Annotated in this window: 100 protein-coding genes, 6 pseudogenes and 1 riboswitch (2 of these 107 cut by a window edge); of the genes and pseudogenes, 63 read left to right on the forward strand and 43 right to left on the reverse strand. The window is 63.1% G+C overall.

The window, feature by feature from the left end; genetic code table 11:
- Positions 1 to 438, reverse strand: the 5' end (the start) of a protein-coding gene (locus ACFQU1_RS08270; RefSeq protein WP_378131202.1) for a mandelate racemase/muconate lactonizing enzyme family protein. It extends 699 nt beyond the left edge of the window; the window shows 438 of its 1,137 coding nt (coding positions 1-438); its start codon is at positions 436 to 438; its stop codon lies beyond the left edge, outside the window.
- Between the two features lie 697 nt (positions 439 to 1,135).
- Between ACFQU1_RS08270 and ACFQU1_RS08275 the strand changes: the two genes are divergently transcribed.
- The 8 genes from ACFQU1_RS08275 (at position 1,136) to ACFQU1_RS08310 (ending at position 9,206) form a co-directional block, all read left to right on the forward strand.
- A complete protein-coding gene (locus tag ACFQU1_RS08275) occupies positions 1,136 to 2,407 on the forward strand; it encodes an ABC transporter substrate-binding protein (protein WP_378131205.1) in 1,272 nt (423 codons plus the stop codon).
- A gap of 132 nt (positions 2,408 to 2,539) precedes the next feature.
- Positions 2,540 to 3,595 (forward strand): ABC transporter ATP-binding protein, encoded by a 1,056-nt coding sequence (locus ACFQU1_RS08280; protein WP_378131207.1) that lies wholly within the window; start codon positions 2,540 to 2,542, stop codon positions 3,593 to 3,595.
- Positions 3,588 to 4,490, forward strand: a complete 903-nt coding sequence (locus ACFQU1_RS08285) for a carbohydrate ABC transporter permease (protein ID WP_378131209.1) — start codon at positions 3,588 to 3,590, stop codon at positions 4,488 to 4,490. The genes ACFQU1_RS08280 and ACFQU1_RS08285 overlap by 8 nt, the downstream gene beginning before the upstream one ends.
- Positions 4,487 to 5,395: a carbohydrate ABC transporter permease gene (locus tag ACFQU1_RS08290; protein WP_378131212.1), complete on the forward strand. Its 909-nt coding sequence runs from the start codon at positions 4,487 to 4,489 to the stop codon at positions 5,393 to 5,395. The genes ACFQU1_RS08285 and ACFQU1_RS08290 overlap by 4 nt, the downstream gene beginning before the upstream one ends.
- Positions 5,396 to 5,439: 44 nt before the next feature.
- Positions 5,440 to 6,549, forward strand: coding sequence for a mandelate racemase/muconate lactonizing enzyme family protein (locus ACFQU1_RS08295; RefSeq protein ID WP_378131214.1), 1,110 nt, complete (start codon positions 5,440 to 5,442; stop codon positions 6,547 to 6,549).
- A gap of 73 nt (positions 6,550 to 6,622) precedes the next feature.
- The gene (locus ACFQU1_RS08300; RefSeq protein ID WP_378131216.1) at positions 6,623 to 7,684 is read left to right on the forward strand and encodes an amidohydrolase family protein; all 1,062 of its coding nucleotides are present in this window, start codon (positions 6,623 to 6,625) and stop codon (positions 7,682 to 7,684) included.
- Positions 7,681 to 8,790: an amidohydrolase family protein gene (locus ACFQU1_RS08305; protein ID WP_378131218.1), complete on the forward strand. Its 1,110-nt coding sequence runs from the start codon at positions 7,681 to 7,683 to the stop codon at positions 8,788 to 8,790. The genes ACFQU1_RS08300 and ACFQU1_RS08305 overlap by 4 nt, the downstream gene beginning before the upstream one ends.
- Before the next feature lie 2 nt (positions 8,791 to 8,792).
- Entirely contained in the window at positions 8,793 to 9,206 is a 414-nt protein-coding gene (locus ACFQU1_RS08310) for a Rieske (2Fe-2S) protein (protein WP_378131220.1), read from the forward strand.
- Here ACFQU1_RS08310 and ACFQU1_RS08315 read toward each other — a convergent pair.
- Positions 9,185 to 9,976, reverse strand: coding sequence for a DeoR/GlpR family DNA-binding transcription regulator (locus ACFQU1_RS08315; protein WP_378131222.1), 792 nt, complete (start codon positions 9,974 to 9,976; stop codon positions 9,185 to 9,187). The two genes, ACFQU1_RS08310 and ACFQU1_RS08315, sit on opposite strands and share 22 nt — an antisense overlap.
- Positions 9,977 to 10,521: 545 nt before the next feature.
- On the opposite strand from ACFQU1_RS08315, the gene ACFQU1_RS08320 reads away from it, so the two are divergent.
- From ACFQU1_RS08320 to ACFQU1_RS08335, 4 genes are read left to right on the forward strand one after another with little or no spacing between them, the layout of a single operon-like run.
- Complete coding sequence (locus tag ACFQU1_RS08320) at positions 10,522 to 11,583, forward strand: amidohydrolase family protein (RefSeq protein ID WP_378131224.1); 1,062 nt, start codon at positions 10,522 to 10,524, stop codon at positions 11,581 to 11,583.
- On the forward strand, positions 11,580 to 12,695 hold the full coding sequence (locus ACFQU1_RS08325) for an amidohydrolase family protein (protein ID WP_378131226.1): 1,116 nt from the start codon (positions 11,580 to 11,582) through the stop codon (positions 12,693 to 12,695). Before ACFQU1_RS08320 ends, ACFQU1_RS08325 begins: the two co-directional genes overlap by 4 nt.
- Entirely contained in the window at positions 12,692 to 13,105 is a 414-nt protein-coding gene (locus ACFQU1_RS08330; RefSeq protein WP_378131228.1) for a Rieske (2Fe-2S) protein, read from the forward strand. The genes ACFQU1_RS08325 and ACFQU1_RS08330 overlap by 4 nt, the downstream gene beginning before the upstream one ends.
- Before the next feature lie 22 nt (positions 13,106 to 13,127).
- On the forward strand, positions 13,128 to 13,502 hold the full coding sequence (locus ACFQU1_RS08335; protein ID WP_378131230.1) for a non-heme iron oxygenase ferredoxin subunit: 375 nt from the start codon (positions 13,128 to 13,130) through the stop codon (positions 13,500 to 13,502).
- Positions 13,503 to 13,516: 14 nt separating this feature from the next.
- Here ACFQU1_RS08335 and ACFQU1_RS08340 read toward each other — a convergent pair whose 3' ends face one another.
- Complete coding sequence (locus tag ACFQU1_RS08340) at positions 13,517 to 13,837, reverse strand: hypothetical protein (RefSeq protein ID WP_378131232.1); 321 nt, start codon at positions 13,835 to 13,837, stop codon at positions 13,517 to 13,519.
- A gap of 191 nt (positions 13,838 to 14,028) precedes the next feature.
- Here ACFQU1_RS08340 and ACFQU1_RS08345 point away from each other — a divergent pair, with 191 nt between their 5' ends.
- The 8 genes and pseudogenes from ACFQU1_RS08345 to ACFQU1_RS08380 all read left to right on the forward strand — a co-directional run.
- Positions 14,029 to 14,580, forward strand: coding sequence for an RNA polymerase sigma factor (locus tag ACFQU1_RS08345; protein ID WP_378131234.1), 552 nt, complete (start codon positions 14,029 to 14,031; stop codon positions 14,578 to 14,580).
- A 113-nt stretch (positions 14,581 to 14,693) separates the two neighbouring features.
- Complete coding sequence (locus ACFQU1_RS08350; protein WP_378131236.1) at positions 14,694 to 15,650, forward strand: FecR family protein; 957 nt, start codon at positions 14,694 to 14,696, stop codon at positions 15,648 to 15,650.
- A gap of 117 nt (positions 15,651 to 15,767) precedes the next feature.
- Entirely contained in the window at positions 15,768 to 18,215 is a 2,448-nt protein-coding gene (locus tag ACFQU1_RS08355) for a TonB-dependent siderophore receptor (protein WP_378131238.1), read from the forward strand.
- A gap of 12 nt (positions 18,216 to 18,227) precedes the next feature.
- Positions 18,228 to 19,214, forward strand: coding sequence for an ABC transporter substrate-binding protein (locus ACFQU1_RS08360; RefSeq protein WP_378131240.1), 987 nt, complete (start codon positions 18,228 to 18,230; stop codon positions 19,212 to 19,214).
- Complete coding sequence (gene fhuB / locus ACFQU1_RS08365) at positions 19,207 to 21,207, forward strand: Fe(3+)-hydroxamate ABC transporter permease FhuB (protein WP_378131242.1); 2,001 nt, start codon at positions 19,207 to 19,209, stop codon at positions 21,205 to 21,207. The genes ACFQU1_RS08360 and fhuB overlap by 8 nt, the downstream gene beginning before the upstream one ends.
- The gene (locus ACFQU1_RS08370; protein WP_378131244.1) at positions 21,204 to 22,904 is read left to right on the forward strand and encodes a cyclic peptide export ABC transporter; all 1,701 of its coding nucleotides are present in this window, start codon (positions 21,204 to 21,206) and stop codon (positions 22,902 to 22,904) included. Before fhuB ends, ACFQU1_RS08370 begins: the two co-directional genes overlap by 4 nt.
- Positions 22,901 to 23,695, forward strand: coding sequence for an ATP-binding cassette domain-containing protein (locus ACFQU1_RS08375; protein ID WP_378131246.1), 795 nt, complete (start codon positions 22,901 to 22,903; stop codon positions 23,693 to 23,695). Before ACFQU1_RS08370 ends, ACFQU1_RS08375 begins: the two co-directional genes overlap by 4 nt.
- A 289-nt stretch (positions 23,696 to 23,984) precedes the next feature.
- Positions 23,985 to 24,170, forward strand: a pseudogene (locus ACFQU1_RS08380) (IS481 family transposase); the annotation flags it as partial.
- Between the two features lie 40 nt (positions 24,171 to 24,210).
- Here ACFQU1_RS08380 and ACFQU1_RS08385 read toward each other — a convergent pair.
- The 7 genes from ACFQU1_RS08385 to ACFQU1_RS08415 form a co-directional block, all read right to left on the reverse strand.
- The gene (locus ACFQU1_RS08385) at positions 24,211 to 24,522 is read right to left on the reverse strand and encodes a DUF4387 domain-containing protein (RefSeq protein WP_378131248.1); all 312 of its coding nucleotides are present in this window, start codon (positions 24,520 to 24,522) and stop codon (positions 24,211 to 24,213) included.
- A 3-nt stretch (positions 24,523 to 24,525) separates the two neighbouring features.
- Positions 24,526 to 25,899 (reverse strand): acyclic terpene utilization AtuA family protein, encoded by a 1,374-nt coding sequence (locus ACFQU1_RS08390; RefSeq protein ID WP_378131250.1) that lies wholly within the window; start codon positions 25,897 to 25,899, stop codon positions 24,526 to 24,528.
- Between the two features lie 76 nt (positions 25,900 to 25,975).
- Positions 25,976 to 27,007, reverse strand: a complete 1,032-nt coding sequence (locus tag ACFQU1_RS08395) for an ABC transporter substrate-binding protein (protein WP_378131252.1) — start codon at positions 27,005 to 27,007, stop codon at positions 25,976 to 25,978.
- A 56-nt stretch (positions 27,008 to 27,063) separates the two neighbouring features.
- Positions 27,064 to 28,152, reverse strand: coding sequence for an Ldh family oxidoreductase (locus tag ACFQU1_RS08400; protein WP_378131254.1), 1,089 nt, complete (start codon positions 28,150 to 28,152; stop codon positions 27,064 to 27,066).
- Complete coding sequence (locus ACFQU1_RS08405; RefSeq protein WP_378131257.1) at positions 28,149 to 28,967, reverse strand: ABC transporter ATP-binding protein; 819 nt, start codon at positions 28,965 to 28,967, stop codon at positions 28,149 to 28,151. The genes ACFQU1_RS08400 and ACFQU1_RS08405 overlap by 4 nt, the downstream gene beginning before the upstream one ends.
- A complete protein-coding gene (locus ACFQU1_RS08410) occupies positions 28,964 to 29,725 on the reverse strand; it encodes an ABC transporter permease (protein WP_378131259.1) in 762 nt (253 codons plus the stop codon). The genes ACFQU1_RS08405 and ACFQU1_RS08410 overlap by 4 nt, the downstream gene beginning before the upstream one ends.
- A 5-nt stretch (positions 29,726 to 29,730) precedes the next feature.
- A complete protein-coding gene (locus tag ACFQU1_RS08415; RefSeq protein WP_378131261.1) occupies positions 29,731 to 30,477 on the reverse strand; it encodes an ABC transporter permease in 747 nt (248 codons plus the stop codon).
- 199 nt (positions 30,478 to 30,676) lie between these two features.
- Between ACFQU1_RS08415 and ACFQU1_RS08420 the strand changes: the two genes are divergently transcribed.
- On the forward strand, positions 30,677 to 31,456 hold the full coding sequence (locus tag ACFQU1_RS08420; protein WP_378131263.1) for a GntR family transcriptional regulator: 780 nt from the start codon (positions 30,677 to 30,679) through the stop codon (positions 31,454 to 31,456).
- Positions 31,457 to 31,481: 25 nt separating this feature from the next.
- Complete coding sequence (locus ACFQU1_RS08425; protein ID WP_378131634.1) at positions 31,482 to 32,393, forward strand: SMP-30/gluconolactonase/LRE family protein; 912 nt, start codon at positions 31,482 to 31,484, stop codon at positions 32,391 to 32,393.
- 9 nt (positions 32,394 to 32,402) lie between these two features.
- Here ACFQU1_RS08425 and ACFQU1_RS08430 read toward each other — a convergent pair whose 3' ends face one another.
- From ACFQU1_RS08430 to ACFQU1_RS08475, 10 genes are all read right to left on the reverse strand, one after another.
- Positions 32,403 to 32,879 carry a hypothetical protein gene (locus tag ACFQU1_RS08430; RefSeq protein WP_378131265.1) on the reverse strand — a complete coding sequence of 159 codons (477 nt, stop codon included), beginning with the start codon at positions 32,877 to 32,879 and terminating at the stop codon, positions 32,403 to 32,405.
- A gap of 56 nt (positions 32,880 to 32,935) precedes the next feature.
- Entirely contained in the window at positions 32,936 to 33,718 is a 783-nt protein-coding gene (locus ACFQU1_RS08435; RefSeq protein ID WP_378131267.1) for an enoyl-CoA hydratase-related protein, read from the reverse strand.
- Between the two features lie 5 nt (positions 33,719 to 33,723).
- The gene (locus ACFQU1_RS08440) at positions 33,724 to 34,878 is read right to left on the reverse strand and encodes a hypothetical protein (RefSeq protein WP_378131269.1); all 1,155 of its coding nucleotides are present in this window, start codon (positions 34,876 to 34,878) and stop codon (positions 33,724 to 33,726) included.
- A 25-nt stretch (positions 34,879 to 34,903) separates the two neighbouring features.
- The gene (locus ACFQU1_RS08445; protein ID WP_378131271.1) at positions 34,904 to 35,365 is read right to left on the reverse strand and encodes a MaoC/PaaZ C-terminal domain-containing protein; all 462 of its coding nucleotides are present in this window, start codon (positions 35,363 to 35,365) and stop codon (positions 34,904 to 34,906) included.
- A 57-nt stretch (positions 35,366 to 35,422) separates the two neighbouring features.
- Entirely contained in the window at positions 35,423 to 35,626 is a 204-nt protein-coding gene (locus tag ACFQU1_RS08450; protein ID WP_378131273.1) for a CoA transferase, read from the reverse strand.
- The gene (locus tag ACFQU1_RS08455) at positions 35,623 to 36,720 is read right to left on the reverse strand and encodes an ABC transporter ATP-binding protein (protein ID WP_378131275.1); all 1,098 of its coding nucleotides are present in this window, start codon (positions 36,718 to 36,720) and stop codon (positions 35,623 to 35,625) included. Before ACFQU1_RS08455 ends, ACFQU1_RS08450 begins: the two co-directional genes overlap by 4 nt.
- 40 nt (positions 36,721 to 36,760) lie before the next feature.
- On the reverse strand, positions 36,761 to 37,624 hold the full coding sequence (locus tag ACFQU1_RS08460) for a carbohydrate ABC transporter permease (RefSeq protein WP_378131277.1): 864 nt from the start codon (positions 37,622 to 37,624) through the stop codon (positions 36,761 to 36,763).
- Entirely contained in the window at positions 37,621 to 38,475 is an 855-nt protein-coding gene (locus ACFQU1_RS08465) for a carbohydrate ABC transporter permease (RefSeq protein WP_378131279.1), read from the reverse strand. Before ACFQU1_RS08465 ends, ACFQU1_RS08460 begins: the two co-directional genes overlap by 4 nt.
- Positions 38,476 to 38,534: 59 nt before the next feature.
- Positions 38,535 to 39,830, reverse strand: coding sequence for an ABC transporter substrate-binding protein (locus ACFQU1_RS08470; protein WP_378131281.1), 1,296 nt, complete (start codon positions 39,828 to 39,830; stop codon positions 38,535 to 38,537).
- 67 nt (positions 39,831 to 39,897) lie between these two features.
- Complete coding sequence (locus tag ACFQU1_RS08475; protein ID WP_378131283.1) at positions 39,898 to 41,109, reverse strand: CaiB/BaiF CoA transferase family protein; 1,212 nt, start codon at positions 41,107 to 41,109, stop codon at positions 39,898 to 39,900.
- Between the two features lie 162 nt (positions 41,110 to 41,271).
- Between ACFQU1_RS08475 and ACFQU1_RS08480 the strand changes: the two genes are divergently transcribed.
- Positions 41,272 to 42,351 carry a LacI family DNA-binding transcriptional regulator gene (locus tag ACFQU1_RS08480; RefSeq protein ID WP_378131285.1) on the forward strand — a complete coding sequence of 360 codons (1,080 nt, stop codon included), beginning with the start codon at positions 41,272 to 41,274 and terminating at the stop codon, positions 42,349 to 42,351.
- A gap of 528 nt (positions 42,352 to 42,879) precedes the next feature.
- Positions 42,880 to 43,812: a LysR family transcriptional regulator gene (locus ACFQU1_RS08485; protein ID WP_378131287.1), complete on the forward strand. Its 933-nt coding sequence runs from the start codon at positions 42,880 to 42,882 to the stop codon at positions 43,810 to 43,812.
- Here the strand turns inward: ACFQU1_RS08485 and ACFQU1_RS08490 are convergent.
- From ACFQU1_RS08490 to ACFQU1_RS08540, 11 genes and pseudogenes are all read right to left on the reverse strand, one after another.
- The gene (locus ACFQU1_RS08490; protein ID WP_378131289.1) at positions 43,770 to 45,170 is read right to left on the reverse strand and encodes an MmgE/PrpD family protein; all 1,401 of its coding nucleotides are present in this window, start codon (positions 45,168 to 45,170) and stop codon (positions 43,770 to 43,772) included. The two genes, ACFQU1_RS08485 and ACFQU1_RS08490, sit on opposite strands and share 43 nt — an antisense overlap.
- A gap of 39 nt (positions 45,171 to 45,209) precedes the next feature.
- A complete protein-coding gene (locus tag ACFQU1_RS08495) occupies positions 45,210 to 46,250 on the reverse strand; it encodes a serine hydrolase domain-containing protein (protein WP_378131291.1) in 1,041 nt (346 codons plus the stop codon).
- An 8-nt stretch (positions 46,251 to 46,258) separates the two neighbouring features.
- On the reverse strand, positions 46,259 to 47,032 hold the full coding sequence (locus tag ACFQU1_RS08500; protein WP_378131293.1) for an ABC transporter ATP-binding protein: 774 nt from the start codon (positions 47,030 to 47,032) through the stop codon (positions 46,259 to 46,261).
- The gene (locus ACFQU1_RS08505; RefSeq protein WP_378131295.1) at positions 47,029 to 47,895 is read right to left on the reverse strand and encodes an ABC transporter ATP-binding protein; all 867 of its coding nucleotides are present in this window, start codon (positions 47,893 to 47,895) and stop codon (positions 47,029 to 47,031) included. Before ACFQU1_RS08505 ends, ACFQU1_RS08500 begins: the two co-directional genes overlap by 4 nt.
- Positions 47,888 to 48,814, reverse strand: coding sequence for an ABC transporter permease (locus ACFQU1_RS08510; protein WP_378131297.1), 927 nt, complete (start codon positions 48,812 to 48,814; stop codon positions 47,888 to 47,890). Before ACFQU1_RS08510 ends, ACFQU1_RS08505 begins: the two co-directional genes overlap by 8 nt.
- Positions 48,815 to 48,822: 8 nt before the next feature.
- On the reverse strand, positions 48,823 to 49,893 hold the full coding sequence (locus ACFQU1_RS08515) for an ABC transporter permease (RefSeq protein ID WP_378131300.1): 1,071 nt from the start codon (positions 49,891 to 49,893) through the stop codon (positions 48,823 to 48,825).
- A 10-nt stretch (positions 49,894 to 49,903) separates the two neighbouring features.
- Complete coding sequence (locus tag ACFQU1_RS08520; protein WP_378131302.1) at positions 49,904 to 51,556, reverse strand: ABC transporter substrate-binding protein; 1,653 nt, start codon at positions 51,554 to 51,556, stop codon at positions 49,904 to 49,906.
- Positions 51,557 to 51,624: 68 nt separating this feature from the next.
- Positions 51,625 to 53,052 (reverse strand): M20 family metallopeptidase, encoded by a 1,428-nt coding sequence (locus ACFQU1_RS08525; protein WP_378131304.1) that lies wholly within the window; start codon positions 53,050 to 53,052, stop codon positions 51,625 to 51,627.
- A 59-nt stretch (positions 53,053 to 53,111) separates the two neighbouring features.
- On the reverse strand, positions 53,112 to 54,926 hold the full coding sequence (locus ACFQU1_RS08530; RefSeq protein WP_378131306.1) for a S9 family peptidase: 1,815 nt from the start codon (positions 54,924 to 54,926) through the stop codon (positions 53,112 to 53,114).
- Between the two features lie 11 nt (positions 54,927 to 54,937).
- A complete protein-coding gene (pip, locus tag ACFQU1_RS08535; protein WP_378131308.1) occupies positions 54,938 to 55,915 on the reverse strand; it encodes a prolyl aminopeptidase in 978 nt (325 codons plus the stop codon).
- A gap of 642 nt (positions 55,916 to 56,557) precedes the next feature.
- Positions 56,558 to 57,070: pseudogene (locus ACFQU1_RS08540) on the reverse strand (YcnI family protein); the annotation flags it as partial.
- Between the two features lie 874 nt (positions 57,071 to 57,944).
- Positions 57,945 to 58,140, forward strand: a riboswitch (cobalamin riboswitch).
- A gap of 109 nt (positions 58,141 to 58,249) precedes the next feature.
- Here ACFQU1_RS08540 and ACFQU1_RS08545 point away from each other — a divergent pair.
- Positions 58,250 to 61,147: a ribonucleoside-diphosphate reductase subunit alpha gene (locus ACFQU1_RS08545; RefSeq protein WP_378131310.1), complete on the forward strand. Its 2,898-nt coding sequence runs from the start codon at positions 58,250 to 58,252 to the stop codon at positions 61,145 to 61,147.
- 23 nt (positions 61,148 to 61,170) lie between these two features.
- Positions 61,171 to 62,301, forward strand: a complete 1,131-nt coding sequence (locus ACFQU1_RS08550) for a ribonucleotide-diphosphate reductase subunit beta (protein WP_378131312.1) — start codon at positions 61,171 to 61,173, stop codon at positions 62,299 to 62,301.
- Positions 62,302 to 62,736: 435 nt separating this feature from the next.
- On the opposite strand, the gene ACFQU1_RS08555 is transcribed toward ACFQU1_RS08550, so the two are convergent.
- Entirely contained in the window at positions 62,737 to 63,642 is a 906-nt protein-coding gene (locus ACFQU1_RS08555) for a LysR family transcriptional regulator (RefSeq protein WP_378131314.1), read from the reverse strand.
- Between the two features lie 103 nt (positions 63,643 to 63,745).
- Between ACFQU1_RS08555 and ACFQU1_RS08560 the strand changes: the two are divergent.
- Together ACFQU1_RS08560 and ACFQU1_RS08565 are read left to right on the forward strand one after the other, a co-directional pair.
- Positions 63,746 to 64,202, forward strand: a pseudogene (locus tag ACFQU1_RS08560) (ester cyclase).
- A complete protein-coding gene (locus tag ACFQU1_RS08565; protein WP_378131316.1) occupies positions 64,199 to 65,116 on the forward strand; it encodes an NADP-dependent oxidoreductase in 918 nt (305 codons plus the stop codon). The pseudogene ACFQU1_RS08560 and the gene ACFQU1_RS08565 overlap by 4 nt, the downstream one beginning before the upstream one ends.
- Before the next feature lie 124 nt (positions 65,117 to 65,240).
- On the opposite strand, the pseudogene ACFQU1_RS08570 reads toward ACFQU1_RS08565, so the two are convergent.
- Positions 65,241 to 66,230 (reverse strand): annotated as a pseudogene (locus ACFQU1_RS08570) (AraC family transcriptional regulator).
- A 146-nt stretch (positions 66,231 to 66,376) separates the two neighbouring features.
- Here ACFQU1_RS08570 and ACFQU1_RS08575 point away from each other — a divergent pair.
- Positions 66,377 to 67,261 carry an NAD(P)H-binding protein gene (locus ACFQU1_RS08575; RefSeq protein ID WP_378131318.1) on the forward strand — a complete coding sequence of 295 codons (885 nt, stop codon included), beginning with the start codon at positions 66,377 to 66,379 and terminating at the stop codon, positions 67,259 to 67,261.
- An 11-nt stretch (positions 67,262 to 67,272) separates the two neighbouring features.
- Entirely contained in the window at positions 67,273 to 67,446 is a 174-nt protein-coding gene (locus ACFQU1_RS08580) for a hypothetical protein (RefSeq protein ID WP_378131320.1), read from the forward strand.
- Here ACFQU1_RS08580 and ACFQU1_RS08585 read toward each other — a convergent pair.
- A pseudogene (locus ACFQU1_RS08585) lies at positions 67,443 to 67,607 on the reverse strand (3-oxoacyl-ACP reductase); the annotation flags it as partial. The gene ACFQU1_RS08580 and the pseudogene ACFQU1_RS08585 overlap by 4 nt on opposite strands.
- 165 nt (positions 67,608 to 67,772) lie before the next feature.
- Here ACFQU1_RS08585 and ACFQU1_RS08590 point away from each other — a divergent pair.
- The 3 genes and pseudogenes from ACFQU1_RS08590 to ACFQU1_RS08600 all read left to right on the forward strand — a co-directional run.
- Positions 67,773 to 68,330: pseudogene (locus tag ACFQU1_RS08590) on the forward strand (integrase core domain-containing protein); the annotation flags it as partial.
- 133 nt (positions 68,331 to 68,463) lie between these two features.
- Positions 68,464 to 68,676, forward strand: coding sequence for a hypothetical protein (locus ACFQU1_RS08595; RefSeq protein ID WP_378131322.1), 213 nt, complete (start codon positions 68,464 to 68,466; stop codon positions 68,674 to 68,676).
- 994 nt (positions 68,677 to 69,670) lie between these two features.
- On the forward strand, positions 69,671 to 70,126 hold the full coding sequence (locus ACFQU1_RS08600; protein WP_378131324.1) for a DUF3788 domain-containing protein: 456 nt from the start codon (positions 69,671 to 69,673) through the stop codon (positions 70,124 to 70,126).
- Between the two features lie 49 nt (positions 70,127 to 70,175).
- Here ACFQU1_RS08600 and ACFQU1_RS08605 read toward each other — a convergent pair whose 3' ends face one another.
- From ACFQU1_RS08605 to ACFQU1_RS08615, 3 genes are all read right to left on the reverse strand, one after another.
- Positions 70,176 to 70,832 carry a peroxiredoxin-like family protein gene (locus tag ACFQU1_RS08605; protein WP_378131326.1) on the reverse strand — a complete coding sequence of 219 codons (657 nt, stop codon included), beginning with the start codon at positions 70,830 to 70,832 and terminating at the stop codon, positions 70,176 to 70,178.
- A 149-nt stretch (positions 70,833 to 70,981) separates the two neighbouring features.
- Complete coding sequence (locus tag ACFQU1_RS08610) at positions 70,982 to 71,386, reverse strand: host attachment family protein (protein WP_378131328.1); 405 nt, start codon at positions 71,384 to 71,386, stop codon at positions 70,982 to 70,984.
- 78 nt (positions 71,387 to 71,464) lie between these two features.
- Positions 71,465 to 72,520 carry an ATP-binding protein gene (locus ACFQU1_RS08615; protein WP_378131330.1) on the reverse strand — a complete coding sequence of 352 codons (1,056 nt, stop codon included), beginning with the start codon at positions 72,518 to 72,520 and terminating at the stop codon, positions 71,465 to 71,467.
- Positions 72,521 to 73,143: 623 nt separating this feature from the next.
- Here ACFQU1_RS08615 and ACFQU1_RS08620 point away from each other — a divergent pair.
- The 15 genes from ACFQU1_RS08620 (at position 73,144) to ACFQU1_RS08690 (ending at position 86,238) form a co-directional block, all read left to right on the forward strand.
- The gene (locus ACFQU1_RS08620; protein WP_378131332.1) at positions 73,144 to 74,028 is read left to right on the forward strand and encodes a LysR family transcriptional regulator; all 885 of its coding nucleotides are present in this window, start codon (positions 73,144 to 73,146) and stop codon (positions 74,026 to 74,028) included.
- A 261-nt stretch (positions 74,029 to 74,289) separates the two neighbouring features.
- Entirely contained in the window at positions 74,290 to 74,844 is a 555-nt protein-coding gene (locus tag ACFQU1_RS08625; protein WP_378131334.1) for a DUF1003 domain-containing protein, read from the forward strand.
- A gap of 151 nt (positions 74,845 to 74,995) precedes the next feature.
- Positions 74,996 to 75,601 carry a sulfite oxidase-like oxidoreductase gene (locus ACFQU1_RS08630; protein WP_378131336.1) on the forward strand — a complete coding sequence of 202 codons (606 nt, stop codon included), beginning with the start codon at positions 74,996 to 74,998 and terminating at the stop codon, positions 75,599 to 75,601.
- Complete coding sequence (locus ACFQU1_RS08635) at positions 75,594 to 76,340, forward strand: ferredoxin reductase (RefSeq protein ID WP_378131338.1); 747 nt, start codon at positions 75,594 to 75,596, stop codon at positions 76,338 to 76,340. The genes ACFQU1_RS08630 and ACFQU1_RS08635 overlap by 8 nt, the downstream gene beginning before the upstream one ends.
- A 231-nt stretch (positions 76,341 to 76,571) precedes the next feature.
- Positions 76,572 to 77,258: an antibiotic biosynthesis monooxygenase family protein gene (locus ACFQU1_RS08640; RefSeq protein ID WP_378131340.1), complete on the forward strand. Its 687-nt coding sequence runs from the start codon at positions 76,572 to 76,574 to the stop codon at positions 77,256 to 77,258.
- 158 nt (positions 77,259 to 77,416) lie between these two features.
- Positions 77,417 to 77,905: an OsmC family protein gene (locus ACFQU1_RS08645; protein ID WP_378131342.1), complete on the forward strand. Its 489-nt coding sequence runs from the start codon at positions 77,417 to 77,419 to the stop codon at positions 77,903 to 77,905.
- A 155-nt stretch (positions 77,906 to 78,060) separates the two neighbouring features.
- A complete protein-coding gene (locus tag ACFQU1_RS08650; RefSeq protein ID WP_378131344.1) occupies positions 78,061 to 79,035 on the forward strand; it encodes a LysR family transcriptional regulator in 975 nt (324 codons plus the stop codon).
- Between the two features lie 96 nt (positions 79,036 to 79,131).
- Entirely contained in the window at positions 79,132 to 79,785 is a 654-nt protein-coding gene (locus ACFQU1_RS08655; protein ID WP_378131346.1) for a peroxiredoxin-like family protein, read from the forward strand.
- A gap of 169 nt (positions 79,786 to 79,954) precedes the next feature.
- Positions 79,955 to 80,890, forward strand: coding sequence for a LysR family transcriptional regulator (locus ACFQU1_RS08660; RefSeq protein WP_378131348.1), 936 nt, complete (start codon positions 79,955 to 79,957; stop codon positions 80,888 to 80,890).
- Entirely contained in the window at positions 80,887 to 81,618 is a 732-nt protein-coding gene (locus ACFQU1_RS08665; RefSeq protein WP_378131350.1) for a peroxiredoxin-like family protein, read from the forward strand. Before ACFQU1_RS08660 ends, ACFQU1_RS08665 begins: the two co-directional genes overlap by 4 nt.
- A 693-nt stretch (positions 81,619 to 82,311) precedes the next feature.
- The gene (msrB, locus tag ACFQU1_RS08670) at positions 82,312 to 82,767 is read left to right on the forward strand and encodes a peptide-methionine (R)-S-oxide reductase MsrB (RefSeq protein WP_378131352.1); all 456 of its coding nucleotides are present in this window, start codon (positions 82,312 to 82,314) and stop codon (positions 82,765 to 82,767) included.
- Positions 82,767 to 83,279, forward strand: a complete 513-nt coding sequence (gene msrA, locus ACFQU1_RS08675) for a peptide-methionine (S)-S-oxide reductase MsrA (protein ID WP_378131355.1) — start codon at positions 82,767 to 82,769, stop codon at positions 83,277 to 83,279. The genes msrB and msrA overlap by 1 nt, the downstream gene beginning before the upstream one ends.
- A 234-nt stretch (positions 83,280 to 83,513) precedes the next feature.
- Entirely contained in the window at positions 83,514 to 84,791 is a 1,278-nt protein-coding gene (egtB, locus tag ACFQU1_RS08680; protein WP_378131357.1) for an ergothioneine biosynthesis protein EgtB, read from the forward strand.
- Between the two features lie 37 nt (positions 84,792 to 84,828).
- Positions 84,829 to 85,083 carry a DUF2171 domain-containing protein gene (locus ACFQU1_RS08685; RefSeq protein ID WP_378131359.1) on the forward strand — a complete coding sequence of 85 codons (255 nt, stop codon included), beginning with the start codon at positions 84,829 to 84,831 and terminating at the stop codon, positions 85,081 to 85,083.
- Positions 85,084 to 85,209: 126 nt separating this feature from the next.
- Positions 85,210 to 86,238, forward strand: a complete 1,029-nt coding sequence (locus tag ACFQU1_RS08690) for a transaldolase (RefSeq protein WP_378131360.1) — start codon at positions 85,210 to 85,212, stop codon at positions 86,236 to 86,238.
- 314 nt (positions 86,239 to 86,552) lie between these two features.
- On the opposite strand, the gene ACFQU1_RS08695 is transcribed toward ACFQU1_RS08690, so the two are convergent.
- The 3 genes from ACFQU1_RS08695 to ACFQU1_RS08705 form a co-directional block, all read right to left on the reverse strand.
- Entirely contained in the window at positions 86,553 to 87,557 is a 1,005-nt protein-coding gene (locus tag ACFQU1_RS08695) for an AraC family transcriptional regulator (RefSeq protein ID WP_378131361.1), read from the reverse strand.
- 503 nt (positions 87,558 to 88,060) lie between these two features.
- Positions 88,061 to 89,035 (reverse strand): L-histidine N(alpha)-methyltransferase, encoded by a 975-nt coding sequence (gene egtD / locus ACFQU1_RS08700; protein WP_378131363.1) that lies wholly within the window; start codon positions 89,033 to 89,035, stop codon positions 88,061 to 88,063.
- 430 nt (positions 89,036 to 89,465) lie between these two features.
- Positions 89,466 to 89,807 (reverse strand): hypothetical protein, encoded by a 342-nt coding sequence (locus ACFQU1_RS08705; RefSeq protein ID WP_378131365.1) that lies wholly within the window; start codon positions 89,805 to 89,807, stop codon positions 89,466 to 89,468.
- 393 nt (positions 89,808 to 90,200) lie between these two features.
- On the opposite strand from ACFQU1_RS08705, the gene ACFQU1_RS08710 reads away from it, so the two are divergent.
- The 4 genes from ACFQU1_RS08710 to ACFQU1_RS08725 all read left to right on the forward strand — a co-directional run bounded on the left by ACFQU1_RS08710 (position 90,201) and on the right by ACFQU1_RS08725 (position 97,688).
- The gene (locus ACFQU1_RS08710) at positions 90,201 to 91,877 is read left to right on the forward strand and encodes a GMC family oxidoreductase (RefSeq protein WP_378131367.1); all 1,677 of its coding nucleotides are present in this window, start codon (positions 90,201 to 90,203) and stop codon (positions 91,875 to 91,877) included.
- Positions 91,878 to 91,988: 111 nt separating this feature from the next.
- Positions 91,989 to 93,131 (forward strand): efflux RND transporter periplasmic adaptor subunit, encoded by a 1,143-nt coding sequence (locus tag ACFQU1_RS08715; RefSeq protein ID WP_378131636.1) that lies wholly within the window; start codon positions 91,989 to 91,991, stop codon positions 93,129 to 93,131.
- Positions 93,128 to 96,298 (forward strand): efflux RND transporter permease subunit, encoded by a 3,171-nt coding sequence (locus ACFQU1_RS08720; RefSeq protein ID WP_378131369.1) that lies wholly within the window; start codon positions 93,128 to 93,130, stop codon positions 96,296 to 96,298. Before ACFQU1_RS08715 ends, ACFQU1_RS08720 begins: the two co-directional genes overlap by 4 nt.
- Positions 96,299 to 96,497: 199 nt before the next feature.
- A complete protein-coding gene (locus tag ACFQU1_RS08725; protein WP_378131371.1) occupies positions 96,498 to 97,688 on the forward strand; it encodes an ABC transporter substrate-binding protein in 1,191 nt (396 codons plus the stop codon).
- Positions 97,689 to 97,948: 260 nt separating this feature from the next.
- Here the strand turns inward: ACFQU1_RS08725 and ACFQU1_RS08730 are convergent, their stop codons facing one another.
- From ACFQU1_RS08730 to ACFQU1_RS08740, 3 genes are all read right to left on the reverse strand, one after another.
- Positions 97,949 to 98,362 carry a cupin domain-containing protein gene (locus ACFQU1_RS08730; RefSeq protein ID WP_378131373.1) on the reverse strand — a complete coding sequence of 138 codons (414 nt, stop codon included), beginning with the start codon at positions 98,360 to 98,362 and terminating at the stop codon, positions 97,949 to 97,951.
- Between the two features lie 64 nt (positions 98,363 to 98,426).
- On the reverse strand, positions 98,427 to 99,251 hold the full coding sequence (locus tag ACFQU1_RS08735) for an SDR family oxidoreductase (protein ID WP_378131375.1): 825 nt from the start codon (positions 99,249 to 99,251) through the stop codon (positions 98,427 to 98,429).
- Between the two features lies 1 nt (position 99,252).
- Positions 99,253 to 99,894 (reverse strand): FMN-dependent NADH-azoreductase, encoded by a 642-nt coding sequence (locus ACFQU1_RS08740; protein WP_378131377.1) that lies wholly within the window; start codon positions 99,892 to 99,894, stop codon positions 99,253 to 99,255.
- 1,143 nt (positions 99,895 to 101,037) lie between these two features.
- On the opposite strand from ACFQU1_RS08740, the gene ACFQU1_RS08745 reads away from it, so the two are divergent.
- The 11 genes from ACFQU1_RS08745 to ACFQU1_RS08795 all read left to right on the forward strand — a co-directional run.
- Complete coding sequence (locus ACFQU1_RS08745) at positions 101,038 to 101,655, forward strand: nitroreductase family protein (protein WP_378131379.1); 618 nt, start codon at positions 101,038 to 101,040, stop codon at positions 101,653 to 101,655.
- Between the two features lie 400 nt (positions 101,656 to 102,055).
- Entirely contained in the window at positions 102,056 to 102,601 is a 546-nt protein-coding gene (locus tag ACFQU1_RS08750; RefSeq protein ID WP_378131381.1) for a carboxymuconolactone decarboxylase family protein, read from the forward strand.
- A 510-nt stretch (positions 102,602 to 103,111) separates the two neighbouring features.
- On the forward strand, positions 103,112 to 104,668 hold the full coding sequence (glgA, locus tag ACFQU1_RS08755; protein ID WP_378131383.1) for a glycogen synthase GlgA: 1,557 nt from the start codon (positions 103,112 to 103,114) through the stop codon (positions 104,666 to 104,668).
- A 2-nt stretch (positions 104,669 to 104,670) separates the two neighbouring features.
- Entirely contained in the window at positions 104,671 to 107,073 is a 2,403-nt protein-coding gene (locus tag ACFQU1_RS08760) for a glucan 1,4-alpha-glucosidase (protein WP_378131385.1), read from the forward strand.
- 653 nt (positions 107,074 to 107,726) lie between these two features.
- Positions 107,727 to 108,644, forward strand: coding sequence for an NADP-dependent oxidoreductase (locus ACFQU1_RS08765; RefSeq protein WP_378131387.1), 918 nt, complete (start codon positions 107,727 to 107,729; stop codon positions 108,642 to 108,644).
- Positions 108,645 to 108,707: 63 nt separating this feature from the next.
- Positions 108,708 to 109,625 (forward strand): NADP-dependent oxidoreductase, encoded by a 918-nt coding sequence (locus ACFQU1_RS08770; protein ID WP_378131389.1) that lies wholly within the window; start codon positions 108,708 to 108,710, stop codon positions 109,623 to 109,625.
- Between the two features lie 91 nt (positions 109,626 to 109,716).
- A complete protein-coding gene (locus tag ACFQU1_RS08775) occupies positions 109,717 to 110,172 on the forward strand; it encodes a (2Fe-2S)-binding protein (RefSeq protein ID WP_378131391.1) in 456 nt (151 codons plus the stop codon).
- Between the two features lie 4 nt (positions 110,173 to 110,176).
- Positions 110,177 to 112,384 carry a molybdopterin cofactor-binding domain-containing protein gene (locus ACFQU1_RS08780; RefSeq protein WP_378131393.1) on the forward strand — a complete coding sequence of 736 codons (2,208 nt, stop codon included), beginning with the start codon at positions 110,177 to 110,179 and terminating at the stop codon, positions 112,382 to 112,384.
- Between the two features lie 757 nt (positions 112,385 to 113,141).
- Positions 113,142 to 113,849, forward strand: coding sequence for a metal-dependent hydrolase (locus ACFQU1_RS08785; protein WP_378131395.1), 708 nt, complete (start codon positions 113,142 to 113,144; stop codon positions 113,847 to 113,849).
- Between the two features lie 62 nt (positions 113,850 to 113,911).
- A complete protein-coding gene (locus ACFQU1_RS08790) occupies positions 113,912 to 114,484 on the forward strand; it encodes a hypothetical protein (protein WP_378131397.1) in 573 nt (190 codons plus the stop codon).
- 94 nt (positions 114,485 to 114,578) lie between these two features.
- Positions 114,579 to 114,804: the 5' portion of a GNAT family N-acetyltransferase gene (locus ACFQU1_RS08795; protein WP_378131399.1), read on the forward strand. 56 nt of this gene lie beyond the right edge of the window; 226 of the gene's 282 nt are visible here — the first part of the coding sequence; its start codon is at positions 114,579 to 114,581; the stop codon falls past the right edge of the window.

Below are 114,804 nucleotides of genomic sequence, written 5' to 3' on the forward strand. Positions count from 1 at the left end.
CTGATAGCCAAGGGCGATGCCGCCCGCATAGGCGGGGATCTTGCGGAGAGCCCCGCCGAGCAGCTTATAAATGGGCCAGCCCACCGCCTTGCCGCGAATATCCCAGAGCGCAATATCGATGCCGCTCATAGCCATGGCGCAGGCCGCACCCATGCCGTGGCTACCGAGCTGGAACTTGTAGATCCTCGCCCAGACGCCGTTCGTGTCGCTCGCCTCCATGCCCAGCACCAGCTGCTTGAGGGTCGTGTTGATGAGCGCTGCGACGGCGATATGCGCGCGCCCGTGGTGCGACTCTCCCCAACCGACGAGCCCGTCATCGGTCGTGACCTTTACGATGACCGTGTCGCGCTTGACCATACGGCCGATACCAAGGGTGACCTGGCGCTCCGGCGGCACGGGGACCGTGATCGGGAAGGCGGTGATATCGGCAATCTTCATGACACCTCGCGAGAGCCCGCAACTCGGATGGGGATAATCACCACAATGACAACACCCGTATGCAGGCGTTGTCGACTCCTGAAACGCCTCATTGAGAAATGGAGAGGCGAAGTCATCGAGATTGTGGACAGGATCTCGCGTCTCAATCCGCGGACGAGCTCAAGCCTTTAACTAGAAAGCGGCCGAGGGAATCGCAGGCTGATCTGGTTGAAGATTTCATCCGGCTGACCGCAGGTGGCCTCGGTTTTGGGCACTGCCCCCGAGACATCGCAGCAACGCTCGCAACAGCGAGAGTGCATTCTTTTGGCCGTCGTTGAGTTGCGCCGACCTTGTGACTATTTGGAATTGCAGTGTGAAAATATGTTTACTGCGCGGGCGAATATGTTAATTAGAAGGAGCATCTTTGCCCGTCGTAACGGAGCGATCTCGTTGCGGCGGGAAGGGTGTCGGGCCGAGTGCAAGGTTTCGCGCAGAACCCGGGCGCAGTGTAATGCGCCATGGCCAGCTATGTTATGGCCATAGACCAAGAGCCGGAGGGCCAGATCAATTCCGGCTGCGGCATCAGACTAAAAATAAATAGGCGCTCAATAACAAAAGATGAGCGCTCATCGAGGAAACGCTATGGAGGGGACCAAGGGTGCCAAATAGGACTCTGCTTTCCACTCTTGCCGCCTGCGTTGGACTGCTGGGTGCAGCCATGCCCGCCGACGCAAAAGACGTCGTCCGCTTCCTGCACAACGAGACGGATCCGCCGAGCATTGCTTTCTTCAACAAGGCGATCGCCGATTTCGAGGCGAAGAACCCGGACATCCAGGTGCAGATGGAAGCCGTCAGTACCGACGCGCGTTTGCAGAAGGTGATGGCCGCCACCGCCGCCAAGACCATGCCGGACGTTTACAAGATCCTCCCTGAGGAGCTCTTCGGCTTTGCCCAGCGCGGCTATATCGAGGAAACCGGCGATCTGGTCGACAAGATCGGCAGGGAGGACTTTGCAGACGGCTCGCTGACCGAGGTCGAGGGCAAGCTCTATGAGGTTCCCTATACACTCGGCAATTTCAGTGTCTTCTTCTATCGCAAGGATCTTCTGGACGCGAAGGGCATCACCCCACCGAAGACCTGGGAAGAGCTCGAGAAGGCCGCTGCGGCGCTAACCGGCAACGGCACCTACGGCTTCGTCTTTCCGGCCGGCAAGAACCGCATGACGAGCATCTTCCTCAGCACACTGATGTGGGCTGCGGGGGGCACCTATTTCGATAAGGACCTGAATGTCACCTTCGACAATCCAGGAACGGTCAAGGCGCTGACCTTTTTGAAAACGATGGCGAAATATTCGCCGCCAGGGATCGGTTCCTATTCTTACAATGAAATGATCAATGCCTATCTGACCGGCACGGTGGCGATGGACATCTATGCCGGACGCCTGGCCGCCAATGCCGCCTCCAACCGACCTGATCTCTTCGACAAGACGGCCGTGGCCGACCTGCCGGTCGGGCCGACGGGAATAGCTGTGAAATATGTCAGCGCCGACAGCTATGCCGTGGCCACGCCCAAAGTCGGCGCCGATCATACCGCTGCAGCCCGCAAGTTCCTCGAATACATCGTGACCGGCGACCGTGCGAAGGAGTTTTCACTCACCGCTTTCCCGCATCTCATCCCGCCGCTGAAGGATGTGCAGGCGGAGGTCATCAAGGCCGGTTCGGCCCTGATGAAGGGGCGCAACGAATTCGGCGAAAAGGCTTTCGATACTTCCAACAGCCTTGATTTCCATACCGAGGCCGGCGCAGTCGTCGACGGGAAGACGGTGAAGGAGTCGGGCGTCGTCAATCCCTATGTGGGCGCCATCATCGCCCGCGATCTTCCCGCAGTCGTCGTCCAGCGCGTCGTTCTGCAGGGCGAGGATCCCGCCAAGGCGGCGGCCTGGGGGGCGGCCCAGATGAAGAAGATCGTCGACGATCTGAAGCGCAAGTAACGAACCGAACGGCTCCGTCCTGCGCCTCTGGACGGAGCCGCCTTTGTCGCTGCCTGGGCCTCGACAAAGCCATGCGATGGCCCGGCGCAGGGGTCAGGTCGGGGTGCGGGTGGTCGAGAGGAGGAGTGCCGCATGGCACAAGTCGAAATTCGCCATATCAGCAAGCAATTCGGCGATTATCGTGCGGTGGACGATGTCAATCTCACCGCGGCGAACGGCAAGTTCCTTGTCCTCCTCGGTCCTTCCGGATGCGGCAAGACCACTCTGCTACGCATGATCGCCGGACTCGAACGGCCGACGGCCGGCGATATCCTCATCGGCGAGCGCAATGCCACGCGGCTCCATCCGAAGGACCGGAATGTCGCGATGGTCTTCCAGAACTATGCTCTCTATCCGCATCTGACGATCTTCGAAAACATCGCCTTTCCCCTCCGAGTGCGTGGCGCCCCGGCCGCCGTGGTTGAGAAGAAGGTGAAATGGGCGTCCTCCCTCGTCGGCATCGACCACCTGCTCGCGCGTAAGCCGCGCCAGATGTCCGGCGGAGAGCGGCAGCGCACCGCGCTTGCTCGCTCCCTGGTTCGCGATCCGGACGTGTTTCTTCTGGATGAGCCGCTCTCCAATCTCGATGCCAAGCTGCGCAACTCCGCGCGCGAAGAATTACGCCAGTTCCAGGAGCGCGTCGGCCTCACCTCGATTTATGTGACGCACGACCAGGTGGAGGCCATGGGTCTCGGCGACATGATCGTCGTCATGCATGGTGGGCGCGTGCGGCAGGTCGGCACGCCCGAGGACATCTATCTATATCCGGCCAATACCTTTGTGGCCCACTTCATCGGCTCACCGCCCATGAACCTGGTGGAAGGCGACGACCGCATTCTCGGCTTCAGGCCGGAATCTTTCATGCCGAAGACGTTCTTTGCCGCAACGGATGCCGTTATGCCCATCGATTTCACAGTCCAGCGCGTCGAATATCTCGGTGGCGACCGGCTGCTCTATGGCACGACCAGAGCTCCTTTGCAGGAGACGCGGGTCATCGCTCGTCTTCCCGCCAACATGGTCTATTCGCCGGAAGCCGGCAGCACGGAAGCCTTTGCAGTCCGCGACCAGGACCTTCGCTATTTCGACAAGAACTCGGGCGAGGCGATCGGAACCGCGGCCGAGAGGCCCCGGAGGCTGGCGCATGGCTGAGGACAGCGGCCCCACTGTCCTGCCTGGCGACCGCACGCTCGCCTATTTGGCGCTGATGCCGAGCGCGGCAATCATGATCCTCCTGATCGCCGTGCCGATGATTACGGTTTTCGCGCTGAGCACACAGGAGATCGAGCTCGGCACCATGAGCGGCCCCTTCGTCGGGCTGCGGAATTTCGCCGATGTGTTGACCGACCCGGCCTTCTTCACGGCGCTCTACAACAGCTTCGTCTGGGTGTTCGGCAGCGTCTCCATCGAGATGGTTCTGGGGCTCGGGCTCGCCCTGCTGCTCCACCAGAAATTCGCATTGCGCGGCGCGGCGCGCGCCATCATCCTCCTGCCCTATCTCGTGCCGACCGTGGTTGCCGTCATGGTCTGGCATTACATGTTCAACGACATCGTCGGTGTCCTGAACTACCTGCTGATGGCCACCGGCATCGTCGACCATCCGCTGCTGTGGCTGAACAGCCCTGGCACCGCGATGCTGTCGGTGATCCTGGTAGGCGTGTGGAAATTCTTTCCCTTCGTGGTGATCGCCGTCCTCGGCATCCTGCAGGCCATCCCGCAGGAGCAATACGAGGCCGCGATGATCGACGGCGCCAACAGCTGGCAGCGTTTCTGGCGCATCACGCTGCCGCATATCCTGCCGATCTTCCTGCTCACCGCCCTGCTCAGGACGATCTGGACCTTCCACAAATTCGATATCATCTATCTCATGACCGGCGGGGGGCCGATCGACGCGACGACCACCTTGCCCGTCCTGGTCTACAACAAGGGCTTCGTCGATTTCGAGCTGGGGCGCGCGGCGGCGGTCGCGATCGTCACCTTCATCGTTCTCGGCGTGCTGCTCGCCATTTATCTGATGCTGATGAAGCGGGCGGAGGCCAGACAATGACCTCCCAGGAACTCGGCATATCCGCGACCGGAGCCGCACCACCGGTCCGACGCCCCTACGACCTCGCCGACCTGCACCATGTCGCCTCGCGCCTGATGGTTTATCTGCTCGCCGCGACCGCTGTCTGCGTCGTCGGCTTTCCGATGTTTTGGATGATCATCTGCTCGTTCAAAACGGCGGGCGAACTCTACCAATTTCCACCGGCCTTCCTGCCGCAGACCTGGACCTTGCAGAACTATATCGATCTCTTCGAGCAGACCAACTTCCCGATCTATTTCATGAACAGCCTGATCGTCGCCGTCGGCGCCACGGTCTTGTCGCTCGGCGTGGGCGGGATCGGCGCCTATGCGCTGAGCCGGTTCAAATTCGCGGGAATGCGGACGTTCTCTCTTCTGTCGCTGATCTGCTATATGCTTCCGGAGGTTCTGCTCGTCATTCCGCTTTATATCTACATCGTCGATCTCGGACTGGCCGACACGCTGATGGCGCTGATCGTCGCCAATACGGCCTTCACCTTGCCGCTGACCTTATGGTTCATGCGATCCTACTTCAATGCCATACCCGCGAGCCTCGAAGAAAGCGCCATGATCGACGGCTGCACGCGGTTTCAGGCGTTGCGTCGGGTCACCCTGCCGCTCGCCTTGCCCGGCCTCGTCTCGGTCGGAGTGTTCAGCTTCAATCACGCCTGGAACGAATTTCTCTTCGCCCTCGTCTTCACCTCATCGGAGACGAAGAAAGTGCTCTCCGTCGGCCTCGCGACCTGGATCGGTCAGGACAACATCTATTCCTGGGGCATGCTGCTCGCCGGCGCCGTGCTCGTCACCGCACCGGTCTTCGGCTTCTATCTCCTTGTCCAGCGGCGGATCATCGTCGGCCTCGCCGAAGGCGGGATGAAAGGCGAATAGCGCGGGCGGCCGGGATTTGGGTGAACGACAGGATGGGACATCGCATGAAGGTCAAGTCCGTTTCAGCCATTGCCGTCGAGATCCCGCTGCGCAAGACCTTTGGCGGCAGCCGCTACAATGTCGCGAGCCGCTGCACCATCATCACCCGTATCGAAACGGATCAGGGCCTGATCAGCGAGGTCTATAACGGCGACAATCGGCAGCATCAGAAAGAGCTGGTCGCGATCATCGAAGACGAGCTGGGCCCGCTTGTCGTGGGCGAGGAGATCTTCGCGATCGAGCGAATCTGGCAAAAGATGTTCCGGACGGCTGAATGGAACCGCGACCGCAAGCTCGTTATGGAAGCGATCGCCTGCGTCGACAGCGCGTTGTGGGACCTCATCGGCAAGGCGGCGGGGTTAAATGTCTGCCGCCTTCTCGGCGGATACCGCAGCGAAATACCGATCATCTCGATCGGCGGCTATTACGAAAACGGCAAGACGCTCGCCGATCTCGGCCGCGAAATGGAGTGGCTCAAGGCGCACGGCATCGGGGGGTGCAAGGTGAAGGTCGGCGGGCTTTCACCCGAGGCGGATGCCGAGCGCGTGGCGGCCGCGCGCGCGGGCGCCGGCGACGATTTTGTGATTGCCGTCGACGCCAATCGCGGCTGGTCCGTCGCCGATGCGACACGCTTTGCTCGGCTCGTCGAACGCTGGGACATCGCCTGGTTCGAGGAGCCCTGCCATTGGCACGACGATGCCTTCGGCATGGCCGAGGTGCGCCGACGGACGCCCATTCCCATCAATGCCGGCCAGAGCGAGGCAACAAGCCACGGTGTGCGCCGGCTTCTCGCCGAAGGGGCCGTTGATATCGTGAATTTCGACGCTTCCGAAGCCGGCGGCATCACTGAATGGCGGCGCGTCGCGGCCATGTGCGGGGTGTCGGGCGTGCGGCTCGCCCATCACGAGGAGCCGCAGATCGCCATGCAGATGCTCTCGGCCGTTCCGCACGGCATATGCGTCGAATGCTTTGCCGACCCGGAGCGGGACCCGATCTGGGACGGGATGATCGTGAACCGGCCACCCATCGCCAATGGTGTCATCCAGGTGCCGCAGGGAGCGGGCTTCGGGCTCGAACTGAACTGGGATCTGATCGGGCGCTATCGGCTGAACTAGTTGAGACCAGAGCGACCGGCGCTCGCTTCCGCCGGCGCGTGCGATAACAAGTGAAGGTGAAATCGAGATGGAGATGTCAGGACAAGCCATCGATTGCGACATCCACCCCTCGGTGCCGGGCACCCAAGTGCTGCTCCCCTATCTCGAGGAGCACTGGCGCGAGCATATCCTTTATCGCGGCATCGATGATCTCGAACTCACCTACACGATGCAGCGCAGCGACTTCGCCTGCCGGCCGGACTGGCGGCCCGCCACCGGCAAGCCCGGCGGCGATCTTGCATTGGTGCAGGCGCAGGCGCTCGACGGCTTCAAGTCCCGGATTGGCATTCTCAATCCCTTGTGGGGCGCGCAGGTTGTTTTCGCCGACGATCTCGCGCTTGCGCTCTGTCGCGCCGTCAACGGCTGGATCGCCAAGGAATGGCTCGACCGTGATCCGCGGCTGCGCGCCTCGATCGTTGTGCCGATCGACAGCCCCGAGCTCGCCGCGGAGGAGATCGAGCGCTGCGCCGGGGACAGGCGCTTCGTGCAGGTGCTTCTGCTCGCCATGAACGAGGCGCCGCTCGGCCGGCGGCACTACTGGCCGATCTACCGTGCGGCGGAGCGCTTCGGCCTGCCGATCGGCATCCATGCCGGCACGGGTTATCGTCATGCGCCGACCGGCTGCGGCTGGCCCTCGCATCATATCGAGGACTATGTGGCTCAGGCCGGCGGCTTCCAGACCCAGCTCTTCAGCCTGCTTACGGAAGGCGTCTTCGGCAAATTTCCCGACCTGAAGGTCGTGCTGATCGAATCCGGCATTTCCTGGCTGCCGAGCGTTCTGTGGCGGGCGAACAAGACCTGGCGGGGCATCCGCATGGAGGTCCCCTGGATCAAGGAACCGCCCGCCGACATCATCCGCAGGCAGGTGCGCATGACCGTGCAACCGCTTAATGCGCCGCCGCGCGAAGACGACGTCCAGAAGCTTCTCGACCAGATCGGCAGCGACGAGATGCTGCTCTTCGCGAGCGACTATCCGCACTGGCAGTTCGACGGCGAGGACCCGATGCCGCCGGGGCTCCCGCGGTCGCTCCTCCAGAAGATCATGGTCGACAATCCCATCGCAACCTATGGGCGGCTGCGGGAGGTGGTGCAATGAGCGATGTGGTCGAGGCAAGGCGCCCGATAGAGGCAGCCTCAAAACTTGGCATCTTCGACAGCGACATCCATCCGACGCCGAAGAGCAGCAGCGAGATCAGGCGCTTTCTGCCGGCGAAGTGGCATGATCACTTCGATCACTACGGCAGTTTCACGCGAAAGCCCTTCGCCAGCGCGCATTCCTTTCCGCGCGCCATCCGCGAGCTGTCGCGGCGCGACGCGTGGCCGCCCTCGGGCGGGCCGCCGGGATCCGACCTCGCCTTCATGCAGGAGCATCATCTCAACCCGCATAATGTCGAATGCGGCGTTCTGCAGGTATTGTCGCCCTCGGGCACCAAGTTGCGCCACCCGGGATTTGGCGCGGCAATGTGTTCGGCCGTCAACGACTGGCAGGTGGAAGCCTGGACGTCGAGGGAACGGCGCCTCAAGGGCTCGATCGTCCTGCCGCAAGAGGACGCCCGTGCCTCCGTCCAGGAAATCGACCGGCTTGGCAAGATGGAGGACTTTTGCCAGATCTTCTTGAGCCCGCGCGGCGATGAGCCGCTGGGGCGGCCGCGATACTGGCCGATCTACGAGGCCGCGGAAGCGCTCGATCTCGCCGTCGCCTTCCATGTGGGCGGTGAGAACGGATTTGCGGTGACCGGCAGCGGCCATCCCTCCTTCTTTTTCGAACAGCGGGAATCCCATGTTCCGGCGGCGGAGGCCGTGATCACCAGCCTCATCCTCGAAGGGGTCGTGGAGCGCTTCCCGAAACTGCGCATCATCACCGTGGAGGCAGGTGGAATCGGCTGGGTCCCGGCACTCGGCTGGCGTCTTGATCACGCCTGGAAACGAATGGGCGCCGAGGTTCCCCATGTGAAGCAGCCGCCTTCTGATTATCTCAAGCGGAGCTTCTGGTTTACCAGCCAGCCGGTGGACGAGCCGGAAGATCCAGACCATCTTCGCCATGTCTTCGACTGGATCGGCTGGGGTAAAATTCTCTTCGCGACAGACTATCCACATTGGGACTTCGATGATCCCAAATATGCGATCAAATTTGCAATGAGCGCGTCCGAAAAGCAGATGTTCTTCCGCGATAACGCGCGCATTGCCTATGGCACGGTTTAAGCATGGCACGCCATGTCGTCGCAAAGGTCGGGGATATACCCGAAGGTGGCCAGGAACTGGTGAAGGTGAAGGGCCGCGAGATTGTGGTCTTTAACGTCGACGGCGCATTCTACGCGCTCCTCAACCGCTGCCCGCACGAGGGCGCAAGCCTCATCTGCGGCGCGCGCGTAGGACTGGTCCAATCGGACGAGCCCGGGCATTTCTCCTTCTCACGCAGAGGCGAATTCATTCGCTGCCCCTGGCATGGCTGGGAATACGACATCAAGACGGGCCAGTCCTGGTGCGACCCGAAAGATACCAAGGTCAAGCGCTATGTCACGAGCGTCGAGCCGGGCGAGACGCTGGTGAGGGGCCCCTATGTGGCCGAGAGTTTCCCGGTATCGGTCCAAGAGAATTACATCGTTGTGGAGCTGTGAGGGCCATCCTCATCGGCGATCACCACCTCCACGCCGAGCTCGCTGATGGCTTGGCGCACGGTGACCGGCAGGTCCCGATCGGTGACGATCACGCCGAAATCCCCGAGCGGCACCGATGTGAAGGCGCCGATCTTGCCGTATTTATTGGAATCGGTAACGAGCACGCTTTTCCTCGCGCGTCCGACTGCCGCGCGCTTGACGACGAGCTTGTCTTCTGCCGGCGTCGAGATGCCCCGCATGCCCCAGGACGAGGTCGAGATGAACGCGACGTCGAAATTGAATCGGCTGATTCCGAGGGCTGCCCCCTCGCCCACGCTCGACTGGTTCTCCCGATCAAGCCGCCCGCCGGTGTGATAGAGCTGGCAGCGCGATCTCGAAGCAACCGTTTCGCAGATCACGAAATCATTGGTGACAATGGTGAGGTCCGGAAAGGCGATGAGGCGCTTGGCGACTTCGAGTGTCGTCGTGCCCGCGTCCAGATAGACCACGCCTTTGCGCGGCGCCATCTCGGCGGCACGGCGACCGATCGCCACCTTCTGCTCGCGGCGCAGTTCCGCCTTCACATTGTGGGAGGGCTCGCTCAATATCCTTTGCGGCAGCTGGACACCGCCCGTGACCGACATGACGCGGCCGCCGCGCTCGAGCTTCTCGATGTCGCGGCGCACGGTCATCTGGGAGACGCCCAGCTCCTCCGACAGGGCGGCAATGCTCACGATACCGCGGCTGGTCAGCTTTTCGATAATGAAGTGTTGGCGCTCGGCCGGTATCATGGACTTCTCGTATTCGACTCCTGAGCGCAAGTATCACGACGCAGCGTTATTCTGCTATGGGCCCACAGATGCGCTCGCCGGAAGATCGGCGCTGCTGTCCATACTATGTCGTCACCTTGGCTTCCAGGTCGTCCCGGCCGCGTCCCCACCGCGGGCCGGCTGAAACGCCGCAGTCGTCGGCCTCAAGCCGAAGCCGAGACGCAGATCTGGTGTCGTAACCCAATGCCATAGGCTGCTCATCTCCCGTTGTGTGACGATTTGACAGTATTTGTGAATTTCTGTTTACACACCGCGGGGTTCTGATACAAATCGAAGGAAGCTGCTGAAATGCGGCGAATGGTTTGCGTCGGAATTTTGTCCGGAACGCTGGCTGGGGTGGACAACGGTTCAGGAGAGATCGGCCGCAGCGGCGCCGCGTTTGTTCTGATCTTGCAGCAACCCGAGTCCTGCTGTGGGTGCCGCGCGCAAGATCTGCCCTGCAGGAAGGGGATCGGCGGCGCCAGAAGGCGATGTGATGCGCTCGATCGAGACAGGGAAAAATCCGAATGCCCGTTGGCGTCGTCGACTGCGACATTCATCCGGCCGTTCCGAGCCTGGATGCTCTCCTTCCCCATCTTCCCGGTCATTGGGCCGACACAGCCGTGCAGCGCGGCATAACCGATCTGAACACCGCCAGCTATCCGGATAATGCCCCGATCACCGCGCGGCCCGACTGGCGGCCAGACAAGGGCCGTCCCGGCACCAATCTGACGCTTCTGAAGGCGCAGGCGCTCGATCACTGGAACGTCGGTGCCGCCATTTGCAACTGCCTCTATGGCGTGCAGACCCTCTTCAGCGCGGATATGGCGGCAGGCTTCGCCACCGCGGTGAATACATGGCTGGCGCGGGACTGGCTCGATAAAGACGCGCGCCTGCGCGCTTCGATCGTGGTGCCCTTGCAAAACCCGGATCTCGCAGTCGACGAGATCGAGCGCTGGGCAGGTGATCGAAGGTTCGTGCAGGTACTGCTGCCTGTATTCTCGGATATGCCTCTCGGCAATCGCTATTACTGGCCGGTTTTCGCCGCGGCGGAGCGGCATGGGCTGCCGGTCGGCATCCACGCCGGCGGCACCTACCGGCATCCGGTGACTTCGGCCGGCTGGCCTTCTTATTACATTGAGGACTATGTCGCCCAGGCGCAGGGGTTCCAATCGCAACTCGCAAGTCTCATCTGCGAGGGCACCTTCGCTAAGTTCCCCGCGCTCAAGGTGGTTTTTATCGAATCCGGCTTCACCTGGATGCCAGCCGCCCTCTGGCGCTTGAACAAATATTGGCAGGGGCTCAGGATGGAGATCCCCTGGGTCGACAGGCAGCCATCGAAGATCGCTCGCGACCATATCCGCCTCACGCTGCAACCGGTCGATTCCGCGCCCGACCCAAAGAACTTCGAGCGCTTCATGAACCACATGGAATCGGACGAGATGCTGCTCTTCTCCACCGATTATCCCCATTGGCAATTCGACGGCGACGAAGCCATCCCGGATGGTTTCAGCCCGGACCTCGTGCGCAAGATCCAGATCGATAATCCGCACAGCACCTATTCGCGACTGACGGAGGCCGCCTCATGAACACTCATGCGACCGTGAAGGCGAAGGGGGCGAGCAATCCCGGCAGTCGGCTCCCCTGTGCCGACTGCGACATTCATCCCAATGCGAACGGCTATCGCGACCTTTATCCTTATCTCGACAAGCACTGGCAGACGCATCTTGAAACCTACGGCGCCAAGGTGCGCCACGGTTACCAGCGGGGTGCCGCCTATCCCAAGGGCCAGCCGAACGCGATGCGTCGCGACGCTTGGCCGGAAGACGGCGGCCTGCCCGGCAGTAAACTCGAACTTCTGCGATCGCAACATCTTGATGCCAATCGAGTCGAGCTCGGCATCCTCAATCCCATCACCTCGGCCGGTCAAGGGCTGCTCAATGCGGATTTGAGCGCGGCACTGGCCACCGCCGCCAATGAGTGGCAGGTGAATACTTTCACGAGCAAAGAGCCGCGGCTCAAGGCCTCGATCGTCGTGCCCTACGAGGACGGGAGAGCCTCCGCCGCTGAGATCGAACGTCGCATGGGCGATCCCAATTTCGTGCAGGTGATCCTCCTCAGCCGCACCGCCGAGCCTCTCGGCCAGCGGCGTTATTGGCCGATCTACGAGGCGGCCGCCCATGCGGGCCTGCCGGTCGGGGTGCATGCCTTCGGCTATAGCGGCCATCCGGTGACCGGCGCCGGCTGGCCCTCCTTCTATATCGAGGAGATGTTCGGCCACTCGCCGTCATGCCAGGCGCTGCTCGCCAGCATGATTTTCGAGGGCGTATTCGAGCGATTCCCGACGCTACGTTTCGTGTTGATCGAAGCCGGCTGCGCTTGGCTTCCCTCCTTCACCTGGCGCCTCGACAAGCAGTGGAAGCGGCTGAAAAGCGAGGTGCCGCACCTGAAGCGGCTTCCCTCCGAATATATCCGCGAGAATGTCTGGATCACCACCCAGCCGATCGAGGAGCCGGAACCGCGCAGCCACCTCCTCGACGTTATCGAATGGATCGGCTGGGATCGGCTGCTTTTTGCCTCCGACTATCCGCACTGGGATTTCGATGATCCGGCCTTCGCCTTTCCCATCGACATACCCGTTGAACGCCGCCAGCAGTTCCTGCTGGACAATGCCAAGAGCCTCTATCGAGTAAACGCATGAAGAAATTCGTGGTCGCCACGACCAAGGAGATCCCGCCGGGGGCGCGCAAGCTGGTCCATGTCAAGGGAAGGCCTATCGCGGTCTTCAACATCAAGGGCGAATATTTCGGTCTGTTCGACCGCTGCCCGCATCTTGGCGGCAGCCTATGCCGCGGCAAGCTGACGGGGCTCGTGCAATCGAAGAAGCCGGGCGAATACCAGTATTCGCGTGAGGGCGAGATCCTGCGCTGCCCCTGGCACGGCTGGGAATTCGACGTGCGGACCGGCCAATCCTATTGTGATCCGGAGCGTATCAAGGTGCGCAGCTATCCGGTGGACGTCGCGGAAGGCCGCGAACTCGTCGAAGGACCTTATATCGCCGAAACGGTTCCAGTTTCCGTCGAGAACGACTATGTGGTCATCGAGCTCTAGGGGCGTGAGGGGTTGAGGGGGGATGAGCCAGGACACCACTTGGATCCACGTCGCCGCCCTTTCGGACATCGGCGAGGGCGAGATCACGAGCGTCGAAGTCAACGGCCGCTCGATCGCCCTTTATCGGCTGGAGGATGATGGCGGCGTCTATGCCACCGATAATGTGTGCACGCATGCGCTCGCCTATCTCTCGGAGGGCTGGCTCGAGGGCGACGTCATCGAATGCCCGCTGCATGGCGGCTGCTTCAATGTGCGCACCGGCAAGGGCCTCGGCGATCCCATCGAGGAGGACCTGAGGACCTATACAGGTCAAGGTCTCCGGGGACGACATCCTCATCGGCTGGACGGAGGAATAGAGCCAGTCCTCCGCAGCCTCAGTACCCTGCAGGCTAGCTGATTGTCACGTCGGATCTAGTAATCCAGAATTGTTACGAACCAACCGGCGCACGGCCTCCGTGCTGCTGCCAACGAAGCTTGTCCCGTGCGCACGACGGTTCGCCCCATTCCCGTCGACGGTCTGTCGGCGGTCGGTCCCGTCCACGGATAGCACTCCGGAGCTGCCACGCTTGAGGCAATGCAACGGCCGGCAAAGCGGCATCCACGGCCGTGCTGCGGCACGCTCGCAAGCAGCGCCTGGGTGTAGGGTTGCAGTGGCCGCGTGAAAATGGCGCGCTTGTTGCTGGTCTCGCAGACTTGCCCCGCTACATCACCGTGATTCGGTCCGCGATGCACGCAACGACGCCGTGCAAGTCATATCGACAGCGGACGGGTTGGCTCAGGGGACCCGAAGCCGACGTGGAAAGGCGCGCTTTAGAATTCATCTAAATGATTGATATTGCGCATAGAAATAGCCTCGTGTAATCGCGGCATGGGCTTCGTCGGCGCGAGCGCGTTCGAATTTGGGCTTGGGGACGGGATCCGCCGTGGAATCTCCCGATGGATCGAGTGGCGGGATTGCGATGACCACCTGGAGCGACACGATCGGTGCACTGTTCCTGGCGCATCGGCAGCGGCTCGAATCGATGGTGACACGGCGCATTCGGGATCGCGAGACGGCGGCCGATATCGTCCAGGACGTCTTCGCCCGGGTGCTCAGCGGCGGGAGAAGGGCCCCGGCCGAAGAGAGCATGCGCATTCTCTACGCCTCCGCCCGCAATGCCGCCATAGAGCATCATCGGAGCTCGACGCGCCGCGCACGCCTTCTCGGCTCCCTTCTGCCGGCGCAATGCGTCGCCGAGGAGGTGGGGCCGGACAGGCGGCTCGAGGCCAAGCAGGCGCTTTCGGCGCTCGACGCGGCTCTCGGCGAGCTTTCGCCGCGCTGCCGCGACATCTTCATCATGCGCCGCGTGCACGGCCTTTCGAACGAAGACATCGCTCGCGCCCACGGGATCTCCGTGAACAGCGTCGAGAAACATATTGCCCGCGCCCTGAGGCATTGTCAGACATACCTCGCCCGCCATCGCAGCGAGACCTGACGAATTCGGCGACGCACGGCGTTTCCGCTTCTGCCCGTTATCAAGTACTGAAGTCCTCCCTGGATGGTTCACCAGGACTATCGGTCGCGGATCGAAGAGGGATCAGGAAGCGGATGCGGACGGACGATGAGCCGACCGACAGCCAACGCGACGAAGCGGCGCTCTGGCTCGCAAAAAAGACGGGCGGCTCCCTCGGGCCCGAAGAGGCCCGCGCACACGAGGCGTGGCTGAATGCCGACCGGCGCCACCGCCGCGCCTATGACGAGTTGCGGGTCCTCTATGCTCAACTCGAAATGCCCGCCAGTCGCGTGGCCGTGGACCGGACCAGCAAGCGGGCGATGCTTGCCCGTTTTCTGCCGCACGGAGCCTGGCTGCTCGCGCCGATCGTGCCGGCGCTTGCTCTTTTGATCGTATGGGCGATCGAGCCGCCCTTCGTTCAGAACTGGCGGGCCGACGTTGTCACCTCCGAGCGATACCTCACAGATACCGTGCTGCCGGATGGTTCGACCGCCAAGCTCGGCGGCGACACGGCGCTGGCGCTCTCGTTCGAAGATGGCCAGCGCCGGGTCGAGCTGTTGCGCGGCGAGGCCTTCTTCGAGGTTCGCCATGATGCCCCGGGCGTCTTCAGCGTCGAGGCCCATGGCGATGTGATCCGCGACATCGGCACCAAGTTCAACGTCGATGTGACGGCCGGGCGCACGGAGGTGGTGGTGGCCGAGGGAGCCGTCGACGTGACCGGTCGGTCCGATGCCGGCCCCGTGCGCCTCGACCAAGGCAATCAGATCGTGGTGCAGGACGGGCGCGCCGGGCGCGTCGAGCCCGCCGATACGGATCTGGCTCTGGCCTGGATGTCCGGCCGTCTCGTCGTCCAGGGAGCGAGCGTCGCCGACTTGATCACCGCCTTGCAACGGCATCACTCCGGACGAATTCTGGTGCGTGGCGCCCTCGCCGACCGGAAAGTGTCCGGGACCTTTCCGCTGACCGACATCGACGGTTCGCTGGAGACCCTGGCGGCGGCCGTCGGCGGCAAGCTGGTCCACGTGACGCCGCTTGTCACGATTCTGTTCTGATCCCGCCGCCGCCCACACCAGAAAAAATCGCCGCCGAGACACGGCGGCGGTTTCGCTGGCCGTTCTAGGAACTGAAGCCGCGATGCGGCCGATGCGGACGGTCACGAGGAGCAGGGCATGTCGAGGATCGTGGGGGAGAGCGAAACGCGGCATGCCGCGCGGGTGCTGCTGAGCGCCGTGGCCGTGGCCATGAGTGTGAGCCTCGCCGCGGCGCAATCGCCCTCTTCATCCGAAACCAGGTCGACGACAGCAACCTACAGCTTCGACATTCCCTCGAAGTCGCTGGCGGCAGCCATTGCCGACGTAGGCGCGGTGAGCGGCTGGCGCATCGCCTATCCCTTCACGCTCCCCCCAGGGCGACGCAGCCGCGCGCTGGCCGGCACGATGACACCCGCCGAAGCGGTCGAGCGGCTGCTCGCGGGTTCCGGGCTGAGCCATCGCATCGCCGGTCCACGTTCGATCGTACTCGTGGATCCGTCGCAGCCGGCCGAGGGCCGTGCAAGTTCCGGCGACGGGGGCATCACGCTCGATCCCATCGTCGTCGAGGGCGATGCCGGTGGGCTGCCGCCGGCCTTTCCCGGCGGACAGGTGGCGGTCGGCGGCAGCCTCGGCATTCTCGGCGAGCGGAATGTCATGGATACGCCCTTCAATGTGGTGAACTACACGTCCAAGACCATCGAAGACCAGCAATCGCGAACGGTCGCCGACGTCACGAAGAACGACCCATCCGTGCGGACGACCTGGGCCGACGGCAGCTATTCCAACCAATTCTTCATCCGCGGATTTCCTGTCGCCAATCCCGATATCTCGATCAACGGCCTCTACGGCCTGGTTCCCTACCAGATGTCGGGCACATCCTGGGTCGAGCGGGTCGAGATACTGAAAGGGCCGAGCGCGCTGCTGGCCGGAATGCCGCCCCAGGGCAGCATCGGCGGCCTGATCAACCTGGTGACGAAGCGTGCGACCGACGATCCCCTGACGCGGCTGACGCTGGGCTATATTTCCGATAGCCAGTTCGGCGGCAAGATCGACATCTCACGGCGGTTTGGCGAGAACAGGGAATTCGGCATTCGCTTCAACGGCGCCTACAGCAACGGCAACGCAGCCGTCGACGGCCAGACGAACGAGTTGGGGGAAGCCGCGCTTGCCCTTGACTATCGCGGGGAGCGGGTGAGGCTCTCGGCCGATCTGGGCTATCAGAAGAACTATTCAGATGATCCCGGGCGCCCGATCTATGCACGGCCGGGTTTTCGCATTCCGCGAGCTCCCAAAGCCTCGAGCGACCTCGGTCAGAACTGGTACTACGCTGACGCAACGGATGTTTTCGGCATCCTGCGCGGGGAAGTCGACATCACCGACACGGTCACCGCCTACGCGACAGCCGGCGCTCGCAAGAACGAGTTCCTCGGCCTCTATAACTTTTCTTACCTGAAGAACAGCTTCGGCGACTTCGATGCGAATAACTACTATCAGCCGAGCTATAATGATGCGTTCACCGGCGAGGCAGGCGTCCGCGCAAAGGTCCAAACGGGGCCGATCCGCCACGAAGTCACGGTAAGCGCCACCGGACTTTACAGCGAGCTCGGTGTCATCGCTCCTATCGTGTCAACTTATTCCTCTAATATCTATAACCCGGGTTGGGCTCCTTTCCCCAATCTCGCGGGACGTGCCTCCAAGGCGCCGAAGACGAGTGCTGCGACGCTGACGAGCCTCGCCATTGCCGACAGCCTCTATGCCTTCGACGATCGCGTCCAGCTTATCCTCGGCGCGAGGCGCCAGCAGATTCGGCAAAAGGGCTGGAACGCGACGACCGGCCTGCAGACGGCGAATTATGACGAGGGTGCGACGACGCCGGCGCTCGGGCTGGTCGTAAAGCCGCTGCAGAACGTCTCGCTATACGCCAACTATATCGAAGGTCTGAGCCAAGGGCCGACCGCTCCAGTTGGCTCGACGAATATCGGCGAGGTATTCGCGCCGATCAAGTCCAAGCAATACGAAGCCGGCGTCAAGATCGACTTCGGGCGGATCGCGACGACGCTCAGCGCCTTCCAGATCGAGCAGCCGGTCGGCATGGTGGATACGGCGACCAACCGGTACGGCGTCGACGGCGAGCTGCGTAATCGCGGCGTCGAGGTCAATGTCTTCGGCGAGATCAGCGACAGCATCCGCCTGCTCGGCGGCGCCGCTTTCATGGACGGTGTGCAGACCAAGACGCCGGCCGGCCTGAACGACGGCAAGAAGGCCATCGGCATTCCGGACGTGCAGGTCAATCTCGGCGCCGAATGGGACCTTCCCTTCATCACGGGCCTGACCTTGACGGGCCGCGTGATCTACACCGCGTCGCAATATGCCAGTGCCGACAACACGCAGAGCATTCCGGCATGGACGAGGGTCGATCTCGGCGCGCGCTACACCTTCACGCGAGAGAGCGGCAAGCCGGTGACGATCCGCGCCGGTGTCGAGAACGTCTTCAACCGAAGCTACTGGGCGGCCGCCTCGTCCAACTTCGGTCTGGCCCGCGGAGCGCCGCGGACCTACATCGTCTCGACCACCTTCGACTTCTGAACGCACGGGTGGATGACAGCCGCTATGGGTGATGCGGTCGTGCTGAGGACCGAATGCGGGGTCGACACATCCCCACGTCGCGCGCAGCATCGCCGCAAGACCATGACCCGCCGCTCGCTGCTCGCCGGTCTCGCAGGTTTCGGCGGCGTACCCGCGGCGAGCTTCGCCCGAGGGGCCCCGCCTGCCCTGCGTATCGCCGTCACCGACTGGGCGGCGGCCGAAAGCCTGCTCGCGATCGGCGTCGCGCCGCTCGCGGTGCCCGACATCGCAGTCTATCGGCAATGGCTCCGCGAGATTCCTTTGCCGCCCTCAGTCGTCGACCTCGGCTCGCGGGCCGAGCCCAATCTCGAACTCCTCGCGTCGCTCGCGCCGGACCGGATCCTCGTCTCGAACTGGCAGCGAAGCCTCGTCGCGCTATTCCGGCGGATCGCCCCGACGGAAACGATCACGATCATCGGTGGTCGCAGCGATGCCTATGCCAATGCCCGCGCCGCCCTCGTCCAGGTGGCCGATCTCGTGAACAGGCCCGACGCGGCGCCGGCCTATCTCGGCGCGTTCGACCGAGCCCTGGCGTCCTTCACGCGCGCCCTCGAAGGCCAGTACCTGCCGCCTGTCTATGTCGCCGTTCTCCATGAGAATGGCACGCAGCTTTTTGCTTACGGCAGAGGCAGTTGGGTCGACGACGTCATTCGCCACCTCGGCCTCAGCAATGCATTAAGACAGCCGACATCGGCCTTCGGCAACGCTTTGATCGGCCTCGCCGAGCTCGCGGGAACGCCCGAGGCCCTTCTGCTCTATCTCGACCAGGGCGAGCGAACGCGACGAGCGGAACGCTCGCTCGCGACGAGCACCGTCTGGCGGAGCCTGCCGATGGTACGCGCGGGGCGGGTCCATCGAATCCCGCCATTCTATGCGCTCGGCGGCGTTCCGTCGGTCTGGCGGTGCGGGCGCCTGATCACATCGGCGCTCGCCGGCTTGCCGGAGGCGTCTCGTGAGTGATGCAGCAACGCTTCCCGTCCGGGCAAGCGCGGTCGGGCTATATGCCCTCGCCGCTGCTCTCGGCATCACCGCAGCGGTCATGAGCCTTACGAGGCTCACGGCGATCCTGCCCATGGAGCACTGGTGGCGAGCCCTCGCAACGCCAACTGTCGACGTGCCGAGCCTCGTTCTCGTCGACGTTGCGCTACCGCGGATCGCGGTGAGCCTCATCGTCGGCGCGGCCCTCGCCCTGGCGGGTGTATTGCTGCAGCAGGCCCTGCGCAATCCGCTCGCCGATACGACGACGCTCGGCGTCGCTTCGGGCGCCTATCTCGCGCTGGCGGCGACCACGCTCTTTGCACCGGCCTGGCTCGATGCAGGGCAAACCTTGATCGCTCTCGCCGGCGGCGGGGCGGCGGCGGCGCTCGTCCTGGCGATTTCGCGTGCGGCCGGCTTTGCGCCCGCCGTGCTGATCCTCGCCGGACTGACCGTGAGCCTCGTCTGCGGCACCGCGGGGGCGATGCTGACGATCCTCAATCACGATTATCTCAGCACCCTCTTCATCTGGCAGGCAGGCTCGCTCGTCCAGAATGGATGGAGCAACATTCTCGATCTCCTGCCGCGCCTTGCCCTTTGCACGATCGCCGCCGTGCTCCTGCTGCGGCCGCTCGCCGCGTTCGATCTGGAGGATGGGCAGGCACAGGCGCTCGGTATTCCGGTCCACATGCTGCGCGGCGCGGCCGTGGTGCTCGCGGTGGCGCTCGGCGCCTCCAGCGTCGCTACGGTCGGCGTCATTGGTTTCATCGGCGTTGCGGCCGGCAATCTCGTCAGGGCTCTCGGGGCGCGAACCCTCCGTCAGCGCCTGGTCTGGGCTCCCCTCACGGGCGCGCTCCTGCTGTGGTCGACCGATGAACTGGTGCAGCGCCTCACACCCATTCTCGGCGCCATCCCGACCGGCAGCGCGGCGGCCGTCTTGGGCGCTCCCCTGCTCGTTCTGATGATCGCGCGGCAGCGCAACGCCGCGCCATCGCCCATCGGAACCTCCGTCCAGCCGACAGGCCGGACGAGGTGCCCGCGGATAGTGATTTCGGTCATACTCGCCGCCTGCCTCGCCATGATCTCGATCGCGCTTTTCCTCGGCAAGGACGCGACGGGCTGGCGATGGCTGGCGATGAACGACGCTTCGGCTGTCCTGCCGTGGCGCGGTCCGCGCGTTGCCGCGGCCGCCGCAGCCGGCGCCCTGCTCGCCCTTGCCGGAACGCTCATGCAGAGGCTGACGGGCAATCCCATGGCGAGTCCGGAGGTTCTCGGCGTCTCGTCGGGCGCGGCGCTCGGCGTCGTCCTGCTGCTCATGGCGATGCCCGAGTTCACGCATGGTCTGATGGCCATCACGGCTTTCGCTGGTGCCGCGGTGACACTTCTCGCCATCGTCGCCCTTAACCAGCGCTCGGACTTTGCGCCGGAACGGCTTCTCCTCACCGGCATCGGCTTCGCGACGGCGTTCACGGCATTCGCCGCCGTGCTGCTGGCGCGCGGCGACCCGCGCTCGGCCGTTCTCCTCGCCTGGATGTCCGGATCGACTTATCGCGTCACCAGCGCGGATGCGCAAACGGCCTGCGGCGTCGTGGCCGCCGTCTTGCTGCTCGCACCATGGACGGGCCGGTGGCTCGCCATCCTGCCGCTCGGCGGCAGCGTCGCCCGTGCGCTCGGCCTCGCGCTTTCGGCGAGCCGCCTTGCCATTCTCTTGCTGGCCGCGGCGTCGACCGCCGTGGCGACCTTGACGGTCGGCCCCTTGAGCTTTGCCGGGCTGCTCGTGCCGCATATGGTACGGGCACTCGGGGTCGTGCGCCCGCGGGACCAGCTCCTCGCTGCCGCGGGCCTGGGCGCTTGCCTGATGACCGCGGCCGACTGGCTCGGTCGCACGATCGCCTTTCCCTGGCAGATTCCGGCCGGGCTTCTCGCCAGCCTGATCGGCGGCCCTTTTTTCGTCCTGCTGCTGCGGAGAGGCCGATGACGAAGCACCATCGCGCGGCGTCGCTCGTCCACGAAGGCATTCGCCTTCTGCGCCCGTTCTGGCCGGTCGTTCTCCTCGCCACCGCCATGGGCATCCTGAGCGGCTTGGCAACGGCTTGGCTTATCGCGACGATCAACCGGGCGCTTCACGCCGACGGCGGTGCCACCGCTGGACTGCTGGCCGCCTTGGCGGGCCTCTGCGTCGTCGCGATTGCAGGCGAGATCATGTCCGACCTCGGCAACAGCTTCGTCGGGCAAGAGGTGATCGCCGGCCTGCGCAAGGCCCTGACCGACAGGATTCTCGCAGCACCCATCGACCAGATCGAACGCTTTCGCATGCACCGGCTGACTGCGATCCTCAACCAGGACGTCGAGGTCATCAGCAGCTTTACCTTCGCCTTTTCGAGCCTCGTCATCGCCGCCGCGATCACCATCGGTGGCTTCGCCTATCTTCTCGCCCTCTCGCCAGCCATGTCGCTCGTTGCGGTGGTAGCCGTCACGATCGGCACGACAGCCCATATGGCTGCCCGCAACGCCGGCCGTCGGGGATTCGAAGCCGCCCGAACGGCGCAGGACGACCTGCAGCGGCATTATCGTGCGGCAACCGAGGGTGCCAAGGAATTGCGGATCAGCCGAGAGCGCCGTCAGCGCCTGCGCAATACCGATCTGCGCGGCACCATCGAGCGCATCCGCGATCTGCGTGTGTGCGCCATGCGCATCTACATGTCCGCCAACGCTTTCGGATCGGCACTCTTCTTCGTCGTCATCGGCGCGCTCCTCGGGCTGCAGGATGTCTTCCACGTCGGCAACGAGGTCCTTTCCGGCTTCGTGCTCGTCCTCCTTTATGTGAAGGGACCGCTGCAGCAGCTCGTCGGTGCGCTGCCCCTCATCGGGCAGGCCCAGGTCGCCTTCGGGCGCGTGGCGGAGCTCTCGCAAGCCTTCGCCAACCCGGAAGCGGGCGTCCTTCTGGCCGGACATGGGTCGTCTCGGCCGAGCATGCGCCAGATCAGACTTCGCGGCGTCCGCTACAGCTTTCCGGCCGAGGCGGGCGGCGGCTCCTTCGTGCTCGGGCCTATCGACCTGACGATAACGGCCGGCGAGATGATCTTCATCGTCGGCGAGAACGGCTGCGGCAAGACGACCTTGGTCAAGCTGCTCCTCGGGCTTTACACGCCCGAGAACGGCGAAATTCTGCTCAATGGGGAAGCCGTGACGGCGGAGACGCGCGACGACTACCGTCAGCTCTTCACGACCGTCTTTGCCGACTATTACCTCTTCGGCGATCTCGTCGCCGATGAAGCGCTCGACACGGACGTATTGTCCTATCTCGATCGGCTCCAGCTCGCTCACAAGGTCACCGTCGAGAACGGACGCTTCACCACGACCGATCTCTCGACCGGCCAGCGAAAACGCCTGGCCCTGGTGCACGCCTATCTCGAGGACCGGCCGGTCCTCGTCTTCGACGAATGGGCAGCCGACCAGGATCCGACCTTCCGGCGCGTGTTCTACACCGAATTGCTGCCGGCCCTGAAAGCGCGCGGCAAGACGCTCGTCGTGATTTCTCACGACGACCAGTATTTCCACCTTGCCGATCGGGTCCTGCCTATGGCGGACGGCAAAATCGGAGAGATCGTCACCCACACCCCCACACGGCAAGCTGACGACCGGCGGCAAAGTCTCTCCGGAGCGACGCCGTGAGCGCCGCCGGCAAATCCCCTCCGTCATTCGAACTCGATCAAGCCGCCTTTTTTGCGGGCGGGCGTCCGCTGATTGCACCGCTCGATCTCGGCCTTTTGCCGTCGCGGGTGATCGGCCTCATCGGACACAACGGCTCGGGTAAATCGACGCTGCTGAAGCTTCTCGCACGACAGCAGCCGCCGTCTTCCGGCGCGATCCGCCTCGCCGGCCTGCCGCTGACGGATTGGAACAGCCGAGCCTTCGCCCGCAAGGTCGCCTATCTGCCGCAACAGACGCCGACGGCGCCCGGTCTGCTCGTCAGAGAACTGGTCGCTCTCGGCCGCTATCCCTGGCACGGCGCACTCGGGCGCTTTTCCAGGCGCGATCGCATGAAGGTCGATGAGGCGATGGCAGCGGCCGATGTCGACGCCTTTGCGGATCGCCTCGTCGAGACGCTCTCGGGCGGGGAGCGCCAGCGCGCCTGGCTCGCCATGCTGGTGGCGCAGGAGACCGAGTGGCTCCTGCTCGACGAGCCGATTTCCGCCCTCGACATCGCCCATCAGATCGACGTGCTGTCGCTGGTCCGGCGTCTGTCGGCCGAGCGCGGGCTCGGTATCGTGGTGGTGCTCCACGACGTGAACATGGCGGCGCGCTTTTGCGACGAGATCATCGCCTTGCATTCCGGCCGGCTGATCGCCCGCGGGACACCAGCGGATATCGTCAAGCCGGATTGCTTGAGGGCGATCTACGGCATCGCCATGGACGTCGTTCCCCATCCCGCGACAGGCCTGCCGGTCAGCATCGCCCGATAAGCGGCTGCGGAGTGTGCAGGGTCACGTCATGCCATCGATGAACGGCTTTCATAAGCTACCTCCACGCTGAATGGTAGGCTCGCCGGGAGTAACCGGGCGTCGTGGACACGGTGGTGCTCAATGGTCCGGCCGATCTCGCCCGGCTGAACGCGCTGACTCCATGGACGATCGACTAGGTCGATGCGCCTTGGGTTATCGATGGTCCCATCAACGGCCAGCTCTTCACCCTATGCGTGGAGAAGGCCTTGTTCCGACGCTCGCCCAGGGGGGTCTCGTCATCCTCGACAACATCGATCAGAAGACCGTCGCCAAGTGGAAGAGGCGCAGCAGCACAGCGGATGTGCCGATCGGACCCAAAGACCCGAAATCGACCTCGCTGTCCCTTGAGGACGAAGCCATCATCGTCGCGTTCCGCCGGCATAGGCTGCTGCCGCTCGACGACTGCCCGTACGCCCTGCAGGCGACGATCCCACACGGCGCCGCCGCGCCCAGGTTCACTGATCTGCGGAGCGGTTTCAATCGGGAATTTCGAGATCGACCAGTGGCCCGTGCTGCTGGCCGCCATAGATGTCGCCATCGTCGCGCGACCCCTGGAAAGCCGGCCGCGGGATCGAGATCTTGATCGCTTTCGCGGCATCATGCTCAAAAAACGTCACGTCATCCTCGGCGACGCGATAAAGCGCCGCGAATCGTGATCTCGTCAGCACCTTGGCAGCGCAGACCTTGCGATAGACTTCGTCCGTGTCGAACATCACATCGAAAGTCAGGGTGAAGGGGCCGGCATTCTTCGACCGGATGAGACGGGCCAGGTCACCGAGTTTTGCCATCGCTCAAACCTCCAGAAATTCGGTGCGGAACATCTCCAACGGATCATCCGGCTCCACGACGTGATTGAGGCTGAAGCGGTAGACCGGCCCGCGATTCACATGCGTCGGCGCCATCGGATAGGCGATGCCCGTGATGAGGCCGCGCCATTCGGGGATCGGATAATGTACCGCGAAATGCGCGAAGGTCTTGGCGATCGAATCCGTGATCGCCTCGTCGGCCGTTGTGATGGTGAAGACGAGGCCGACCTCGTGGCCGATCTGGTGGGCCAAAGGCTCGAGCTTGCCCATCACGCCGTCGCGGCCATAGACGCGGACGTGGATGTCGTAGTCGTCCCGGCCGAGGCGGCCGCCGAACATCTCCTGCACCCGCGCGAAGAATTTCTCCTGCATGCCTTCGAGCCAGCTGTCGAGCTGGCGCAGGATGAAAGGCTCGCGCACGCCGCCGATGATGAGCGCCTGATAGCCGGCGAGTTCCGCCCCCTCCAGCTTGATGGTGACGCGGTTCGCCGGGCGGAATTGCGAGCCGGAGACGCGCACGGCACGATCGTTCAGCGCCTCGTAATGCGCCTCCAGGGTATCGATCGTGCCGTTCGGCTCGGTGATGAGGAAGGGGTCCGCATTTTCGTAGAGCGTGTGCGAGGCAACGCTTTGCGGGGTGCAGCGCACCTCCATGTCCATCGGCTCGATGTCGAAATGATCGTCGCGGATCCAGGCCATGATGCTGTCGGGCCGCTTGCGCTGGACCACACAGGCCGTGCCGCATTCGAGGATCTTGGCCGCATGCCAGGCAGCCCCTGCGTCTGCGCCTTTCATCACGGGCACGGTCGAGAACAAGGAAGTGTCCGAGGCGCGTCCGGCGAGGATCACCTGCGCGCCCTGCTCGACGGCAGCCGCCAGCGGCTCCTGCCCCATCATGCCGACGATATGCGTGCTCCTGTCGATCACCTCATCGCTGATCGGCGGCGCCGGCTTGAGCGGCTTGATGCGCCCCTCGCGCAGGCGGCGCTTGAGATAGCCCTTGTCCTGCTCGGAGCGCACGAGGGCCAGCCTGAACTTGAGCCCTTCCTCTCTCGCGATTTCCAGCGCGATGTCGCGCATCCAGTCGAGGCCGTCGTCGCCGCCGCCGAAGCCGCAGGAGCCGACGATGAGCGGCACGTCGAGCTTGTTGCGGCCGAGCAGCATCAGCCTGAGATCACGTTTCGTGCCCTCGCGCGAGAAATGCGGCTTGCCGCTGCCGAGATGCGACGGTCCGGCATCGGTCGATCCGCCGTCACAGGCGATGACGTGAGGCTCGAGCGAAATGCCGCGCGCGAAGGAGGACTCCAGAAAGCCCGAGCCGATCTGCCCGGATGCCGACAACACTCTGACTTCAGTCATCTTGCACCTGTTCTTTGCACAGCGTCCCGGTGCGGTGGCCGCCCAACGGCCGCCACAGCACATGCGAGACCGAGCGTCAGCCCAGTTCCTGCAACGCCTGATCGACGAAGCGGGTCTCGATAAAGCGGTTGAGATCGGGCTCGCCCTTGATCGCCCCCGCTTTGCGATAGACGGGCAAAAGCTCCTTGAAGTACTCACGCTTGAAGCCGCCGTCGTTCGGCCAGGCGTTGATCTCTTTCGAAAGCTTTTCCCAGACCGGCTTGAGTTCGGAGTCGGTCACGTCGGCAGCCTTCGGAACGGTGGCGTATTTGCGGAAACCGCGGGCGAAATATTCGTAGTCTGCATTGGCCTGCCGGAACGATTTGATCATCGCCTTGTTCAGGTCGATGGCGGCGCGTTCATTATTCTTGTCGTCCGCCCAAGCGCCGGGGACGAGCCAGGCCTCCGACAGCCAATGCTTGTAGGTCTTCCAAGGCTCTATCAGCACCTTGTAGTTGCCCTGTTTAACAATCGAAGCCGCCTGGTCGAAGTGGACGGGAACGGCGGCGACGCGGCCGCCGAGGAGCGCGCGCATGCGCGAGCCGGAGCCGCCGATCTCGACGATGGTTGTATCATCGATGTCGACGCCGTTCTGCGCCAGCACGCCGCTGAGCAGCACATAGATGAAGTCGCCGCGCGAGTTCAAAGCGATTGCGTTGCTCTGCTCCTTGAAGTCGGCGTAGGACTTGATCATGTCGGCATTGACCACGAACACTTGGCTCGTGCTGTTGTAGACCAAGCCGATCAGCTTGACATTGGCGCCGACCTCGCTCGCGCGCATCGCCGAAACGACGTCGGCATCACCGGCTTCGGCAGAGCCTGCGACGATCGATTGGGTGATGACCTGCATGGACTCGATGCGGTCGATCTTCGGCTCGGCATAGCCGAGTTCGCGCAATCCCTCCCGCAGCGCAATGACTTCGGGAATGTGGATCGCCAAGCTGAAGCCCTGGATCTCCAGCTTGAGCTGACGCCCGGCTTGCGCGAAGGCACCCGAGCCGTAGGGGAGCGCCAGGCCGGCGCCAGCTCCGGCGGCGAGTTGGAATAGCTGTCTTCGCGTCGTTCTCATATCTTTGTTCCTCCCGTCTTCTCGTTCACGGCTTGCTTGTTCGCGTATCGTCGATCTCAGGCCAACGGCGCCGGACTGACCATGAGAGGATCGAGCCCATAGCGCGCGGCCTCGGCATCGAGTGCAGCGTGCACATCGGCCGAGAGCGGGATGCCAGTGGCGAGGCGCTCCCGTTCGCGCCGCGCCTCGCGCTCGCCCGGCACCAGGATCTCGTCGACACCGGCCGCCCGCGGCTCGGACTTCATCCGCAGGATCAACTCGTCCATGCGCGCCCGGAAGCTCTCGGCCGGCATGAAGAGATCAGTGCGCAGGCAGAGGAAGAGATGACCGACATTCTGCGGTCGGTCGAAACTCTTGTGCGGATTGCCGACCTCGCCGCCGAAGGCCGCGCCTGAATAGACGCCCGCCAGGATGTCCATGAGCATGGAGAGCGCAGCGCCTTTGACCCCGCCGAAGGGCAGCATGGAGCCGCCGTCGATCAGGGCCTGCGGGTCCGTCGTCGGCCGCCCTTCCCTGTCCAGGGCAAGGCCTGGCGGGATCTGCCGCCCGGCCTCAGCTGCCACATAGACATTGCCGCGCGCCAGCACGCTCATCGCCATGTCGAGCACGAAGGCGGGCTGGCTGCCGGTCGGCACCGCGAAGGCCATAGGGCTCGTGCCGAAGAAAGGTTTGCGCCCGCCCCAGGGCGGGAAGGCCGGCGAGGCATTGGTGAAGGCGATGCCAACCAGCCCCGCCTCCAAGGCCTGCAGCACATAGTAAGCGGCCATGCCGTAGTGGTTGGAGTGGCAGACGGAGACGAGACCGGTGCCGTGCTCCTGCGCGAGCCGGATAGCCTCCCTCATCGCGCGCCGGCCGACGACCGCGCCCATGCCATTGTCGCCGTCGACGTGGGAGGCCGCGACCGCCACCGGGCGGATGGTGATGTTCGGATCGGGCTTGTTCAGACCTTCGCGCAGGCGGCGCAGATAGGTCGCCGCGCGGAAGACGCCATGCGTATCGGTGCCGCGCAGATTGGCACGCACGAGGCAGTCAGCGACCGTCGCCGCACCTTCCTGCGGAAGTCCCGCGGCGGCGAATAAGCCGGTTACGAATCGGCGCAGCCGGTCCGCCTCGATATAGACGCGATCTAAATCCTCGTCTCTCACACCTGCGCTCCCTTCTTCAGCCCCTGCCAGATCTCGCGGCGCAGGTTGAGGAATTCGGGCGTGCTCTTGACGGCTTCGCGCCGCGGCCGCGCGAAGGGCACATCGATGATCTGCTCGATGCGCCCCGGGCGCGGCGACATCACGACGATGCGGTCGGCGAGATAGAGCGCCTCTTCGATCGAGTGGGTCACGAAGATTACGGTCTTGCGCTCTCGATCCCAGATCTCAAGGAGTTCGTCCTGCAAAAGGTCCCGGGTCTGCACGTCGAGCGCCCCATAGGGCTCGTCCATCAGCAGCACGGAAGGCTTGATGGCGAGCGCGCGGGCGATGCCGACGCGCTGCTGCATGCCGCCGGAGAGTTCGTGCGGATAGGATTTCTCGAAGGCTGAGAGACCGACCAGATTGACGTATTCGCGCGCCCTTGCGTGCCGCTCGGCCTTGCTCGTGCCGGAGACTTCCAGGCCGAAGGCGACATTGTCGAGAACGGTCCGCCACGGGAAGAGCTCGAAGCTCTGGAACACCATGCCGCGGCCGGCACCAGTGGTGTTCGTGACGTTCTTGCCGTCGAGGATGATCTCGCCCTCGTCGCAGGTCTCGATGCCGTCGATGATCCGCAGCAGTGTGGACTTTCCGCAGCCGGACGGCCCAAGCAGCACGAGGAACTCGAGCTCGGCGACCGCGAGGGAGAAGTCCTCCAGCACGGTCAGCCGCTCGCCGCCGCTGCGATAGTATTTCGTGATGTTGCGGATATCGAGCTTCGTCGTCGCGGGCGAGCGCCCGGCGCGCGGATCGCCCATGGTCTCAGCGAGGCTCATGCGGTCACCCGTTGCTGCTCGTACCAGGGCGCGAGCCGCCGGCCCGCCTCCCCGAGGAGCCAGTTGAGGAACAAGCTGACGATCATCAGCGTGATGAGGAGCCCGAGCACCGGTCCGGTCTCGACCAGCAGGCCAGAGCGATGGATGAGCCCACCATAGCCGATGATGACGAACATCTCGGCGAGCACCATGGCACGGATCGCGTGCACGAGGCCGATGCGGGCGCCGGTGAGAAGGTAGGGATAGATCGCCGGCAACGTGACCTTCCAGAAGATCTGGAAGGTATTGGCACCGAAGGAACGCGCCACGGCGAGCTGCATCGGGTTCACGCCGCGCGCGCCGTTGTAGGCGGTGAGCACGATATACCAGACCGAGGCCAGGAATACGATTGTGACCCGCAGCATCAGGCCTGTGCCGAGAATGAGGATGAACAGCGGAATGAGCGCTGCCGTCGAGGTGACGACGAACATGCTGACCCACGGCCGTGCGATGGCATCGACGACTGTCGAGCGGCCCATGGCGACGCCAAGCGGCATGCCGACCAGACAAGCCGCGACGAAGCCGATCGCCATTTGACGAAGCGAGCCTGCAAGTTCGCGCAGCATCTCGCCCTGCTGCAGCAGCGAGAGATAGTCGACCGCCACCACCGACGGCGGGGCGAGCAGCGCCGAGCCGAGTGACCGGCCAGCGATCTCCCAGGCCGCGAGGAATAGCGCGATACCGATAAGGCCGAGGCCGACGGTCCTGAGCTTGTCCATGGTCGTCATGTCCTCACATGCCAGCGCAGCAGCCGGCGTTCGAGCATCACGATCAGCGACTGTGCGATGAGACCGAGAAGGCAGATCAACACCACGATCGACAGCACGGCGGCGCTGTCGAAGTCCTGCGTCGCGCGCTTCATCAGGCCGCCGAGATTGACGGCCGCGAAGAAGAGCTCGGCCGTGATCATGCCGTTGATGGCGCGCGCGGATCCGACCCGAAGCGCCGCGACGAAGAACGGCAGGAGCGCCGGCAGCACGATCAGCCGGAGCTGCTGGCCGTGCGAGGCGCCGAACGAGCGCCCGACGTCGATCAGCGGCCGGCGCACGTCGCGTGCGCCGGCGATCATTACGACGAGCACGTCGAAGACGCTCATGAGGAAGACGAGCGCGACACGCCCTTCGAAGAAAAGACCGAACCAGACGATTAGGAAAGGCACGAAAGCGACCGGCGGGATGGCATAGATCGCCGTGACGACCGGCCCAAACATGCGGCGCAGGATGGGCGAGCGGCCGATGACAATGCCGAGCGGCACCGCCACGATCAAAGTGAGCCCGAAGCCGACGCCGAGCTGAACGAGCGATTGGCCGAGCGCGCGCATGAGGCGCGCCAGCCAAGCCGGATCGAGGAACTTGGCCAGGACCTCCGTCGGCGCGGGCAACAGCAGACCGGAGACATGGCTCGCGCCCCACTGCCAGAGGCCGAGGCCGATGATGACCGAGGCCAGGGAAAGCCAGCGCGTATCGCTCAACAATCGCGCGCTCAACCTGCTGCCCGGGGCGGCCGCGCTTGCTCCCCTGGAATTCGAATTGGCATCAAGCGCTTGCGAACTCAAGACTTTCCTCGCCGGCATTTCCTCGGGACAAGCGGTTCGGCGCCGCTTTGACTGCTTGAAAAATCGATGCAGTTTGTCTAGTTGTCTAGTCATCTTAAGCAAATCAGGTGACGGCGTGTCAACCCTCAAAGCTTCCCCCCGTCACGGCCTCGGCGACCGATTCACGCCGCTCTACATCCGTATCCAGGATCGCATCCGGGCAGCGATCGCCGACGGCGGCATGGCGGCCGGCGACCGGATCTGGTCGGAGGCGGAACTCGCCCGCGAATACGGCACGACCCGCTCGACCGTGCGCCACGCCCTCGACCAGCTCGTCTTCGAGGGGCTCATCGTCCGCCATATCGGCCGCGGCAGTTTTGTCGCCGAGCGTGCCGTCGTGCATTCGCCAATCGATTCGCGCTACTCGCTGTCCTTCGAGGAGCAGGTGGCGCAAGCAGGCCGTGTCGTCACCTATCGCTCGCCGACGCTCGAGCTCGTGTCGCCGCCCAAAGCAATCGCTGAAAAGCTCGGCATTCCGCCCGGTACCCAGGTCTTCAAGCTCGAACGCCTGCGCATCATCGAGAACCGCCCGGTCTGTCTCGAGATCCGCTATATGCCGCGCGCGGTCGGCGAACGCGTCACGGGCGAGATGTTGGCGAGCCGCTCGGCCCATAATTTCGTGGGCGAGATCGTCGGCGAGCGCATTCCGACCATCATGGTCTCGGTTACCGCGGAAGTCGCGACGGCCGCGGTCGCCAAGAAGCTGGAGTTGTCCGAGGGCGCGCCGCTGATCGTACGCACCAATGCGCATTACACCGGCGACGGGACAGTCGTCATCTGCGGCCGCTCGATCTTTGCCGGGGACGTCAGCACCGATTATGTGCTCGGTCAGCTGCCGCCGGGCCACGCGCGGTAACGCCCCATCACGGAGGAAACCCTTGCTGTTTCAGGCACCGCAACGGATCGAGACCCGCGTCTTTGCCCGCCTTCCCGAGCATTTGCGCGTCAAAGGCAAGGCTTCGGCCTGGGCTTTCGGCAAGGGCAACGACCACCTGCACTCCTTCCTCGAAGGCCCGGCTTTCGACCGCGCCGGCAATCTCTATCTGGTCGACATTCCCTATGGGCGGATCCTACGGGTGTCGCCCGAAGGCGACTGGAGCGTGATCACGGAATATGAGGGCTGGCCGAACGGTCTCGCCATCCACGAGGACGGCCGCATCTTCATCGCCGACCATCGGCGCGGCATCCTGCAGCTTGATCCGGCTAGCGGCGCCGTCACGCCCGTGCTGGAGACGGTGCGGCGCGAAGGCTTCAAGGGCACGAACGACCTGGCCTTCGCGAGCAACGGCGACCTCTATTTCACCGATCAGGGCCAGACCGGACTGCAAGACCCGACCGGCCGGGTCTACCGGCTGCGGACCGACGGCCAAGTCGATTGCCTGATCGACAAGGTGCCGAGCCCCAATGGCGTCGTCCTCTCGCGCGACGAGAAGGCGCTCTTCGTTGCGGTGACCCGCGCCAACCAGATCTGGAAGCTGCCGCTGCATACCGACGGCACGACCACCAAGGTCGCCGCCTATATTAATCTCTCGGGGGGCGGCGGGCCGGACGGCATGGCCCTCGACGAAACCGGCGGACTCGCCATCGCCCATGTCGGGCTAGGCGCGGTCTGGCTCTTCGACCGGCTCGGCGAGCCGGTCGCGCGCATCGTCTCCTGCGAGGATCTCGCCGTCACCAACGTTGCCTTCGGCGGCCACGACCGCAGGACGCTGTTCATCACGGAATCGGACAGCGGTACCGTGCTCGCGGCCGATGTGCCCGTGGCGGGCCGTCTGCTGTTCTCGCATATGTGACACAACCGGCTATTGCCCGGCATGGGCCGGGTTTCCTCGGGCATGACGATGGCACCGAGGGCTCGTGCAGATGCGGGTGGTCGCTTCGGCTAAGACGCCCGCTACCGCAGATGCAAATTCCGAGGTGCCTGCGAACACTTTGATGCCGGCGTGTACGCCCGAGCGAGCCCATGCATGGACATCCTCGGAACACTCGGCATCGCAAACGAAGATCTGTTGCCGTCCCGACCGCAAAGCCGCCGCCAAACCCGCCTCGCCCGCTGACATATTCAGTGCAACGACGGTGGCGTTCTCGGGCAGCGCGGCGCGCAGCAAGCTGGGAATGTGGTCCGACGACGGCCTGTCCCTGATGTAAGAGCCGACGTCGCCTCCTTCCGGGAAGCTCGATTGCAACCTCATCTGTACGCCCCCGCCGGTGAAGCGCCCGCTCGCCGGCGCTGCAACGGCCAGCATCACCGATTGGCCGGGCACGAGGCAGCCGTCCATAGCCCGCTCGGCCCCAAGCCTATGGCGTGCAGACTTCCCTCTTGCCCTCGATGGGCTCAGCGCCCCTGGAAACGAGCCGGCCGTTTCTCAGCGAAGGCGACCATGCCTTCCTTCTGATCCTCGGTGGTGAAGGCGAGCCGAATCGCGCGCCGCTCGGTATCGAGGCCGGCGGCGAGCGTCGTTTCATAGGCCGCGAGCACCGCCTCCTTAGCGAGCCGCGCCGCGACCGGGGCGCGGGTGGCGATCACCTCCGCGAGCGCCAGCGCTCTATTGACCACCGCCTCCGCCGGGAGGACTTCCGCCACCAGGCCGGCCTGCTGCGCCTCGCGCGCCGAGATGGGCTCGCCGGTCAGGATCATCTTCATGGCGAGCGACTTGCCGATGACTCGCGTGAGACGCTGCGTCCCGCCGTCGCCCGGGATGATCCCGAGAATGATCTCCGGCTGTGCCAGCACGGCGTCCTCGGCGGCAATCATGATGTCAGCCAGCATGGCGAGCTCGAGACCTCCGCCGAAGCAGATGCCGCGAATGGCGGCGACCAGCGGCTTCTGGCAGCGCTCGATGGTGCGCCAGGCGTCCTGACGGGCATGCTCGCTGATGGCAGCGAAGCCGCGCGCCTGCATTTCCTTGATGTCGGCACCTGCGGAAAAGGCGCGCTCGTCGCCGGTAAGCACGAGGCAGCGAACGTCGGGATCCGTCTCCGCATCGACGATGACGGCCGCGAGCTGCCGCAGCAATGCGCCGCTGAGCGCATTGCGCCGGGCGGGACGGTCGAGCCGGACGAGGAGGACGCCAGGAGCCGGCCGGGACGTGGCGATAAGGGTCGGACTATCCGCCATCGCGGTCAGACCTCGGTCGCCTTGACGGTGCCCGTGAGCACCTGTAGCGCCTCGAACAAGAAGTAGGAGCCGAAGATGAGCTCGGCGTTGAGCGCCACATCGTGCGGACGGGAGTCGGAGCGCTTATTGAAGCAGCCGCCGACCAGCATGCCGCGCGGGCGGTGGTCGTCCGGTGCCGTTGGTGTGAGATAGCTGGTGACGAGCGCCTCCACGGTCTTCTCCGCCGCATCGCGGTAACGGATGCGGCTCGCCGCCTCTGGCGCGAGCTCCGCCAGCTTCAGCAGCGAGGCGCAGACCATGGCAGTTGCCGCGGTGTCGCGCGCGGTGTCCGGAATGGCGGGGTCGTCGAAGTCCCAGAAGGCGACGCGGTCGGTCGGCACATGGGCGAGCCACCAGTCTGCCGCCTTCATGCTCTGCGCGAGCCAGCGCTCTTCCTCCGGGCAAGCGGCGAAGGCCATGGCGGAATACAGAATGCCCCAGCCCTGCGCGCGGCCCCAGACACTGCTATCGCTGAAGCCCTTATGGGTGAAGTGCCGCAGCACGGTGCCGCTGTGGGCGTCGAGCTCGCTCGACTGGACGATCGAGCCATCGGGACGCAGATGGATGTCGAGCACGCGCGTCATGTGCCGGGCAGCGCAATCGCGGTAGGAGGTCTCGCCCGTTTCTTTCGCGGCCCAGAACAGCAGCGGCGCGGCCTGCAGCGAGTCGATGCTGCTGAAGGCCCGGCCAACCTCGCCAGCTTCTTCGGCGTCCTTGCCCAGGGGAATGAGGCCGAGCGCCGGATCGAACTGCTCCCGCAGCGACCGGGCCGCTTCGAGGGCGAGCGGCTTACCGGTATCGTCGCCTGCCAGGATCGCGCCGAGCGCCGCGCCGTAATAGAAGCCGAAGCCTTTGAAGGCCGTCTCCAGGCGCGCGCGCGGCGCAAGCTTCAGGCACCACCGCCGCGCGAGATCCCGGAAGCGCTCCTCGCCGGTCATCCGATGGGCGAGCCACAGAATGCCGGGAAAGGCACCGCCCGTCCAATCGCCGTCCGGTGTCGTCGTCCACACGCCGGTGCGGCCGTCGGCCCAATGGGGGAAGCCTTCGGTCAGCGCCTCCGCCGTGCCCTCGGCGCGCTCGATCATATCGCCGGCAGCCCGGCGCCACAGGTCCTCGTTCACGTGCTTGAACCTCTTCTTCTAGGGATTAACCGGCCGCGACGCCGGCGGCGTCCGCATTGCGCGTCCATTTGAGGATGTGCTGGCCGGTTGCCGCCAGTTCTCCGTTCTGGTTCGTGACCTCGACCTTCGCGGTCGTGCGCCGGCGATCGGGATCGGTGGCCTCGATCCTGTAGGTGACGGTGATGGTATCGCCGAAGAACACGGGCTTCAGGAAGCGTATGCGGTCGTAGCCGAGCGAGACCGGCGTGCCGTCGATGCCCTTCTCCAGGCTGCGCTCGATCATGCGGGTGGACGCAGTGGACATGAAGCCGATGAGGAGCGCGCCATGCGCGATGCGCTGGCCGTAGATCGACTTCTTCATGAACGCCTCGTCCACATGGTTTTGCGAGAGGTCGCCGGTAAGACCTGCGAAGTTGTAGACGTCGCTTTCGCCGACGGTTTTGGAGAAAGTCACGAAGTCCCCGACCTTCGCATGCATGATCGTCATGTCGTTTTTCCCTTGTCTGTTGTTAGGATCGCCCCATCTTTGGCGAGCCGCGCGATGTCACCTGGCGTGAGGTGAATTTTCGGAGAAGACGTCGGCGGTATCACGGCCGGCACAGCGCCGCTCGAGGGAGCCGCCGAGCGGCTCCATCTTGGCCACATCGGCTCCCATATTGGCGTGATATTGGCTCGCCGCCGGTTCCTGCAGATTGTGGCAGAAGCTCAGAACGCGCAGTTCCTCGAGCAATGCAAGCGCCTCGCTCATCGGATGGCCGCTTCCGTCTCGACGTCGAAGAAGTGCAGCGCGTTGGGATCGATCGAGAACGGCGCCTTCTCACGGAGTGCGATACGGGTGTCCGGCGCCACGCGCGAGGCCATGATCAGCGTATCCGCCGAGCGGGCACCCACGATCATCTCGGCGCCGAGCTGTTCGGTCACCTCGATCTCGCCCTCGAAGGTCATACCGTCGGTCGCTCGCGCGGGGCCGAGATGAATGTGCTCAGGGCGGATGCCGAGGATCGCGCGTCCGTGTCCCCGCTTGTCGAGCAGCCGCTGCTGGGCATCGGGAATGCGGATGCTGAACTCCTTGGCGACGGCGCGCACGTTTCCGCCTTCCTGCACGATGTCCACCGACAGAAAGTTCATCGCCGGCGCGCCCATGAAGCTCGCCACGAAGCGATTGGCCGGCCGGTTATAGATCTCGAGCGGCGTGCCCACCTGCTGGATGCTGCCGTCTTTCATCACCACAACACGGTCGCCGAGCGTCATCGCCTCCACCTGGTCGTGAGTCACATAGATCGAGGTAGTGGGCACACGCTCGCGCAGCCGTTTCAGCTCAATGCGCATCTGGGCGCGCAGCTTGGCGTCCAGGTTCGACAGCGGCTCGTCGAACAGAAAGATCTGCGGATGGCGCACGATGCAGCGCCCGAGCGCCACGCGCTGCTGCTGCCCGCCGGACAATTGGCTCGGCTTGCGCGAGAGCAGAGGGTCAAGTCCGAGAATTTCAGTGGCGAAGGTCACCTCGCGCTTGATGTCTGCCTCCGGCACCTTGCGGTTGCGCAGGCCGAAGGCGAGATTGTCGTAAACCGTCATGTGCTGGTAGAGCGCATAGTTCTGGAACACCATCGCGATGTCCCGGTCCTTCGGCGGCAAATCATTCACCACCCGCGCGCCGATCTGGATGATGCCGTCGCTGATGCTTTCGAGCCCGGCAATCATCCGCAGCGTCGTAGACTTGCCGCAGCCGGACGGACCGACCAGCACCACAAATTCTCCGTCCGGAATGTCGAGATTGACGTCGCGCACGACACTCAGGCTGCCGTAGCGCTTGTTGACGTCCTTCAAAACGACGTCCGCCATAGGGAATCCTTTCCGATGTGATCCTTGACCTGTCGCGTGCTCACATGCGCAGGCCGCGGATGACGTATTTCTGGCCGAAGATCGTCACGATGAGCGCAGGCAGCATGGCGAGCACGGCGGTCGCGCTCATGAGGTTCCATTCGGTGCCCGTCTCACTGACGAACTGGGCCATCGTGACGGTGATGACCGGCGTGCGTTGCGCGGTGAGGATCAGGGCGAAGAGAAACTCGTTCCAGGTCCACAGCCACGACAAGATGGCAAGCGCGGCGATGCCCGGCAGCGCCGAGGGCAGCGCCACCCGCCGGAATGCCCCCCAGCGGGTGCAGCCGTCGATCAGTGCCGCATGCTCCATCGACGGATTGATACTGTCGAAGAAGCCTTTCATGATCCACGAGAAGAAGCAGACGTGCACGGCCACATGCGGCAGCAGCAAGCCGAGATAGCTGTCGTAGATGCCGAGACTGGTCGTGACGAGATAAAGCGGCAGGACCCAGGAAATATAGGGCACCGTGCGGAAGACATAGATGACACCGAACCAGGTGCGCTGAATAGGACCCGTGAAGCGCGACAGCATATAGCCGCTCGTGACCGTGACCCCGAGCGAGACGACGGTGGCGATGGTGGACAGAACGAAGCTGTTCCACATCGAATGGATGATGGCAGGCTGGCCTATCACCTCGATGAAGTTGTCGATCGTGAACTCGGAGCCGCGCCAGATATAGTAGACCCCGTAAGGCGGTCGCAGCGAGGTGACGATGAGAATTGCCACCGGCCCGATGAAGATGCATACGATCGCAAGAACGGCCAGGATCAGCAGCATGCGCCGGCCCGCCACGCCGAGAAATTCGAAGAAGCCAGTGGCGCGCTCGGCAGGTGTGGTGGGAACTGCGAGCGACGCGCTCATCGCGAGACCTCCATCGCGCGGTTGACAAGAGCGTACAGCCCAAGCCCCACGAACAGCATGATGACGGCACCCACCCCCGCAGCCGCTGCGCCCCGGCCGAAATCGAGGTTCACGAAAGCTTCCACATAGGCGTAGACGCTGAAGACCTCTGTGCTGCGCGAAGGGCCGCCGCCGGTCAGCACCCAGACTTGGTCGAAGGTGCGGAAAGCATCAATGGCCCGGATAAGGACGCAGACCCCGATGACCGGCCGGAGCAGCGGCAGCGTGATATGGGTGAAGACGCGCCAGCGGCCGGCGGCATCGATCTGCGCGGCTTCATAGGGCTCCTTCGGCAGCCCCTGCAGCGCAGCCAGCAGGATGAGCGTGAACCACGGCGTCCAGATCCAGACGTCCGTCAGTATAATGATAGTGAAGCTCGGCCAGCGCTCTGAGAGCCAGCCCACAGGCGGCACGCCGAGCCAGCTGAGAAAGGTCGTGATCACGCCGAACTGGTCGTTAAAGGACCAGCGCATCATGGTGGCCGTGATCACCGGTGCGATGGTCAGGGGCAGCAGAATAACCGTCTGCACAACGCCGCGCCCGTAGAACGCGCGTTTCAACAGATGAGCCAACGCCAGTCCGAAAGTCAGCGACAGGATAACCGACGAGACCATTAGGATGAAGGTGTTCGGCAGAACGAGCTTGAGGAAGACCGGGTCTGAGAACACCTCTGCATAATGACGCAGGCCCACCCAGGTTTTCTTCGGGTCTATCAGCGACCAATCGCGGAACGAAGCGTTCATGCCGATGAGGATCGGCGCCACCTCGAAGCAGAGGAGAACGAGGGCGGCTGGCGCGACGAGAAGGAGCATGAAGCGCTCCCTCTCACCGAAGCGCGGCTGCCATCGGATCAGGCTGGCCATTGCGACTCTCACCGGCTGGCACCGCCCTGGATGGAGGGCACCCCTTCCGCGAGCACCTTCGGGATATCCTCGCGTGATCCGTTCATGGCCCGGATAAGGACATCCGAGTAGTTCTTATGCACCACGGCCCAGTTACGAAAGTAGTAGGCATCATGGACGTGCTCGGAATCGAAGAGGATCGACTTTAACTGCTTCCAGACGGCATCGTCCTTGTCCAGGATGGCCCAGGTTTTTGTGTTTGGCGGCGGACCACCCGTCGCCTTCCACATGCCGATCTGACCTTCATAATCGGTCATCATGGCACCAAGCAGGGCCTTGGCGGCTTTCTGCCGCTCCGGCGGTGAGCTCTTCGGGATGGACCAGCCCCAGATGTCGATCCAGCTACGCTGGCCTTTGGACATGGGGCCGAGCGGGAAGCGCGCCATGCCCACATGACCGGCAGGCCGGGACTTCTTGGGATCCTCGAAGGTTCCGAGGAAGGTCGAATCGGCCACGGTGAAGGCCGCGTCACCCGCTTGGAAGATGGCGTTCGCCTCGTCACGGGAATAGGTGGTCATACCGGGCGGGCTGATCTTGTATTTACGCAGCGCATCCCACCAGAACTCAGCCGTCTGTACTTGACAGGCGTCGGCAAGCATGGGCTTCCAACCGTTTTTGGCGAGAACGGCATTATCACGCTCATAAGCCGGCGCGTAGATGTCACAATTGTTGTTCCAGAGCGTCCACCAGAAACTGAAGAAGGTATTGGTGAATGACATGCCGCCGACATAGCCCCACTTGACCTTGCCGTCGGCCTGGAGCTTTTGAGAAACCTTCACCAGCTCATCCCACGTCTTCGGCACCTCGTTTTCCGGAACGAGGTCCTTGCGGTAGAACATGATGCCGGCGGTGGTCGCGATCGGTACTGTGGTCGGCTTGCCTTCCGCATTGAGGAAGGGCATCAGCTGACCCTCGGCGACGTTCCCGATCTCTGGGATGTCGTCGGTCGGGACCAGATATTGCGCCCAGTCCTGGCCCCAATCGTCATTGTGCCAGATGATGTCGCATTGTCCGGCGGCGCCGGAAGCCAGCATCTGTGAAATCTTTGGCAGGTAAATACTGTAAGAGATGGGCGTCTTGACCAGGTTCACGTCCTGCTTCTTCGCCCATTTTTCCAGAATCGCGAGACTGGCGATCTGGACCGGATGGTTCATGTAGCAGATATTGACATCCGTCGCGGCCTCCGCTGGCCGGGGTGCCATGGCAGCCGCTACCCCTGCGAGCCCCAAACCTGCCCAAAGGCAGGTCAATGCTTTCGGTTTCATTCTCTTCCTCCCTCTTGTTTAGATTCACCGGACGGGCGTCGACCTGGCCGGTCCGCCCGCCACCGCTTCACGTTTCTGCAGGCTCGGCGATAGAAAGCGGGGCGACCACACCCGCGTCGACAAGCGCCTCGAAAGCCCTCTCGTCGTAGCCGAGCTCCCGGAGGATCTCTGCCGATTGTGCGCCGAGAGGCTGGGGTGGAAGGCGAACCTCCGGCACCCGGCCGTCGTAGCGGATCGGATGACTCACGAGCGTGATCGGCGCGCCGGTCGCCCCAGGGACTGTCTGGAAGCTGACGTTGTGGCGGACTTGCGGGTCCTCCACCACCTCGGGATAGTCGCGCACCGGGGCGTGCCAGATTCCCGCGCGGCCAAAGATGGCGCCCCACTCGGCGGTCGTGCGCCGGGCGACCGCTCTGGCGATGGCGCGGGCGGCTTCATCTCGACGGGTATAGGCATCGGTCTCCGGCACACGCTCCTCGGCGGGGACTTCGAGGGCGGCGTGGAGCGCGTCGAGCGAACCGAGCGAGATGGCGATGAAATTGTCCTGGGTGGCGTAGATGCCGTAAGGCGCGCCGTAGTACCAGCCCGCGATCGGTCCGGGCTGGCGTACATCCTCTGGGCGAGCACCGTTCAGATAGCAGGTGAAGGATTCGAGCTGCAGGTCGATGGCGGCCGAAAGCAAGCTGACGTCGACGCGACCGCCGCGGCCCGTGCGTTCGCGTCGCAAGAGAGCGGCGAGAATCCCGGCGGCAAACAGCGCCGCGCCGTGATGATCCACCGCCGAGACGCCGACGGCGCGGGGCCCTTGCTCGCGGCTGCCGGTGATGGTGGCAAGACCTGAGATCGCCTGGATAATGAGATCCTGCCCCGGATTCTTGGCATAGGGCCCATCCGGGCCATAGCCCGAAGCCGAGGCATAGACGATATCGGGCTTGATGGCGCGGATGGCCTCATAACCGAGGTCCAGCTTGTCCATCACGCCCGGGCGGAAGTTCTCCGCTATCACGTCGGCTGTGGTGATAAGCTTGCGCGCGATGGCAATGCCTTCAGGCGTCTTGAGGTCTAGCGTCAGGCTGCGCTTATTGCGGTTGCCTGCGAGCAGCAGCATGGTCTGGCCATCGACGGCCTTGTTCGCCCCGCCCCATTTGCGCTGGAAGGCCCCGTCTGGCGGCTCAACGGCGATAACGTCAGCGCCGAGGTCGGCCAGGAACTGAATGCCCACCGGCCCCATGAGAAAATGGTTGAAGCTGAGGATGCGGATGCCCTCTAGGTGGTCCACGCTTCACTCCCGCGATGTTGTTGTTGAGCCCTTATGCTGGGCATTGCTGTTGAAAGCGCTTTCAGGATAGAGAGTGTTTTATCACGCTGTCAAGGCTGATGGACCGACTAAGCTGCACTCCGGCATAGTGGCGCACTGCCGCTCGCAGCGAGTAAGTGGAACATGGTGAAAACTCCTAAAAACGACGAAATGCTTCCGGCAAAACAGAGGAGCAAGATCCAGGACGTGGCAAAGCGCGCTGGCGTATCGCTATCGACGGTCTCGCGCGTTCTCAACCATCCGAGCATCGTTCGCCCGGAGCTGCGCGATAAAGTGGCGCGGGCGGTCGCGGAACTCTCCTACACGCCTGACGGAGCGGCGCGCGCGCTCGCGACGCGCCGCAGCCATACGGTCGGCGCCGTGGTTCCGACTCTCGGAATCAGCATCTTTGCCGAGGGAATCGAAGCGCTTCAGAACCGTCTGAGCGAGCACGGCTACATGTTGCTCTTAGCCAATTCGCAATACGATCCTCGGAAGGAGCTGCAAGAAGTTCGCACGCTTCTCGAGCGCGGCGTCGATGCCATCGTGCTCGTCGGTGACGCCTCGTCGCCCAAGGTTCATGAGCTCATCAGACAGTATGATGTGCCCGTGGTGATTACCTATGTTGCCCGTTCGAAGCGTGGGCTTCCCGCCATTGGCATCGACAACGCTGCCGCGACTTGCGATATGACTCAATATCTCCTTAGCCTCGGCCATCGCGAGTTCGGCGTTATCGCTAATATTCCCGCGTCAAACGATCGCTCCCGCGCCCGTCTCGACGGCGTGCTCAAGGCGCTTGCCGATCAGGGGATTCGCTTTCCGCGAAGTCGCGTTGTGAACGCGTCACAATCGCTTACTCACGGCCGTATGGGCCTGCGTCAACTTATGGAGGCGCATCCGCAGATCACGGCCGTTGTTTGCACGACCGACACGCTCGCCGTTGGCGCCATAGCTGAAGCGCGCGCCATGGGCATCAACGTGCCGGGCTCCCTCTCGATCACGGGGTTCGACGACATCGAGATCTCCTCAGAACTTGATCCGCCCCTGACCACCGTCGCAATCCCAATTGCCGAAATCGGCCGCGCGGCAGCGGATCACCTCATCAACGCCATCGCCGGCCTGCCGATCAGCCCCACCATTGAGCTGCCCTATCGTCTCGTCATCCGCGGAACAACGGGAAAACCGCGCTCAATACGGCACCGCATACCTTCAGCACGGCAATGAAGGCCGCGGCCATCAGCCCTGGAAGCGTTTTCAACATCGGATGACAAACGGCAGCAGATTGATGTAAGCGGCGCCTTCGACGCGCTCGGCGGGGGTTTTTGTGCGCGCCTACTCAGCACCGTGCGATATACGTTAGGTTTATTGCACGGCATGGGGAGAGCGTTGGGAGAAGACGCCTGCCATCGCAGTCCGCGACCCGCTTCCCCCCGACGCCGGAGAGGTCGGCAGAAAGTTGCCCGGCCTCTATCCGCTGGATGAAGCAACTGCGACGGAGTTCCTCAACCGGCATGCCGTCGCAAACTAAACATCAGACGCCGGCTAGGCCACAAGATCGCCGTGACACACGATCGAGGTCGTCGACGCTCCGTGCAGATCACGAGCGGCAACGTCCGAAATATCGATCGCCGTAGCTGTCACGTCAGCCACGCTCGCGACAAGCCGGTCGGATCCCGCTGTCGAGGCGGCACGATCCTTGCCTCGGCATTTTCGTGCAACACTAGCGAGTCGTCGCTGCACGAGGAGGCTGCCATGGAGCTGAAGTGGCTAGAGGATTTTCTCAGTCTCTCCCATACCTTGAGCTTCTCGCGTTCTGCCCATGAAAGAAACGTCACGCAATCGGCTCTGAGCCGCCGCATTCGTCAGTTGGAAACGTGGCTCGGGGTGTCGCTGTTCGACCGCACGAGCTATCCCGTGCGCATCACGCAGGAGGGGCGCGACTTCCTGCCCAAGGCGCAGCAGATCCTGCACGATCTGACGGAGGCTCGGCGCGAGATCCGCCGGCAGCACCATGTGAGCGCCGAGGTCTTGACCTTCGCGACGCTGAACACGCTGTCGCTCACCTTCTTTCCGGGATGGGTGCAGAAGATCGAGGCGCGCTCTGGCCCCTTCAAGACCCGCTTTGGTGATCAGCGGCCGTCGCTCGCCGGCAATGTCGCCCTGCTGCTCGACGGCGAGAGTGATTTTCTACTCACCTATGCGCATCCTCAGGTGCAACTGCACATCGATGCGGCGCGCTTCGTCTACCGCTGCCTCGGCACCGAGGCGGCAATTGCAGTCTCGGTGCCGGATCGAGGCGGCGAGCCGCTCCATCGCATCCGCCAGGATGGTCCGCCGATCAGCTATCTGAGCTACGGATCGAGCTCCTTCTTCGGGCGCGGGCTCGCCAAGCTCTTTGCCGCGCGTCCGCTACCGCTGGTCACCGTTTACGAGAACGCCATGTCGGCAGGGCTCAAGGCTATGGCGCTCGCAGGGCGGGGCATCGCCTGGATTCCGGAAAGCCTGGTGGCCGACGAGCTGCGCAACGGTGCGCTCGTCCCCGCGGGCGATCCGTCCTGGAACCTGCCCACCGAGATCCGCCTCTATCGGGCGCGGGCGCGCAGCCGTCCGGCCGTCGAGCGTCTCTGGACGGCGACCGAGGATTATGCCGAGACGGCGACATTCTCCGTAGCGGGCGCAGCCTGAGGGGTAGGTATGGCAAAGATCGGGGCGAGAAAAGCTAGGTCCAGCGCCTCGTCGAGCCGCTCGAGTGCCTCGTAGATCGCATCGCGCACAGGGGCGGCGAGCAGCGCGCGGCAGCAGTCGTCGAATTTGGCACGGCGATCGGCATCGTCGAACGGATCGGCGATGGTGCCCTTGGCCTCGCGGCGCTCGCCTTCGAGCACGCGGCCGTCCCGGAGGCGTATCGCGACCCGGTGGGGCGGACGCCCGCCGGCGGCGCGCTCCTCCTCCGCCGAATAGGCGGTCATCGTGGTGAGCGGCAGAAGGCGGCGCACCTGTGGCCGCGCCACAGCCGCCGGCGTGAAGTCGTTGAGGTTCAGCTGGTCCTGCAGGAGGGCGAGCGCCACGCAATAGGTCATGGAGAACCGCGCCTGCATCTCGTCCTGCGGATCGGGATAGGCGAGATTGCGGACATTCGCGATGCCGACGCGCGTCTCCACGGCGGCGACCTCATCCGCCGCAAAGCCGTGCCGGGCCCGCAGATCGAGGATGGCGTCGACCGTATTGTGGACAGAGCCGCAGCAAGGATGGCGCTTGGGCATGAGGCCGTCGCTCTCGATGCTGTGCGGCGCGCCGAGCGTAAGCTCTGCCCAGCCGCTCGGGTTCGGGCCGCCGAAGAGTTCGAGAAAGCCTTGCGGCGCCTCCAGGATGTCGGGCCGGCCGGTCATCCCGGCGGCGGCGAGCTTGCCCGCATACACCGCGTTGCGTGCCGCCAGCCCGGCATGGAGCGGCTTTGCCGGCGTGCCGAACTGGCCTTTGACGCCGGCAGCCATGCTGACCGCGAGGCTCATGGCGCGCGCGATGCCCGGCGCATCAAGGCCGAGGAGCGCGGCGACGCCGGCGGCCGTGCCGATCGCACCGACGGTCGAGGTCGCGTGCCAGCCGGCGGTGTAGTGGGAGCGATTGACGCCGCTGCCGACCGCAGCCTGCGCCTCCAACCCGACCAGATAGGCCTCGATCAGCCGGCGGCCCGATGCCCTTTCGGCTTGCGCGACCGCGAGCAGCGCCGGCACCAGCACGGCGGAGGCATGCGTGGAGCCCGGGCGGAAATTGTCGTCGTAGTCGAGGGCGTGGGCGGCCGTGCCGTTGACGAGCGCCGCGACCGCTGGCGAGGCTTGCCCGCCGCCCATCACGAGGCTCGGCCCGGCCGCGATCTCGTCGGCGAAAGCGCGGCGCACCGCCTGCGGTGCCGCATCGGCGATGCCCGCCGCCATGCAGGCGATGGTGTCGGCGATGGCATGCTTGGCCCTGAGGCGGGCGAGATCGCTGAAGCGATGCTCGGCGGCGCTCCACGCGGCGATGGTCTCGATGACACTTCCCATGGCTTCCCCTCCCTCGACGAGAAGACGGCAGGGCGGCCGTCAGGCCGTGGCGCCTCCCCGGCCCCGGCGCGCCTTGAGGATCAGCCGCAGCAGCCGCCCGAACTGGAAACGGTTGACCTCGCGGTCCTTCTGGTCGGTATCGACCCGGTGGACGATGACGAGGTCGAGCGGCGGGATGACGACGCAGAAGTGCCCGCGCGTGCCCTGCGCGCTATAGGTGCCCTCCGGCACCACGACGCCCGGGAAGCCGGTCCCGTTCTTGGAGATCCACCACATATAGCCATAGGCTCCGCGCGTGCCGGCATCCGAGTAGGGCAACACGCTGGCCGCGACCCAGTCGGCTGGGATGATTTGGCGGGCCCGCCAGCGCCCGTCCCGGAGAAAGAGCAGGCCGAAGCGGGCGAGATCGCGCGCCGACAGACGGAAGGGATAGGCCGGATGCTGCGAGTTTTCGTCGGGCACGAGCCAACCGTCCCGGCGCTCGTCGTCGAAGCGGAAATCCTCGCAGCCCATGGGTCCAGCGATACGTTCGGCAAAAGCGGCGTGAATGCCGAGGCCGGTCAGCTGCGTGAAGATCGTGCCCAGTGCGTTGAAGTCCCAGTTGCTGTAGCACCACCAAGTGCCCGGCGCATGCGCGTGGCGGGCCGGCTTGATCGAGCGCATCCACGGGGTCTCGTAGCCGGCGGGGTGATAGATGCCGGAGCGGGCGGTCAGGAGGTCGTAGATCGTCGCCTGCTTTTCGACGGCGGTGAGGCCCTCCCTGTCGTCGATGCCGAGCGTCTCGAGCGTGAGCGACAGGTCGATCGCTCCTTCCTCCGCATGGATGCCGATGAGCGCGCTCAGGAGGCTCTTGCGGATCGAATGGCACTGGAAGCGATGGGTGACGTCGCCGCGCGTCGCCACCACTCGCCCGCCCTGAACGATCATCAGCGCGCCGGTCGCGATCGTGTCGGCGTAGAAGAAGGCCTCGTTCAGCCGGTCGAGCGACCAGCCGGCCGCATCGAGGTCCTCGACCATGCGCCAGCTCTCCCCCGGCCAACCGGCCTCGGACAAGGCCTCGTTCGGAAAAAGCCGCAGCATGGTTCCTCCTAGGCGACCGGCCGATAGCCGACGCTCGCTTCCAGGAATTCGCGGGTGTAGGGAGCCTCGGCGCGGCCAGCGCGCACGTCGGCGGCCGTCATCTCCTCGATGATCCGCCCCTCGGTCATGACGGCGATGCGCTCGCACAGATGGGTGACGACGGGAAGATCGTGGCTGACCATGAGGTAGGTGAGGTTGCGCTCGCGCCGGAGCGACTTGAGCAGATTGAGGATCTCCGCCTGCACCGAGACGTCGAGCGCCGAGGTCGGCTCGTCGAGGAGAAGAAGCTCCGGTTCGATCACGAGCGCCCGAGCAATCGCCACCCGCTGGCGCTGGCCGCCCGAGAGCTCGTGCGGATAGCGGTAGCGGAACTGCGGGCCAAGACCAACGGCGCCGAGAACCGCGTCGATGCGCTCTTGCCGCCGGTCGAAGTTGTGAATCTTCAAGGGCTCGGCGAGCACGTGCTGCACCATCTTGCGCGGATGGAGCGAACCATAAGGGTCCTGGAAGACCATCTGCACCCGCCGGAAGAAGTCCTTGTCGCGTCGGTGCGGCAGCTCCTTGCCCGCGAAGAGGATTGCGCCGTCATAGGCGGTGTTGAGGCCCGCGAGCGCGCGCAAGACGGTCGACTTGCCGCAGCCGGACTCGCCGATGAGGCCGAAGGCCTCGCCGCGCAGAAGGTGAAAAGAGACGTGGTCGACGGCGCGCGTCGTCATCGCCCCCGTACCGAAGGCGACGCTGAGGCCATGGGCCTCCAGGATCGTGCCGGCGCCCGCCGTCATGCCGCCGCTCCGCTGCGCAGGGTCGGGCCGGTGAGCCAAGCCGGGTCGCGCGCCGGCACGGCCAAGGTCTCGACCGGCCGGTCGAGGCGCGGCAGGCTGTCGAGGAGCGCGCGCGTATAGGGGTGGCGCGCGTTGTGAAGGTCGCGCGCCGCCAGATCCTCCATGATCCGGCCGGCATACATGACGAGCACGCGGTCGCAGAAATCGGCCACGAGATTGAGATCGTGGCTGATGAAGATGAGCCCCGCCCCGCGGCGCGAGACGAGCTCGTCGAGGATGGTCAGCACCTGACGGCGCACGGTAACGTCGAGCGCCGAGGTCGGCTCGTCGGCGATGATGAGGTCCGGCTCCGGAATGAGCATCATGGCGATCATGATGCGCTGGCCCATGCCGCCGGAGACCTCGTGCGGCAGAAGCTGGAAGACGCGCTCGGGATTGCGGATCTTCACCGCCTCCAGCATGGCGAGCGCCTTGTCCTGCGCGGCCCTGCGGCTGACGCGGTGATGCAGGCGATAAGCCTCGGTGATCTGGTGCCCGACGCGCATCAGCGGGTTCAGGGAGAATTTCGGATCCTGCAGGATCATCGAGATGCGGTTGCCGCGGATCTGTCGCATCCGGCGCTCGGAGGCGGCGAGAAGATCGATGCCGTCGAAGGAGAGCCGCTTCGCTGAGACCTGCGCCGTCTTCGGCGTGAGCTTCAGGATCGAGCGGCCGGTCAGCGATTTGCCCGAGCCGGATTCGCCGACGATGCCGACCTTCTCGCGCCCGACGGTGAAGGAGATCCCGCGCACCGCCTGGTGCGTGCCATGCGCGCCGGCGAAACCTATGGAAAGGTCGTCTACCTCAAGCAGCGTCTCAGCCATGGCGCGGATCCAGCACGTCGCGCAACCCGTCGCCCAGAAGGTTGAAGGCGAGGCTCACGAGGAGAATGGCGGAGCCGGGTATGGCGGCGATCCAGCCGTTGGTGAGGATGAATTGGCGCGCCGAAGAGAGCATGGCGCCCCATTCCGGCGAGGGGGGCTGTGCGCCGAGGCCGAGGAAACCGAGGCCCGCGGCGGTCAGGATGATGGTCGCCATGTTGAGCGTGATGCGCACGATGACCGAGGGCACGCACATGGGCACCACGTGGCCGAGGATGATGCGCAGCGCCGAGGCGCCCTGCATGCGCACGGCCGCGATATAGTCCGAGCGTCGGATCGACAGCGTTTCAGCGCGCGCGAGCCGGGCGATGGGCGGCCAGGCGGCGAGCGAGATGGCGATGATAGCATTCTCGATGCCGGGGCCGAGCGCGGCGACGAAGGCAAGGGCTAGGATTAGGCTCGGAAAGGCGAGGAAGACGTCGACGATGCGCATGAGCAGTGTGTCGAGGAAACCGCCGATATAGCCGGCGGTCGTGCCGACGATCAGCCCGAGCGGGGCGGCAATGATGGCGGTGAGGCCGGCGATATAAAGCGTGATGCGCGCGCCATAGATGAGCCGGCTATAGATGTCGCGCCCGAGCTCGTCTGTGCCGAGCCAATGCGCGGCCGAGGGCTTCATCAGCCGACCGGCGAGGTTCTGGGCATAGATGTCGTGAGTCGTGAGGAGCGGCGCAAAAACCGCCATCACCACGACGAGGAGGATGACAACGATGCCGAAGAGCGCGGATGGGTTGGTGCGCAACCGCCACCATTTGAGCCAGAGCTGCTGCATCCGGGCTTGGAAGGGCGAAGCCGGGACGGGCGCGCCGAGCCAGCCCCGGAGGCCGGCGGCGCGCGTGGGAGCGAGGGTGTCATTGAACATGGCAGACCTCAGCGTGTTCGCGGGTCGAAGACGCGGTAGAGGAGATCGCAGAGCAGATTGAGCCCGACGAAGATAAGGCCGGTGATCAGCGTGCAGCCTACGACAGCGTTCATGTCGCCGGCGAGCAGCGCATTGGTGAGATAGCGGCCGAAGCCGGGCCAGGCAAAGACCGTCTCGGTGAGCACCGCGCCTTCGAGGAGGAAGGCATAGGAGAGCGCCACGACGGTGATGACCTGCACTGCGACATTGGGGAAGGCGTGCCCCCAAACGGTCCGCGTCCAGGACATTCCCTTCACCCGGGCTGTAACCACATATTCCTGCCCGAGCTGCTCGATCATGAAGCTGCGCGTCATGCGCGCGATATAGGCAAGCGCGCTGAAGCCGAGAATCGAGGCCGGCAGGATGATATGCCCGAAGACATTGGCGAAGACCTCCCAATTGCCGCTCAACGCGCTGTCGAGCAGGAGGAAGCCAGACCCTGGCTCGATATCGAGCTCGTAGATCATATCGATCCGCCCCGGCCCGCCGACCCAGCCAAGCGTCGCATAGAACAGCACGAGGCCCATGAGTCCGAGCCAGAAGGTCGGCACGGAATGGCCGAGGAGGCTGACGAGCCGGACCAGATGGTCGATCCAGGAACCGTGGTACATCGCAGCGATGACGCCCGCCGGAATGCCGAGGCCGGTGCCGATCACGATGGCGACGCTGGCGAGTTCGAGGGTTGCGGGGAAGACGCGGACAATGTCGGCGATCACCGGCCTGCTCGTCGTCAAGGCATTGCCGAAGTCGAACCGCACGACATGTCCGAGATAGGAGGCGAACTGTATCCAGAGCGGCTGGTCCAAGCCGAGCTGGCGATACATCGCCTCATAGGTTTCCTGGCTGATGTTGTCGCCGAGGACGGCCACGACGGGATCGAGCGGCAGGAGCCTTCCGATAAAGAAGGTGAGCGCCGCAAGGCCGAGGAGCGTCGCGGCGACGGAGAGGACGGTCCGGCCGGCGGCCCATCCCCAGGACGAGAGGCTTGCCCGCTCCGGGACGGCGAGCCGGCGCGGGACGACGTTTACAACGTCAGCCATCGGCCCGGCCCTATTTCGAGGTGGCGTCGTAATAAGTGCGGAATCCGTTCCAGGTCCAGCCCTTCAGTTCCTTGCGGACGGCGGCGACGTTGTAGATCTGGAACATCACCGCGATCGATCCCTTTTTCATGAATTCGCGCTGGAGATCGGCGTAGATCGCATCGCGCTTCGTCGGATCGGGTTCGAGCAGCGCCTGCTGCACTTTGGCATTCATGCTTTCGTCAGCCCAGCCGGTGCGCCACACCGGATATTGCGTAAGCTTCGCCTCGGGCCGGTTGTCGGGATTGTAGACGAGGCGCGAGGCATTGCCGTGGGCATCGGGCACGCTCGTCTGCCAGGCCATGATGACCGTATCGAAGTCACGCCCCCGTGCCCGGCTGAAGAGCTGCGCATTGGCCATCCGCTCGATCTTGAACTTCACGCCGACCTTGGCTGCGTTCTCCTGCACGCTCTGAGCGACGGGCACATAATGCGGCAAGGTGCCGGTGATGAGACCCGCCTCGAATCCGTCCGGATAGCCTCCCTCTTTGAGGAGCTCCTTGGCCTTGGCGAGGTCAAGCTTGAAGGGCTGGCCCTCCTTTTCATCGAGGGCGCCGACTGCGCCGATCTGCGCGAAGCTGGCGCGCGGCACGCCGACATTGTGCATCACCGTCTTGGCGAGGCCGTCATAGTCGACCAGGTAATGCATGGCCTCGCGCACCTTCTCATTGGCGAAGGGGCCGCGCGTCGCGTTCAAGGACCAGTGCATGAGCTGCGGCCGCAAGACCTTCATGACCGTGATGTCCGGCGACTTTTCGAGATCCTTGATGTCTTCCGGTGTGAGGTCGCGGGCGACGTCGACGTCGCCTTGGCTGAGGAGAAGGCGCTGCGTGCCCGCCTCCGCAACGTGGCGGATGAGGATGCGCTTCAGGGCCGGCTTCTTGCCCCAGTAATCGTCGTTCGCCTGCAGGAGAACGGATTCGCCCGCATTCCACTGCACGAGCCGATAGGGCCCGACGCATTCGGTATGAGTGGCGAGGTATTTGTTGCCCATGTCGCCGTTCTGCTCGTGCGCCGTGAGCACCTTGCGGTCCATGGCGGCGGAGACACGGTTGGCGGCGATGGCCTGCAGGAGGAGGTTGGTGGGATAAGGCTTGTCGAATGTGAGTACGAGCGTCGCGTCATCCGGCGCGGTGATCCGCTCGTCCACGTTATCCTTGGTGAAGCCGTATTCGGTGAGCGTCGCGGCATTGCCGAAGCCGAGCTTCACGACGCGCTGCATGGACCAGGCGAGATCGCCGGCGGTCGCCGGATTGCCGGAGGGAAATTTCGCGCCCTTGCGCAGGTGGAAGGTGATGACCTTCCGATCCTCGGAGACGTCCCAGCTCTCGGCGAACAGCGGGATGATCTTGCGTTCGTCGGCAGGATCGAAGTCGACCAGCGTGTCGCAGGTATTCTGCACGAGCTCGTTGGTCACCACCTCGCCGATCTGCGCCGGGTCGAAGGTAGAGATGGCATCGATATTCCACGCCATCACCAGCGCGCTTTTCGGGGTTGCTGCCGAAGCCCCCGGTACGACCACCGCAAGGCTGAGGCAAAGTCCGGCAACAGTGGCGGTGAAGCGGAAGCGCTCCCGGCTCCGTTCTCGTCGTGTCGCCTTGATGACGATTTCGCGGTTGTGCATGTCAAACTCCGTCCTCTGGCAAGGTTGACCGGCGCTCTTGTTCGCGGCGCTCGGCGGAGAAAGCGGGATCAGGCGGCCTTGGGCCGCGGCTGGATCGGTGGCTTCACGTCTTCAGGGATCGGGCACACATATGGTGTCTTGGCCGTGCGCTCCTGATGGTCGCGCTTGGCGCGCGCCATCAAGGTCTCGTCGAGCATCACGTTGATCGCCGTGCCGGCCATGATCTTGGCAGCATGCACCATGCCCATATGAGCGGCCGGCGCCTTGCCCTGGGCGGTAATCTGCCAGGAGTGGCCAGGCGTGCCGATGGCATGGGTTGCGACCCGCGCCTGCACGGTCGGCACGGCCCAGCTCACGTCGGCGACATCGGTCGAGCCGATCATCGGCTCGCCCTTGACATCATGCGGCACGATAAAGTCGCAGAGTGGCGTATTCTCGCGCACGGGCAGGCCGACGCGCCGGTAGTCGTTGCGGATGTCCTCCTCGCTCAGCGTCGCTTGAATCTTAGCCGCATAGTCGCGATCGGCCGCGTCGAACGGTACCGGCCCGAGGCGCTCCATGTTCTGGTGCATGGCCTCTTCGAGCGGCGTGTTCGGCAGGATGTTGGACACGGCGCTCATGATGGAGATCGCGACCGTCGTCTCGGTCATCAGGGCAGCCCCCTGGGCGATTTTCTTTACCCGCTCGTTGAGGGCGAGCATGCCAGCGAGGTCGCGGGCGCGGATCGCGTAGCGCACCTTGGCGGAAGCCTGCACAACATTGGGCGCGATGCCGCCGGAATCGAGCATCGCATAATGGATGCGCGCGTCGGAGGGCATATGCTCACGCATGTAGTTGACGCCGACATTCATGAGCTCAACCGCATCGAGCGCACTGCGGCCGAGATGCGGCGCAGCGGCGGCGTGCGATGCCCGGCCGGTGAAGTGGAAGTCCATGCGGGTATTGGCGAGCGACAGCCCCTCGTCGACCCGCGTCATCGAGGCCGGATGCCAGGTGATGGCGATGTCGACATCCTCGAAGCAGCCCGCGCGCACCATGAAGGCCTTGGCGGCGCCGCCCTCTTCGGCCGGGCAACCGTAATAGCGGACCCGGCCCGGCCGGCCTGTGGCGGCGAGCCAATCTTTCGCCGCGGTGGCGGCGAGCAGCGCCGCCGAGCCGAGGAGATTATGGCCGCAGGCATGGCCGTTGCCGTTCGGCTCCACCGGCTGGCGCTCGGCGATGCCAGCGATCTGGCTCAGGCCCGGCAGGGCGTCATATTCGCCGAGAATGGCGATGACCGGCCCGGCCTCGCCGGCTTCGCCCATGACGGCGGTCGGGATGCCGGCGAGGTTCTCGGTCACCTTGAAGCCCTGCTCTTTCAGCATGGCCGTATGCTCGGCGACCGAGCTATATTCCGTATAGGCGATCTCGGGCATGCCCCAGATGCGGTCGCTCAAGTCCTCGAATTCGCGCCGATGGTCGTCGACCAATTGCCAAATCTGCTCCGAGTTCTGCATGACGCTGTCCTCTGGTCGGATCTCCGCTCGGCGGCCGAGCGCTGATGTGCTGTCGTGGCTCACAAATGGCGGGCGAGGAAATCGGCGACTGCGCCGAACACCGTCCGCCGGTTCTCGATGCGTGCGAAGCCGTGGCCCTCGTGCGGAATGCGCAGATATTCGACGGACCGCCCGAGCCCACGCAGCGCCGAGAAGATCATCTCGCTCTCGCCGGGCGGCACGCGCGGGTCGTCCAGGCCCTGTGCCATGAGCAGCGGCACGCGGATTCGGTCGATCTTGCGGATCGGCGAGATGCGCGCGAGCAGGTCCTTGTCGGCGACTGGATCGCCGTATTTCGCGGCGCGCAGATGCTTGCGCCAAGGGCCGGTGGTCTCGAGCAGCGTCTCGAAGTTGGCGATGCCGTAGAATTCGATGCCGAGCTTCCACAGCTCCGGATATTCGGTGAGCGCGGCAAGCACCATGAAGCCGCCGTAGGAGCGGCCGAAGACGGCGATGCGGCTCTCGTCGACCTCGGAGAGGCCGCCGAGCCAGAGCCGTACGGCTTTGAGGTCGGCGACGCTGTCCATGCGCCGCTCCTTGTCGTCGAGATGCTGGTAGGGTCGGCCGTAGCCGGTCGAGCCGCGCACATTCGGCGCCACCACCATGATGCCCTGCGCCAGCATATACTGAACGTCGGCGCGAAAGCCCGGCGTCCACTGCGCCTCAGGTCCGCCGTGAACGATAATAACGGCCGGATAACCAGCGGCCGGCGCCTTCGCCCTCGGCCGGTAGACGAAAACCGGGACCTGCAGCCCGTCGAAGCTCCCGACCCGCTCGACCGTGGGTTCAATGAAGCTCGAGACGTCGACCCCCGCTTTCGATGCCTTGGTCAGGCGCTCCGGCTTTTCGCCGGCGAGATCGTAGCGCCAGATGTCGCCGGGCGTCGCCGCCCCTTCCAGCGGGAAGACGACGCTCGCGTTGTCCGGCGTGAAGGCCACGGAGGCGATCGTGCCTAGCGGGAACCCGCGCAGTTCGCGGTTCTCGCCCGTTTCGAGTTCGCGCAGGAAAAGCCGGCTCCAGCCCTCGTCGTTGACGACATAGGTAAGCCGCTGCTGGTCGGGTGACACAGCCACGGCCTCGATATCCTGGTTGTCCCGCTCGACGAGCCAAGTGAGGCGTTTCTCCGAGAGCGCATAGAAGCCGAGCGCGTGAAACGCGTGCTCGTGGTCGGCCACAAGGAAAAAGCCGCTGCCGTCCTTCCTCGTCTTGAGCGCACGGTATTGCGCGCGGCCTTCATGCGGCAGCAGCGGCTCGAGCGCGCCCGTCCCGAGGTCCAGCCGGAACAGGTCCTGATCGTTCATGGCGCGGGTCGCATCGCGCACGAGAAGCGACCGGCCGTCCGGGAAAAAGGCGATCGCCTCACGGTAGCCCACGCCTTGGAGCACCGCGGTCGTCTCGCGGGTCGCGACCTCCATGACGAAGAGGTCCATCTGCGACTTGTCGCGACTGTTCGCGGCGAAGGCGATGCGCGTGCCGTCCGGCGACCAGCAGCCCCAGGCGTGAAGCGTCGTCGGATCTTCGGTGAGTGGCACAGCCAGCCCGGACGCCTCCGGAACGAGCCAGAGCTGGTGCCGCTCGTCGCCCCCACAGTCCATCGTGAAGAGAAGGTCGCGGCTCTTCGGGCTGAAGGCGATGGCGCCGACCGGCTCGGGCAAGTCGGTGAGCCGCCAAGGCGCTCCGCCGGCGGTGGGCTTGAGCCAGATCTGGTGGGTGCCGCTCTCGTCCGAAAGATAGGCGAGGAGCTCACCGTCCGGCGAGACGGCCGGGCTCTTGGCCGTGCGGATGTCGATATAGGCCCCGATGTCCGCTCCCATGCTGCCGGGTTGCTCGACCATGTCTTCCCCTTTCAAGCCGCGTTGGCGAGCACCGTCTGCCGTAAGCGGTCGGTCGCCGCGCGCAGAGCGTGCGAGAGCGCCGGTGCGGCAGTGGTCGCCACGTGATTGGCGTCGTCGACGATCGTGAAGCGGGCCTCTGGCCAGGCCCGTTTCAGCGCCCAGGCGGTCGCCATCGGCGTGACGGTGTCGTAGCGCCCCTGCACGATCTCCACCGGCAGATGCCGGATGCGCGGCAGGTCGCGCAGGATCTGGCCCGGCTCCAGGAAGAAGCCATTGACGCAATAGTGGGTGAAGAGCCGCGCCACGGCGAGCGCGGCCATGGCCTCGTTGATGCTCGCCACATGCTCGGGATCCGGCAGGAAGGTCTGCGTCGCGGCCGAGAAGGTCCTGAGGCTGATCGCGGCGGCAAGACACGCCTCGGGATCGTCGCTCACGAGGCGGCGGTAATAGGCCTCAAGCAGATCGCCGCGCTCAATCTCCGGCACGAACTGGGCGAAGGCTTCCCATTTATCGGGAAAGATCATGCGGGCGCCGTTGAACCACCAGTCGATCTCGGCGGGCGAGCCCATGAAGATGCCGTGAAGGCGAAAGCCGAGGCAGTGCTCCGGATGCGCTTCGCCGTAGCAGAGCGCTAGGCAGCTGCCCCATGAGCCACCGGCGACGAGCCAGCGCTCAATGCCCAGATGGAGGCGCAGCCGTTCGATGTCGCCAATGAGGTCCAGCGTCGTATTGCCGTCGACGGCGGCGTGGGGCGTCGATCGACCGGCGCCGCGTTGATCGAAGGTGACGATGCGGAAAACGTCGGGATCGAAGGTCTGCCGCTGTGCCGGCTTCGTGCCGGCCCCCGGCCCGCCGTGGAGAAAGACGACCGGCAGACCGTCCGGATTGCCACTTTCCTCCACCTGTAGCTCGTGCCCGTCCCCGACCAGCAGCCGAAAGCTGCGATACGGCGCGACAAGCGGATAGAGGAACTCGTCTTTGCTTGACAATACCTTCCCCGCCCTGCAAAGCCTCTGCGCCGGTGAAGCCGCGGCGCCCATGAATTCTCAATCACTTCGGGATCCAACCGACGGGGATGATGGCATCGGCCTCACACCGAAGCCAACGCAATATCGGTTTGATTCTATGCGAGTTCGGAATAGTTCACGAGGCTGAGCGCGGTGAAGGAGCCAGCCTTTCCCGATTTGCGGAGCCGAGCGACTCGCGTGCGTGTCACCGCGAAAGCAGGCCCGTGCCGATCCTTTGGTCCAGTGGTAAAGACCGGCAAGGTGCAGCCGTAGCCCTTGCTTCGGATGACGCTTGAGCCCGGCGATTGGTAGCCGTAAACAACTCAGGATCAACACATATACTCTGTAAATGCGAGCTCGAAGGTTGGCTCGCGCGGGGGGCCTCATCCCCAACTTGCTCTAATTGCCCCGGTCCTCCTCCACGCGCGCACCTCTCATGAAGGTCAACCGAACGCCAGGGCTTCCGAACGCCGGTGCTGACCCTCGCTGACCAGCCTTATCGGTGAGATGAACCGAGCCGGATTGTCCTGCCTGTGCCAATTGTCGGCCTGTTCTGGCGGCGTTCTCCCGCTGTGAACTGTCGAGGCGCGGTCGGCCCCTCGGCAACATGCGGCGGATGACGTTAAGAAGCTTCAGGCCGGGAGCCGGCGTCTCATAGTCATCGGCGCTCTTTCCGGCTTCGGGAATCTCAATCCAACGTTCGGCGGCGCCGTCCGCGCATTCCTGAACGACCGGGAAGTAGAGCATGGTCCCGGGCTTGAGATCGCCAGTCAGATAGATTCGGGCGATGAACTCCTCGTATTCGTCGTCCGGCAGGTTGCCGCTCCAGGAGATCTCTTTCACGCCTTCGCGGGTCGGCGTGCCATAGTAGTCGTAGGACTTGGGATATTTCCCCTTCACCTTTTCGAGTGTCCAGCCGGCCTTGGGCTGAGGCTTTACGGCAATCACGCCTTCGGGAATCTGCACGCGCACTTTGACGGTCGCCTTGCCCTCGCAACCATGCGGTACGCGGAAGACGGCCCTGTAGATCGAGGCGACAGGCGCCTCCTCGGTCTCGAGCGTAACGTGAGCGGAGGCGGCCGACGCTCCGGCGAGCAGAAATGTGACGATGGAGAGGGTCGTGTGCAGAGTTTTCATATCGGGTTCTTCCGTTTGAGGAGTCGATTGATCGATCGCTGGCGCGCCGCGCTGCGTGGCCGATGCAGCGAAGGTGAAGCCCCACCGCGCTCATTGGCGCGGAGCGGGATGCTTTTGGATGTGAGGATCAGGCGCTACGCATGGCGCGGTGCGCATCGGATCGCGAGGGGCACCGCACCGGCATCAGCCGGCGGCGGTCAGCCCAATGCACTGCGGCCGGCCACCACACCTCGCCAAGACGGCTGGGTCGTTCCGGACAGCGCGATCCGAAGGATCAGGCGAATATGGGAGGCGCTCGCGGATTGCCGGGACTTCCCTCCCGGCCGCGCGATGTAATGCGAGCGAAGGGGCGGGGAAACAGCGCGAGCTCGCGGCTGCGCGCCACGACGACACCCCCCGCCGCACTGCGCGGCATGAGAGCCGGTGCGAACATGCAGCAGCCGACGCTGCAGCAGTCGAACAGCTTGTGCGGATCGGACGACCCATCGTGGGTCGGTGAGCGATCGGCGCCATGCGACGTGCAGACGATATTGCCAAAGGCGTCAAGCTGAGCGGGCGCAGCCGAGGCTGCCGATCACGAAGGCGGAGAGAAGCGCCTGGAGCACGAGGACGTAGGCTGCGACAAGCGCAATCCACGATCCCTGACCTCGCCGCATCACCCGCAAAGTAAATCCACCTTTTAGCGCTGCATCTGCCTATCATTTCGGCAGAAGATCGGGAAGGCTGAAAACCAGATCTGCGACGAACCGCGCGCCAACGCGGTTGGAGGCAGCGAAGAAGCGCAAGGCCGTGCGCAACCGCCCGCATGGGCACAGTGTGCGCTCAGCGTACTCCTTGGCAAACCCAGATATTGACAATCAATATCGCGCGACACACTATATTTAGTAGTCACGGTCTCTCGATTCAGAGTCGAGCGCTAAGAGGGAATCCGGTGAGGAGCCGGAGCTGCCCCCGCAACTGTAAGCGGCGAGTTCACGTCCACTGCGTCACTGGTGCCACGAGGCGCTGGGAAGACGGACGCGAGCATCGACCCGCGAGCCAGGAGACCTGCCGTGATCTCGATGAAACGTCCTCGGGCGGGGTGTCCCGGTGGGTCGTCGTGGCCATGTCGCCGGTCTGCGCCGGCATTCGCCATGTCGCATCCGCTCGGCCTTTGCCCTCAATCTGATGGGATAGCCGATGTCTCTCATTCTCGAAACCGAACGCGGAGTGTCGCGGCCCGAGCCCGTTCATTCGCCATCGGCGGCCTCCCCCAGCGATTCACCGGGATATCAGGTGATCCGCCGCAACGGCTCGGTGACGCCCTTTGACGCCTCCAAGATTGCCGTGGCGCTGACGAAGGCGTTTCTCGCGGTCGAAGGGAACAGCGCGGCCGTCTCGCGGCGTGTCCATGAGATCGTAGCCCTGCTCACCGAGCAGATCGTCGCCGGGCTGACGCGGCGCGCCGATACCGGGCGCACCTTCCACATTGAGGATATCCAAGACCAGGTCGAGCTCGCCCTGATGCGCGGCGAGCATCATAAGGTCGCCCGCGCCTATGTGCTCTACCGCGAGGAGCGGGCGCGGGAGCGAGCGGCTGCCAAGGCCCCGACGCCCGCCGCGGCGCCGGTGCTGCACATGAAGGCGCTCGACGGAGCGTTGGTGCCGCTCGACGAGGCGCGGCTCGAGGCCGTCGTTCAGGAGGCGGCGGCCGGCCTCGACGACGTTTCCGCACGCGCGATTCTCGCCGAGACCCGCCGCAACCTCTATGACGGCATCAGCGAGGACGAGCTGGCGCTCGCGCCGATCCTTGCCGCGCGCACGCTGATCGAGACCGAGCCAAACTACGCCAAGGTCTCGGCACGGCTGCTCAACGACAAGTTGCGCCGCGAGGCGCTGAGCTTCCTTTCCAGCCGCCCGGACCAGGCGACGCAGGCCGAGATGGCGGAACGCTACCCGGACTATTTCCGCGCCTATGTGAAGGCCGGCATCGCCGAGGAGCTGATCGATCCCGAGTTGGGCCGCTTCGACCTTGACCGGCTGGCGGGCGCCCTGCTCCCCGAGCGCGACCAGCAATTCGATTATCTCGGCCTGCAGACGCTTTACGACCGCTATTTCCTGCATTCGCGCGGCACCCGCTTCGAGCTGCCACAGGCCTTCTTCATGCGCGTCGCCATGGGACTGGCGCTGCGCGAGATCGACCGCGAGGCGCGGGCGATCGAGTTCTACCGGCTGCTGTCCTCCTTCGACTTCATGGCCTCGACGCCGACGCTGTTCAATGCCGGCACGCTGCGGCCGCAGCTTTCCTCCTGCTTCCTGACCACGGTCTCTGACGATCTCGATGGCATCTTCAAGGCCATCAAGGACAATGCGCTGCTCGCCAAATATTCCGGCGGCCTGGGCAACGATTGGACGCCGGTGCGCGGACTCGGCGCCCATATCAAGGGCACCAACGGCGAGAGCCAGGGCGTGGTGCCGTTTCTCAAGGTCGCCAATGACACCGCCATCGCCGTCAATCAGGGCGGCAAGCGCAAGGGGGCCGTCTGCGCCTATCTCGAGACCTGGCATATCGACATCGAGGAATTCCTCGACCTGCGCAAGAACACCGGCGACGAGCGTCGCCGCACCCATGACATGAACACGGCGAACTGGATTCCTGACCTGTTCATGCAGCGCGTCGAGGCCGGCGGGCAATGGACGCTGTTCTCGCCGGACGAGGTGCCGGATCTGCACGATCTCTACGGCAAGCCCTTCAAGGCGGCTTACGAGGCCTATGAGGCCAAGGCGGAGCGTGGGGGGATCAAGGTGTTCAAGCAGGTCGCCGCCGTCGATCTCTGGCGCAAGATGCTGACCATGCTGTTCGAGACCGGTCACCCCTGGATCACCTTCAAGGACACCTGCAACCTGCGCTCGCCGCAGCAGCATGCCGGGGTGGTGCATTCCTCCAATCTCTGCACGGAGATCACGCTGAACACCTCGGCAGACGAGGTTGCCGTCTGCAATCTCGGCTCGGTCAACCTGGCGGCGCATGTGACGGCCGCGGGGCTCGACAATGAACGGCTCGCCCGCACGGTGAAGACCGCGATGCGCATGCTCGACAACGTCGTCGACATCAATTTCTACACAATCCCCGAAGCACGCCGTTCGAATCTGCGCCATCGCCCGGTCGGCCTTGGCATCATGGGCTTTCAGGATGCGCTGCAGACGTTGCGGTTGCCGGCAGCGTCGGAGGCGGCCGTCTCCTTCGCCGACACGTCAATGGAGGCGATAAGCTTCCACGCGATTTCTGCTTCGGTCGATCTCGCCGCCGAGCGCGGTCGCTATCCGAGCTTCGAGGGGTCGCTGTGGTCGAAGGGTATCCTGCCGATCGACTCGCTCGATATCCTCGCCGAAGCTCGTGACGGCGATGTCGACCTCGACCGCTCGGCCACCCTGGATTGGGATAGCCTGCGCACCCGCGTCATCTCGACGGGCATGCGCAACGCGAACTGCATGGCGATCGCGCCGACAGCGACGATCTCGAACATTGTCGGCGTCTCGCAGTCGATCGAACCGTCCTACAGCCAGCTCTACGTCAAGGCGAACATGTCGGGCGATTTCACCGTCGTGAACGCTGATCTCGTGCATGACCTCAAGGCGCGTGGACTCTGGGACGAAGTGATGGTCTCCGACCTCAAATACTATGATGGCAAGGTCAGCCAGATCGATCGCGTGCCCGACGATCTCAAGGCACTCTACGCTACCTCCTTCGAGATTCCGACCGAGTGGTTGATCAGGGCCGCGGCGCGCCGGCAGAAATGGATCGATCAGGGCCAGTCGCTGAACCTCTATATGGCACACCCCTCCGGCCGGAAACTCGACGAGGCCTATCGCCTTGCGTGGCGGCTCGGCCTGAAGACGACCTATTACTTGCGTGCGCTGTCGGCGACCCATGTCGAGAAGTCGACCCTGAAAGGCACCGACGGGAAGCTCAACGCGGTCTCGGTCAGCGTTCCGGTCGCGGCCGCCCCCATCATCGTCGATATTCCCCTCGGCAACGGTGCTGCAGTACCGAACGCCTGCTCGATCGATGACCCCACCTGCGAAGCCTGCCAGTGAGCAGAGAACGAGGAGAATCCACCATGCTCAACTGGTCAGAAACGAAAGGCGATCCGGCGGCCTCCCTTCATCCCGCCTTCTCCAAGGACGCCCCCGTCGTCGATGCGACAGGTCTCGGCGAGATCGACCGCTCCGGCGGGCGCGTCAGTGTCGACGAGAAGCGCATGATCAACTGCCGCGCCGACGTGAATCAGCTCCTGCCGCTCAAGTACAAATGGGCCTGGGAGAAGTATCTCGCCGGCTGCAACAATCACTGGATGCCGACCGAAGTCGCGATGCAGGCCGATATCGCGCTATGGAAGTCCGGGGACGGGCTGACCGAAGACGAGCGCCGTGCCATCAAGCGCAATCTCGGCTTCTTCGCGGCGTCGGAATCCCTCGTCGCCAACAACATCGTGCTGGCGATCTACCGCCACCTGACCAACCCGGAATGCCGCCAGTACCTGTTGCGCCAGTCCTTCGAGGAGGCGGTGCATACGCACACCTTCCAGTACATCGTCGAGAGCCTCGGCCTCGACGAGGGTGAGCTCTTCAACATGTACCGCGAGGTGCCCTCCATCACCGACAAGGCGGCCTGGGCGCTGAAACACACGCAGTCGCTCGACGATCCCGCCTTCTCGACCGGAACGGCCGAGGCAGACCAGGCCTTCCTCCGCGATCTCGTCGCCTTCTATGTCGTCTTCGAGGGGATGTGGTTCTACACCGGCTTCGTGCAGATCCTCTCGCTCGGCCGGCGCAACAAGATGGTCGGCATCGCCGAGCAGTACCAGTACATCCTGCGCGACGAGAGCATTCACCTGAACTTCGGCATCGACGTGATCAACCAGATCAAGATCGAGAACCCGCATCTCTGGACGAAAGCTTTCCAGGACGAGGTCCGCGGCATGCTGAAGGACGCGGCTGAGCTGGAGGCCGCCTACGGCAAAGACACCATGCCGCGCGGCTTCCTCGGGCTGAATGCGGCGCTGTGCGAGCAGTACATGCACTTCATCGCCAACCGCCGCTGCGCCCAGCTCGGCCTCCAGCCCGTTTTCGCCGAGGCGGACAACCCCTTCCCCTGGATGAGCGAGACGATGGACCTCAAGAAGGAGAAGAACTTCTTTGAGACGCGCGTCATTGAATATCAAAATGGCGGTGCTCTGGCCTGGGACTGACGTGGAGAAAGCGAATGCGAACGAGCGGGCGCACAAATTGACGGCTAAAGTTGCCGGGCCAACGAAGGAAACCATCCGGATCTCTCTCGTCGCGGGATTGAGTTCTTGTTCAGCCTTGGGCTGGCCTGCACCACGCCGTTTGCAGCCCTGGCCACACTTGCCGCCGCCCGTACGCAGCAAGGAGCAGGGCTCCTGCTCGTCGCCGGCACCTGGCTATCAAACCAAACGATCGGGTACGTTCTTCTCGGCTACCCACGGATGATAACTGTGAAATGCTCTGGGTGATTATCAGTGCACCTGGCGTAGAAATCCAAGGAGTTCTTCGTTGGTCTGCTCGGATGCTTTCGAGCTGCGGCCACACCTCAGAGACGCTATTGGTCGTTTCGGAAGCTAAGGTGAGACTAACTACGCGTCATCGACATGGGATATATCTGGTCATCGATATTCCGGATGATCGGTGCAGAGTTCCGAGAGAATTTCACGAAGCCAACGTTGGACGGGGTGCGCATCGTTCCTCCGGTGCCAGGACATGACGAACGATACGGGAGCCAGTTCGATCGGTGGTGGCAGGACGAAGAGTTCGTCCCGGCAAGCGGAAGCCGTCACGACGCCCTCCATGACAGTGGCGATCATGTCGGATCGGGCGATAACGGCAGGAGCGGCATACATTTGGGGAAGCGACAGGGCGATGCGCCTGCGCTGCCCTGCTGCGGCCAAGGCGGCATCGACCTGACCGAACCTGTCTCCTTCCGGGGAGACGAGAAGGTGCGAGAGGCTGAGGAAGCTCGGGACATCAAGCGGTCGGGAAGCCGCTAGGTGGCCTCGCCGCAAGATGCACACGAAACGCTCTTCGAATAGCGGCCGGCTGAGAATGCGGCCTCCGACAGACTGGCGCGGCGGCACACCGATTGTCAGATCGGCGTCACCGGCATCGAGGATCGAGACTGCATCGTCCCGATGCGTGAACGCGTTGATGCGGAGCGTCACGTTGGGCGCCCGCTCTCGCAAGACGTGGGTCAGGCGCGGAAGCAGGAGGAAGGCCGGATGGTCTGACAGGGCAAGTGTGAACGCTTGCGAGGACGTTGCCGGTTCGAAGCGCTGTGTGAAGTCAAGCGTGCGGCTGATCTCGGCCAAAGCCCGGCCGAGCGGCTCGGCCAGGTCGCTTGCCCGCTGGGTCGGTTGCAGTCCTGAGGGGCCACGTACGAACAACTCGTCATGGAACAGCGCGCGCAGCCGCGACAGCGCTGCGCTCATTGCCGGCTGCGTTCGCCCAATCCGCTTACCCGCTCGCGTGACGCTTCTTTCCGCCATCAGCGCATCGAAGGCGACCAGCAGGTTCAAATCTATTCCGTGTAAATCCACGGCATGGATGTTGCCACATACTGAGTATCGATTTCAAGAATGCCTTTCGGATGTCTACCGTCAGCGTCAAAGGAGGCATTCAATGTTGCAAGGCAACATCGTCATATCTGGTGGTCTCGCGGACAGCGACCGCATCGCAATCGAGACCCTTTACCGCGCCTTTTCCGAGCACAATCCCGACCTCCTGAACGAGGCGGTGACAGAAGACTGGCAGGATATTCCGCTGGCACCCGGCCAAGCGCCTGGCCGAGAGGGCATGAAGCCGCTGATCCGGGCCTTCAGCGCCGCATTCCCTGATGCGCGCGTCACGGTTCATGAAGTGATCGATGCACCGGGTCGCGCTGCCGTCCGCGCTGAAATTTCCGGCACGCATCGGGGCATGGTTCGGCGTCCCGCCGACCGGGACCCGCTTCACGCTGCCGATCCACGAATTCCATCATGTGCGGGACGGGCGTGTAACCCACACCTGGCACATGGAAGACTGGTTCGGCTGGCTGCACCAGATCGGTGCCACGGGCGCCGGGGAGCAGGGGCAATGAAGGCGTTCCGCATTCATGGCTATGGAGCCGATCCCGTCGTCGAGAATGTTGATGCACTCCGGCCCGGCAGCGGCGAAGTACGGGTGCGCGTCGTGGCCGCCGGCCTGAATCCGCTCGATGTGAAGCTGCGACGCGGCGATATGGACGCGTTCTTCCCACTCACCTTTCCGTATACGCTCGGAACCGATGTGAGTGGTGTCATCGATGCGATGGGCAGCGAGGTTGCCGGGTGGCGCATTGGCGATCGGATTGTCGCGCGGACTGGCCCCACAAATGGTGGCGCTGTTGCGGAGTACGCTCTTGTGTCCGCTGACCAACTTGTCCGAGTACCCGACGCGATCACCTTCGAGCAAGCTGCCGGCATTCCGACGGCCGCGGGCACCGCATGGCAGGCGCTGTTCGAGGTTGCCCAGCTTCGGGAGGGACAATCGGCGCTCGTCCATGCGGGCGCGGGCGGCGTCGGCAGCTTCGCCATTCAGTTCGCCCGGCAGGCCGGTGTGCGCGTGATCGCGACAGCCTCCGGGAGCAGCGTTGCGATTGCGGGCCGTCTTGGAGCGGACGTGGTGATCGACTATCGGAACGAAGACTTCGCTGAGCGCGTCTCCGATGTGGACGTGGTCCTGGACACGATCGGCGGCGATACGCTGGCGCGCTCTTACGCCGTGATACGCGCCGGCGGCTTTCTTGCTTCGACTGTCACTCCACCGGATGAGACACGAGCGAAGGCGCACAATGTAGACGCCAGCTTTGTCTTTCACAGCTCGGATGCACACCGTCTCGCAACGGTTGTTGAGAGGGTGGCAGCCGGGATCGAGGTACTCACCGACCGCGTCGTGCCGCTCCAGGAGGCCGCGCGGGCGTTAGAATATCAGGCCTCAGGTCGAGCGCGGGGCAAGATCATTTTGGCTTTATAGCGTTTATCATCGGGTGTGTGGATGACCTCTAAGAATTAGCTACATAGGCTTTAGTATGTGCTCTGGTCCCTACGACCGCAGGCGCAACCAGCGAAGCGCGACGAGCAGCAGCACGGCCGAGCGCTCAAACAGCGACGTGATCGCCCCCGCGCTCGAACTGGTCGTCTGAAGCCTCCTGGCGTCTCCGATCCGTCGTGAGAAGCTCGCCTCTTCGGCGGCGGCTGTATTGCCGAGGTGAACAGCCCATGATCCGCTTGAAGGCCGCGCCGAAGGCGCTCTCGGATTCGCAACCGAGCGCCGCCGCGATGGCCGGGATCGTGTCGTTGGAACCTGCGAGCCTCTCACCGGCGAGCACCATGCGCCAGCGCGTCAGATAGTCCATCGCCGAGAGCCCGACTGTCTCCTTGAACCTCAGAGCGAAAGCCGTCCTCGACATGCCGACATTGCGGGCCAGTTCCTGCAGTGTCCAGCGATGTCCGGGATCGGCATGCATGTGATCGATCGCCTTGCCGATGTGCTTGTCGGCCAAGGCGAAGAGCCAGCCCACATGTCCCTCCATCCCCTCCCGCAGATAGAGCCGCAGCACCTGGACGAGCATCAGATGGGGAGATGCTCCGCCACCAGACTGCTGCCCGGCTGTGTCTCGCGCAGCTCCTGCCGCATCCGCTCGAGAAGCCAGCGCAGGGACGCCTGCTCCGCCTCCTTGCTGATGTGGACGATCGGCGGAAGTACGCCGAGCAGAATATCGGCGTGGCCGCCAGCCAAGGTGAAGCGGCTGCCGGCAAGGAAGAAGTCCCCTCCGCCATTGCACCGGGCGATGCCGCCGCGCCGCGCCGGCGCGAAGACGGCATTGGCATCGGTCGACGGCAAGGCCAGATCGCTCGCAAGCCGGAACGGCCTCCCTTTGGGCAGAAGGAAGCAGTTCCCCGCCTCGAGATGCACCGGGTCGGATACGCCCTCCCATGGCCAGCCAGCATTGGCCGGAAAGAACGGCGTTGCACTTGATCCCCTCATAGCTGAGAAACTGGATCGACCAGTCACCGCCCGCCTCGAAACCGGCGGACACGTAGCTGCGGGTTTTCAGCAGGGCGAGAATATCGGAAAGCGGGTCCATTCAGGCTGCCACTGAACGATCGCGATGAAAACGCGAACTGTAGAGCATGGATCGTTCGCGGCCCATGGCGCATCTGTCACGGAACCATTGCTGGCAGGACGTGACGAAGGTCTGCCCCACCTGCTGGAGACACCAGGAGACATCCCATGATTGTCGTGACTGCGCCCATGGGCAATATCGGTAGCCAGGTTCTTGTGAACATTCTCGACAGCGGCGAGCGGATTCGCGTGATCGCACGTGATCCTTCCAAATTGCCTGCGCGGGTGCTTGGCCGCGTCGAGGTGATCGAAGGATCGCACAGCGAAGCCGCCGTGGTTGCGAAGGCCTTCGAGGGCGCCGACCGTGTCTTCTGGCTGGTGCCGGGCGATCCGCGCGCGCCAAGCGCCGAGGCCGCCTATGTGGACTTCGCGCGACCGGCCTGCGAGGCGTTCAAAATACTCGGGGTCAAGCAGGTGGTTGGCATCTCGGCGCTCGGTCGCGGATGGCCGGAGGACGCCGGCCATGTGACGGGGACCTTGAAGATGGACGATCTGATCGCGAGCACCGGCGTGAGCTACCGGGCCCTCGCCTGTGCCAGCCTGATGGAGAATGTCCTGCGCCAGGCTGCGCTGATCCGGGATCACGGCGCGTTCTACTGGCCGACTCCCGGCAATCTCAAAGAGCCGGCTTGTGCGACGCGCGACGTGGCCGCCGTGGCGGTGCGCCTGCTGCTCGATCCGTCCTGGACCGGCGTCGACATCGTCCCGATGCTCGGTCCGGAAGACATCTCCTTCGACGAGATGATGACGATCATCTCTGATGTCATCGGAAAACCTGTGCAGTATCATCTCATGAGCATGGACGATCTGAAGGCGATGATGATCCAGCGGGGTGCCTCGGAAGGCATGGCGCAAGCCATGGTCAACATGATGACGGCCAAGAACGAGGGCATGGATCATCTGGTGGAGCGTACGGCGTCTTCGTCATCCGATACGCCCACCAGCTTCCGCCAATGGTGCGAGGACGTCCTCAAGCCCGCCATGTCAGCGTGAACGATGGCTGGATGACCGGCTTTTGTCAGCACACGGCGATAGGGCTGGCGGTGCTCCCGATTGGCTGGATGTTCGGGGCGGGCGGCTTCGGCACCGTGCTGTACGCGGTCGGAACAGGCTGGGTGGTCTACCACGCGTCGCCGTTTCGCGGCATGCTCAAGAAGAACGGCAGTGGAAAGAGCTAGATCGACTGCCCGCCCGACACCTCGATGCGTTGCGCGTTCACCCAGCGATTGTCCTCGGAGAGGAGCGAAGCGATCATCGGGCCGATGTCGTCGGGCAGGCCGGGGCGGCCGAGGGCGGTCGCTTCAGCGATGTGTCGATGCACCTCTGGATTGTCGCGCAATCATCGTCGATCATGTCGGGGCAACCGTGCAGGCCTACGTGACCAAAGCGGTGCCGGGGTCAGAGAAGGACCCGTCGGCTGTGACAGACAGCTTTGGGCCTTGAATTCTCGATCAAACGCTTGAGACCGCCGTTGCTGCGCGAGCCGTTCCGGCTGCTCTGCACCGGGCGCAAGCGGGCGCTCGGCACAAGAGCGCCGGCAGCCGTCCCGCCGGGGGCGAACCAGCGCTGGAGCCTCGACTTCATGTCCGATGCCCTGAACGACCGCCGGCGCTTCCGGGTGCTTAACATCGTCGACGACTTCACCCGCGAGTGCCTGCGGCCGTGGTCGACACCTCGCTCTGCGGGCCCACGTGGTGCGCGAGCTCACTGACGTCATCGTCCGCCGCGGTCGACCCTGCATGATCATGTCGGACAACGGCACCGAGCTGGTCAGCCGGGCCATCCTGGGCTTCTGCGAAGAGACCGCCATAGAGTGGCGCTACATCGCGCCAGGCAAGCCGATCCAGAACGCCTTCGTGGAAAGCCCAACGGCCGCCTGCGCGACGAATACCTCAATGAACACGCCTTCTCCTCGCTTGCCGAGGCGCGGAGGATCATCGAGGCTTGGCGGTTCGACTACAACACCGTCAGACCCCATACGAGCCTCGGCGGCCTATCGCCCTCGATGTTCGCCAGCCGGTCCCATGAGGACCAAAAGTCGGATTCGGCGATGACCGCATAGAGGATGAAACGCCCGCAGTTCAGGGTTCGACGCCAGGCGGCCAAACCGGCCACGGCGGCGGCTCGCACGTCCCGTAGCGGACCTGTGCGCCCATGTCCGCCGGGTGGTCGCGTACACCGAGTGAGATCAGGTGATGGACGCAGTCCCAGTGGCGGAGCAGGATCCGGGCGGATCGATCTCGAGAAGCGCGACGGCGCTCACCATGTTCAACGAGCTGGATGCCGAGAGCTTCACTGTGCTGGCGGTGACAGGCGGACATTTCCGGGCGGCGGCCAAGTTCGTCGATCAGCACCATGTGCACGGTGATACTCGTGCCGACCGCTGTATAAACGTTAGAGCCTCCTGAACAGTCTCGCGTCGCCCCTCTCTGACAGGGGGCGCGTCGAAGGAGCGCTACCGCCTTTTCCTCGCATCCGCCAGACGTACACTATGCCTTCGTTCGTGTGCCTGAACAAGCGTAAGGGAATTCCGCGGTCGAGGGCCGAAACTGCACGGCGAACCCCACGTGTCCACGCCAGTGCTTATCGCCGACGCGCCAAAGGCCAGCGTGATGGAGCCCTCTGCGCGTGGTGACGCGGCGCGGAGCATGACCGACGAGGCCTCAGGCTTCGGGTTCGGCCCCGCCATCGCGCGGGCGGCCGCAGAGATCCATGGTGGCGGGTTGACGCTGCATGGTGTGAACAGCCAAGGCCTACGGCGTGGCCTCCGCGCCCCGCTGCATCTTCCGCGACGCGGTTCCATGGCGTTCCGCGCTGGGTCGATCACCAGACCCGGCGCTTCGGGGAGCGAGAACGTGCCATCGCTGTTGAGCACCGGCCGGCCGCATAGATCCAGCAGCTGATTGGGACCGGCATCGAATTAGAGATAGGGGAATGGCCCCGGCGCGCGGACCTCGGAGGCAATGCCAGAGGACCGGAGACGCGTCTGCCCGGAACCCTGAAAGGGTCAGCCGCGCGCCGCGTCGAACGTCGCCGGGCATCACGCTTGCCCGAAGCATGCGACGCATCGCGGCCGGATGACACGACGACGTGCGCCCCACTCTCACGCGGCTCAAAAGCGCGTCAGTGAGCTCAGGCTGTCCACAACGAACGCGCCGGGAGTCCAAAATCCGTGTCCCCGACTCCGCGGCCGAGCTTTGTGCTTTGACGGGTATTTCGCCTATGCCCCATTGCTTTGGATGAGGTCCGTCGCAGAAGTCCGTAGTCTGCGACTGAGCAGATTTCAGGCGCAAGGCCGATTGAAACTCGGGCTATCGCGACAGATCCTTTGCGCAGATCTAGGTGTGGGCCGCCAAATCTCCTGAAGCTTATGTGATGAAGTTGAGGTGCAAGGAAAGCGACATGGATCAGTCCCCCCGGCTCGGCGACAGGATCACCGACAGATCAACACCGCCTGATGATAGCACCGTCCGCGACTGGATTGGGCCGGATGCGTTCGACCATTGGGCCGAGCTGCGGAACTGGATCGAGGCATATTACCCCGGCGTTTTCGCGCCGGATTGGCTCTATGGTGGCAAGAAACGCGGTTGGTCCCTGCGCTACAAGAAGACCAAGGCGTTCTGCACCTTGGTGCCGGAGTACAGGCTGTTCTCGGCCGTGGTGGTGTTGGGACGAGCCGAACGAGAGAAGTTTGAGGAGCGGCGTTATGTCTGGCGCTCGCAGTTGGTTACGCTCTACGATGAAGCTAAAACATACATTGACGGGAAATGGCTGACAGTTGCTATCTCATCCGCAGATGATCGGCATGACGTAACCGAGCTTTTGACGATGAAGCGCCCTCCACCGTCGCGCGGTTGAATGGCGTGAAAATCCTAAGTTTCGCGACACATCCGGCAACGTCGACGATTCAAGCGGCGCGCAGCTTGCGCAGGTGATCCAACACCGGCAGGACGTCTCGCGGCGGAGAACTGCCGGACTGGCCGGGATTGATCTCGGAGTAGGCGATGAGCCCCGCCTTATCGATGATAAAGCGGGCCGGGATCGGCAGTGTCCAACTCTCGTCTCCATTGAGACGTGGGAGGTCGATGCCGCTCTTACTGTGGGTGTCTCGGAGCAGCTCCGGAATAGACCAGCGCACGCCGAACTGCGCCGCGATTCGGCCGCCTCGGTCGCAAAGTATCGGAAAACCGAGCTTCAAATTTGTGTGGGCTTTTACATTCTCTGCAACCGTCTGCTGCGAGATGCTCACGAGAGACGCACCGCGCGCCTCGACCTCCTGGCGGTGGGACTCGAACGCCTGCAAATCCCGGCTGCATGCCTGGCACCACATGCCGGTGTAGAATGTAAGGAGCAACGGACCACGCCTGAGCAAGATGTCCGACGCCACCTCGACGCCGCAGTGGTCCGGCAACCGAAAGGACGGTGCATGGTCGCCCGCCTTCAGCGCGCGCTCGGCCTGACGCGTCGCTATCAGATACTCGGTCGCGCTTCGTATCGCGTCCTCAGTGTCGTGCTTTTTTGTCTTCGTCGAAACCGTTGCAGGCGTGTTCTCGCTTGTCGTCATGGCCGGTCTTTTCTCCGCCCGCGGTGATCAGTAATCCCGGGACATTCTGGTTCAGGTTGGTCAAGTGCGGTCGTTTTCGTCGCTAACTGAGTTATTCATGTGGGTTATGTCTGGAGCGGCTTGCACAACGGCCGTTTCAAGCGAACGCTTCAGGCGTCGGCAATTAGTGAGGCGATGTCCTGAAGTGAACGCCGGCTGAAGTCCTTCGCGAGCTCTCCTATGATCTTGCCTTTCAGGTCACGGTGGAAGTGCTTGCGCATCTCCCCCAAAGTCCTGGGGTCGGAGACAACGACCAGGTGTTCTATGGCCCCGTCCAGGCTGAGCTTGTTGAGGAACGCGGCGGTCGCGGCCGCGAAGTTGTCCTCGGCCAACCGCTTGGCATCGGGGTTGGCGGAACCGCTGTGATGGCGCGCACCCGAACCTGCGTGGGCAGGTGCAGGCGGAGCTTCCGTAAACTCGATCAGATGCACCCCCGGCTTCACGCCCGTATTGTGGAACAAGCGGACCGTCTCGCCGTCAGCGACTACTACTGTCGTACCGGTAGGTAGAATCATCGAAAGACCTCCTGTTCACGATCCCGCATAAGGATCGTGAGCCCCATCGGCGAACCAATTTCCAGGTGTTCGCGCCGACTACGACGTCGGCGCAGCTATCGCCGGGCTGATGACATGGAATACGCCGCCCTCGGGCGATGGCGAATACGCGACCTCCGTGCCGACGGTGCTGCGGCGGAGCCCAGTTGCTTCCACGCGCGGCAGCAAGAGGCGCACAAGCGTGCCGACACCGGGTTTGCTCTCTATACGGACCCCGCCGTTTCGTTCCTCGGCGAACCGCCGGACCTCGGCGAGCCCAAGGCCAGGACTGCGGCTCGCGGATTTCGTCGTGAAGTACGGATCGAGGGCTTGCGAGAGGACCTCCTCAGGCATGCCCTCCCCGTTGTCGGCGACGACGATCTCGACGAACCCTCGTGTCTCGTCGGAACACCGTCCGGCGTTGCGCGCGGCTACGGTAATCACGCCTCCGTCCGGCATCGCATCGGCCGAGTTTCGGCAAAGATTCAGCAGAGCAAAGTACAGCTCTTCCGCGTCGGCGCTGAAGGCCCACAAGTCAGGGGCGATCTCGGTGTGGACCGTGATGTCTGGGTGCAATGCCTGCTCAACCGTTCCCGCTATCGTCGCGAGACGACTGCCGGCGACAAACCCGTCGATCGATTTGGGGCGCGGCCGCGAAGCCTCGAGGAACTGCTGGCTGAGCACCGAGCCTCGCCTGACCGCCTCCTGCATGTTGCCGAGGATCGCCTTCCGGTACGCGGCGTCGTTCTGGCACTCGAGTAGCCGCAGGCCGCTGGCGATCACGGCGAAAACGTTGTTGATCTCGTGGACGACGAACTCCGCCAGCTCTGCCATCGCCCTCTCCCGCTCGCCTGCCGCGACCGCTCCTCCCCCGTCCGATGGAGGGCTGGTGTGGCACAAGATCCCCGAGATCTCACCATTTGATCCGATGATCGGGATTTCCACCCACCTGGACGCGATAAGGTCGCTATCGCGGTCGCCAAGCACTCTTGCGCTGAACGCCCGCTGCACTCCAATGGCGACGCCGGCACTGTCGACGAGCACGACGACATCCTGCAACGGCGGGCGTTCGACAGAGCTGGACAATAAAACGCCGATTGTTTCTTCATTTTGCATGTGGACCTCCTGGCCTGCGACCGTTCATCGGGATGTCGGCTTCGGCCCGTATACGAGGGCGGGCAACGCTGGATTGAAGAGTGGGTCCATGACAGTCGAAAAAGAAAATGACCTCTCGCCATGGAGTCGATAGCCGACCGTTATTGGAATGATTGAAGGCCTTGGGGCATTTGCTGAAGGTGCGCGCCCCGTCTCTCGGCAAGGTTTGCCAAGTGGAACTCTTGGTGGCCGACAGGATATCTACCGGCGGTGCGCCGCGATCCTCGCGCCAGTCCCGGCCTTGATCTCCTGCACGGGCGTTCCCGATAGCGACATTGGAGACACGCAAGTCGTCTCCTCTCGTATTGCGAGAGACAATGTCTCGAAAACATGTCATTATACTGAAGGTCGATAGGTACTATCTCCGTCGGCGGCGGAGAGCGTGGTGCCGCCGAGGAAACCGACGATGCCTGGAACGCCGCACGCGAGACAGCGATCGACCTTTTTCGGCTTAGACGGGCGATTGGGCAGTTGGGCTGCCGCAGTCTCCGCCGGCCCGGCGATCGCTGCCGCGCTCGGTTCAATCCCGACAGCCTTCGCACAGGCTCGGGCCTCCGTGTAGCTGACCGCGAGCGCAATAAGCGATGAACGATCGGCTTTCAGCACTCAGACTGTTTGTCCGCGCCGCGCGCGTTGGCAACTTCTCCCGTGCTGGGCGCGAACTCGGCCTGTCACAGCCGTCTGTGTCCAGGCTGATTGCAGCGCTCGAGGAGGAGGTTGGCACGACGCTCTTCAGCCGCACCACGCGAGCGGTGACGCTGACCGACGCCGGGGCGACGTACCTGATGCGCGTTGAGACAATCCTGGCCGCGCTCGACGACGCCGACCACGAGGCGCGCGGAACAGGAGAGTTGCGCGGCTCGCTTCGCGTCGGCACGCCGATCAGTTTCGCGCTCAGGGAAATCATCCCGCGGCTGCCCGCGTTTATGAAGCAGCACCCGGCGCTGAAGATCGAGCTCCGGGTGACCGACCGCTACCCAGACCTCGTAACCGAGAGCCTCGACGTGTCGTTCCAGTTCGGCCCCCTCCCCGACTCGAGCGCAACGGCGCGCAAACTCATCCACCAGCCGAGGATACTCACGGCCTCCCTAGACTACCTACGGGAGCGCGGCACGCCCACGATGCCGTCGGACCTCGCGCACCACGCGGTGATCATCAGTCCAGCGCATCCCTCGCCGACTTTCTGCTTCCGCCAGGACGGCCGCGTCACCTCCGTGCGTGTTGATAGCCCACTCTCGGTCACGACCAATGAAGTAGCCACGGCGAGCGCTGTCGCCGGGTTGGGGATCGCCGCGTCGAGCAAAAACAGCGCGCGGGCAGAGCTCGACGCTGGGAAGCTCGTTCGGGTGCTGCCCGACTGGGATTTCGGCTCGATGGAACTGAACGCTCTCTTCGTCAGCGGAAAGGCCATAAAGCCTGCCGCCCGTGCATTTACCGACTTCCTTCTGAAAGAGCTCCGCGCTGCTTAGGACGCCGACCTGGGAATCGCCGCGACAGCGCGGCATTCCCGGCAGTTATTGATACGATACCTTTACCTTTCCTGCGCCGAAACATAACGCTAGCAAAGCAAGCACTCAACCGATCGCCCCTCGCACCGGCGGTTTTTCTGTGCTCGATCTATGAGGCGAAGCGATATACCCAAAGATGCCCTACCGGGCAGCGCTCAAGGCGATAGAAGGCTTCCATGGCCACAATGCGAATACTCTACCCCTCCTTCCGGTGCTGGCAACGTGAATAAGAAGACAGAAGATCAGGACGGCATGGAAGAGACCGAGCGCGACCTGCTCTCCGACCTCAGGCGAGCACGCCGCTCGCTTCGTCTTCAGGACATGGATGAACCCCCAGCGGCCGCGCGCCTGACGACTGGGCAAAGGGTAGCGGACACGGTCGCCAGTGTTATCGGATCGTGGAGTTTCATCATTGTCCAAAGCACGATCCTGTTCGTCTGGATAACCGCCAACCTGGTCGGCGCGATCAGGGGCTGGGACCCTTATCCGTTCATTCTTCTCAACCTCGTGCTTTCGTTCCAGGCGGCCTACGCCGCGCCGGTCATCATGATGAGTCAGAACCGGCAGCAGGATATCGATCGCAAGGCCGCGGAGAACGACTACCGCATCAATGTGAAGGCAGAGCTCGAGATCGAGCTGCTGCATGAGAAGATCGACCAGCTGCGTGAGCGCGAGGTCCTGGAGCTAACGGAGGCCGTCAAGATGTTGACCGAGCTGCTGGAGCAGTCCGCGTCGACCTCACGAGAATACGACGCCGAAGGTGGACGGCCATCATAACGCGCGGCTATCGACTTCATGGCGTGACGTCATTTCAAATTCGCCGCGCGAGATCCCATGCTTCGCCGGTACGTTTCTCATTCAGCGCACAATGGCTTAGCGTATAGTGAGGGACGAGGTTCCTTTCACCCACCGACGGAGGAAACCCGCCATGGTCACTCGCGGTTTCACGGGCCGCCAATCCGGATCAGAACTATCGGACCGGATCCCCCCAGGACAGCACCTCGTCGACAATTTCCCGGTGCTAACCGCCGGCCCCACGCCGCGGATCGAGCCTGCGGACTGGACCTTCACGCTGAAGGTCGGACCTCGCCCGGTCAAAATCTGGAGCTGGGCGGAGTTCAATGCCCTTCCCCGAACCAAGATGACGCGAGACATCCATTGCGTGACCTCGTGGTCGAAGCTCAACACCGCCTGGGAGGGCGTGGCCATCGACGACATTCTCGCCGATGCCGGCCTTAGCGCGCCCACTCCTTTTGCGCTCGCCCATTGCTACGACGGATACTCCACCAATGTGCCACTCGCGGATCTCGCGACGGGGAAGGCGATCGTCGCAACCAATTACGAAGGTCAGCCGCTGCCACGCGATCACGGAGGGCCGGCGCGCCTGCTTGTGCCGCATCTCTATTTCTGGAAGTCGGCGAAATGGGTAAACGGGCTTCAGTTCACAGAACGCGATGAGGCCGGTTTCTGGGAGCTGCGCGGATACCACATGTATGGCGATCCGTGGCGTGAGCAGCGCTACACGCATGACTGAGGCAACGGCCGCAACGCTGGGCTGGCAAAGCTGTGAGATTGTCGCGATCGCGGCGAGAACACCGACCATCAAAAGCTTTTCCCTTCGCCTGACGGAACCATTCGACTACAGAGCCGGACAGCACGTCGACGTCCGCCTGACTGCGCCCGATGGCTACACAGCCATGCGCAGCTACTCGATTGCATCGGCGCCGAACGGTTCGCCTGTGATCGAGCTGGCGATCGAACGCCTCGCGGACGGCGAGGTCTCGCCGTTTTTCCACGACGTCGCCCAAGTAGGCGACACGATCGAGCTTCGCGGCCCCCTTGGCGGGCACTTCCTCTGGCCTGGGCCAACAGAGAAGCCGGTGCTCTTGATCGGTGCGGGTTCCGGCCTCGTGCCGCTCATGGCCATGATCCGATACAGGAAGGCAAGCGCCGAACCCGTACCTGTCGCACTGCTGCTCTCCGCCAGGACGTGGGGTGACGTGCTGTTCAGGGACGAGCTCCTCGAACTCGAGAATTCGTTGCCCGATTTCGCGCTCGCCCTGGCGCTGACACGCGAGCCGGCGACGCGCCGCACCGACTTCGGCAGACGCATCGACGCGCTGATGGTTGCTGACGTCGCGGCGCGGTTGCCTGTGTCCCCCGGCTGCGCCTTCGTGTGCGGGTCGAACGCGTTCGTCGACACCGCCGCGGATGCGGCACTTGCTCTGGGACTGAAAGCGAAGGCGATCAAGACCGAACGCTACGGCACCTGAGACACGATCCTCCCGCCTCGCAAGAGGATCGTTTTTGCGAACGCCAGGGCATCCGAGCAGCCCGGGGCGATGATCGTCTTCCGGAGAAGGAAGACGTACCGTCAAAACCAGGAGCTGCACAGAGGCCGTCAAGACGATCGACGTCGACGGCTCGGAGGTTTTCTCCTGTCACTGGCTGGGCCATTCGCAATCGAGATCACTAACTCGCGGTACTCAGGAAAGGATACAGCCATGTTCTCCGTGATTTTCGAGGTCCTACCGAACAAAGAGAAGTGGGATGACTACCTCGATAACGCCGCGATGCTGCGCCCCGAGCTGGAAAAAGTCGAGGGCTTCGTCGACAACATACGCTACAGGAGCTTGATCCGCGAGGGCTGGATCCTTTCCCTTTCGAACTGGCGGGACGAGAAGTCGGTTGTCCGCTGGCGCACGCGCAAACGCCATCACGAGGCTCAGCAGAAGGGCCGCGACGAAATCTTCGCCGACTACCATTTGCGCGTCGGCCAGATCACCGCCGACAATCAAGTGCCGACGGGGTATGCTCTCACAGAGCAGCGGCTCGACGAAACCGAAGTCGGGGAAGGAACCACTGTCACGCTGATCAACGCGACACGTCCCGCTGAGTGGAAGCAGACCAACAATCCATACGATTGCGCCGAATGGCTCGGCCTGAACCCGTGGGCCGCCGACAGTACGTCGTGGGACATTTTCGACGCCGTTCTTACGCCCGGCAACTTAATTCTCCTTATATCCTGGAAAGATGCCGCTGCGGCGCAAGCCTACGAGGACTCGTCCGCGCCGAATGACAAGGCAAGGGTCCGGAGAGTGCGGATCGTACGTGATTACGGAAAATACGACCGTCGCGAAGCGCCTCAGTACTACCCAGATGCCACGGGCGTCGAGACCCTCCATGCCTGAACTCCAAGCACTTACGTAGTGCAAGTTGCTTGTAAACGCCACGGCGCGGTTGCAGGAGCGCAGATCGATCCCATGAGGCGGAGGCGACGACACAGGGTCAAGAGACCCACTCCGACGGCGGGCCGGGCGCCCTGTCAAAGATCTGAAAGGAAAGCACGATGACGAATTCGAACGATGATAGCGCTCCCCGCCCACAGGCTGTGGTGGCCGGCGACCTCGACGGCGCCGGCGCACTCAGCGGCCGTGCTGGCGCATCGGAGTTCACGATTGGCGCCGCCGACGGCAGGGCGGCCGGGGCGAACCCTTACGAGTTGTTGAGCGCTTCGCTCGCCGCGTGCACGGCGATGACGATTCGGTTCCAGGCGCGAAGGCGGAAATTCCCGCTTTCTCATGTCGAGGTCGCCGTGTCGTATCACCATGACGCCGATGGCGGACGCGACTCGTTCGAGCGCTCCATCAAGCTCGAAGGAAACCTGACCGACGACGAACGTGCCGAACTGATGCGGGCCGCTAACATGTGTCCCGTCGGGCGAACGCTCGGCCTCAGCGCCGACATCCGCACGAACGACAATGTCAGCGTCGGGCGAGCGGCAAACTATGACGATGACTTGAGCGAGCTTCCGATCCCATACATCGACGCCGACTAATTTGCTTCGTGCTAGCCGCCTCCTAGCCATGCGGGGCATTTTTCTTCTCAGTTGCATTCTGGCCGACTCGGCCTTTACCCGGCTGTAATAGTCCCTACCGTTCGGCGGCATAATTCGCTAATCGTGAGAAATAGCCTCTCGGAATGTGAGAGAATATGGACCGGCTTGAAGCAATGTCGATTTTGGTAGCCGCGGCGGAAGCCGGCAGTTTCTCTGCCGCCGGCCGGCAGCTCGGCGTCCCCCTGCCGACCATCAGTCGGAAGGTCGCTGAGCTGGAGGCCTACCTCAACACCCAGCTGCTGGTCCGCTCGACGCGGAAACTGTCGCTGACCGAGGCGGGGGCGACGTATGTTGCCGCCTGCAAGCGGATCCTGGAACAGGTCGACGAGGCGGAATCTCAGGCCTCCGGGGAGTACACGATCCCGCGTGGCACGCTCATGCTGGCCGCGCCGATTGTCTTCGGACGCCTCCACGTCGTCCCCGTCGTCAACGAATTCCTCGCGCGCTTCGCGCAGATCAGCGTCCAGCTGACGCTCTCCGACCACGCGATCGATATTGTCGACGAGCACATCGACCTGGCCGTCCGCATCGGCGCGCTGTCCGATAGCACGCTCGTCGCGACGAAAGTGGGCGAGATCAGGCGCGTGGTGTGCGGCAGCCCTGACTATTTTGCCGCCCACGGTGTTCCGAAAACGCCCGACGACCTGGCCGAACACATGTGCGTGACGTACACAGCCCTGGCGTCTGGGATGGCGTGGATCTTCAACCCGCGCGGCAAGGCGACCAAAAGCGTGCGTCCCCACTGCCGGCTGAAGATCAACACGGCCGAGTCCGCGATTGACGCGGCAATCGCGGGCGTCGGCGTGACGAACGTGCTCTCCTACCAGGTCGCGCGCGCGGTGGCTGCAGGTAAGCTCAGGCTCATCCTGCAGGACTACGAGCCAGATCCGATCCCGGTGCATCTGGTGCACGCGAGGCAGGCGCTCCTGCCCCTCAAGCTGCGGCGCTTCATGGAGTTCGCCGCATCTCGGCTGCGCAGGTCGCTGGCGGCCGACCTGGCCAAGCTCTCCGCATCGACGATCGGTGCGGACGAAATAGGCTCTCACTCACGGGCGATCACTGATACCTGACAAGAATAACTCAAACTCGCGCGGCAAGACTACCGGAACCGCGCTGGACAAGCGAATATCCTACTGGCGGACCGGATCGCGCGTCACGAGCCGAAAATGTTGCTCCAAGACAAACTGGACGCGATTAAAGCCGAGGATCTGGCCAAGACCCCCCCGAAAGTGACGTTGGTTCGGCGACGGGCAGTGGAAGCGCTTGTCACATCCGGATTGGCCGAGCGGGCCGCGCGGGCCGGTGAACAAGCTCCGCCCTTGATGCTCTATGACGGTCAGGGACGGGCATTCTCGTCACGGGAGGCGCTGTGTCGCGGCCCAATGGTCATCGTGTTCTACAGGGGGAGATGGTGCCCCTACTGTACCGTCGACCTTCGCGCGATCGAATCGGCCTCTCACGACATACGCGGCCTCGGCGCTTCGCTGGTGGTTGTCTCACAGCAGACGCCTGACAACAGCCTGGAGACGCAGAGGCTCAATGCGCTCTCATTCGCGAGCCTGGTCGACGCGGGAGGCAAGGTCGCGCACGCGTTCGGGCTGCGCTGGAAGGTCTCCGACGAACTGCGAGCTGTCGAGATGAGCTGCGGGCTAGATCTCGCGACCTTCAACGGGGATCCGAGCTGGACCTTGACCATGCCGGCCCGATACGTCGTGGCGTCCGACGGTACGATCGCGTATGCCGATATCAGCATCGATTACACGCGGCGCGGCGACCCATCCGAACTGATGCCGGTGCTCGCGCACCTCACTGCCCACTAGCCCGCTCTCACAAGCTCCAGAAAGCGTGTCCGGGCGTCCAAACCAATAGACCAAGCCATTCCAACCTATGCCTCCAGGTGGCATCCATGAGCCACGATTACGGCGTGCGCTCTCACGCCGTCGAGTGCACGGCCTCGGCAGTATGGCGGCAACTTGACGGAGAAAACACATGGAGCTTCATCAAGTTCGTTACTTCCTCGCCGTCGCGTCCACGCTCAACTTCACTCGCGCGGCCGAGCAGTGCAATGTCACGCAGCCGGCTCTGACCAAGGGGGTGCAGAAGCTTGAACAGGAGCTCGGCGGACAGCTGATCTACCGCGAGCGTCAATTGACGCAACTTACCGACCTTGGGAAGGAAGTCCTTCCGATGCTGGAACGCACATTGGCCTCTGCAGAGGCGGTGCGTCGCAGAGCCCAGGAATTCCAACGCAAGGAAATTGCTTCGCTCAAGATCGGCCTCGCCCCCTCCATCTCGGCGTCGCTCGTCCTCGACCCGATCGCCGAGATTGCAAAGTTCGTCCCTGGACTTCACGTCGAGCTGCGTGAGGGCGTAGCGGAGAAACTCGTCGACCTCTTGCTTGAGGGGGAGATCAACGCCGCCATGGTTGGGGACGTGCAGGACATGCCCGCCCGCATCGACGACTGGTCGCTGTTCGAGGAGCGCTACGTTGCGCTTCTCGCGCCGACACACCAGCTCGCGAACCGTCCATCGATCGGAATCGACGACCTCCGAGACGCCATCTTACTGGATCGCGCCGGATGCGACGTTGCCCCGAAGATTCAAAAGTCGTATTTTTCTGAGGACGCGCCCCGCTTTGGCCACTGCAGCGGTCATGAACTGCATCTGCAGCACATGGCCGCGGCTGGCTTCGGCGTGATGCTTGCGCCGGAGCACATGCCGCGCCTTCCGACGCTCAAGACCATTCCGCTCGAAGGCGATCCGGTTGCACGAGAGGTGCGGTTGCTGGTTGTGCAGGGCCGCCGCTACTCGCCGGCGCTGGATGCTTTCATCAAGGTCGCGCGGCTTCGCGACTGGTCAATCGAAGTCCCTCACCAGAGCATGCCGCATGCAACGCTCGCGGAGGCCGCAAATGTGCCCGCATGACCACGACACGTATGGCGGCTGTAAGCCGCTCCGAGCCAATCGATCCGCAGCCTGACGTCTCAGCGATGCCAAATAATACCGACAAGACACTCGCCGAGATTCGCTCCGAGCTGATGAATACGTTCAGTGCGGCGGATTGGGAGTCATATAACCACCTCGTGGGGTGGCTCCGTGATGCGGAGGTGGCATCGCGCGCATTGAAGGTCGGAGACATCGCTCCGGACTTCCTCTTGCCGGACGCCGACGGCCGTCTTCACTCTTCCGAGCAGATGCGCCGCGACGGCCCCCTCGTCCTGAGTTTTTTCCGAGGCGGCTGGTGTCCGTTCTGCACCGCTGAGCTGTGCGCCCTCCAGGCTGCGAAAGACGAATTCGAGAGCGTCGGCGCGACCCTGGCGGTCATAACGCCCGAGACGAGGAGCTTCCCACGGGAGCTCAAACGGAACCTGGGCTTGGACCTGAAAGTGTTAGCCGATGTCGACTACGGAGTTGCCGTGTCGTATGGCGTGTTGTTTCGGATGCCCGACGAAACCGTTGCGCACTATTCCGGGCTAGGTTTTGACTTCGGCGCCCGGCACGGGTCACCGGTCTGGATGCTGCCCATACCCGCCACCTATGTGATCGATACCGAAGGCCGCATCCGTAGCGCATTCGTCGAGCCCGATTTCACGATACGGGAGGATCCGGCGCAGATCCTGGCCTCGCTGCGCCAGGCCGCTTCCCCAGCCTAGCTGAAGGGAAAGTCATCCAGCGGCAAGACCTCGCGGTCGTGGACTGCCGGGGTTCGGTGGCACGTCCGCCTCGGACATCGCCTGGGTTGCGGTCTTCGGAGCGTACCAGCGCGTGATGTGACCACGGCGGCGCTCGCCGTGGACGCCGGATTGATGGCGCCGGACCGGCACAGATCCATCCGAGCATCGCGACGGGATTTGAGCCCTGCGCCAACCAACGAGCCGGCGGTGCATGCGTCGCCGGCAACGGCGTAGCCTTGCTCAAGCCCCCGGTCGATCAGGAGCATACCCGAGAACGAACGCGATGACTTTCTCGACCGGCATCTCACAGGGCCGCAAGGCGTCCTCGCCCGACCTCAGCCGGTAAAAGTTGAAGCTGACCACGTCGCCACCTGCGAGCGCTCGCGCGAACAGGCTGGTCCTCTTTCCGTCGCGAGACTTCCGTAGCGTAACAGCATATCTTTGACCCTTGTAGACGCCTTCACCGTAGCCGGTTGGTAGCGCGGCGAGCGCCGATTCAAAGTTCCGTTCTGACAATGTCGGACCTTTCGACGGGGCAACTGACTTGGCCCCGGGAGATTGAAACACCGCCAGTGTCGATACCCATGGCATCGTTTCTATAGCCGGGGGTGATTGGACGGTCGACGCCCCGCTTCCTATCTTCAAACCAGCACAGAAAAAGGAGCTCCGCAAATGGCGACCTATAGCAAAACCCCCGAAGCGGTCTCGAAGCTCACTCCCGAGCAGTACCGCGTTACGCAGACTGACGGGACCGAGCGCCCTTTTTCCAACGAGTACTGGAACAGCAAGGAGCCCGGCCTCTACGTCGACGTCGTTTCCGGTGAGCCGCTCTTCGCATCCTTCGACAAATTCGATAGCGGCACCGGCTGGCCGAGTTTCACGCGGCCCCTCGAAGCCACGAATGTCGTCGAGAAGGTCGACAGATCGCACGGCATGACACGGACCGAGGTCCGTTCCAAGCACGGCGACAGCCACTTGGGACACCTCTTTCCCGACGGGCCACGCGACAAGGGAGGGTTGAGATACTGCATGAACTCCGCTTCCCTTCGTTTCATCCACCGCGACCAATTGGAGAGCGAGGGGTACGGCGAATACGCGAAACTCTTTGACAAGGAGGAGGTCCGATAATGTCAGCGACAACAGAACGCGCGGTCCTGGCTGGTGGTTGCTTCTGGGGAATGCAGCAGCTGGTGCGCCGCTTGCCCGGTGTCCTCTCGACGCGGGTGGGGTACTCGGGTGGCGACGTCAAGAACGCCACGTACCGCAACCACGGCACGCATGCGGAAGCGATCGAAATTATATTCGATCCGAGCAAGACGAGCTTCCGTGACCTGTTGGAGTTCTTCTTCCAGATCCACGACCCGACGACGCCGAACCGGCAGGGAAACGACCGCGGCACGAGCTACAGGTCGGCGATCTTCTACACCAATGAAGAGCAGCGCCGCGTCGCGCAAGACACGATCGCGGACGTTGAAGCCTCGGGACTGTGGCCGGGCAAGGTGGTAACAGAGGTCTCGCCGGTGGGCGATTTCTGGGAGGCTGAGCCCGAGCACCAGGACTACCTGGAGCGCCGTCCGAACGGTTACACTTGCCACTTCATCCGGCCGGAATGGAAGTTGCCGCGCAGGAACGCCGCCTGACGGTGAGCACGTGTCGTCTACGGCGCGCAAAGCATGACTGCGTTTGCATTGTGAACCGTTAGTCAAGGAACCTCGCCGCCCGGCGAAGTCGCCCACGCGGCGACAAGGTGGCGAGGTTTGGACGGCCGGACACGGCCTTCAGACTCCAGGCCTCGGATTGTTGCATATCGTTTGACGTGCGCGGTGCCATGCCCGCTGCGACAGCCCATTCCGAATTCATAGAGAGCACTTGCAATGGCCCCTGCGCATCTCTTCCAGTCGGTGCTCACGCCCAGCGACCTTGAGCGGTTCTATCGCGACGTCCGGCACACGAGCGACAAGCTCGGCGAGCCCCTTTCTGACGCGGATGCGACCGTCCAGTCGATGCCCGATGCGAGTCCCGCAAAGTGGCACCTCGCGCATACGACCTGGTTTTTTGAGGCGATGGCTCTCACGCCTCACCTGAAGGGCTACGAGCCGTTCGATAAGCGGTTCACGTTCCTGTTCAATTCGTATTACGAGACACTCGGGGCGCGGCAGCCGCGTCCTCGGCGCGGCATGATCTCGCGGCCTGCGTTGGACGAGATCTACGAGTATCGCGAGTATGTCGACCGCGCCATCGCGAGACTGCTCAACTTACAGCCGCCCCCCGAGGTCGCCGAGTTGATCGAACTCGGATGCCACCATGAGCAGCAGCACCAGGAGCTTTTGCTCACGGATATTCTCCATCTGTTCGCGCAAAATCCGATCCAACCGCCATACTGCGCTCCTGCCCCGGCGCGGCTTGAAACCGAAGTCTTGCCTGCGCTCTCCTTTACCGATTTCGAGGGCGGGATCGTCGAGATTGGCCACGCCGGACCAGGCTTCGCGTTTGACAGCGAGGGACCGCGGCATCGCGTTTTTACCGAGCCGTTCCGGCTCGCCAACCGTTTGGTGACGAACGCCCAGTGGATGGAATTCATCGAGGACGGCGGCTATACGAAGCCTCTCCTGTGGCTGTCAGAGGGCTGGGCAAAGGTACTCGCTGAGGGCTGGTCGCGGCCGCTCTATTGGGAGGCGCGCGACGGTGAGCACTGGACGATGACGCTGAGGGGCCCTCAGCCTGTCGACCCCACCGCGCCTGTCGCGCATGTCAGTTACTTCGAGGCTGATGCGTTTGCGACGTGGTCCGGAAAGAGACTGCCGAGCGAGGCGGAATGGGAGGTGGCCGCGCAGAGGCTCGAGGTTAAGGGCAATTTCCTGAACCTCAATCGTCTCGCGCCAGAGCCCGCATCCCCATGGAAAGCCGGTTTGCAGCAGATGTTCGGCGATGTCTGGGAGTGGACGCGCAGTCCATTCTCACCCTATCCGCGCTTTCACGCGGTCGACGGCGCGGTCGGCGAGTACAATGGCAAGTTCATGTCCGGGCAGTTTGTTTTGCGAGGAGGCTCGTGTGTAACGCCGCCGGGACACCTCCGCGCGACCTACCGCAATTTCTTCCCGGCGCACATGCGCTGGCAATTCGCGGGACTTCGCTTGGCGGAGGATTTGTAGGTCCAGCGCAATCGGTGAAACCAAAAGGAGAGACCAGATGACCACGGATAAGATCGCCAGGAACATGGAAGTCATCGGCGCGGACGGCGTCCACGTCGGCACCGTCGAGGGTGTCGTCAACGGCCGCATCAGGCTCGCGAAGCGTGACAGCGGCGAGGGCCGGCACAAAGGCCACGCGCATTTCATCGACCTTGGACTTGTCGCCGATGTCGAGGGGCAGAGGGTTCGTCTTTCTGCGAACGCGGCTATTGCGGTGACATTCGAGGAGGAGCAGTCGGGAAAGCCGGTCTGAACGAGCAGGGCCCGGCGACCCTGGTCACGCGCCCGGCAGAGAAAGCGCGAACCGGCGACAGGAAATCGGTTTTCGCACGAATGCCGTACGCAACGGCCTTGGCGCCGACATCGAGAGGAAAACGCGTTGGCGTCGAAGCTGGATCAATTACGCGCAATGACGACGCTGGTCGCCGACACGGGCGATCTCGCTGCGGTGGCGCGTCTTAAGCCGGTAGACTGCACGACCAATCCCCGGATCGTCCTGAAGGCGGTTGACGCTCCCGAATACAGGGATGTCGTCGAAGAAGCGTTGGCGTGGGGTCGAAAGCAGAGCGGCGAGGTTGCACGCGTCGCCGCCGCGACGGCCGATCGGCTCGCAGTCTCCGTCGGCATCGAGCTCTTGCGACTCGTGCCAGGCTTCGTGTCCACCGAGGTGGACGCCAACCTGTCGTTCAGTATCGCAGCATCGGTCGCGCGGGCCCGTCAGGTTATCGACGCCTACAAACAACGAGGCGTCGAACCCGAGCGCGTGCTCATCAAACTCGCTTCGACGTGGGAGGGCATATGCGCTGCGCAGATCCTCCAGGGTGAGGGTGTGAAGTGCAACATGACGTTGCTGCTGAACCGAGCCCAGGCAGTCGCAAGCGCTGAGGCCGGCGCCTTCCTGATCTCGCCGTTTGTGGGACGTATCTACGACTGGCACAAGAAATCTGGCGGAGAAGAATTCACCGCTGACGAGGATCCAGGGGTCCGGACCGTGCGTGACATCTACAGGTACTACAAGTCGAACGGCATCGACACGATCGTCATGGGCGCGTCGTTTCGCAACACCGGCCAGATCGAGGCGCTGGCCGGATGCGATCGGCTTACGATCACGCCAGCCCTCATGGACGCGCTTGCTTCCGAGGGGGGTGAACTCAAACGCATCTTGGCGCCGGTCGCGGCCGAGCCGCGGACCCTCCGGACGGCGGAAGATGGGATCTGCCACTGGTTCGTGAGCGAAGTCGCCGTCGACATAAAGCACCCTGATCCTGCGGGCCCCATGGATGAGACGACCTTCCGGTGGATCATGAACGAGGACGCGATGGCGACCGAGACGCTGGCCGAAGGCATTCGCATGTTCGCCAACGACCTGAAGATACTCCGTCGCAAGATCGCCGAACGCCTCCAGTGAAAATCCCGGCGACGTCGCGACTGCCGACACTAGACGCAGAGCCGTGACGACCCATCACGGCGAGGGCAGAGCACCACCTCGTGAATGGTCTTGGCCACGCCGGCCGCCGCCTCGGAGGCCGCAACTTCCTGCAAGGCACTGAGCTCTCCAGCGCCGGCATTCGACTGAGCTTCGTCACAGAGTCGGCAAGCCGGTGACCGGCTCTTCGCGCTATCGAAAACTCGAAGCCCGGCTGCGCGGTTTCCAGGCGCGTTCAGGGTACCTCGCCGCGGTCGCGCGCCGGCGCTGGCGCTTTCTCACGGTGGACGCCGGCGTCAGGCCGCATCGGATTGCTCAAGCGCGTCTTCGGCCGGCGTCGGGCTGTCGAACGAGGCGCACTGCGCTTTGGCGCGATATTCCGACGGGTCGCTGCCGTAGTACCTGCGGAAAGTGCGCGTGAAGCTGCTCCTGCTTTGGTAGCCGGCGCTCAAGGCGACCTGGTCGATAGACAGCGCGTTGGCCGCGAGTAGACCCGCTGCGTGGCGCATCCGTATCCGACGGAGCAATGACATCGGAGACTCTCGGAAGGCGGCGGAAAAACGCGCCGTGAAAGCCGAGCGGCTGAGACCGACGGCCCTCGACAGGCTCCGGATGGTGTGCGCCGCGGACGGGCGCGAAACCATTTCGGCGAAAGCCCGCGCGATCGGCGGATCGCTCAAGATGGAAAACCGCTCCACCCACGCGTTCGTCGACACCAGGCAGCGCCGAAGTAATGCGAGCAGAACAAGTTTCAGAAGCGCGGCCGACATCGGCCCTCCACCAACATCTTGAGCAGCGAGCTCGGCCATTGCGTAAGACATCACCTGATCGAGCTGGTCGTGCACGTCGAACGTCTCGACGATGGGCGTTGCAAGCGGGGCGAACAAGTCGAGCGCCGGACCGTAGTTGGCTCGGAAGGACCCGGACGCAAGTACCAGCGTCGGCTCGCCGTTTCCCACGGAGTGCCGTTGCGACGACCCCGGCGTGAATCCGCCGTTGCTGTGCTTGCCGGCGTTCCGTGGTGCGGTCGGGTATTCCGTCGCGGCGATTGTCATTGCCCGCCCAGGCGGGACAATCACCAGTGTGTGCGGCATCAAGCGTATCGGCGCCTCATCGTCCAGAAGGATGAACCCACCGCCTCGAAAGCAGTAATGGATGGTGGAGGCTTCCCCGCGAAGAACCGCCAGGTGGGCACCCGCCGCAAGCGTACACTCCGACAGCCTGACGAAGGTGACATCCAAGGTCGTCATCAACTTGTCGAGATCTTGGCGCGATATACGCCAGAACGGCTCGCCTGCCACGTCCAGAAGCCTTTATGGTGCTCAGGCCCACATCAGCTCGGTTCCGGGACGGCAGGACGATGCCATCTCACGCCGGAAGCCTGCGCAACTGGGTGAAGGGTCCTTCCGCACTCCAACCTGATCTGGGGTTTCGATCGGTTCGGTCTTCGTTGCCTCCAACTGAAGACGCTGGAACAATCGCCCAGTTGCCGCTGACCGAGTAGTGGTTACGGCCGAATTAGATATATTCAGCCGCAACATGAATAATCCGGCTGAGCTCCTCCGCGACCGGCAAAAGCTTTATGAATTCCCGCGAACCTATGCGGACGTGCGTTGACCGCTTCAGGCCGATTTGTTTGTGACGGAGGCCGGTGCAGCCATGGCTGGAAAATCGGTGGTCGCGTAGCGCCCCCGTGGCAGGAGGAGGCGACGCTCGCAACAACCCTGCGGGAGCTCAACGTGATCCATGCTCTGCATCGCGCCTCTCCCGACTTGTCGTTTGACGACTGCCCTGGGAAGACATGTCAGCGCTGCCCGCCCCCGGCCCGAGGCGAGAGGGCAAACACGCAAAATAGCCGCCCGTCGTCCTCCCAGGCCTGCGACACGCACCAGCCTGCACGCTCTGCGAGCGCGCCGAAGCTTTCGTGATCGTATTTCCTCGAGCTCTCCGTGTGGATGGTCTCGCCCTCCCGGAATTGGAATCGGCGTCGACCGATCGAGACCCACTGGTGTGTGAGGCTGAGAAGGTGCATCTCGACCGCCCTTTCGGCGTCGTTCCACCGCGCGACATGCCGGAAGCGATCCAGGTGGAAGTCGCCCCCGAGCTCCCCGTTGATGCGGGCGAGCAGATTGAGGTTGAACTGCGCCGTAACCCCTTCGCTGTCGTCGTAGGCGCGCAGCAGCCTCTCGACCGGCTTCACGAGGTCAACGCCGACGATTGCGGCGCCGTCGAGCCCAACATGCCGCAACATCTGCGAGAGGAAAGCCTCGGCTTCCAGAATGTCGAGATTTCCGATTGTCGAACCGGGGAAGAATCCGACGCGCCGTCCCACGGGCATACCCGTGGGCATTTCGAATGCGCTCATGAAGTCGCGTTCGATAGGCCGCACCCACAAGGAGGGAAAGCGGCTTTCCATCCGCCGCGCCGTTTGCAGCAGGTACTCGCGCGCGACGTCGATGGGGACATAGCCCCGCGGCTCCGCGAGCGCCTTCAGCACGAGTTCGGTCTTCACTCCCGCACCCGCCCCATACTCGATCAGCATAGATCCCGGGCCGGCGAACTGTCGCAGTTCGGGTTGGCATGCCCGCAGGATCGCTGTCTCCGAGCGCGTCGGATAGTAGTCTTCGAGGCGCGTGATCTCTTCGAAGAGGTCGGAACCCCGTTCGTCATAAAGCCAGCGGCATGGGATGGTCTTTTGAAGGCGGGACAGTCCTTCGACGACGTCGGAGCGAAAGAGGCTGTTATCGCTGTGGGACAGCGTTGCAGTCAGAACGTCCATCGACGCGTGTTTCCTTGATTGGCCCAAATGGAGTACCGCGGTCCGCACGGCGCCGCGGCGGAAACCTAAGTCCACGGATCGCACCGCGAAGCCACAATCCGTCGCCGTTCGTCCAGATGACAGCACGATGCTTGCCGGTTTCGAACCCTCCGACACCGCCTAGGAGCTGGGGCTTACCGGTGGCAAGCACTGGAGCGATCGCCGGCAGCCTTGAGCTCTGGTTCGCTCGCTGCTAGCGGTCCACCGGACGTGTCAGGTACGTGGGCGAGGAGAACTAGACTACCCCGCGTTTCATCGACGATCCAAGCTCACAGTGAACGTAGGTGCGGGCACGACCTCAGACCATGCCCGCACCTTCGCGTGGACCTTTTCAAACAATGGCGGCAAGCGAGGGCTGAACATCTTGGGCCACTAACGCAAAATCACGAGGTCACCCGCGTCCAGGGGTGTATCTGCCGTCGAACGTTGCCCCTCGTTTCGGGTCGGCGAACCTGATCCCGATGGCCTGACCGTCCGAGCCGGCGATCCAAGAGACGTCGTAGGTGGTGTATTCCGACGGCGGCCAGAACGACTGGAAGCGCCCGTCCTCGTCCACTTTCCACTCTCCGGACGAACGGACCCCCTTCTCCGTGTAGACGGTGCGCCCGTCAGGGGTGAACACCTGCGTCGCGTCGTCGGCGTAGGTGAGTGGTGCTCGCGTAAGCGCGCTGGGGATGTCGGCCGCGTTAATGCGGTCGCCGTCGATGACCGGGGGTCCTTTAGTTGTCGACATGTCCTGCTCCGTTCAAATGGTGCGTTTGTCAGGCGCTCGCCCGCCACCCTCACGAGTCCGCGCCTCCATGTCGAGACCGGAAGCGGTAATCGGTTCGATGCTCTTCAGCTATGCACTCCATGAGGTCAGAGCCCTGGAGCGTGTAATTTTCGTCGTGATGGAGTATGGCGTGGCCCAGAGCCTCGCCCCATTCCCGAAGTAGGCATACTGCGGCCGTGTCGTATCAGGCGGCCCTACGATCTCCCATAACGATCAGCTATCGACTCCATGGCGAGAGGTCATTTCCCTCGCTGCAAGCGCGAAGTCATTTTCCAAAAACTGGCGCCGCGATGATGCTGCGCCAGCTCCAGTCGTCGATTGAACACTACAGATGGCGCGAAAGAGATCAGTCTGATGTCCGAGGAAGCCTACGATATCGTCATTGTTGGGGCGGGCGCGGCCGGCTGCGTCGTCGCCAGCTATCTCGCCGAACATACGGATGCATCGATCGCGCTGATCGAGGCAGGCGATATGGATCGCGATCCGTTCATCCACGTTCCAGCCGGATTCGCCTTAATGCTGGCCCATGACCGGCATGTCTGGACATACGAGACCGTTCCCCAGCATGGCATCAAGAAGGCGTATCGTTCTGCCAAGGTGCTCGGCGGCGGCTCCTCGATCAATGCAATGGCCTATGTCCGTGGTCAGGAGCGCGACTTTGCCGCTTGGCAGGATGCGGTCGGCGACACCGGCACATGGTCGTACGAGGACCTGCTTCCGGTCTTCATGGCGCAGGAAGACAACGACACTTTCCACGACGAATATCATGGCATCAATGGCGGTCTGGCGGTTTCTTTGCCCAAGGGCATCAACACACTGAACCAATACTGCCTCAAGGCCTTTCAGGAATATGGGCTTCCCTATAATCCCGACTATAACGGCGAGAGCCAGATCGGCGTCTCGCCCGTGCAGTCGACGGTTGGAAATCACCGCCGATGCAGTGCGGTCGACGCATATCTGCGCCCGCACCTCGCTTCGGGCCGCGTGACCCTTCTCACCGGCAAGACCGTCACTCGCATTCTTATCGAAAACAAGCGGGCCGTCGGCGTCGAGCTGAGCGACAATGGACTGAAGACAATCTCGGCCCGCGAGGTGGTGCTGTCGGCCGGTGCCGTCCATAGTCCGACGATTCTGATGCATTCGGGTGTCGGGCCGGCCACGCAGCTGCGCGAGCATGGCATCGCCGTGATCATCGATTCTCCTGAGGTCGGCGAAAATCTCCATGACCACCCGATGGTACCGGTCCGCGCGTATGTGAAGGGCGATCTCGGCTATCAGGCCGCCGCGCACGGCCTCGGCACTGTGAAGGCGGGCCTGCGCTATCTCGTCACCAAGGATGGCCCGGCCGCCGGTACCGGCATCGAGACGGTTTCGCACTGGAACCCGTCCGACTTCACCGCAGATCCCACAATCCAATGCTATCACGCGCCCATCATCGCGAACCAGGACCTCAAAGCTACGGGAGATCGCTCGGGCATCACTTTCGAGCTCGTCGTGCTTCAACCGAAGAGCCGCGGCTGGGTGCGGCTCGCCGACAGCGACCCGACATCGATGCCTCTCATCAACCCGAACTTCATGGGTGAGGAAGAGGACTTGAGGGCCGCAGTCGAATCGGTGCACGCGATCCGCAAGGTCATGGCGCAGGAATCGTTGGCGCCGGTGATCGAGGAAGAGATGGAGCCTGGGCCGCGCATCCAGACGGACGCCGAGATCGGCGAATGGGTGAAGCGTGCCGTGACGACGATGTGGCATCCGGTCGGCACGTGCCGGATGGGCCAGGACGAGCGGGCGGTGGTTGACGCGAGGCTCAGGGTCCGCGGCGTCGATGGTCTCCGGGTGATCGATGCCTCGATCATGCCGAACATCACAAGCGGCAACACCAACGCCCCGACCCAGGCGCTCGCGCGGCACGCCTCGGCGATGCTGGTCGAGGACTTGAAGCTACCCCGTAGACCTCCGGCGCGAAACGACGACGCCGCCAGCAGAGATGTCGCGTCTGTCGACCCATGTAGTTCAATTTTAACATTCTAGGCTCTTGGGGAGACTGAGGTGGATGGGACTGAAATAACGAAGTATAGAGCTCCAGTGACACGGCGCGATCGCGGTTCGTTTCGCCGACTTGCACGATGTGGCGGCTCACCTATCGGTATGCTGTTGGCGTTCGCGCTCGCCGGTTGCAATGAGAAGGCGCAATCGCAGGTAGCCCCGCCTCCCCCGACGGTGACGGTGGCGCAACCGGTCAAACGGACCGTCACCGATTGGGACGAATTCACCGGTCGCTTTGAGGCGATCGAGGAGGTTCAGGTGCGTGCCCGCGTTGGCGGCTTCGTCGACCGTGTAGAGTTCAAGGATGGTGCCATCGTCCGCGCTGGCGATCTGCTTTACGTCATCGATCCGCGGCCATACGAGGCGGTCGCGCTAGAAGCCGAGGGGCAGCTCGCGGACGCACGCGCCAAGGGTGAGCTTGCCAAGCGCGATCTCGAGCGCGCTCTGAGCCTCGTTCAGAGCCGTGCGGTCTCCGAACAAGCCCTCGATCAACGCCGTCAGGCGCTGCAGGCGGCGCGCGCAGCCGAGACCCGAGCCAACGGCGCGCTAAAGGCCGCACAGCTCAACATCGAATTCTCCCATGTGGTGGCGCCGATCGCCGGCCGCGTCAGCCGGCATTTGGTGACCCCTGGCAATCTCGTTCAGGGTAGCGGGGGCGGCGCCACACTGCTGACCTCGATTGTATCGCTCGACCCGATCTACATCTATTTCGACGTCGACGAGGCGACCTACCGGCGCAACAGCCGGCTGTGGTCCGAAGGGCTGCGGCCGGGCTCGCGCGACACACCAAACCCGGTGCAGGTGACGCTGGCCGGCGAGACAAGCCCCTCGCATGAGGGGGAAATGGACTTCCTTGACAATCGACTGGACGACTCGACCGCGACGCTGCGCAGTCGCGCGATCGTCCCCAACAAGGATCTCTCGATCCTGCCAGGCCAGTTCGGCCGGGTCAGGATCATTGGCTCCGCGCCATATGAGGCACTGCTGATTCCAGACACCGCCATCGCGACCGACCAGTCCCGCAAGATCGTGTTCGTGGTCACGGAAGACAACACAGTAGAGGCAAGGCCGGTTGTGCTCGGACCACTCGATGACGGGCTGCGCGTGATTCGCGAGGGCCTCAAGGCGGAGGATCATGTCATCGTCGACGGGCTGCAGCGTGCCCGCGTCGGTGCCAAGGTGACACCGAAAATGGCGCAGACACCGACAGGTGACAAGCCAGCAGGTGCCGAGCCATGAATCTCGGAAGGCTTTCCATCAACCAACCCATCCTAGCGATGGTGCTGTCGATATTGCTTTTGATCGTCGGTGCAATCGCCTATCTAACACTGCCAGTCTCGGAATATCCGCAGGTGGTGCCGCCGACCGTTACTGTCACCACGCAGTATCCTGGCGCCTCGGCGCAGACCGTATCCGACACCGTCGCCGCCCCGATCGAGCAGGAGATCAACGGCGTCGAGGACATGCTGTATCTCTACAGCCAGGCGACCTCGAACGGCCAACTCAGGATCACCGTCACCTTCAAGCTCGGGACCGACCTCGACCAGGCCCAGGTGCTGGTGCAGAACCGCGTCGCAATCGCTGAGCCGCGGCTACCCGAGGAGGTGCAGCGCAACGGCGTCATCACGCGCAAGAACTCGCCCGACAACCTGATGGCCGTGTTCATGCTGTCGCCCGACAACACGTTCGATCAACTCTACGTCTCCAACTACACGTTGCTGCAGGTCCGCGATCAGCTTTTGCGGATCGATGGTATCGGCGAAATCCAGATGGCCGGTGCGCGCGAGTACTCGATGCGGTTGTGGCTCGATCCCGACCGGATCGCCAATCTCGGCCTGACATCGAGCGAGGTACTTTCAGCGATTCGCGCGCAGAACCTGCAGATTGCTGGCGGACAGATCGCGGAGCCGCCGATCGCCGATCGGGCATTCCAGCCGAACCTCGTCTTCACCGGCCGTCTCAAAGATATCAGCGAGTTCGAGGACATCGTCGTAAAAGCCGGCTCCGACGGTCGTATCGTACGGCTGCGCGACGTTGCTCGCGTCGAGCTTGGCGCGCTCTCCTACGGCACCGGCAGCCGCATATTGCGCAAGTCGGCCGTCGCAATGCTGGTGTTTCAACGGCCCGGATCGAACGCGCTTGCGATCGCCAAGGACATCAAGGACACCATGGAGAGGCTGAAGGCGAGCTTCCCAAAGGGGCTCGACTACAATATCGGCTATAATCCAACCGAATTCATCGCCCAATCGATCCATGAGCTGATCAAGACGGTCTACGAGGCGATGGCGCTCGTCGTCATCGTGGTGCTGGTGTTCTTGCAAGGGTGGCGACCCGCGATCATCCCGATCATCGCGATCCCGGTGTCGCTGGTCGGTACCTTCGCGGTGATGGCCGCACTCGGATTTTCGATCAATAATTTGACGTTGTTCGGTCTGGTCCTCGCGGTCGGCATTGTGGTCGATGACGCCATCGTGGTTGTCGAGAATGTCGAGCGACATCTCCGGCACGGTATGGGCCGGCGCGACGCGACGCTCAAGACCATGGAGGAGGTCGGCGGCGCGCTGGTCTCGATCGCGCTTGTGCTCTGCGCAGTGTTCGTGCCGACGGCATTCCTGGGTGGCATTTCCGGAGAGTTCTTCCGGCAATTCGCTGTCACCATCGCGGTCGCGACCGCGATCTCGTGCTTCTGTTCACTGACGCTGTCGCCAGCACTTGCCTCGCTGATCCTGACGCCGCACGAGGAGAAACGTGCGCCGGCGCGCTGGAACATCATCGCGCGGGGCTGGAACAGCTTCACCAGGCTGTTCAACCGGGTCTTCGATCGCCTGGCGTATGGCTACGCGGCTGCCGCCGACTTCGTGATCCGGCATTCGGTGGCGATGCTCGTGATCTATCTCGCGCTGATCGGTAGCGCCGGTTGGCTTCTGGCGACCACCCCACAGGGCTTCATTCCCGCACAGGACCGCGGTTACCTCATCATCTCGGCGCAATTGCCGGGCGCCGCGTCGCTGGCGCGGACTACCGCAGTGGTGCACCAGATCGAGCAGATCGTGCTGGATACGCCAGGCATCGTCCGCATGGGGGCTTTCATCGGTTTCAACGGTGCGACGTATACACAGTCGGCCAACTCCGCGGCGCTGTTTCCGGTGTTCGAGGACCAGGAGATGCGGCAGAAGAAGGGATTATCGGCGAGTGCGATTACCGCCGAATTGCGCAAGCGGTTATCGGTGATCGAGGGCGCGTTTGTCATCGTCATTCCGCCGCCCGCGGTGCCGGGTATTGGCACCGGCGGCGGCTTCGCCATCCGCATCCAGGATCGACAAGGGCGCGGTCCCGAATTGCTGGCAGCTGCGACAGACGAGCTAGTGGCGGCGGCGCGCAAGTCACCGAACCTGACCTCGGTGTTCTCGCCGTTCTCCGCCAACACGCCACAGCTCTTCGTCGATATCGATCGCGTCAAAGCGCAGAAGCTCGGCGTCCCGATCGCAAACGTCAATGACACGATCCAAACTTACTTTGGCTCGACCTATGTCAACGACTTCAACCTGTTCGGACGCACTTATCACGTCACGGCGCAGGCCGACCTGCCGTTCCGCAAGGAGACCTCCGATCTTGCTCGGTTGCGTACTCGCAATGCCGCCGGCGACATGGTGATGCTCGGAAGCGTCGTGGACTTCAAAGACATCTCCGGGCCCGATCGTGTCGCGCGCTATAATCTTTATCCGGCGGCCGAGCTACAGGGCGAGCCGGCACCGGGCGTGAGCTCGACGACGGCGCTCGACACCATCAAGCAGCTGGCCGACGAAACATTACCGAGCGGCTTCTCCTTCGAATGGACCGATCTGTCCTATCAACAGGTGACGGGTGGCAATGCCGGCCTGTATGTATTCCCGCTCTGCGTGCTGTTCGTCTATCTCGTGCTGGCGGCGCAATATGCGAGCTGGACGCTGCCGTTCGCAGTGCTCCTGATCGTGCCGATGTGCCTGTTCGCGGCCACCATCGGCGTGCGCATAATGGGCCAAGACGTCAACATCCTGACCCAGATCGGTTTCGTGGTGTTGGTGGGGCTTGCGGCGAAGAACGCGATCCTGATCGTCGAATTCGCCCGCGATAGCGAGCTCGGGGGCAAGTCACGGCGCGAGGCTATCATCGAGGCCTGCCGGCTTCGCTTGCGGCCGATCCTGATGACCTCGTTCGCCTTCATCCTCGGCGTGCTCCCGTTGGTTGTGTCGACAAGTTCCGGCTCGGAGATGCGCCAGGCAGTCGGTGTCGCCGTGTTCTTCGGCATGATCGGCGTCACGCTGTTCGGCCTGATCTTCACGCCAATCTTCTACGTGGTGGTGCGAAACCTCGCGGAAGGCAAGAACGAGGGCAAGCTTACCCAGATGACGGCGGCGACGGCATGAGTAGCGGTGACACCGATGCGTGATGAAGCCGTGACGCGATCTCCGTCACCCTCAGGGGTGCGGGATGCACATCTCAAAAGGTGCACAGCCTTGCCCTCGGCGCTCACCCTTCGAGCCTCGGCCCGATCAGCACATCAGGACAACGGTCCGGAGCTGCGGGCCTGGAGAGGCAATACTATTGGCTGTGGGGAACCATAAAATGAACTTGGGATTTATCGCTGCGGTCGCGGCGTGCGGTCTATTGGTCTCGGCGCCGGCGTCAGCGCAGGGCGTCAAGATCGGCGTCCTCAATGACCAGTCCGGTGTCTATGCCGACTACGGCGGCAAATATTCGGTCGAAGCCGCCCGGATGGCCATCGAGGATTTCGGCGGCGAGGTGTTCGGCCACAAAGTCGAGCTGGTCACCGCTGATCACCAGAACAGGCCCGATCTTGCTGTCGCGATTGCGCGGCGCTGGTATGATGCCGATGGCGTCGACATGATCACCGAGCTGACCACGTCGACAGTCGCGCTGGCGGTGCAGGAACTCTCCAACGAAAAGAAGAAGATCGATATCGTGGTTGGCTCCGGAACGTCGCGCCTCACCGGCGATGCGTGCACGCCTTACGGATTCCACTGGGCCTACGACAACCACGCGATTGCAGTCAGTACCGGCGGTGCACTGGTAAAGGCCGGCGGCGACACCTGGTTCTTTCTAACCGCTGATTACGCGTTCGGCCACGCGCTGGAAAAGGACACCAGCGAGATCGTCACCCATGCCGGCGGCAGGGTCGTCGGCTCGGTTCGCGTGCCACTGAACTCGTCGGACTTCTCCTCCTTCCTGCTGCAGGCCCAGAGCTCGAAGGCGAAAATCATCGGTCTCGCAAATGCCGGCCAGGATACCAGCAACTCGATCAAGCAGGCAGCCGAATTCGGCATCTTCCGCCAGGGCCAGAAGCTTGCCGCCCTTCTGATGACGCTCTCCGAGGTTCACGGCCTCGGTCTCGACGCGGCACAAGGCCTGGTGCTGACTGAAGGTTTCTACTGGGATCACGACGACCGGAGCCGCGCTTTCTCAAAACGCTTCTTCGAGCGCACCGGACGCATGCCGAACACGAACCATGCCGGCACCTATTCGGCAACGTTGAGCTATTTGAAGGCTGTGAAGGCCGCCGGTACCAAGAACTCCGACGCAGTCGCTAGGAAGTTAAAAGAGCTCCCGGTCGACGACGCATTCGCGAAAGGCAAGGTATTGGCCAACGGCCGCATGGTGCACGACATGTACTTGTTCGAGGTAAAGGCGCCCTCGGAGTCGAAGAAGCCGTGGGATTACTACAAACAGCTCGCCGTGGTGCCGGGCGATCGGGCGTTCCTCACTGCGAAGGAAAGTGGCTGTCCACTGACGAAGTGACGTGCAGTGGCATTTCGGGACGATGAACCGTGCTGAATTCGGAATCTCGAGATTCCGGGTCCGTTGCCCACCATGCGAGCCGCCTGAGGCTTCGGTGATCGCCGTCTCGTCTCCGAAAAATCGACAAGAAAGAAGACGTCGACTTCCTATTGCAGTAGACGGCTTATTGCGTTCCGCCCGACCTCATACCGGAACGCGGCGACCGGCAACCACGATCCTCTATTGGCGAGCCGCTTGGTCACGTCGCCGTTCCCTGAGGCTTATTTGACGGGCGTGGTCAGCACTTTGTCATCGGTGTCGAGGACGAAGACGGCGAGCAGCTTCGCCGGCTCGGTCTTGCTGGCGTTGCGGCTGATCGAATGGGTTGCACCCGGCGGTTCAGACCAACTCTCGCCTGCTCGATAGATGCGTGTTGCGCCATCATTCACCTTCGACTCGACCGCGCCCGAGATCACATAGGCGTAGATGAATGCCGACTTCGCGTGGGTGTGGGACGGGGACGCTGCGCCCGGTGCGTAATTGACTTCCACGGCAATCAGCGACTTGCCGGGGATATTGGGAATAGTCGCCTCGAAGTTCTTCGCGACGGTTTCCGCTTCGCCATCGCGGGCGGAGGTGGGGACCGGCATCGAAAGTGCGAAGGCGACGCAGATGGTGGCGATGATGGCTTTCATGGGCTTGCTCCTTCTTTGACACTGAGGCAGTTCTTGTGGGAGGCTCTGGGTAAAACGCAAGACATCACCGGCTGGCTTGATTGATTGTCGGGCCTCCGCATCGGCCAGTGCCGACTCGGCCCGCAAGGACCTGATCAGCCTCTTTTCGCGAGCGGCGTAACCACTCCTCGAGGTTGAGACGGCCGATACGGGCCTCACCCAATGGTACGAGCGACGTCTCTTCGAGTCGCCCGCCGAAATATCGTGCTTCGGGATCTTTCACGACCTTGCGCCGGTCGCCAACAGCGTTCAAATAGCGAGCAACGATTTCGTTGGACGGCGCTCGCTCCGGTCCCGCGATCTCGACGATCCCATTTCTTGGATTAGTGACGCCGACTTCGGCGACGAAGGCGGCGACATCATCAGCCGCGATAGGCTGAAGCAGGCCAGGCGCAAGCCTGACGACGCCTCCATCCGTGCTCGCATCGGCGATGGCGCCGAGGAATTCAAGGAATTGGGTCGAACGGACGATTGTGTAGGGGATACCGGACGCCTCGATCAGTTTCTCTTGGGTGACCTTGGCGCGGTAATAGTCTTGGCCGGGGACCCTGTCGGCCCCGACGATGGATAGCGTCACATGGTGGCGAATGCCGGCCGCGGCCTCCACGGTGATAAGGTTGCGGCCGGAGGTCTCGAAGAACTCCGACACCGCCCCGCGGTCAATTGAATGCGCATCCGAAAGATCGATCACGACCTGCGCGCCGGCGATCGCTACTTTGAGGCCTTCTCCGGTGACGGTGTTGACGCCCCCTTTGGGCGATGCCGCAACAACCTGATGGCCGCTCTCGCGCAGAATGGCAACGGTCTTCGAGCCGATCAGGCCAGTGCCACCGAACACGACGATCTTCATGTTACGCTCCGTCTGCAGTCGCCCGACGTGGAACCTCCGCCACGACCGTCAGGTCGATCGCCGCGAGCGCTTTCTCCCTCGCTAACCTCGCCTGGTCCCCGGCGAGAAATGCGGTGGCCTGCAAGGGGAAGAATTGTAGTGTTTTCAGCCCGATGGAACCCAGCACCACCGACAAATATGGCCTGAGGAAATCGGGCTGATTGGCTTTCTCGCCCGCAAAGACGCCCCCAGAAGCAATGCCCACAAACACCGGGCGGTCGCTCAGCATTCCAACCTTCCCTGCCGGCGTCGACCTAAACGTGCGGCCGACGCGCAGGATTTGGTCGATCCACGCTTTGAGGACCGACGGAACGGTGAGGTTGTGCATGGGCGTTCCAATGACGATCACATCGGCCGACTCGACTTCCCGAATAAGCACTTCGGAGCGATCAAGCGCGCCCTTCAGCGGCGCAGCCAACGTCGCCGGCGACGACAGGGTGGTCGCATAGTCGGGTGACGCGTGCGGCACCGGAGCCGCGGCAAAGTCTCGTCGGCTGATGCTCGCGCGGGGCGCAACCTCAAGGAGCTTTTTGACGATCGCTGCCGAAAGCTGGCGGCTGTGCGATTCTGGCCGCGGGCTGCAATCAATGTGGAGGATGTTCATGCGAACCTTCCCGATGGCTTTCGCTCAAGTTTCGGATGCTATGCGGCCAGGTCGCGGCGATACTCTACTCATCGGGTGAGCGAGACTCGTTCGGAGCGGGGCCTTCGCGCGACAAGCCTTGTACCGTCCTCGGCACGCGACCCGTCGCGCAACGCGACTATGCCCGTCATGCCAGAGCAGTACCGCGCGCCGCTGCGCCGGAATGGTAAGTCTTCGGATCGCGCCGCGAATCCACAATCCGTCGCCGTTCGTCCAGAGACACGACACGCGCGCACAACACGGCCGTGGTTGTGGCCGACTAACAATTGCTCACGAGCCCGCTAACTCTCTTTGGCTAATGTGCGCGGGAGCAACGATGGAATGCGACATCCGGGGCATTCCCGCCGTGAGCCGGTTTAAGCGGCGGTGCGCTCGCGGTCGCACATTGAAGACGGCGGGCCGACCTGCGCCAGACGATGGTGACGCCAGAGCTATTCGCCCTGGAGGCGGATCGCAGCTGGCTGCTTGGCATAGCGAAGCCTTGGACGCGATGGGAAACGAACATCGCGAAGTGCCAATTCATGTCTTCCTACGCGGAAAGACATCCCGACTACGCCGCACTGCTCGATGCCTGAGCGTCGACCGCGGGGCGCACACACGGGGCCTCAAGGCGACGATATCCCACGCCTATCGAATGCATATCCAAAAGGAATTTCCAATGCGCTCCGCTGCGTTCAATCGTGAGGTCCACTCGGTCGGCCGAACACTTACCCACCTCGAGGTTCGACGAAGTCATTTTGCCGGGCCGGCGTGCCGCGCGCGGGCAACTAAGGAGACCTTCCGTGAAATCACCGAAATTCGTCGGCCGGCTGTTGCCGATCGCGGCCTGGCGGTGCTCGCGTTGATGAGCAGGCTGGCTCCAGCCGGCCCGATCGCCAACGTGGTTGACACTGATGTGTCACAGGTCAAGCCGCCGCCTTGCACCGAGCATCGTGAAGCGAGGCCGCACTGTTCAACCTTCGCCTTCGGACACCCCCCAAGACTCAGGGATCAGATCTCTGAAAGGCCTCAGCACCACAGCATTTCTAGCAAAGAACGCGAAAGCAATCGCCTACCTCAACCATTCCTCCACCCATAGGAATCTCTATGACTGATGGAATCACCATGACCAACGCGGTCGTCGAAACTATCCTGAGCCGCAGATCCACCAAGTATTATGACCCTGCCGCCACTTTGAGCGACGATCAAATCCAAGAGCTGGTGCGAATTGGCACCACCGCGCCGACATCTTTCCACTTGCAGAACTGGCGCTTCATCGCCGTACGCACGCCTGAGGCCAAAGCCCGGCTGCTTCCGATCGCCTGGAACCAGCCCGCGATCATTGAGGCGTCTGTTACCTTCATCGTCTGCGGCCAATTGGCCGACTTCAGCGTAATACCAGATCGCCTGGCACCGGTGGTTGAAGCGGGCATCATGCCGGAAAGGTTGGTTCCGGAATGGGAAAATCCCGCACGCGATCTGTATAGAGACTATCCGCAGCGTCAGCGCGACGAGGCGGTACGCACCGCAACCTTCGGCGCAGCGGCGATGATCTATGTGGCCCGCTCGTGGGGCTTAGGTTCGACACCGATGATCGGTTTTGATGACGAAGCGGTACACCGCGAGTTCGGACTAGCCGAGGACGAGGTGCCGGTCATGCTGTTGTCTGTAGGCGCGGAGCGTCCGGGAAACTGGCCGCAGAAGCCGCGCCGTCCGGTACCCGATGTGCTGGATTTCATATAGTCGCGGACTCCGGTCTTGGAAGGGCGGCGGCGGGGAAGCAGCCCGCGGATTGAGTTGCTTAATCAGTCCGATACGGCCGACCGGCTCAGATCGTCCGGCGGTTGCGAAACAGCGGCGGCGGGCGGTTCTCGGCAACGATGAACAACACAAGGCATCAGTCCGTCGTCGAGGCTCTCACCGACGTCAAACGGAATTACCCGCGATCGCACCAGTCCAATAACCTCGCCGGCGATAGCGCCGAACGAGTAAGCGTCCTCCATGTGGGAGGCGACTGCAAGGTACCTCCCGCGTGAAGGCCGGATCAGTTTCGATCCGACGCCTGCGCGCGAGGTGAGCCATGAGACGGTTCACATATGGACTTTCCTCAAATTAGTAAAACCAGCAACGTCGGGAGACTACGATGGCAAGGACCGCAGCTCTAACGCCGGAACACGTGCCGGCCGATTGCAAACAAACTCTCGATACCTTCACTAAGAACATCGGGTTCACGCCGAATATGATGGCGAGCTTCGCGCAGAGCCCGATCGCGTTCAATGCATGGGCCTCCCTGCTCGGCTCCTTGAGTAAGGTGCTCGACGTGAAGACGCGCGACAGCATCGGCCTTGCTGTGTCCGAAGTGAATGGCTGCAATTATTGCCTGACGGTTCACAGCTTTACGGCTGAACATATGGCCAAACTGCCGGCCGAAGAAATCATTCTCGCTCGGAAGGGTCACGCCAGTGAGCCGAAGCGGGATGCTGCCGTTCAGTTCGCGCGCAAAGTCATCGAGACCCGCGGCCATGTCAGTGACGCCGATCTGAAGGCCGTTCGCGATGCTGGCTACTCGGATGCGAACATTATTGAGATCGTCGCATTGGTGGCCATGTACTCCCTGACGAATTTTTTCAATAACGTGTTCGATCCCGAGAAGGACTTTCCGGCCGTTGCTCCGGCGGGGTCGATCTGAGTTCTATCCGGTCGCGTCGACCGTCTCCGAGGGTCCTCGGAAGTGTCGTCTCATGCGCGTAACGCCAAAGCCCGGATGCGGGTCCCGGCTATCGTATGAGCGATCGCCGAGAGGATTTCGTAACACTAAGTCATGCCGGACGGCACCGTTCAGATATATATCCCGCGAATGGCATCCGGATCCATTCGCCACCGATAAGGCCGGCTTCACAACAGCGTAGCCTCAACCCTGATTCGTCGGCGACGACCTAGACGTCAACCTGTTGCGACGACGGTATGCGGCTCGCCGCTTTCAACGTCCCATCAACTAAGACAGTGCAGCGATGTTGTTGCCTCGCAAGTCCTTTCGTCAGATGGCCCAATGGTGCCGCTTACTACTTTCTTTTGAACGACGGCGCTCCTGCGCTACCAACAATATGCGCGTGGACGCGTGATCAATTGTCCATCACATCGACGACCGCCTCGGGCCTCTCCGGTGGCGCACAAGGATGATCGGAGACCGCAGGATACGATGAACAAAGCACTCGATACGGCATCCCGCGCGCGTCGTATTCTGTTCGTGACATCGGAAGTATTCCCCCTGGCCAAGACAGGGGGCCTCGCAGACGTCTCGAGCGCACTTCCTGCCGCAATGTCGTCTCTGGGGGCGGACGTCCGTGTCATGCTCCCTGCCTATCCTCAAGCACTCGATCTCGCGCGCGACCTGCGCGTCGTGCCAGGCGGGGATGTACCCGAGGGCAGACTACTCGTCGGGCGCACGCCCGATACGCAGATACCCATCATCCTATTCGATGCGCCGGCGCTCTTCACCCGCAAAGGCGGTATTTATCAAGATGAAAGTCGTGAGAATTGGCCCGACAACGATCGCCGTTTCGCATCGTTCAGCCGCGCCGCGGCGTTGGTCGGATTGGGGAGGACCAGTCTCGCCTGGTGTCCGGAAATCGTTCACGCCAATGACTGGCATACCGGAATGGTCTCCGCATTCCTGCATTTCAGCGGGGAACGCCGCGCCAAAAGCGTGTTCACGATTCACAACCTCGCCTTCCAAGGCAATTTTCCCCTAGCCTCTTTCTCGACCCTTGGCCTCCCGACCGAAGCATTGTCTCCGGAAGGTTTGGAGTTCTACAATCAAGGATCCTTTATCAAAGCGGCCATCCGCTACAGTGACCGTCTGTCGACGGTAAGTCCCACTTATGCGCGTGAAATCCTGACCCCGGAACATGGCTGTGGACTCGATGGTCTGCTGCGATCCCGCGCTTGCGATCTCGTCGGCATCCTCAATGGCGTCGATTACGGAGTTTGGGATCCCTCCAACGATATTGAGTTGCCACGCAAGTACAGCCCGGACGACCTCAGCGGAAAAGACGACTGCAAGTCTCAGCTTCGTGATGAGATAGGTCTCCCGCAAGAAAGCCAGTCTCCGATCATCGCCTACGTCAACCGCCTAACCGACCAGAAGATGGCGGATGTCGTCCTTGACGCCTTGCCGCAGCTTGTCGCTACAGGTGCGCAGATCGTGATCCATGGCACCGGCGACAGGAGGTTCGAAGAACACTTCGCTCACGCGGCGCAGGCGTACCCCAATAACGTTGCGGTCCGCCTCGGCTATACTGAGGCGCTCGCGCATCGCATTGTTGCCGGCTGCGATCTTTCCCTCACGCCTGCCCGTTTCGAGCCGTGCGGACTGACAACCATGTACGGGATGCGTTACGGCGCGCTGCCCATCACACGCGCCGTCGGCGGCATCGCGGATATTGTCGACGATGCTGGCGTAATGAACGCAGACAATGTTGTCGGCACCGGCTTCTTATTCGACAAGGCCGCAGCTGACGACATGGTCGACAGCATGCTGCGCGCCGCATCGTGGTATCGGGACAGCGCCGCCTGGAAGCGCCTTCAGCGCCGCGCCATGACGCGAAACTTCGCCTGGGGACAATCCGCTCAGCAATATTTGGCGCTTTATGACTCTGCTCTCGGCGTAACCACGCCTGACGAATGCCGGCCCATACGGATCGATCCGCCAATTGCTCCCTCTATCCAACGCAACCTCTTTCAGCTGGAAGCATAGATATGGCTTTCGAACACTCAGCGCCGGGATGGCCAGGCAGTCCAGCGCGATGGACGTCAACTGCAAAAAGCGGCGTCGGAACAGCCTTACAGCCACAAAGCCGGGTGTGGTTCACGCTGAGCCACGGCATCCTCAACGAGATCTATTATCCGCGTATCGATCAGGCGTGTACGCGGGACCTCGGCTTCATCATTACCGACGGCCACAGCTTCTTCTCGGAAGAAAAGCGCGATGCACATAGCACAACGCAACCCATCGCTGACGGCATACCCGCTTTCAATATCACCAGCGTATGTAACAACGCACGCTACCAAATCGAAAAGCTGGTGTTCATCGATCCTTGCCGGGATGTGCTGCTTCAACGTGTAACGTTTGAAGCTCTCGTCGGTGCAACGACGGACTATCAGCTTTATGCTCTGCTGGCGCCGCACCTTGTCAACAAGGGCGCCGGCAACACGGCGTGGATCGACGACTACAAAGGCTCCTCGATGCTTTTTGCCGAAGGTGGTGGGACAGCGCTCGCCCTGGGTTGCTCGGTCCCCTTTACCGCAAGCTCGGCCGGATTCGTCGGTGTGTCCGATGGTTGGCAGGAACTTCGGCGGCATTTCACGCTCCACCAGCGCTACGACCACGCGCGCAACGGCAATGTCGCGCTGACCGGCCAGGTGAATTTGGCCGCGAGCGATGGGACTTTCATCCTCGCGCTGGGCTTCGGTAGGACACCAGCTGAGGCAGCGCTGCGCGTTCAAATGAGCCTCAAGGAGAACCTTGACGCTACTCTCAAGGAATACGTGGCCGGATGGCGCTCCTGGCATGACACGCTGCTGCCACTTGACCGTACTCGGCGTCAAGCGAGCAATAGAATGTATCGGGTGAGCACAGCCGTGCTGCGTACGCATGAGGCTCGCAGCTTTGCCGGCGGCTACATCGCAAGCCTGTCCGTTCCCTGGGGCTTTGCCAAGGGCGACGAGGATCTCGGCGGCTACCACCTCACCTGGCCGCGCGACCTCGTACAGATCGCCGGCGGCCTATTGGCCGTGGGGGCAAAAGAAGAAGTGCGGAATATCATTAAATACCTTCAGGGCATTCAGGAGGCGGACGGTCACTGGCCCCAGAATAGCTGGCTCGACGGCACGCCGTATTGGGTCGGCGTCCAGCTCGACGAATGTGCCTTTCCTATCCTGCTCGTCGATCTCGCGCTGCGCGAAGGCGCTTTGACCGAATCAGATTTGCCCAGCCTCTGGCAGATGATCGAGAGAGCGGCGGGGTACGTCATCAGAAATGGACCTGTCACGGGGCAAGACCGATGGGAAGAAGATGGTGGCTACTCGACATTTACTCTCGCGGTTGAAATTTCCGCATTGCTGGCGGCCGCCGATTTGGCCGACCGCGTCGCTTCAACGCACCTAGCAGCCTATCTTCGTGAGACCGCCGACATCTGGAATAGCCTGGTCGAGCATTGGACCTATGCCACCAATACACCGATCACCCGTCAGGTCGGGGTCGACGGCTATTACGTCCGCATTTCCCCGCCAGAGACCGCCGATGGTGCGAACCCAATAGACGGCTTTATCCCGATCAAGAATCGTCCCCCGGAAGAGAGTAGCGAGAAGGCCTCGCTCGTCGTTAGCCCGGACGCGCTTGCGCTCGTGCGCTTCGGATTGCGAGCCGCGGATGATCCACGCATTCGCAACACGGTGCAGGTGATCGATGCCTTGGTCAAGGTCGATTTGCCTGCAGGGCCGTGCTGGTACCGCTACAATAATGATGGCTACGGGGAGCATGAGGACGGCCGGCCATACGACGGCACCGGAATAGGTCGGCCTTGGCCCTTACTGACAGGAGAGCGAGCCCACTACGAACTCGCCGCTGGTGACAAGTCCGCGGCGAAAAAATTGCTCTCGGCGCTCGAAGGTTTCGCCAACGACGGTCAACTTCTCCCAGAACAAGTCTGGGACGCGGCGGATATCCCGGAGCGGGAGCTTTTCCACGGCAGACCCACGGGTTCAGCGATGCCGTTGGCCTGGGCGCATTCAGAACATCTCAAGCTTCTGCGATCGCTGGCCGACGGGCGGGTATTCGATATGCCGCCACAACCGAAGCAGCGCTATCAAGTCGAGAAAATGCACCCTCTCCATTGTCTCTGGCGGTTCAATAACAAGTGCCACCGAATATGGGCGGGACGAATGCTTCGTATCGATCTTCTTTCGACAGCGTTAGTCCACTGGAGTGCCGACGGCTGGCAAAACGTCGAAGTCACACCGACCAAAGACAGCGGCCTCGGCACTCACTTCGCCGATCTCGATACGGCGCGCCTTAAGCCGGGCGACGCGATTGTGTTCACGCTCTATTGGCCGGCCGCGGATCGATGGGAGGGTGTGGATTATAAACTCGCCGTCGAGTGATCGCTTCGTCAAACAATGACGATCAAGCTGCCGGCGCTCGATGCGCCCGGCGCGGAACTACGGTCACGAAACACGCGAATTTACTCGAGGATTACGGTCAAAGCCTTGGCTGGACAACATCATACGCGATCTGGTGCTCCGCCGCGATGGGGCGCTACGGATACGGACGACCGGGTCGATCAGACGCCAGCGCACTAATGGAACCGCCGATGACTGGCGCATTTCGTGAGTTCGCCTACTTTGGCATGCATCGGCTCGGCGCCGATCTTTGCGTGCGCGTGTTTCCGCCCTGGGCGCGACGGCTCGTCGTTGTGGACTCGTGTCACAGGTCTCGAGGCGGGCGAATTGCAATCCTTGCACGCCGACGGGCTCTTCGTCGGCACGCTCGGTGACCGCGCTTCTTTTAGTTACCACCCGCGCCCCGAAGGCGCGCAGGGAATGGTCATTTCGACGACATCTACGCCTTTCCGCCGATCCTCGGCGAATACGGTCTCACGTACTGCGCGCCGTCGAGAGTGTTGCCAGTTAAAAACAAATCTCATTGCGGTCATGGTTTTTGTGCGCTGGGTCGGTGGCATCGATTCCATAGCCACAGGTCATTAGACCATCGAGTCGCGACGTCTTAGTTTTGATCACCTCTAAGGAGGTGCTCGATGAAAGCTATCGTGGTAACAGACCAGGCGGCTGGAACGGCCGGTATGAAGCTGGTGGAACGTCCCGAGCCGCAGGCCGCGATAAATGACGTCGTCGTTCAGGTTTATGCGTCGGGATTCACCTGGGACGAGTTGACCTGGCCGCCGACTTGGACCGATCGGTCGTTCCGCTCCCGAACGCCTGTGATCCCCGGGCACGAACTGGCCGGAGTCGTCACCGCTCTCGGACATGGTACGACGGGCCTGTCAGTCGGGCAGCGGGTATTCGGCCTCACCGACTGGTATCGTGACGGCACACTCGCTGAGTATGTGGCCGTCGAGGCGCGCAACCTGGCGCCGCTGCCAGGTGACCTCGACTTCACGGTTGGCGCGAGCGTGGTGATGTCTGGCCTGACCGCGTGGCAGGGATTGTTCGAACACGGCCGTCTGCAATCCGGCCAGAGAGTCATCGCGCACGGCGCGGCCGGCGTGGTGGGTTCGATGGTAACCCAACTCGCCCGCGAAGCAGGCGCCTACGTGATTGGCACCGGACGCGCCAGTGATCGTCAAACGGTGCTCGATTTCGGCGCGCAAGAATTCGTAGACCTCGAGAACGACGCCTTGGAAGATGTCGGGGACGTCGATCTGGTTTTCGATGTTTTCGGCGGCGACATCGCGAAGCGCTCCGCGCGCCTGGTGCGAACCGGAGGAACGCTGGCGACTATCATGGGACCAGCGGAGACACGGCCCGCCGATGGACTGGCCGTGGACTTCGTTGTCGAATCCAATCGCGTTCAACTGAGTGAGATCGCGCAGCGGGTGCGGGACGGACGGCTGCGGACCAACATCGGCGTCATCTCGTGCCTCGACGAGGCTGTGGCCGTCTTCAATCGCACCGAGCGACGCAAGGGAAAAACCATCATCCGCGTTCGTCCTTGAGCAAAACGCGCCCATCGGTGCGACGTCTGCACCAAAGAGACGAATGAGCGAGGAGCAATGACCATGAAGGCAATCATTGTGAAAGATCAGGCCGCGGGAACGGCCGGGATGAAGCTGGTGGAGAGGCCGGAGCCGCAGGCAGCGATAAATGACGTCGTCGTTCAGATTTATGCTGCGGGATTTGTCAACACTGAGCTGGGTTGGCCCTCGACCTGGACCGATCGCCGTGACCAGGACCGAACACCGTCGATCCCGGGACACGAACTTGCCGGCGTCGTCACCGCGCTCGGATACGGTACGACGGGCCTGTCGGTCGGGCAGCGGGTATTCGGCCTCGCCGACTGGTATCGCGACGGAACACTGGCCGAGTATGTAGCGATGGAGGCCCGCAGCCTGGCGGCACTGCCGGGCGATGTCGACTTCACGGTGGGCGCGAGCCTGCCGATCTCGGGCCTTACCGCATGGCAGGGACTGTTTCAGCATGGCCGTCTTCAGGCAGGACAGAGCGTTCTCGCACACGGCGCGGCCGGCGCAGTCGGTTCGATGGTGACGCAGCTCGCAAGAGAGGCTGGAGCCTATGTCATAGGCACTGGACGCGCTGCCGACCGTCAGAAGGCACTCGACTTTGGCGCGAAGGAATTCGTCGACCTCGAGAATGACGCCCTGGAAGACGTTGGCGGAGTCGATCTGGTGTTTGATGTCATCGGGGGCGAAATCCAGAAGCGGTCCGCAGCCTTGATTCGAGCTGGAGGAACGCTGGTGACGATCGTCGGACCGGCCGAGGCGCGTCCTGCCGACGGTCTGGCGGTTGACTTCGTTGTCGAGGCCGATCGTGTCCAATTGAGTGAGATCGTCCAGCGTGTGCGGGACGGACGACTGCGGACGAACATCGGCACCGTCGCGCCCCTCGACGATGCCGTCGCCGCCTTCAACTCGAAGGAGCGACGCGCGGGAAAGACGATTATTCGCGTTCGTCCATGAGCGACATGTCCTCATTGATCCACACAGCCGGCCGACCGCCGTCCAGGTCAGTCGACCGCGCAATCTCAAGCTGAGCCGCAGAGAGGCATTCATGGCTTTCACGTTGAAGATCAACGGTACGCCCCATGTGGTCGATGTCGACGGCGACATCGCACTGCTGTGGGTGTTGCGCGACGTAATTGGTATGACCGGGACCAAATTCGGGTGCGGCCAGTCGCTGTGCGGCGCCTGCACTGTGCATCTCGACGGCCAGCCGGTCCGCTCCTGCCAGACGCCGGTCGACAGCGTCGGCGAGAGCGCGATCACGACGATCGAGGCGATTGGTCAGTCGCCGCAAGGGGCGGCTGTGCAGAAGGCGTGGCTGGAACTGGAGGTGGTTCAGTGCGGCTATTGCCAGTCCGGCCAGATCATGTCGGCGGCAGCTCTCCTAAGGGACACGCCGAAGCCGACTGACGAAGACATCGACGCCGCCATGTCGGGCAATGTCTGCCGATGCGGCACCTATCATCGCATCCGCGCTGCGATCAAGCACGCCGCTGGAGTTTGAGATCATGGACGGGCTTATTCTGAGAGAGCAGATTGCCGATGAAGCGGCTGTGTCGCGGCGAACCTTTCTTCAGGGTACAGGTCTGCTGCTCGGTTTTGCGCTGACCGGTGCGAGCACGCAGTCGGTTTTCGCCGCGCCGGCTTCGCAAGTGCTCGACAATGAAGTGACAGGCACTTTTGCGCCGAACGGATTCATACGTATCAATCCAACGGGCGCCGTGACCCTGATCATGCCCATGGTCGAGATGGGACAAGGGGTTTACACGTCGCTCTCGATGCTTCTCGCCGAAGAACTGGAGGTGAGGCTTGACCAGATTCAGGTTCAGCATGCGCCGCCAAATCATACGCTTTACGCCAATTCGGTCATAGGCATTCAAAATACCGGTGGATCCGCGTCTGTCCGCGCCTTCTGGACGCCGCTGCGTCAGGCAGGCGCTGTCGGTCGCAACATGCTGATTGCGGCAGCCGCGAAGCGCTGGAAAGTCGATCCGGCAACTTGCAGCGCTAAGGACGGCGTCGTGTTCAACGCATCCGGCTCAAAGCAACTGAGCTACGGAGAACTTGCGAAAGCCGCGGCGGAATTGCCCGTTCCGGATGCAGCTAAGGTCAAATTGAAGGACCCGAAGGATTTCACGCTGATCGGAACGCGTGCCAAGCGCGTGGATGCATCGATCAAGGTCGATGGGCGTGCGCTCTACGGCATTGACGCCCGTTTGCCGGGTATGAGGGTTGCCGCGGTTGCTATTTCGCCCGTGCTCGGTGGCAAAGCGAAAACGGTGGACGAGAAGGCCGCGCTGGCGGTGAAGGGCGTCCGCCAGATCGTCAATATCAATGAAGCTGTTGCCGTGGTGGCAGACCACACGGGTGCGGCGAAGAAGGGGCTCGAGGCTGCGGCCGTCACATGGGATGACGGGCCGAACGACAAGGTTAGCAACGCTGATATCGTCAAGCAGTTGGAAGAGGAATCCCAAAGGCCCGGCGCTGTCGCCCGTCGCGAAGGCGATGCGGGGAAGGCGCTTGTGGAGGCAGCTCAACGCGTTGACGCCATCTATCAGGTGCCCTTCCTGGCCCATGCGGCGATGGAGCCGATGAACTGTACCGTTCATCTGCGCAAGGATCGTTGCGACATCTGGGTCGGGACGCAGGCGCCTACGATCACGCAGTCTCAGGTGGCAGAACTCACCGGCCTGCCGACGGATGCGATCAAAATTCACAATTATCTGATTGGCGGTGGCTTCGGCCGAAGGCTGGAACCCGATGGCACGATCCTCGCCGTCAAGATCGCCAGGCACGTCGACGGCCCGGTGAAGGTGATCTGGAGCCGCGAGGAAGACATCCAGCACGATATGTATCGGCCGTACTATCTCGATCGGTTGTCGGCCGGGCTTGATGCGGCCGGGAAGCCGGTTGCCTGGACGCATCGGATCGCCGGCTCCTCGGTTATGGCTCGCTATTACCCCCCTTACGTCAAGGACGGATTGGATCCCGATGCCGTAGAAGCGGCGGCCGAGCCGCCCTATGCACTGCCCAATATCTACGTCGATTATGTTCGGGTCGAGCCCCCTGGTGTCCGGACGTCCTGGTGGCGTGGCGTCGGACCGACACACAATGTTTTTGTGGTCGAAAGCTTCATGGATGAGCTCGCGTATGTCGCGAAGCAGGATCCCCTCGCCTATCGTAAGGGATTGCTCGGCCACAATCCGCGAGCGCTCGCTGTTTTGTCCCTTGCCGCGGAAAAAGCAGGGTGGGGATCACCACTTCCCGCGCGGCATGGCCGCGGGATTTCGGTACAGTTCGCATACGGAAGTTACACGTCGCAGGTCGCTGAGGTTGAAGTTACGGCCGATGGCTCCGTCAAAGTCAAGCGGATCGTCTGCGCGATTGACTGCGGCATGTACGTCAATCCCGATACGATCGAAGCGCAGGTCCAGGGGGGAACGCTTTTCGGGCTGACCGCCGCGCTCCATGGCTCGATCACCTTCAAGAATGGACGCGTCGAGCAAAGCAATTTCCACGACTATCTGCCGATGCGTATCGACCAGGTGCCAGTCGTGGAGACGCATCTGATCAAGAACGCGGAAGCTCCAGGTGGCATTGGTGAAGCTCCGACGGCTGTTGTCAGCGCCGCCGTGACCAATGCGATCTTCGCGGCCACCGGCAAGCGCGTGCGCAGCCTGCCTATCAATACGGACTCGCTGAAGTCATCATCTTAATCCTCGCCCGCCATCTCGTGCGCGTCGCCTCGCGCACGGGATGACGATCCGGAGCCGGGTTGGTATCAAGGAGTTGCTCCGTTGAGCTGCCCGATGAGTTGCAAACTGTGTTCGTAGCCTGCGATGCTGATGGCCTGACGCCGGAGCGTTGCGCCGAGTTATCTACACTCACGTTGGAGACGGCGGAGGAACGTCTGCACCACGCCCGACATCTACTGGTCGAAGTGCCGATGCGCCAGTTCGGTCCCGCTTTGGTGTCGCCTATCAGCTTGACGATAACCGTTCCGAGCGCATTGCGAACGCAGTAATACACCGGCTTTTTCGCACAGGGGCGTCGCGCTTCCCGCGCTTGGCGACCATCTCTTCCAGGTTGGGGCAGCTGAGACTTTAGGCCAGCGTCCATGCGGTACGATCGCTGAACGGACGAGATGATGGCCTGAAAACGTGGAACATCCTCGTCACGAGCAGCAGATCCATAGATGCGGCTTGGTTGACGTCGGGCTTGCGATAGAGGCGCCACACCAGTTCATGTTCCTGGCTCTTCGGCAATTATCTGTCGCTATGGAAACCATACTCACCCGCTATTGGAAAACGTCATCCCGCGCTGCGATGATTAATCACCTTTGCTGCAGATGTCATCGAGTAATGCCGATGTCGACTTAGAACATTACCTATGGACCCATCATTAGATCTCCAACCGGAGTTCTATCCCTGCAGCATCTCCAGCAAAGAGATAGTAACCTAGGAGCAAATTACGATGAAACTGACATGGTACGGCCACTCCGCATTTCGCATCGAAGTCGGTGCGTCCAAGATCCTGATCGATCCGTTTCTGTCTGAAAACCCGTCTTGGCAGAAGGGTTGGGAGGAACCTGCCGAGGGTGTTACGCATGTGCTGCTCACACACGGCCACAACGACCACGTCGGGGACGCGCTCGCCATCTTGAAAAAGACCGACGCCATGCTGGTCGCCAATTACGAGATCTGCAATTATCTCGCCGGACAGGGGGCTAATGGCAACAAGGTCAATCCCGGACTTCACGGTGGCACAGTGGACTGCGGCGGCTTTACCACCGCCTTTGTCAACGCATTGCATTCCTCGTCATTCGGTATGAAAGACGGGCAGAATGTCTATCTCGGCAATCCGACCGGGCTCGTCCTCCATTTCCCCGATGACAAGACGCTCTATCACATGGGCGACACTGACATCTTCGGTGACATGGCACTGATCGAAGAACTTCATAAACCCGACATCGGAATCGTTCCGATCGGCGATCGCCTCACTATGGGCGGCGCAGTCGCCGCACTCGCCTGCCGCCGCTATTTCAACTTCGACACGGTGATCCCTTGCCATTACGCGAGCTTTCCCATCATCGATCAGACTGCGGAGAAATTCGTCGAAGGACTGAAAGGTGCGTCGACTGAGGCCGTGGTGCCGAAAGTCGGCGAGACCGTTTCCCTCTAGCGGCGCGCTCACGGTACTGATCCCCAAGGATCCTGCCCCACCCGCCTATAGGATTGGCCACGATGTCAGCAACCGTAACGCTTGGCGATGTCCTGCGCAGTTCGCGCTGCGAACCCATTCTCAAGCTGCAATCCGCGAAGCAAGGAGCTTCGCTCGCCCTCGATCTTCTTTCGCTGGGAAGCCGCGCGGCGCTGGGGATCTCGTTCCTGTTGTCGGTCAGCGACCGGCTCGGATTCTACGGCAATCCAGGCGAGCGGGGAGTTTCCTGGGGAACATTCGAGCGTTTCTTGGCCTACGCGGCCAAGGTAAATGCGTTCGCGCCCCCGTCGATGGTGCCTTTCCTCGGCACGGTCGCGACGGTTCTTGAGCTCCTTTTTGGTGTTGCGCTGGTATTTGGGCTCGCGCTGCGGTGGGCAGCTTTCGGCAGCGCGGGCCTGCTCTTCCTATTCGGTTCAGCCCTGGCGATCTCGTTTGGGATCAAGTCGCCATTCGACTACTCTGTATTCGCCGCAATGTGCTGCGCTCTATTTCTGGGTCTCGCCGGATCAAACCGGTGGACCGTCGACTCTTCACTATGGTGCTCCACGAGGTGGAGCAAAAGGCGACAAACTCTTTCGAGAAGCCACAATCCGTAGCCGTTCGTCCAGACAGGCGCCTCGCCGGATTGTCCGGCAGACCGCTGCTTACGAGCCTGCAAGTTTTGCTGGCTGACGAGCGAGGAGATTGAGGGTGGCAAGCGTCGTCCGGAACAATCCGGCCATGAGCCGGTTCGAAATTCCCATTGGGGACGGTGCGATCGCGGTCGCGTACTATAAGATCGAAGATGGCCGGGTCGTTCTGCTCCACACGGAGGTGCCGCAGGAACTATCCGGCCTGGGACACGGATCGCGATTGGCGCATGGCGTTTTCGAAGCGTTGCGCCGTGATGGAAAAAGAGTGATCGCGAAGTGCCCCT

This window comes from Chelatococcus sp. GCM10030263 (assembly GCF_042666455.1).
In the GTDB taxonomy this organism is placed as follows: domain Bacteria; phylum Pseudomonadota; class Alphaproteobacteria; order Rhizobiales; family Beijerinckiaceae; genus Chelatococcus.

Excerpts from the sequence above, each read along its gene's own strand:
- ACFQU1_RS08500 (WP_378131293.1), bottom strand. The coding sequence starts at position 47,032 with ATGACGGCGGGCGCCGGCACGATCCTGGAGGCCCATGGCCTCAGCGTC.
- ACFQU1_RS08410 (WP_378131259.1), bottom strand. The coding sequence starts at position 29,725 with ATGGACAAGCTCAGGACCGTCGGCCTCGGCCTTATCGGTATCGCGCTA.
- ACFQU1_RS08605 (WP_378131326.1), bottom strand. The coding sequence starts at position 70,832 with ATGACGACAAGCGAGAACACGCCTGCAACGGTTTCGACGAAGACAAAA.
- ACFQU1_RS08520 (WP_378131302.1), bottom strand. The coding sequence starts at position 51,556 with ATGCACAACCGCGAAATCGTCATCAAGGCGACACGACGAGAACGGAGC.
- ACFQU1_RS08490 (WP_378131289.1), bottom strand. The coding sequence starts at position 45,170 with ATGGGAAGTGTCATCGAGACCATCGCCGCGTGGAGCGCCGCCGAGCAT.
- ACFQU1_RS08620 (WP_378131332.1), top strand. The coding sequence starts at position 73,144 with ATGAACGATCGGCTTTCAGCACTCAGACTGTTTGTCCGCGCCGCGCGC.
- ACFQU1_RS08325 (WP_378131226.1), top strand. The coding sequence starts at position 11,580 with ATGAACACTCATGCGACCGTGAAGGCGAAGGGGGCGAGCAATCCCGGC.
- ACFQU1_RS08315 (WP_378131222.1), bottom strand. The coding sequence starts at position 9,976 with ATGATACCGGCCGAGCGCCAACACTTCATTATCGAAAAGCTGACCAGC.
- ACFQU1_RS08645 (WP_378131342.1), top strand. The coding sequence starts at position 77,417 with ATGACGAATTCGAACGATGATAGCGCTCCCCGCCCACAGGCTGTGGTG.
- ACFQU1_RS08300 (WP_378131216.1), top strand. The coding sequence starts at position 6,623 with ATGTCAGGACAAGCCATCGATTGCGACATCCACCCCTCGGTGCCGGGC.
- ACFQU1_RS08320 (WP_378131224.1), top strand. The coding sequence starts at position 10,522 with ATGCCCGTTGGCGTCGTCGACTGCGACATTCATCCGGCCGTTCCGAGC.
- ACFQU1_RS08580 (WP_378131320.1), top strand. The coding sequence starts at position 67,273 with ATGACCGGCTTTTGTCAGCACACGGCGATAGGGCTGGCGGTGCTCCCG.
- ACFQU1_RS08445 (WP_378131271.1), bottom strand. The coding sequence starts at position 35,365 with ATGACGATCATGCATGCGAAGGTCGGGGACTTCGTGACTTTCTCCAAA.
- ACFQU1_RS08780 (WP_378131393.1), top strand. The coding sequence starts at position 110,177 with ATGGACGGGCTTATTCTGAGAGAGCAGATTGCCGATGAAGCGGCTGTG.
- ACFQU1_RS08710 (WP_378131367.1), top strand. The coding sequence starts at position 90,201 with ATGTCCGAGGAAGCCTACGATATCGTCATTGTTGGGGCGGGCGCGGCC.
- ACFQU1_RS08280 (WP_378131207.1), top strand. The coding sequence starts at position 2,540 with ATGGCACAAGTCGAAATTCGCCATATCAGCAAGCAATTCGGCGATTAT.
- ACFQU1_RS08370 (WP_378131244.1), top strand. The coding sequence starts at position 21,204 with ATGACGAAGCACCATCGCGCGGCGTCGCTCGTCCACGAAGGCATTCGC.
- ACFQU1_RS08275 (WP_378131205.1), top strand. The coding sequence starts at position 1,136 with ATGCCCGCCGACGCAAAAGACGTCGTCCGCTTCCTGCACAACGAGACG.
- ACFQU1_RS08615 (WP_378131330.1), bottom strand. The coding sequence starts at position 72,520 with ATGCAAAATGAAGAAACAATCGGCGTTTTATTGTCCAGCTCTGTCGAA.
- ACFQU1_RS08495 (WP_378131291.1), bottom strand. The coding sequence starts at position 46,250 with ATGCTGCGGCTTTTTCCGAACGAGGCCTTGTCCGAGGCCGGTTGGCCG.
- ACFQU1_RS08785 (WP_378131395.1), top strand. The coding sequence starts at position 113,142 with ATGAAACTGACATGGTACGGCCACTCCGCATTTCGCATCGAAGTCGGT.
- ACFQU1_RS08740 (WP_378131377.1), bottom strand. The coding sequence starts at position 99,894 with ATGAACATCCTCCACATTGATTGCAGCCCGCGGCCAGAATCGCACAGC.
- ACFQU1_RS08610 (WP_378131328.1), bottom strand. The coding sequence starts at position 71,386 with ATGATTCTACCTACCGGTACGACAGTAGTAGTCGCTGACGGCGAGACG.
- ACFQU1_RS08565 (WP_378131316.1), top strand. The coding sequence starts at position 64,199 with ATGAAGGCGTTCCGCATTCATGGCTATGGAGCCGATCCCGTCGTCGAG.
- egtD (WP_378131363.1), bottom strand. The coding sequence starts at position 89,035 with ATGGACGTTCTGACTGCAACGCTGTCCCACAGCGATAACAGCCTCTTT.
- ACFQU1_RS08765 (WP_378131387.1), top strand. The coding sequence starts at position 107,727 with ATGAAAGCTATCGTGGTAACAGACCAGGCGGCTGGAACGGCCGGTATG.
- ACFQU1_RS08305 (WP_378131218.1), top strand. The coding sequence starts at position 7,681 with ATGAGCGATGTGGTCGAGGCAAGGCGCCCGATAGAGGCAGCCTCAAAA.
- ACFQU1_RS08510 (WP_378131297.1), bottom strand. The coding sequence starts at position 48,814 with ATGTTCAATGACACCCTCGCTCCCACGCGCGCCGCCGGCCTCCGGGGC.
- ACFQU1_RS08575 (WP_378131318.1), top strand. The coding sequence starts at position 66,377 with ATGATTGTCGTGACTGCGCCCATGGGCAATATCGGTAGCCAGGTTCTT.
- ACFQU1_RS08525 (WP_378131304.1), bottom strand. The coding sequence starts at position 53,052 with ATGCAGAACTCGGAGCAGATTTGGCAATTGGTCGACGACCATCGGCGC.
- ACFQU1_RS08530 (WP_378131306.1), bottom strand. The coding sequence starts at position 54,926 with ATGGTCGAGCAACCCGGCAGCATGGGAGCGGACATCGGGGCCTATATC.
- ACFQU1_RS08285 (WP_378131209.1), top strand. The coding sequence starts at position 3,588 with ATGGCTGAGGACAGCGGCCCCACTGTCCTGCCTGGCGACCGCACGCTC.
- ACFQU1_RS08730 (WP_378131373.1), bottom strand. The coding sequence starts at position 98,362 with ATGAAAGCCATCATCGCCACCATCTGCGTCGCCTTCGCACTTTCGATG.
- ACFQU1_RS08745 (WP_378131379.1), top strand. The coding sequence starts at position 101,038 with ATGACCAACGCGGTCGTCGAAACTATCCTGAGCCGCAGATCCACCAAG.
- ACFQU1_RS08360 (WP_378131240.1), top strand. The coding sequence starts at position 18,228 with ATGACAGCCGCTATGGGTGATGCGGTCGTGCTGAGGACCGAATGCGGG.
- ACFQU1_RS08750 (WP_378131381.1), top strand. The coding sequence starts at position 102,056 with ATGGCAAGGACCGCAGCTCTAACGCCGGAACACGTGCCGGCCGATTGC.
- ACFQU1_RS08595 (WP_378131322.1), top strand. The coding sequence starts at position 68,464 with ATGGACGCAGTCCCAGTGGCGGAGCAGGATCCGGGCGGATCGATCTCG.
- ACFQU1_RS08330 (WP_378131228.1), top strand. The coding sequence starts at position 12,692 with ATGAAGAAATTCGTGGTCGCCACGACCAAGGAGATCCCGCCGGGGGCG.
- ACFQU1_RS08770 (WP_378131389.1), top strand. The coding sequence starts at position 108,708 with ATGAAGGCAATCATTGTGAAAGATCAGGCCGCGGGAACGGCCGGGATG.
- ACFQU1_RS08470 (WP_378131281.1), bottom strand. The coding sequence starts at position 39,830 with ATGAAACCGAAAGCATTGACCTGCCTTTGGGCAGGTTTGGGGCTCGCA.
- ACFQU1_RS08455 (WP_378131275.1), bottom strand. The coding sequence starts at position 36,720 with ATGGCGGACGTCGTTTTGAAGGACGTCAACAAGCGCTACGGCAGCCTG.
- ACFQU1_RS08295 (WP_378131214.1), top strand. The coding sequence starts at position 5,440 with ATGAAGGTCAAGTCCGTTTCAGCCATTGCCGTCGAGATCCCGCTGCGC.
- ACFQU1_RS08635 (WP_378131338.1), top strand. The coding sequence starts at position 75,594 with ATGACTGAGGCAACGGCCGCAACGCTGGGCTGGCAAAGCTGTGAGATT.
- ACFQU1_RS08600 (WP_378131324.1), top strand. The coding sequence starts at position 69,671 with ATGGATCAGTCCCCCCGGCTCGGCGACAGGATCACCGACAGATCAACA.
- ACFQU1_RS08430 (WP_378131265.1), bottom strand. The coding sequence starts at position 32,879 with ATGGACGGCTGCCTCGTGCCCGGCCAATCGGTGATGCTGGCCGTTGCA.
- ACFQU1_RS08310 (WP_378131220.1), top strand. The coding sequence starts at position 8,793 with ATGGCACGCCATGTCGTCGCAAAGGTCGGGGATATACCCGAAGGTGGC.
- ACFQU1_RS08350 (WP_378131236.1), top strand. The coding sequence starts at position 14,694 with ATGCGGACGGACGATGAGCCGACCGACAGCCAACGCGACGAAGCGGCG.
- glgA (WP_378131383.1), top strand. The coding sequence starts at position 103,112 with ATGAACAAAGCACTCGATACGGCATCCCGCGCGCGTCGTATTCTGTTC.
- ACFQU1_RS08390 (WP_378131250.1), bottom strand. The coding sequence starts at position 25,899 with ATGACTGAAGTCAGAGTGTTGTCGGCATCCGGGCAGATCGGCTCGGGC.
- egtB (WP_378131357.1), top strand. The coding sequence starts at position 83,514 with ATGGCCCCTGCGCATCTCTTCCAGTCGGTGCTCACGCCCAGCGACCTT.
- ACFQU1_RS08515 (WP_378131300.1), bottom strand. The coding sequence starts at position 49,893 with ATGGCTGACGTTGTAAACGTCGTCCCGCGCCGGCTCGCCGTCCCGGAG.
- ACFQU1_RS08760 (WP_378131385.1), top strand. The coding sequence starts at position 104,671 with ATGGCTTTCGAACACTCAGCGCCGGGATGGCCAGGCAGTCCAGCGCGA.
- ACFQU1_RS08665 (WP_378131350.1), top strand. The coding sequence starts at position 80,887 with ATGACCACGACACGTATGGCGGCTGTAAGCCGCTCCGAGCCAATCGAT.
- ACFQU1_RS08735 (WP_378131375.1), bottom strand. The coding sequence starts at position 99,251 with ATGAAGATCGTCGTGTTCGGTGGCACTGGCCTGATCGGCTCGAAGACC.
- ACFQU1_RS08450 (WP_378131273.1), bottom strand. The coding sequence starts at position 35,626 with ATGAGCGAGGCGCTTGCATTGCTCGAGGAACTGCGCGTTCTGAGCTTC.
- msrB (WP_378131352.1), top strand. The coding sequence starts at position 82,312 with ATGGCGACCTATAGCAAAACCCCCGAAGCGGTCTCGAAGCTCACTCCC.
- ACFQU1_RS08720 (WP_378131369.1), top strand. The coding sequence starts at position 93,128 with ATGAATCTCGGAAGGCTTTCCATCAACCAACCCATCCTAGCGATGGTG.
- ACFQU1_RS08355 (WP_378131238.1), top strand. The coding sequence starts at position 15,768 with ATGTCGAGGATCGTGGGGGAGAGCGAAACGCGGCATGCCGCGCGGGTG.
- ACFQU1_RS08395 (WP_378131252.1), bottom strand. The coding sequence starts at position 27,007 with ATGAGAACGACGCGAAGACAGCTATTCCAACTCGCCGCCGGAGCTGGC.
- ACFQU1_RS08640 (WP_378131340.1), top strand. The coding sequence starts at position 76,572 with ATGTTCTCCGTGATTTTCGAGGTCCTACCGAACAAAGAGAAGTGGGAT.
- ACFQU1_RS08545 (WP_378131310.1), top strand. The coding sequence starts at position 58,250 with ATGTCTCTCATTCTCGAAACCGAACGCGGAGTGTCGCGGCCCGAGCCC.
- ACFQU1_RS08435 (WP_378131267.1), bottom strand. The coding sequence starts at position 33,718 with ATGGCGGATAGTCCGACCCTTATCGCCACGTCCCGGCCGGCTCCTGGC.
- ACFQU1_RS08485 (WP_378131287.1), top strand. The coding sequence starts at position 42,880 with ATGGAGCTGAAGTGGCTAGAGGATTTTCTCAGTCTCTCCCATACCTTG.
- ACFQU1_RS08505 (WP_378131295.1), bottom strand. The coding sequence starts at position 47,895 with ATGGCTGAGACGCTGCTTGAGGTAGACGACCTTTCCATAGGTTTCGCC.
- ACFQU1_RS08460 (WP_378131277.1), bottom strand. The coding sequence starts at position 37,624 with ATGAGCGCGTCGCTCGCAGTTCCCACCACACCTGCCGAGCGCGCCACT.
- ACFQU1_RS08650 (WP_378131344.1), top strand. The coding sequence starts at position 78,061 with ATGGACCGGCTTGAAGCAATGTCGATTTTGGTAGCCGCGGCGGAAGCC.
- msrA (WP_378131355.1), top strand. The coding sequence starts at position 82,767 with ATGTCAGCGACAACAGAACGCGCGGTCCTGGCTGGTGGTTGCTTCTGG.
- ACFQU1_RS08550 (WP_378131312.1), top strand. The coding sequence starts at position 61,171 with ATGCTCAACTGGTCAGAAACGAAAGGCGATCCGGCGGCCTCCCTTCAT.
- ACFQU1_RS08290 (WP_378131212.1), top strand. The coding sequence starts at position 4,487 with ATGACCTCCCAGGAACTCGGCATATCCGCGACCGGAGCCGCACCACCG.
- ACFQU1_RS08335 (WP_378131230.1), top strand. The coding sequence starts at position 13,128 with ATGAGCCAGGACACCACTTGGATCCACGTCGCCGCCCTTTCGGACATC.
- ACFQU1_RS08465 (WP_378131279.1), bottom strand. The coding sequence starts at position 38,475 with ATGCTCCTTCTCGTCGCGCCAGCCGCCCTCGTTCTCCTCTGCTTCGAG.
- ACFQU1_RS08660 (WP_378131348.1), top strand. The coding sequence starts at position 79,955 with ATGGAGCTTCATCAAGTTCGTTACTTCCTCGCCGTCGCGTCCACGCTC.
- ACFQU1_RS08480 (WP_378131285.1), top strand. The coding sequence starts at position 41,272 with ATGGTGAAAACTCCTAAAAACGACGAAATGCTTCCGGCAAAACAGAGG.
- ACFQU1_RS08405 (WP_378131257.1), bottom strand. The coding sequence starts at position 28,967 with ATGAGCCTCGCTGAGACCATGGGCGATCCGCGCGCCGGGCGCTCGCCC.
- ACFQU1_RS08705 (WP_378131365.1), bottom strand. The coding sequence starts at position 89,807 with ATGTCGACAACTAAAGGACCCCCGGTCATCGACGGCGACCGCATTAAC.
- ACFQU1_RS08630 (WP_378131336.1), top strand. The coding sequence starts at position 74,996 with ATGGTCACTCGCGGTTTCACGGGCCGCCAATCCGGATCAGAACTATCG.
- ACFQU1_RS08725 (WP_378131371.1), top strand. The coding sequence starts at position 96,498 with ATGAACTTGGGATTTATCGCTGCGGTCGCGGCGTGCGGTCTATTGGTC.
- ACFQU1_RS08655 (WP_378131346.1), top strand. The coding sequence starts at position 79,132 with ATGTTGCTCCAAGACAAACTGGACGCGATTAAAGCCGAGGATCTGGCC.
- ACFQU1_RS08790 (WP_378131397.1), top strand. The coding sequence starts at position 113,912 with ATGTCAGCAACCGTAACGCTTGGCGATGTCCTGCGCAGTTCGCGCTGC.
- ACFQU1_RS08385 (WP_378131248.1), bottom strand. The coding sequence starts at position 24,522 with ATGGCAAAACTCGGTGACCTGGCCCGTCTCATCCGGTCGAAGAATGCC.
- ACFQU1_RS08685 (WP_378131359.1), top strand. The coding sequence starts at position 84,829 with ATGACCACGGATAAGATCGCCAGGAACATGGAAGTCATCGGCGCGGAC.
- ACFQU1_RS08775 (WP_378131391.1), top strand. The coding sequence starts at position 109,717 with ATGGCTTTCACGTTGAAGATCAACGGTACGCCCCATGTGGTCGATGTC.